Here is a 104,237-nt window from a genome sequence, read left to right on the forward strand (position 1 = left end):
GACGTTCGAGGTGACCTCCCTTCTTCCGGCATTGTCGAGAAAGAGGGACCTTTTCGGCAAAGTGCGCCCAGGGACGGGACCCGACGACGTCGCGCGATAGCGCGACTGAGGGGGAGCACGGTGCCGGGAGGAGAGACGGCACCTCGGGCGACGCGAACCACCAACCCCTCTTAAGTCTTAGCTTCCGCGAGTGACTGGCATCTCCACATCAGCGGGCTTCGCCGCATACCGGGCGAGCTCGAGCTTAGCGATGGCGTTCCGGTGAACCTCATCCGGCCCATCGGCCAGACGCAGCGTGCGCTGACCCGCCCACAGTTTCGCCAGCGGGAAGTCGCCGCAAACGCCACCGGCGCCGTGCGCCTGAATCGCCCAATCCAGCACCTGCAAAGTCATATTCGGAACGACCACCTTGATCAAGGCGATCTCCTGCTTCGCGACCTTGTTGCCCACCGTATCCATCATATAGGCCGCTCGTAGCACCAGCAGGCGGGCCTGATCGATCATGCAGCGGGCGTCGGCGATGCGCTCGTGCCACACCGACTGAGTCGACACTGGCTTGCCGAACGCCACTCGCGAGCTCAACCGCTTGCACATCAGCTCCAGCGCGCGCTCCGCGACGCCGATGGATCGCATGCAGTGATGGATACGGCCGGGCCCGAGACGACCTTGAGCGATTTCGAACCCACGCCCTTCGCCGAGCAGAATGTTCGAAGCGGGCACTCGCACATTCACGAGATCGACTTCCGCATGGCCGTGAGGCGCGTCGTCGTAGCCGAACACGGACAGATAACGCATCACCGTCACGCCCTTGCTCTCCGCCGGCACCAGGATCATCGACTGTTGCTGATGCTTGGCCGCCTCCGGATTGGTCTTGCCCATGACGATGAACAGTTTGCAGCGTGGATCGTTGGCGCCGCTGGACCACCACTTGCGGCCGTTAATGGCGTACTCATCGCCTTCACGCCGGATGCTGCATTCGATGTTGGTCGCGTCCGACGAAGCCACCGCCGGCTCGGTCATCAAAAACGCCGACCGGATCTCCCCTCGTAGCAAAGGCTCCAGCCAGCGTTTCTTGTGCTCCTCCGTCCCGTAGCGCTCGATAGTTTCCATGTTGCCCGTGTCCGGCGCGGAACAGTTGAACACCTCCGGCGCCCAGGGCACTCGCCCCATGATCTCGCACAGCGGCGCGTATTCGAGATTGGACAATCCTTCCGGCACTCGCGGCGAATGCGGCAGGAACAGATTCCACAGCCCCGCGGCCCGCGCCTTGACCTTCAGGTCCTCGATCACCTTGGTAGGCACGAAGGCATCGCCATTGCGACGGTTCCCGGCAACCTCCGCCTCATAGGCCTTCTCGTTGGGATAAATGTGCTCGTCGAAGAACTTCAGCAGGCGCGCCTGCAACTCGCGCACGCGTGGGCTGTATTCGAAATCCATGCTTGTGTCCCTCGAAGAGTGGTCGGTACCCTATCGCTAACTTGCCGTCTGCGCCGGGCGCACGCCAATGCATTGTGTGAATCCGGCCGGATCGGCGACATGCATAGTCGGCCGCCATCCGGGACAATAACGCTTCGGACCGTAGGCGCGGGAGGGCTTCCCATGCAGCTATCCAGGATCGATCTCAACCTGTTCACCGTCTTCGACGCGATTTATCGCGAAGGCGGCATCACGCCCGCCAGCCGCCGCCTGCACCTGTCGCAGCCTGCGGTGAGCCACGCCTTGGGCCGCTTGCGGGAGTTGCTCAACGATCCGCTGTTCGAGCGCCGGGGCCATGAAATGATCCCGACGCCACTCGCCCGCTCCCTCGCCGACAGCATCGCCGGATCGCTCGGCACGCTCGAACAGATGCTCCAGCGCGTCGGCCACTTCGAGCCCGGCACGGCGCAGCGCAGTTTCACCATCGCGGCCCGCGAATCGCACGAGCTCACATTCCTGCCCGCGCTGATGAGCCGCATTGGGAACGAGGCCGCGCACATCCACGTCGCCTCGGTGCGCATCGATCGTCGCGATCTGGAGGAAGATCTGCAGAGTGGAGAGGTCGACCTGGCGCTCGACGTCGCTTTGCCTTTATCGAACGAAGTGCGTCGTGAGCGGATCGGCGCCGAACCGCTGGTAGTGCTGGCGCGCGCCGATCATCCAGTCGTGCAAGGCAAGCTGGACATCGAGACCTATACGGCCCAGTCGCACATTCTGGTGACCGGGCGGCGTCGCGGCGGAGGTTATGAAGATGCGGCGCTGGCCCGCCTGGGCCTGTCACGCCACATCAAAATGCGATGTCAGCAGCACGCGGCCGCAAGCCAGGTGGTGAGCCGGTCCGACCTGCTGGCCACGATGACCCGTGGACAGGCGTCCCTGGTGAATCGACAAACAAACAATCAGCTGCTGCCCTTTCCCATCGAGGTGTCGCCGTTGGAGTCGTTCTTGTACTGGCACTCCAACGTCGACGAAGACCCGGCCTCGCAATGGTTCCGGGCGCAGGTGCGAGCGTGCCTCGCCGAGCGCGCGGGTTAGATCTCTTTATACGACTCGACCACGCGCGACACGATGCCGTAATCGATGGCTTCGTTGGGGCTCAGCCAGAAGTCGCGTTCCATGTCCACGACCACCTTCTCGTAGGGCCGGCCGGTCTGCTTGGAGATGGTGCGCGCGATGCGTTCACGCGTGCGGAGGATTTCCTTGGCCTGAATCGCGATGTCCGACGCCGGGCCGCCCGCGCCGCCGCCGGGCTGGTGAATCATGAAGCGCGTGTTCGGCAGACAGACGCGATTCTGCTTCTGGGCCGCCAGGAAAATGTGCGTGCCGGCGCTGGCCACCCAACCCGTGCCGATGGTGGTCACCGGCGCGTTGATGAAACGAATCATGTCGTGAATGGCGTCGCCGGATTCGACGTGGCCGCCGGGCGAAGAGATCAGCATGCGGATCGGTGCATCCGATTGCTGCGACAACGCGATCAACCTTTCACACACGCTACGCGCCACGTTGTGATTGATCTCGCCGAACACCAGCACGAAACGCGACTTGAACGCCAGTTGCTCCGCCAGGGTCTCGGGGCGTTCGAGCTTTTCGGGCTGCTTGTCTTCGCGATCGGCGTTAAAGATGGAGGCGGACATGAAAACTCCTTGGCTCAACACTTGTCTGGCGGGCACGACAGTCGTAAGGCGGCGGATTCTACCACTCGCCGCTGTTGGCCATGGATTTCCACGGCTCGCGCGGCTCCTGCGAGCCGCCCCGCTGCAGCAACTCCACCGAAATATTGTCCGGTGAGCGCACGAAGGCCATGCGGCCGTCGCGCGGCGGGCGGTTGATGGTGACGCCGTGATCGATCAGCCGCTGGCAGGCCGCGTAGATGTCGTCGACTTCGTAGGCCAAATGGCCGAAGGCGCGCCCGATCCCGTACTTTTCCGGGTCCCAGTTGTAGGTGAGCTCGACCTGAGCGTCCTCGTCGCCCGGCGCCGCCAGGAACACCAGGGTGAAACGCCCCTTCTCGTTCTCGATGCGGCGGACCTCGCGCAATCCCAGGGCCTCGCAATAAAAACGCAGCGAAGCGCTCAGATCCGTGACGCGCACCATAGTGTGCAGATACCTCATCGGCAGTACCCTCGACAACAGAACAGCGACAACGACGGCCGCAAGAACCCCCATGATAAACGGAGCAGCGGTGCGGAAAGGAACTCCGGCGTAGCGATTGCGTTGATTTCAGCGAGGCTACCGGCAAAAACAGGACATATGCGTGCGGACGCGGGCATCGTCAGAGCGGTTTCACAGCGACGCGCGGCGGGACTTACCGGCACGGCGCTCGCCCTGATCTGCGTCCTGGCGTGGGCGTTCACAACCAGCCCGGCCGCGCTGGCGCAGACGCCCGAACCCCCAGCCGAGCCGCCGCAGGATGAACCGGTTCAGCCCGTGCCGCCCGAGCCGGAGCAGCCCGGCGACAAGCCCGAAACCATCGATCCGGACGACGTGAACGAAGGCCCGCTGCGCGACCCGGTTCTACGGCAGGACGAAAGCGATCCGCGCACGCTGGAGCGCGAGCCCGAGGTAGATCCTTTAGCTGACGGCCCGCCGCCAGAGAAAGAGGACGTGGGCCCGATGGAGATCTGCGCTCAGCCCGCGGAAGACAACCTCAGCGTCCTACAGCGCGTACGTCGCAGCCTCACGGTGACTGCCTGTGCCTCGTCGGCCTGGCTCGACGGCTTGTTCGGCGATCAGATTCATTACGACGACTATCACGCCACTTACGGCACGTTGACGGTCGGCGGACTGTGGAGCGATTACGACGGCTTCGATCCGCGGCTGCGATTCCGTGCACGCCTGCAACTGCCGCAATGGGACGAACGCATTTCCGCATTCGCCGGCCGCGTCGGCGAAGACGATTACATCAGCGATACCGAGGGCGATTTCGACGCATTGCCGACGCGTCAGTTCGGCACGCTCGAAGACGAAAGCGTGCTGCTGGGTCTCGGCTATTCCAGCCCCGAGCGCACCGGCAACGATTTCGATGTGGGGGTGGGCGTGCGCGTCGATCTACCGCTCGATCCTTATGCACGCGCACGTTACGAAGTGGTGCGATCGTTCGCCGAACGATATGTTTTCAGCGCTCGAGAAACCGTGTTCTGGCAAAACACCGAAGGCTTCGGCACCACCACCCGCATCAATCTGGATCGGGTGATTTCCGATCGTTTCCTGCTGCGTTGGAGCAACCTCGGCAAGTACACCGAAGAAACCCTCGGTGTGGAGTGGTACACGCAGCTCACTCTGTTTCAGAGCGTCGGTCAGCGCACGGGGCTCGCGTGGCAAGCGCAGGTGGAAGGCGCCACCGACAACGAAGTGCAGCTCACGCGTCACGCGCTGCGCTTGATCATGCGTCGCCAGCTCACGCCGGAGTGGCTGATCCTCGAGCTGCGTGGCGGCGTCGGCTGGCCCCGGCGCAAGCTCCACGAGGAACGTGAAGCCACTCCCGAAATCGGCGTCGCGATCGAAATGCAGTTCGGCCAGCGCCGCGATCGCCTGCGTCCCCGCTGAGGCAGTTCCCTACGCGATCTCCGAGGCCGGATCCTCTGCAGGATCCCTGCTGACAGGGGACCCGCTCAACGCCGCTAAGGCGCTCACTGATTCTGTCCCTTCTGCATTCAGCCGCTGCACGCGCGCGCCGATGCGAGCACTCGTATCGGCACGTTGTCGTGCTTCCGCATGTTGCAGGAGATGAAGATGAGTCTGTCCAACCTCAGCGTCAAAGCCCGTCTGGCCTGGACGCTGAGCCTATTGGCGTTGGCGATGCTGTGCGTGGGCCTGCTGGGGTTGAACGCCTTGAAGCAGTCCAACGGCCGCATGAACGAGATGTATAGCAATCAATTTCAGTCCGCCGCCCTGGTCAGCAAGATCGCGGCCCTGCGCCGTGACAACATTCGTGCCCTCGATCTCGCGTTGATGACGGGCGATCCGGAGCTGCTCGCGAATTATCGCAGCGTCCAGGTGCGGAATACCAAAATCATCGATGAGTCCTGGCTCCGCTACAGCGCCCTGCCGGCTGACAAGGAAGAACTGGAGCTCGCGCGGGAATTCGAAGCACGTGGCGATGAATATCGCGCGGTCCGGGATCGTGTCGTGGCCAAGCTCGAAGCCGGTGGGCTCGAGGAGGCTCGCCGGATGCGAGTACAGGAAATGCGCCCTGCCATCATGGCTTTGATCTCGAGCGCGGACCAGCTCACCGAGATTCAGGATCGGATCGCGGAACGAGGCAATCGGGCAAACCAAACGGCCTACAGCCGCGCCAGTCTGTTTTCGTGGCTTTCGATGCTGATCGCCGGCGCCGTCGCCGCCGTGCTCGGCACGATGCTGATCCGCTCGATGATGAAGTCGCTGAACACCGCGGTCGGCGCTGCCGAGCGCATTGCCAGCGGCAAACTCGGCCATCGGATCGAGATCGACACGCGGGACGAGTTCGGTCGCTTGTTGCGCGCCATGCAAGACATGGACAACAAGTTGAGCGACATCGTGGGCTCGGTGCGGCTTGGCGCCGACTCGGTGGGCTCGGCGGCGCGTCAGATCTCCAGCGGCAACGACGACCTGAGCCAGCGTACGCAGGAACAGGCCTCCGCGCTCGAAGAGACGGCGTCTTCCATGGAAGAGATGACGGCGACTGTGAAGCAGAACGCCGATAACGCCCGTCAGGCAAGTCAGCTCGCCGTCGGCGCACGCGAACAAGCCGATCGCGGCGGCGCCGTAGTGAGCCGCGCGGTCAGCGCCATGAGCGCGATCAGCGAGTCGAGCAAGCGCATCGCCGACATCATCGACGTGATCGACGAGATCGCATTCCAAACGAACCTGCTCGCCTTGAACGCCGCCGTCGAAGCGGCGCGCGCTGGCGAACAGGGCCGCGGCTTCGCCGTGGTCGCCACCGAAGTGCGCGCACTCGCGCAGCGGAGCGCGACCGCCGCGAAGGAGATCAAAGATCTGATCAACGACTCGGTGGGCAAGGTCAAGGCCGGCACCGAACTGGTGGACGAGTCGGGCAAGTCGCTCAACGAAATCGTCGCCAGCGTGAAGCGCGTGGCCGATATCGTGGCCGAGATTTCGGCGGCGAGCGAGGAGCAGGCGAGCGGCATCGATCAGGTGAACACCGCGGTCACGCAGATGGACACGACGACGCAACAGAACGCGGCGTTGGTGGAGGAAGCGGCGGCGGCGAGCAAGGCGATGGAGCAGCAGGCGGATGTGCTGGTCGAGAAGGTCTCGTTCTTCTCAGTCGCTGGCGGCAACTATCAAGCTGCTGCGCCGGCCACGTTCGCTGCGAATGTTTCCTCCGCTCCGCGCGCCACCGTGCGCCCGATGCCTGCGCGCAAGCCAGCGTATAAGGCGATCAAGCCGAGCCCGGCTCCGATGGCCAAAGCGAGCGGCGACGATTCGAGCTGGCAGGAATTTTGACGAAATCGGAAACGGACGCCGCGGATTGAAAGCTCACCGTCACGAGCTTTGAAGTCCGCGGCGCGCCGACACCCAGCAGATCCGTTGCCGGCGGTGTTCTCCTCAGGCAGCCGTACCCTCGCGCATCGGCGGGCGATATTCAACAGATATCACCCGCCGTATTTTTTTCACTGACTGGGAAGCAACTCGCCGGCAAGAAAACTTGGTTATACGCTATAGGAACGCGAAGTCGTGGCTCCGCCGTGTCCGGTCCAGTCCGTATGGAAGAACTGTCCGCGCGGCTGATCGACGCGCTCGTAGGTATGAGCGCCGAAGAAATCGCGCTGGGCCTGCAACAGATTCGCCGGCAGCCGCTCGGCTCGATAACCATCGAAGTATGACAATGCGGCGCTCATGCAAGGCATGGGAATGCCGCTCTGGATCGCCGCCACGATGGCGCGACGCCAGCCGGCCTGGCGAGTCGATACCGCATCCCGGAAGAACGGATCGAGCAGCAGATTGACCAGCAGCGGATCGCGGTCGAACGCCTTCTTGATGTCGCCGAGAAATGCCGAGCGGATGATGCAGCCGCCGCGCCAGACCAGCGCGATGCCGCCGTAATTCAAGCTCCACTGATACTGCTTGGCCGCCGAGCGCAACAGCTGATACCCCTGCGCGTAGCTGATGATCTTCGAGGCGTACAACGCCTGGCGCAGATCTTCAATGAGCTGCTTGCGGTCGCCCTTGAACTCACTCACCACCGGTGCGAGTTGCTTGGAGGCGCGCACGCGCTCTTCCTTCGCTGCAGACAATGCACGAGCAAACACAGCCTCACCGATCAACGTGAGCGGAATGCCGTGGTCGAGCGCCTCGATCACGGTCCATTTACCGGTGCCCTTCTGGCCCGCGGCGTCGAGGATCTTGTCGATGGTCGCTTCGCCGTTCTTGTCGACGAAGCCGAGGATGTCGCGCGTGATCTCGATCAGATAGCTATCGAGCTCGGCGCGGTTCCATTCGGCGAACACTTCGTGCATCTCTGCGTTGCTCATGCCGAGCACGCGTTTCATCACATCGTACGTCTCGCCGATGAGCTGCATGTCGCCGTATTCGATGCCGTTGTGAATCATCTTCACGAAGTGTCCGGCGCCATTCTCGCCCATCCAGTCGCAGCACGGCTCGCCCTCGGGCGTGCGCGCGCAGATAGCCTGAAAAATCGGTTTGATGTGCGGCCATGCGGCCGGGCTGCCGCCGGGCATCAGCGAAGGACCGTGCAACGCGCCGTCTTCGCCGCCGGACACGCCGGAGCCGACGAACAGCATGCCGCTTTCTTCCACCCGTTTGGTACGCCGAATCGTATCCGTGAACAGGCTGTTGCCGCCGTCGATGAGAATGTCACCTTGGTCGAGCAGGGGCAGTAACTGATCGATCAGCTGATCCACGGCCGCGCCTGCTTTCACCAACATCACGATCTTGCGCGGTCGCTGCAACGATGCGACGAATTCCTTCAAGTCATGCGCGCCGATGAAGCGTTTGCCCTTCGCTCGACCCTGAATGAACTCGTCCACCCGCGTGGTGGTCCGGTTATACACGGCGACGCGGAAGCCGCGGCTCTCCATGTTCAGCGCCAGGTTCTCGCCCATCACGGCCAGGCCGATCAGACCGACATCCGCAAGTTCAGTGCTCATACTCAGCCTCGATGCGATTGGGGACCGGCCGCGCGGCCAGCCGGCTTTTTATACGAGTCTTTTTATACGAGTGGGCGGCGCAAAGCCAGGAACGAACGTGCGCACCTGAGTTCATCAATGGCTTTCATCAATGCGTCAGACGGATCACTTGAGTGCTGAGTCGCAGTGGGCGCAGCGGCAGATCGCGGGTGTTGCCGCTCGCTCGCCAATCGCTGAACGGCGCGCCGCGCTCGTCCGCTTCGCTGCCCGGGTCCACCACGTCCATTAGACCCACAAGATCGTATCCAAACGGCGGGGCTTCGCTGACTTGATAGCTCACCTGCTGGTTCCAACGCGCGCCGGTCCGGCGCTCCACGCTTTCGCCCGCGACAGTGCCTTTGCCGAAGCGAGGGTGCGACACGATCTGGGTGTACTCGAATGCAGTTCCGGGCGCAGTGGCATCGACTACGACTCGCCACAATCCCGCGCGCGGATTCGTCACCACCAGCGCCTTGGAGACTGGTCGCGTGAAAACATCGCTGCCCCACAACTTGCACCAGCCCGTGGCGCAGTCATACAGATAAAGACCCACCCGCGTGCGCCCATCCGGCGGTGAAACGGCAACTCGCAGCGAGCTGCTGTCGGGTTGCACTTCGACGTTATAGGCGCGCATTCCGCTCGGACCGCCCACATCCTTCAACACGCGGCGCGCGCCGATTTCCGTGATGATGTCGCTGCGTTTGAGCGGCGCGTAGATGTTGTTCATCCATAGCGTCGTCGCATTATGGGTCGGCGGCTTCTCGTCCAACTGCGAATCGACGTAGTGGGTCGAGGCCGCGATCCGCAAATCCCTGGCTGGCGTATCGGTTGGCAACACCGTCAGCTCGTAGACACCGGGCGGCGGATAGGCCACGAGCAGCACGCCTGGCTGCCCGGCTGCGATCACCTTCGACAGCGGCAAATCGAGCGCCCCGCCGATCAGCGCGAACTGCGCTCGGCCCGCGCCGACCGCGGCGTCGATCCGCAACGAAGAAATGTTCGGCGGAACGTCCAGGAAATATCTCTTCGGCTGAGCGCCCGCTTGCATCTGCTCGCGATGCTCGATGCGGTAGCCATTCGCCGCGGTGAACGGCTCCGCCGCCACGATAGTGGTCATGAAAGCGTGCACGGGCAGTTCCGTGGCCTTGTCGATCAGGTACAGGTGAGCGCTGTGAATGCCAACCTGCTCCGGGAGGATTTCCAACTGAAGCTGGACGGGCTCGTTGAGCGGCAACGTCACTTCGGTCTGAGCTGACTTGAATGTTCCATTGTTGCCGCGCCATTGCAGCGAATAAGACAGCGGCGTCGCCGCGCCGCTTTGCCGTAGCAGCGTGACGGTTCGCGTATCTTTCTGGCGTATCAGCCAGCCCTCGCGCTCGTACAAGCCCTGCCCTACGCCGGGCTCGGGAAGAAATCGCGAGACGTAGGTTTTGACGGGGGCGCGTGTCTGGATGTCTGGCAGATCGAGCTTGCGAGCCTGCAGCTCTTTGAGCAACTCCTTGGCGCGCGCCGTGTCGAGGACGCCGAAGCCCTGCTCGTGCGATTGATAGTTGTCGAGACGCCGCGCGCCCATGCGCAGCGCCCAAGTGATATGGCGTGCGTCGGCAGGCAAATTCTCGGCGCGCGCCGCAGCCATTAAAGACTCCGTCGCACTCGCTGCACCTTCAAAGCCGCCTGGCGCAAGCACATCCGGTTTCGAGGCTCCATCCGAAGCGGGTCCGACACTGGCCGTCGAAGGCATCGCGCTATCGCCAACGGCGATCACGCGACGCCCGCTCGACGCGCCGGTTACACCCTCGACGCTGCGGAATGCGCCGGCGGCAAACAGCATCGGTTTGCCGTGAACCTCGACGGCCCTATTCACCATGAGCGCGAACAAATCGGAGCCCCCGCCAGGAAATCTGCCCCCGTCTGCATCGCGCGCGAGCACGTTCGTTTCTTTGCTGGCGGCGGCTCGCAGCAACGCCTCGATTTCGGCAGACAGCGTCGTGGCCGCCGAATCGACTTCAGCGCCGAGCAGAGTATCGGTCGTAAACGAATTGGATTGAGCCGGAGCCGCGGTCTGCGAAGGGGCCGGTGGCATGGAGGAATACCGCACGATATCGCGATCGTTCGCGTACAATCCGTGCGCGCCGCCGCCATCGAGATGCGCCATCAAAACATCAGGCAGCGAGCCGACGTCGGAGAAGCGATCCAGCGCCAGGCGCACCCGCAGATAACCAACATCATCGAAGCGGGCTTGAATATCGCCGCCGAGCGCGGCAATCGCCTCAGCCACCGCGGGCGTCTTGCCCACTTCCGTGGCAACGAGAACCATCGCCTCCGTGTCGCCCTTGGCGAGCGCATTCGCGAGCAGCAGGCGATCGTGCAGATCGGGCGTCGCCGACTTCCAGGCAGAGAGCGACAGCCCTTGCTTGCTGAGCGGCGGCGGCGCGGGCGGAGGTTCGGGCTCGGGTTTACTGCAGCCTGACAGCGTGGCGACGCCAAACATCGCCACGAGCCAGGCACAACGGGTCCTCACGAGCAGTGGGTCCTCACCAGATTTTGACCCGCTGCTCCGGCGGCAGATACAGCTTGTCGCCCGGCTTCACGTCGAAGGCTCGATACCATTCGTCCATGTTACGCACGGCGCCGTTGACCCGGAAATACGGCGGAGCATGCGGATCCGACAGCACCTGCGCGCGCAGCGCTTCGTCGCGAATCTTGGTCCGCCACACCTGCGCCCAGGACAGGAAGAAACGCTGATCGCCAGTCAGACCGTCGATGACCGGCGCAGGCTGACCGTTCAGCGAGTTGTGATACGCCTCGTAAGCCATGTTCAGGCCGCCGAGATCGCCGATGTTCTCGCCCAGCGAAGTCGCGCCGTTGACCTTCAGGCCCGGCAGCGCGTCGAACGACGAGTACTGCTCCACCAGCACCTTGGTCTTGCCGCCAAACGCGTCGGCGTCGGCCTTGGTCCACCAGTCTCGCAGGCTGCCGTCGGGCGCGAACTTGCGGCCTTGATCGTCGAAGCCGTGGCCGATTTCATGACCGATGACTGCACCGATGCCGCCGTAATTCACGGCGTCGTCAGCGGCAGGATCGAAGAACGGCGGCTGCAGGATCGCGGCCGGGAACACGATCTCGTTGTTGAGCGGGTTGTAGTACGCGTTGATCTCATGCACGTTCATGAACCATTCGTCGCGGTCCACGGGCTGATCGAGGCGCGCCACCTGGCGATTCCAATCCCAGACCGACGCGCGGCGCACGTTGCCGATGACATCGTCACGGCGCACTTCCAGCGCCGAATAGTCCTTCCACTTGTCCGGATAGCCGATCTTCGCCACGAAGGTGCCGAGCTTTTCTTCGGCGCGCTTGCGGGTGTCTTCGCTCATCCAGCTCAGCGTCGCGAGCCGCTCCTTCAAGGCCGCGCGCAGGTTGGCCACCAGCACTTCCATCTTGGCCTTGGACTCGGGCGGGAAATATTCCTTGACGTAGACCTGACCGACCAGCTCGCCCAGCGCATCGCCGGTGATCGCCACCCCGCGCTTCCAACGCTCGCGCTGCTGGGGCTGACCGCGCAGCTGTTTACCGTAGAAAGCGAAGTTCGCTTCGTCGAAGCGTTTCGGCAGGAACGACGCATTGGAACGCAACAGATGGAACGTGAGGTAGTCCTTCAACGTATCCACTGACGTCTTGTCGAAGACCTTGGCGCTGTCACGAATCGCCGTGATGGGGCCGATGACAAAATTCTCACGCGAGCCCAGATCCGACGCGGTAAAGAACGCCTGCCAGTCGAAGCCCGGTGCGTAGGCGAGCAACTGCTCCTTGGTGCGCGGATTGTAATTGGCCTCGGCGTCACGACGCTTCTCGAGCGGCCACTGCGCTTTGGCCAGTGCAGTTTCGAACTTCATGATGTCGCGCGCTTTGTCTGCCGCATTCGGCACGCCACCCAACGACAGCATCTGCTCGATGTATGCAACGTACTTCTCGCGATGCTCCTTGAGCTTGGGATCGTCCTTCAGATAGTAGTCGCGATCCGGCAAGCCCAGGCCGGCCTGGCCGATCTCGATGGAATAACGGCTGGGATTCTTCATGTCCGGCGAAATGCCCACGCCGAACGTGGACATGATGCCGGGCAGGCCGAACAGGGTCGCGATGTCCGTTTTGGTCTTCGCGGCGTGGATGCGCGCGAGATCTTCTTTGAGCGGATCGAGGCCCTTGGCCTCGATGTCCGCCTCGTCCATGAAGCTCGCAAAGTAATCGCCGATCTTTTGTTCCGGCGTGCCGGCCGTGGGCTTGGTGCCAGCGGCGGTCTCGATCAGCTTTTTGACCCGCTCCTCGGACAGATCGTTGAGCTTGTTGAAGGGACCGTACGAGGCGCGGTCCGGCGGAATCTCGAAGGTGTCGTACCACTTGCCGCTGGCGTACGCGAAGAAGTCGTCGCCGGGCTTTACGTCGGGGTTGCGGGCCGTGAGATCCAGGCCGAAGTCTCCCAGCTCAGCCTTGGGCACGGGCAGGTCGGCCTTGGTGTCGGCGGCCGGCGCCGGTTCGTTCCTGGTACATCCGGAATGCAGCGCGAGCGCCGCGATCAGCAGCAATGATTTTTTCATGCCCAATGAGATACCCAGTGAGAGTCCCGTGCAAGTGTCGGTAACTGTTATCCATCACGCGTTGACCACCGCGGGCTGCGCCTGCTCGTCCTGCCTGGCCAGGCGTCGCTCCCGCAAGTATTCATGGACATCGCCCAAAATGGAAAGTGCGGTCGGCCAGCGGCCGGCGCCCTTACCTGCCAGACGCACTCTCTGTCCGTTGCCTGCCAGGATTTCCACGCGGTTTTCTTCGGCCCTGGCTCCCGCCAGAAAGTCGTTCGACGGCAGTTCCTGCAGTTTCACGACGCCGGCGATATGGCCTCCACTTCGCTCGCAAGCCCCCACCAGCTTCAGGCTCAGGCCCTCCTCGCGGACCAGCGCGGCCTGGCTGGCCGTCACGCCGACGATCCCGCGCACATTCAGCTCGAAGTGCGAGCTTTCGCCGAACGCCGCTCGGGCGATCAGCTCCAGCTTGCGGGCCGCGTCCAAGCCCACTAGGTCGTCATGCGGATCGGCCTCGGCATAGCCATTCGCTTGGGCCTGCGCGAGCGCCGTATCGAAGTCTATGCGTTGCTCCAGGAGGTCGAGGATGAAATTGCACGTACCGTTGAGAATGGCGCGCACCTGCACGACAGTGGAGTGACGAGCCAGCGCGGCGATCGTCTCCAGCACGGGCACGGCGCCTCCCACGGCCGCACTGAACTTCAAGCTCGGTTGTTCGCCGGCGGCGAAGCGCGCCAGCTTCTCCCACCATCTCGAAGCGATGAGCGCCTTGTTGGCCGTCACGACCGCCCGTCCGCGCGACAACGCGGCGTGCACCACTTCGCCCGCCGGATCCAGGCCACCCAATGTTTCGATGACCAGGTCGGCCGGCTGGGCGATCGCATCCCAAACATCCGTGGACAGGAGCGACTTCGGCACCTCGAGATCGGCCTCTTCGATCCGCCGGGGCTTGTCCAGATCTCTCACCACGATGCGTACGACTTCAAACAGGTCCGGCCGTCGTATCAGATGCGCATACACCCCGAGCCCGACCGTGCCCAGGCCGAGCAGCACGACACGCACCCGCCCGATGTTTTCATGAGGAACGGCGGCGATTTCATCCGGCCCCGCGTCGACCAGAGTGGAAAGATTCGAGTCCACGCACGCGACTTCGAACGATTGCCCGTGCGACTGCGCGAACTGTAGCGCGCGCGGTTGAATGATTTTTCCGCCGATGCTGAGCGCGGTGCGCCAGCTCAATCGATTGAAGCGCTGCGCGTGATTCTCGACGACGGCCGGATCGCTTTCGTACACACCGTCCACGTCCTTGAGCAGGCGACAGCGCGCATCGAGATTCTTTGCCAAGAACAACGCCGTGAGATCCGAGCCGCCGCGACCGAGCAATACCGTGCGACCTTGAATGTCTTGCGCGATGAAGCCAGGCACCACCAGCACGGCGTGCTCTTGGAAACATTCGTGCAAGTAGCTGGCGTTTAACGAGACCGGCGTGGACTCGTGCGGATCGCCGTGAGCGCGCAATCCGGCCGCGCGGGCATCGACATACCGAGCCGATACTCCGTTAGCCACCAATGCCGCGGCGAGTTTAGTGCCGGACTCTTCCTCGCCGCCCGCCACCCAGGCAGCTTGCTCATGCAAATCGGCGGTCACGGCGCGCGTTTCGGCGAAGCGCTTATCGGTAACGCCGGCGAACGCGGAGACGACGGCGATGACGCGCCGGCCGGCCCGCCACTCGCGGTAGATCTCGTCGATCGCCTGCGGCAGATCCGCTTCGGTCTGGAGCACCGAGCTGCCGAATTTGAGCACGACTATGGAAGGATGCACGCCACTCTCCCGACTGCAGAATCCGTTGGTTCACGGCGTCGAAACGAGGGCTGGCGGGGAAGGCGGCCGACTGGCAAGCGGGCATAAAAAAACCCGCTCGCCAAAGCTCAAGCAGGGTTTGCTTCGCTTTAGCCGTATTTCTTACGCGCCCGCAAGCTGAACTCAAATCGGCGCAGGGCGAACGCTAAAGGTTTCGGGTCCGGGCTGTCAAGAAAGCCCCGGCATGACGGGGCCGGATTGTGAACCGCAGCGGCGCGTGATGGCTGGCCCGCTTTGCACCAATATGCCAGTCTGGCCACGGAGGGATCCCATGCTCACTACCCTGGCCATCGCCAACTACCGTTCGCTGCGCTCGGTCATCGTGCCGCTGAGCGAGCTCAACATCGTCAGCGGCGAGAACGGCACGGGGAAGTCCAATCTCTATCGCACGCTGCGGCTGCTCTCCGATACCGCCCAAGGCAGTGTCATTGCGTCGCTGGCGCGCGAAGGCGGTTTGTCATCGACGTTGTGGGCGGGGCCGGAAACTATTTCCGCGGCGATGAAACGTGGCGAGCACCCGGTACAAGGCGGGCCACGCCGGGCGCCGGTGAGCTTGCGGTTGGGATTTGCGTCCAGCGAGTTCAGTTATTCCATCGACCTCGGGTTGCCGACACCCAGCACCTCCGAATTCGCGTTCGATCCGGAAATCAAACGTGAATGTATTTGGTCGGGCCCGCGCTTCCGCCCCTCCGCGCTGCTCATCGATCGGCGCGGCCCTGTGGTCCGAACTCGCGAAGCTGGCGGCGAGTGGCGCATCGTCGCCTCGCATCTCGCGACGTTCGACAGCATGCTCACTCAGGTTGCCGACGCCCAAAGAGCGCCGGAGATCTTCACCATTCGCGAGCAGATTCGCTCGTGGCGTTTTTACGATCACTTACGTACCGACGCCGACTCGCCGATCCGTCAACCGCAACTTGGCACACGCACACCAGTGCTGAGTCACGACGGCCACGACCTCGCCGCTGCATTACAAACAATCCGCGAGATCGGCGATGTGGCTCAATTGAATCAAGCCGTCAGCGACGCATTTCCAGGCGCGTCGATCGCCATCGGCCGCGTCGGCAACGCTTTCACCATCGAATTTCATCAGCAGGGCCTGCTTCGCCCGCTGAGCGCGGCCGAGCTCTCCGACGGCACGCTCCGATATTTGCTATGGATCGCCGCGCTCCTCACGCCGCGTCCGCCACAACTCATGGTGCTCAACGAACCCGAGACGAGCCTGCATCCCGACCTGCTCCCCGCGCTCGCGCGGCTGATTTCAGCCGCGAGCCGCTCCACGCAGCTCTGGGTCGTTTCCCATTCGTCGCGGCTGCTCTCCGCGCTTCAACAAGACGACCGTTGCAACGCCATCCAGCTCGCCAAGGATTTCGGCCAGACCTTGGTCCAGGAACAAGGCTTGCTCGACCGCCCGACCTGGCACTGGCCGGAGCGCTGACACGCCGAGCGCGTCATCGAAAATCCCACACTTGACTCAAGTGAACTTTGCGAGAGCGCGAGTCGTTATTACGGCGCGCGGCGCGTGCCAGCGCCGTGTAAGAAGTTGATACCGGAGACTCGCATGAACAGAGACATTGCAAGCGGTAATTTCAAGCAGCTGAAAGGCAAGATCAAGGAGCAGTGGGGCAAGCTCACCGACGACGAGATCGACGAGATGGAAGGCCACGCTGAAATTCTCGCCGGCAAGCTGCAGGAGCGGTATGGCTTGGCGCGCGACGACGCGGAACGACAAGCGCGCGAGTTCCAGACTCGCAACAACTGGCAGTAAGCTGGATCACTGCACGGACGTCGTCGCCTCGAGCATGGATCGAGGCGCGTCGTCCGTTACTCACCCGTTATTCGATCATCGAATCCGGCATGTGACGCGGATTCTCGTAGAGATCCTGCGCCTTTGCCCAGAAGCGTTTCGCTTCTTGCTCCCGGCCCCGCCGCATCAAATACACATAGCCGGCGCGCCCGGCTTCATCCGTCAGTTCCAGGTCCTGCTCCACCGCGAGCAGCAAATGTTTCAAGCCGCGATCGTCGTTGCGATCGAGCAGCATCCGTCCCATGAGCAAATGCGCCTTGGCATGTTCGCCATTGCGTGACAGCAACTCCTCCAACACCGCCATCGCGTCCGCTTCGCGATCGATCTCCAGCAGCAACAGCGCCTTTTCCCAGATTTCCTGATCGTTGAGCGCCGCGGTCTGCGCATCTTCCATCAACGACAGCTTGGCTTTGGCCTCCATGATCTCCGTATGACGCTTGCGCCACTTCGGCGCGGTGTCCTGCTGCCACTCCTGGTCGAAGAATTTCACCAGCGACGGCGTCGCCGGATGAAACAAGGACAGCGCGGAGCGGTCGGGATCGTGCACCGGCGTGGCAGGTTCGATATCGAGCGCAGCCAGCCGCTCCGCGAGGCTGGGATGGGTATCGTCATCGGCCGCGTAGCGCTTCAAGCTCTGCTGTAGCCAATCGGGCCGCGCCCACTGACGTTCCGCCGCCTTGAATGCGCGTGGCATCACGGCGTGAGGCATGTACGGCGGATCGGGTTGTTTCTCGACCTGATCGTACAGACGTTTCCAAAACACTTCGGACAGGAACCTGCCTGCCAGATCCAGCTTTGTCAGCGCCGCGCCGATCGCCGCCGCGCTCGTCACATTCGCGGCAGCACGATCCGCGACGTATTCGTGATTGCGTGCGAGCACGAAGCTGTACGCGTAAAAATACGGCGCGTACCAGCCGTAGAACGCACCGAGAATCTGATCGAAGATGCCGACGGGATTGTTGAACTTGGACTCGAGCGCGTGCCACGTGACCCGCTGACGATAGATCCAGGCGCCGAACTTACCGTGCGCCTGAGACAGATGGCCCATCTCATGCGCGATCACGGCTTTCAGCTCATCGATGGTGAGCACCATCGCGAGCGGCAGGCCGATTTCCAGGTGATTGCGATAATTACCGAAGATGCCCCAGCGCGGCGTCTGCACGATGCAGGCATTGAAATCCGAGCTGACCGATACGGAGTCCACTTGCACGCCGCCCATTTTCGCAGCGACTTCGTCGATCGCGGCGAAGAGCTGCGGCGTTTCTTCGCGAGTCACGCGCAAGCCCGAGGGCTCGGCGATGTGCACCCACAACGCGCGAACCATTCCGACCAGGGTCACCAGTCCGACCGCGCAGGCGACGACCAACGGTGCGCGAAAGCGATCGCCAGACAATAGCGGACTGAACGTGTACCAGCACGTGACCAGGATGACGACGGCCAGAAGAAAGATCGACGCGTAACCCAACGCGGCGAGCGCGCCGACTTTCAAAGCATAGAATTGTGGATTGTCGTCGGCCTGACGTTCCAGGCGCCCGATCAGGGCCGAGAACTCGTGTCTTTCCATAATCTCTCGCCGCGACGTTGAACCGTGACGAGACTACGGAATTCGGTCACGTTCCGCGTGTGACCAACATCTCATTATTGGCGGGAAACAAGACGTCCGCTTCTAGTACCACCCCGGGTACATGGATGTACCCCGCCGCCGCAGGTGGCGGGCGAGCGGCAAAAGTCACGCCTTTTGCCGCCTCGCCACGAGGGTCGTGGCAGGGACTGCCCGATCCCGAGTCCGATAATCAGTAGAAGAGGCCGTTGACCACGCTCACCACTACACCGCTGGCGATGGCCGCGAGCACCACGTCGTTGTTGACGCGCACCCAGTGGTGACCATGCGGCGGGGCGTGCAGGTGGTACCGGTGATAGTCGTGCACGATGTACCGGCTCTCACAGTACGAGCGCGGCAGGTGATCGCCGTGTCGCCAACTGCGGACATAGTAGCCGCGCGGAGCGATGTACCGGCCGCGGTCGTAGCGCCGCTGATCGACGCGACCCTGCCAGTAACCATCCCGATACGCATCGCGACGATCGTACCGGTCGTAGTCGCGATGGTGGCGATCCCAGTCCCTGTGGTCCCGGTCCTTGCGGTCCCAGTCTTTACGGTCCCAATCTTTGCGATCCTTGCGGTCATAGCCGCGATAATCGCGACGGTCCTTACCGTGATCGTCGTGACGACGCTCGTAGTGACGATCGCGATCGTTGTCCGCGTACGCCGTCGCCGCCGTGCCCGTCAGCAACGACACCGCCACGGCAGCTGCAAACAGGGTCTTCATCGCCATCTCCTCGTTACACCGGCAAGGCCGGGATGGGAGACAATATTGACCAGCCCATCTGATCGGAAGCTGAACGGCGTTGGTCAGGTGGCGTTCAGCTGGTAACCTTCGAAAACCCCGCTACGAACGCTGATCCAACACGGGAACCTCATGATTCGACGTCGCGATTTTCTTCAATCCGCAGTTTTGTTATCGACGCTTTCCGCTCCCGGTCTGGCTTCCGCCGCTTCCGCCCCAACGCGCGGCCCGGCGCGAGCCTTCGACTACGCCACCTTGAAAGGACAAGCACGCGCACTGGCGAGCAAACCCTTCGTGCCGCCCAGTCGGCTCGCGCCAAAACAGCTGATCGAGATGGGCTACGACGAATATCAGTCCATCCGCTTCAACCGTGACGAAGCCATCTGGTCCGACATCGAGGGCGGCAACTTCCGTTTGGAATTTTTTCACATGGGCCGCGGCTTCAAGGAGCCGGTGCACATGTATGAAGTCGCCGGCGGCCAGGCGCGCGAGATTCTGTATCGCCCCGACCTGTTCGATCTGAGCCACAGCGGCGTCAACGCCCGTTCGCTGCCCAAGGATCTGTCGTTCGCGGGCTTCCGCATTCATACCATCACCAATTGGGAAGCGGACTTGGCCTCGTTTCTCGGCGCCAGTTACTTCCGCTGCGTCGGCAGCGACACGCGACAGTTCGGCTTGTCGGCGCGCGGCCTCGCCATCGACACCGCACTGGATCCCGAAGAGTTTCCGCGCTTCACGGAATATTACTTCGAACGTCCCGTAGCGGATGCACGCACGCTCGTCGTGTATGGATTGATGGATTCGCCAAGCGTCGCGGGCGCGTATCGATTCGCGCTGACGCCGGGCGCTCCGCACATCGTCGAAGTCGATGCAGCGGTGTACCCACGCAAGGCGATTCGTCGACTCGGCATCGCGCCGCTGACCAGCATGTATCAGGTCGGCGAGAACGATAAACGCATGGGCTACGACTGGCGCCCGGAGATTCACGATTCCGACGGCCTGTCGTTGTACACGGGCCGTGGCGAATGGTTGTGGCGCCCCCTGAATAATCCGCCGATGCTGCGATTCAATTCGTACTTCGACGAGAATCCGCGCGGCTTCGGACTGATGCAGCGGGATCGCGACTTCAACAACTATCAGGACGACGGCGTGTTCTACGAGCGCCGGCCGAGCCTGTGGATCGAGCCGAAGTCGCCGTGGGGCAAGGGCTCCGTCCAGCTCACGGAAATTCCGACGGCGGATGAAACGTTCGACAACATCGTCGCGTTCTGGAATCCGGAAACGCCGCCCAAGCCAGGCGAGGAACTGCTGTACAGCTACAACATGTACTGGGGCACGCAGATGCCAGTCGAGCCGACGCTCGCGAAAGCAGTGGCGACGCGCACTGGACTGGGTGGCGTCGTCGGACAGCGGCGCAAATATTTCTCGTGGCGCTTCGCGATCGATTTCAAGGGTGGCGACCTGGCCACGTTGCCGCCGCGCTCTCCGGTGGAACCGGTCATCCACGTGTCGCGTGGCGAGGTGGAAATCACTTCGGCGCGGCCGCTCCAGCACAATGGCGGCTATCGCGCGATGTTCGATGTGAAACTCCCGGACGACAGCATGGATCCGGTGGACATCCGCCTGTTCCTGCGCATCGGCCATCTGCCGCTCAGCGAGACCTGGACGTATCAGTGGTCTCCGCCGACGCCGCAGGAACGGCAGCTGTATCTGCGGAACGCCGGCCACTAGAAACGATCGGGGGGCTTCCTTGGAAGCCCCCCCTTTGTTTTAGAACGTGTACCGGAAGCCCGTCTTGTAGGTCCACGAATACTCTTCGTACTGAAGCAAGCGTTTGCGACCGCCCACGTTCTGATACGCGACGTACGGCTCGTCACCCAGATTCACGAACTCGGCGAACAGCTGGAACTGCGGCGACAGACGATACCGTGCGCTCAAGTCGTACTGGATGTGATCTTCGACGAAGCGATCTTCCTCACGGGTCTCGCCCAGTTCGTCGAGATACTTGTCGCGGTAAGCCGCCGTCACGCGCAAGCTGAGCGGCCCTTTCTCGTAGCCTAGCGATGCGTTGAAGGTGTTCTCAGCCGATGCCTGCAAGGCCACCGTCTCACCGTCGATCTCGCCTTCCGCATCCGTGTAGGTGTAGTTGAGCCCAACCAACAGACCGTCCAGCGGCGCGGGCAGGAAGCTCAGCGACTGCTGATAGTTGAGCTCGACGCCCTTCACTTTCGCTTCGTCGCCGTTCTGCGGGATCACGACCTCGTCCAACGTAATGCCGAGGAACTCCAGGTCCTCATAGCGCACATCGACGATGAAGTCCTCGATGCGCTTGAAGAACACGCCCGCCTGCAGCACGCCGTTATTGCTCAAGTACCATTCGGCGGACACGTCCAGGTTCCACGCGTCATAGGGTTTCAGCTCGGGATTCCCGAACTCGGCTTCGTCATCCTCCACAACGAAGCGCGGCGCGATGTCGCCGATGTTCGGACGCACCAGGCTGCGATACAGGCCGCCACGCAACAGAAGCTCGTCCGCGGCCTGGTATCGAACATTCACGCTCGGCAACACGTCCGTATAGTCGCGATCGAAGCTCGTGGCCGTGACAGCAACGTCATCGTCGGCTCGGGCGACGATGTTCGCACCCACGTCATTGCGCGTTTGCTCGACGCGCACGCCGCCGATCAGGCGCAGCGGCCCCTGCTCCAGACGGCCGAGCACATAACCGGCGTAGATATCCTCATCGACGCTGTAGTCGGCGATGTTCGACTCGAACGCCGTGTCGGCCGCGTTCAGTTCGAAGCTACCGATGTTCGCGTTGATGAAATTCCGCACGGCCGGGCCGCTCGGCACGGCCCAGAGCGTCGCCAGCCCGTAGCTGGGCGAGCCCTGCACGTCGGCGAGCGTGAAGTCACCGTCGAAACCGTCGAACACATCGACCTGCTTGTCGTAGGTCTTCTCGCGCATGCGAGCCTTGGCGCCGAACTGCACGGTGAATTGGCCGCTGCTCAGTGCGAAGTCGCGCGAGATATCGAAACGCGCCGCCAGCTCCTCGTCTTCGGACAAGCTCAGCGAAGTGCGCTCGATCTGATCGAATTCGAATTCGGCCGGATCGCGGTACGCCCTGAAATTGCCACCGCCGAGCGTAAAGCGCGGCAGCCTCCAGTTGCTGTAATCGAAGCTCACATCCAGCTCGTCTTCGCCCTCGAACTCCCGCTGGAATTCCACGGGATCGAGCGAGCCGGCCTCGCGCTCCTTCGCCGTGGACCACGAACCGTTGTACTTGAAGGTCCAGGCGTCCGCGAACGTCTCGCCGCCGACGTTGAGGGACGAAATAGTCTGCTTCTCGAAGCGATCCTTGATGTCGCGAACCAACTGGATCTCGCCGTCCGCATCGGAGAAGTTGGCGGTGTCGCCGTCACCGCTATTCGGCGCCTCCTCCATCTCGAAGATCAGCCGGCCGCGATATTCCTGATCTTCGAACTCGCTGCGCAGGAAGCGCGCATACAAAGTGGTCGCATCGCTCAGACGAAAGTCCAGAGACAGGGAGCCGCCAAGGCGCTCGCGCTCAACGTCGTAGTCGCGATATTCCACCGTGTCCGCGTAGGCGACACCGTCGTCGCTCACGTCCCAGCCATCCATCTCGACGTTGTCGGTGGAGAACTCGCGCTTGTAATAAGACAGGCCGCCGGCGATGCCGAAGCGGTCGCCGAGCGTGGTGGAAAAATCCAGGCTGCCTTTGGGCGTCCACTCGGCTCGCAGGTCGTTGTACGAACCTTCGCCGGAGAACGACAGGAACGGCTCGCTGCGATCGAACGCGCTTGTGGTGTTGATTTCGATGGACGCACCGATGGTGTCGGCGTCCATGTCGGGCGTCAGCGACTTCTTGATCTCGATGGATTCGATCAGCTCGGCCGGAATCACGTCCAGCGCGACCGAGCGAACATCCGCTTCCGGAGCAGGCACTCGCGCGCCGTTGATGGAGGCGGCGTTCAAATCCGGCGACAGGCCGCGCACGGCGACGAAGCGCCCTTCGCCCTGGTCGTTGAGCACGTTGACGCCCGCGACGCGGCGCATCGATTCGGCGGCATTCTGATCGGGAAATTGTCCGATGCCGTCGCGGCTGAGCACGCTCTCCACGCCGTCGGCGGAGCGCTGACGAGATAGCGCGCTGGCGAGACTGGCGCGTTGTCCCACGACCAATACGTTATCGATGTAACCGGCATCGCCGCCGCTTCCGCCGAGCAGAATGTCTTCACTGCGGGTGTCGCCTGTGACATTCACTTTTGTCATCACCGAAGGCGCGCCCACATATTGCGTGCGCAATGTGTAAGTACCGTCGGGTACGTCGCCAAAACGAAACATGCCATCGCTGCCGGTTTCCGCGCGACGTTTCAACTCGACGATCTCGACTTCGGCGCTCTGCAGCGACTTGACACCGGACGCGTCGCTGACCCGGCCCGACAACGATCCGGCCAGCGCCGCGGAGGTGACGCACGAGCCCGCCACTACCAGTGCTGGCAAGCGCACGGCTGTGGACCAAATACCACGCCGTTCGCTGCGCCAATTCACGCCTTTGACAATTTTCACGACATTGCTCCCCGATTTCTTGGTGGTTAACCGGCCGAGGTTATGCAGGGGCGTCGTGACAGTTCCGTTGCGATTCAGTGACGAACGCGAGAAGGACCCTGGAGCCGCGAGAAATGTCACTTCGGAAAGCAGCACTGCTCCGGGCCGCTGTCATGCAACTATCATCTGCCCCGCATCGCGCGGCGAGCACGGCATAACGAGCGCAGCCCCGGGATCCCATGAGCAACTCTGCACATATCGTCCAGTTCTTCAGCAGTGACGAGGAGTACGTCCGTGCTGCGGGTCGCTTCCTGCACGAAGGCCTGGCCGCGGGCGACACGTGCATCGCCGTCGCGACCGCCGAACATCACCGCCAGCTGGATGCCTATTTGTTCGATATCGGCTTGAATACGGCCGCGCTATCGGCGGAGTACCGCTACATCCCGCTGCAGGCCGAGCACACGCTGCAAACGTTCTTCGACGTACGCACCGGCGTGGATCGCGAGCGGTTTCATCGTCAGTTCAATCAGTTGATGAGCCAGGCCGCGGCGCGCGGCCAGCCGGTGCGACTTTTCGGCGAAATGGTATCGTTACTGGTGGAGCAAGGCCGGCCGTCGTCGGCCATCCAGCTCGAGGAGCTCTGGAACGAGTTGAGCCGCCATCACAATTTTTCGATGTACTGCTCTTACAAGGTGTCTCCGTTCACGGAGAACCCTCGTTATCGCAAGCTCCTGCACAGCATTCACACTCACGTGATCTGCGAAGGTGCCTGAAGCAGCGGCTCGATCAGATCCATCACTCGGTTCAGCGCGCCCCGATTCTCGGCCACGATCGCACTCGCCTTGGCTCCCATTTCGGCACGCGTGGATGGATTTGTATACAACTCCAGAATGACTGCCGCGAGCTGCTCGGCTGAAGTCACTTGCCGCGCGGCGCCTCTGTCCAACATCAGCTGTGCGATATCGGGAGCGTTGAAGTTGTGAGGCCCCACGAGAACGGGTCGCTCCAGCACCGCGGGTTCCAACAGGTTGTGTCCGCCGACGGTGGCAATGAGACTGCCGCCGACGAACGCGATATCCGCCGCGGCGTAGAACGTCATCAACTCGCCGAGCGTATCCACCAGCAGTACGGATGTTTCCACCGTCACTGAGTCGTTGCGACTTCGAGCGGCGAAATTGATTTGTTCGGCCTTCAACCACGAGCGCACGGCGTCGAAGCGATTCGGGTGACGCGGAACGAGCACGAGCAACGCATCGGGCCGTTGCGCCATCACCAGGCGATGCGCCGCTAGGACTTGCTGCTCTTCGCCATCGTGCGTGCTGCCGGCAACCCACACAGGACGATTCGCCAGCTGCGTGAGTCGCAATTGCTCTCCAGCTTCGCGCGCTGCCAGCGGCGTTTCGATGTCGAATTTCACATTGCCCGTGACCAGCGCGTGTCGCGCGCCGATCGCTCGATATCGATCTGCGTCATGCGCGGTCTGTGCCGCAACGATGACGTTGCCCGACAGCGCCTCGCTGAACAATGCCGCGAAGTTTCGATGTCGAGCCGCCGAACGCTCCGAGATTCTCGCGCTGGCAAGCAGGAGCGGGATCCGGCGGTGCTTGCACTCACCGAACAGGTTCGGCCAGATCTCGCGCTCCATCACGATGGCCAGCGAGGGCCGCACGCGATTCAGAAAGCGGCGCACCGCCCCCGGCAGGTCGTAAGGCAAATAAGCATGGGCCGCCACGGAGTCGCCGAACAGAGCGCGCACGCGCTGTGCGCCAGTCGGCGTCGCCGTCGTCACCAGGAATGAGTGCTGCGGATACTTTTTCAGCAGCGCACGCACCAGCGGGGCCGCGGCCTGAACCTCGCCGACGGACACGGCATGGATCCAGATGCGCCGCTGCGCACTCGCGGGCGCGACCGCATTGGTGAACCCAAGTCTTTCCGACAGCCGATCCCGATAGGCGGGATCGCGCAGCCCCCGCAGGGCGGTCCCTGCCAGGGCCATGGGCGCAAACACATACAAGAGGGCGGTATATAGGGAACGCAGCATGTCGTGGTGTTCTTCTATAAGATGGTACCCGCAACTGCTGCCCTCTATGAAGTGATGACGACATCACCGCCGGCTTCTTCAAACAACCGCGTGCCGCTGTATCGCTTTGTCGGACCCAGGTTCTGGGCCATCTGGCTCGGGCTGGGACTGGTTCGCGCCCTGAACGTTTTGCCACTGCCCATGCAGCTGGCAGTGGGGCGCGCGCTCGGCCGCCTGGCGTATCTGTTCGCGCGCCGCGACCGCCGCATCGCCTCGATCAATATCCGCATGTGCCTGCCCGGCTTGTCGGAAGCGGAGCGCGACGACCTGGTGCGCGAGCACTTCGAATCGCTGGGCTGCACGTTGCTGGAAACCGGCCTGGTGTGGTGGGCCAGTGATGCGCGACTGCGCAAGCTGATTCGGTTCGAAGGCGAGGAACATTTGCGGGCCGCGCTGGCCAAGGGCCGTGGCGCGCTGATGTTGAGCGCGCACTTCACCACCTTGGAAATGGGCGCCCGCGCGCTGACGCTGCTCGGGCCGACCAGCGTCATGTATCTGACGCCGAGCAATCCGCTGATCGCCGAACTGTCCCGGCGTAACCGCGAGAAACACACCGTTCAAGCGGTCACCAGCGAGCAGATCCGCGAGCTGCTGCAGAACCTGAAGAACAATCTGCCGGTCTGGTATGCGCCTGATCAGCGCTACACGGGCAAGAACAGCGAGCTCGTGCCGTTTTTCGGCGTGCCCGCCGCGTCCAATGTGGCCACCTCGCGGCTGGCAAAAATCTCCGGCGCGCCGGTGCTGCCGTACTTTCCCGAGCGCCGCGCGGACAATCGCGGCTACGTGGTCATCATCCATCCGCCGCTGCAGAATTTCCCTTCCGGGGACGCGGTGGCCGACACTGCCCGCTTTCACGATCTGATCGAAGATCACGCGCGCCGCAATCCGGCGCAGTACCTGTGGAGTTATAAGCGCTTCAAGCGCCCCGACGACGATCCGTATCGACGCTGATGAAGACTCTGTTGCCTTTACTCCGGCCGCACTACTGGCCCACCTGGCTGGCCATCGGCACGCTGCGCGCGCTACAGCCGCTGCCGTATGCCGTGCTGGCCGGGCTCGGCCGCGGTCTGGGCAGCCTGATCGTGCGCCTGCCCCTGCCCTTCGTGCGCATCGCGCGAACCAACATCGGGATCTGCCTGCCCGAGCTGTCGGACGCACAGCGGGAAGGATTGGTGAAGGAACATTTCAAGAGTCTGGGCCTGGGTATTTTCGAGACGGCGATTGCATGGTGGGGCTCCAAAGCGCGTATCGAAAAGTTGTGTCAACTGGAAGGCGTCGAGCACTTCGAGGCGGCCAAGGCGCGCGGTCGCGGGGTCATTCTGCTCAGCGCGCACTTCACCACGCTGGAGATCGGCGGCCGCGTGTTGTGCGATCAGCTGCCGGGGAACATCAACATCATGTATCGCCCGACCGGCAACGCGGTGCTGGAGCGGTTCCTGATGCGCAATCGCAGTCATCGCGCCAAACGGGCGATTCCGCGAGATGACATTCGCACCTTGATCACTTCGCTCAAATCCAATGAGCCGGTGTGGTATGCGCCCGATCAGGCGTATCGCAAAAAAGGCGCGGAGATGGTGCCATTCTTCGGCATTCCCGCGGCAACGAACACCGCCACTTCCCGCCTCGCACGCATGACCGGCGCGGCGGTGGTGCCGTATTTCCAGGAACGCCTGCCGAGCGGACGGTATCGCATGGTGATCCATCCCATGCTCGAAAATTTCCCCAGCGACGACCCGGTGACGGACGCCCGCCGCTTCAACGAATTGATCGAAGCCCAGGTGCGCCGCGTGCCCGAACAGTACCTATGGATCCACCGGCGCTTCAAAGGCCTCACCGCCGACTACCCGGACTACTACAAGCGCAAGCGCCCGAGCTGAGACCGTTTCCGCTCGGAAAAGAGAAATTTTTAAAAGGGATTATCTCTCCAGCGGGAGGGGGCCATTCGCGGGGTCGTTTCCGCTCGGAAAGAAAAATCATTTTTTAAAAAAATTGATTCCCCCTCTCCCAACGGGAGAGGGGGCCAGGGGGTGAGGGTCTTCTTCAGCTCGCCAAGCCCACCTGCAGCCAATTCCACTCGCGCTCGCCAAATCTCACATCCGCCCGCTGCCCCTTGATTTTTTCCAGCGAGCGCCGCAGGCGCGCAATCACGACCTGTTCCCACGCGCCACGAGCCTCGATGCGGCCCCGATCGAAATCGAGCAAATAAACATCCGCCCCGTTCGCACCGAGCAGAATATTGTTCGCGTTGAGATCCGCGTGATGCACGCCTTCGCGATGAAACGCCGCGATGGTCCGACCGACCGCACTCCACCCCGCCTCCGGCAAATCACGCCCGGTGATGAGATCCGCCAGCGTCCGCGCCCCCGGCAGCAGCTCAGTGATCAAATCCGCTCGATAAGTCAGCAGACCACGAACGTAATGAGCCGCAATCGGCGCAGGCACAGGCAACCCGCGCCGCCGCAGTTCCGCCAGCAACCGCCATTCGGCGAACGATCGGGTGCGACCAGCCCCAGTCCAAAGGTAGCTGTCTTGCGACAGCTTGGCGACGAAGCCGCCACGGCGATAATGCCGCAGTACCCAGCGGGCCCCCTCGACGCCGGGGCTGGACGAAGAACCATCTTGCAGCCCCGGCCACACGGCCACGTTCAGCAAGGCGATGGAGCTGCGGCCGCCGGCGATTTCTTCGAGCGCGCCGCGCGCGGCCCATTGGGATCGCGAGAACAATTCTGCGCCTGGCTTACTTAGTCGCGATGCGTCGTATAGGATGCCGCCGCCGGCGGTGGCGATGAATTGCTCGTCGGTCATTCGGACAGCAATGTATAACGTCAATCATCCCCCTGCCAGCGTCTGCCTCCTGCGGCTTTCGGCGATCGGCGATACCTGCCACGTCCTGCCGGTGATCCGCACTCTGCAACGGGCCTGGCCCAAGACGCGCTTCACCTGGGTCATCGGCCGCCTCGAAGCCAAGCTGTTCGGGCACCTGCCCGATATCGAATTCATCGTCGTCGACAAGCGCATGAGCACCTGGCAGGCGCGCAGCAAGCTGAAAGAGACGCTGCGCGGTCGCACCTTCGACGTGCTCATGCACATGCAGCTCTCGCTGCGCGCGAGCATCCTGTCCACGGCGATTCAGGCAAAGGTCCGGCTCGGTTTCGATCGCAGCAGAGCGCGCGAGCTGCAATGGTTGTTCACCAACATGCACGTCGCGCCCGCCTCCCGCCAGCATGTGATGGACGGCCTGTTCGGCTTCGCCGAGAAGTTCGACGTGTATGAACGGCTGCTGCGCTGGGATATTCCGCTGACTCAGGATGCCGTGAGCTACGCGCAGAAGCTCATCCCCGAGCCGGGCAACACGCTGATCATCAGCCCCTGCTCCAGCCATCGTCTGCGCAACTGGCGCTCGGAATACTATGCGGAGGTCGCGGACTACGCGGTCTCATCGCTCGGCATGCGAGTGCTCCTGTGCGGCGGCCCGAGCGACATCGAGCGCCGTACCGGGGAAGAAATCGTCAGCCGCATGAAGCAGAAGTGCGAGAACACCATCGGTAAGGACACGCTCCTGCAGTTCTTCGCGACGTTGGAGCGCGCTACGCTGCTCATCACTCCCGACTCCGGCCCCGCGCACATGGGAACCGCGGCCGGGATTCCGGTCATCGGCTTGTATGCCGCTACCAATCCGGCGCGCAGCGGGCCCTATCTGAGCCGGCAATGGTGCGTGGATAAGTACGACGTGGCCGCGCGCCGGCTGATGGGGCGACCCGCCGCCGAGATCCCTTGGACCACCAAGATCGAACGGCCGGGCGTGATGGACCTCATCACGCCGGACGACGTCATCAAGAAACTGCACGCGCTGCTGCTGAGCCTGGCGCGCCATAAAAAGTGAGCCCGCCATGAGGAGACGTGGACCCGCCCATTGCCGGGTCTCACGCTCGCTGCGAAACTGCCCGTATGGTTCCCGAACCCAGTCAGCTCCCGAAGCTGCCCATCACGCTCTTGATCATCGCGCGCAACGAGGCGTCCGCGATCGGCCGCTGCCTGGACAGCGTGCCGTTCGCCGCTGAAAAGCTGGTGATCGACTCGGGCAGCACCGACGGTACCCAGGAGGTGTGCCAGCGGCACGGCGCGCGCGTGGTTCATCAGGACTGGCTCGGCTTCGGCCCGCAACGTAATTTCGCCAGCACGCAGGCCCAACACGACTGGATTCTGGCGCTGGACGCCGACGAAGCCCTGTCGCCCGAGCTCGCTGCCGAGCTGCAGCGACGCTTGCCGCAACTCATGCAATCTTCGGATGCCGGCGCGATCCTGCGACGGCAGACGTGGTACATGGGCGCGCCGATGCGCTGGTATCGCCCAATGGTTGGCGAGCGCATGGGGCGCATCTATCATCGCGCCCGTGCGCGCTGGACCGACGTGCGCGTGCACGAATCGCTGCGCTTCGACGGACCGACGCCGACGCTCGAGCATCCGTTCATTCATTTGAACAACCCGACGCTGGTTCACAAACAGCTGAAGACGCTGCGCTACGCCGAGCTCAAAGCGCGCGATTGGCTGGACCGCGGCAAGCCCGTGCAGATGTGGCTGACGCCGTTCGTCTATCTCGCCGCCTTCATCAAGGATTATTTCCTGCGGCTGGCGTTTCTCGATGGCTGGCGCGGTTACGTCGTTTCGCAAACCGCCGCCGCGTACGCCGTGTACAAACGCATGCGTTACTACGAGATGCGGCGCAATCCGGAGTCGCGCGACCTGGCTGCCGAGCTGCTGCACGGCTATGGACTGGATCCGTAAATCTTAGCGATGACCAAACATTATCTTCTCTACGGTTCGGAGCGTTACGCGCTCGCCATCCTGCGCCCATTGCAGGAGGCGATTCGCGCGCGTGGCCACGAGGCGGCGTGGTTCTTCGATGGCCCGGGCGGCGAAGAGCTGCGGCCGGATGAAACATTCCTTCGCACCACCCGCGAAGTTCGCGAATTCAAGCCCATGGCCGTGCTCACATCGAGCAACGCCGTGCCCCATTTCTTTCCCGGCGTGAAAGTCGAAGTGTTTCACGGCTTCGATGCCGGCAAGCCGCGCCATATTTATATTCGCGGCTTCTTCGATCTGTACTGCACGACCGGCTCGCGCGACACACAGGCGTTCACCGATAAAGCGCGCGAGCTCGGGCATTTCGCCGTGAAGGAAACTGGCTGGCCAAAACTCGATCCGTTCATGCGCGTGCACGGCGCGCCGGAACCGCCGCCGGTGCGTGAACAGCCGGTGATTTTGTATCACTCGACGTTCTCGCCGTCCTGGAGCGCGGCGCCCATTCTCTACGACAACATTCGTGAGATGTCTCGCAGCGGACGTTGGCGCTGGATCGTGACATTGCATCCCAAGACCGCGCCCGAGACGGTTGCGAAGTACAAGGCGCTCGAAGGCGACTACCTGCGCTTCGCTACCGAGGACAACATCCTCGACCTGTTCCCGCAGGTCGACATGATGATCTCCGACACCTCGTCGGCACTCAACGAATTCCTGCTGACGTACAAGCCGGTGGTGACATTCAAAAACCGCCGGCCGGGGCCGCAGCTGATCGATATCGATTCGCCGGATCAATTGCTGCCCTCGATTGAGAAGGCGCTGGCGCGGCCGCCCGAGCTGATGCGCGCCATCCGCGAATACGCCGATTCCATTCATCCTTACCGCGACGGCCACTCCAGCGAGCGCGTGCTCGACGCCGTCGACGACTTCATCGCCGCCGGCGCCCGCAATCCCAAGCCGAAGCCGGGCAACTGGTGGCGTAAACTGAAAATCCGCAAACGCCTCGGTTACTGGGGCCGCGCCTGATACTGCGAGCTAATTCATGAGCACCGAAATCAAAGTTCCCATTTCTCCGGGCGAGCTGATCGACAAGATCACCATCCTGGAAATCAAAGCCGCCAACATCAGCGACCCGACCAAGCTCGCCAACGTGAAAGTCGAGCTGCAGTTGCTGCAGGAGACGTGGAACGCGTCAGCCCACGCCGAGACCGACATCGACGCGGAGTGGAAACAGCTGCGCGACGTGAACAAGAAGCTGTGGGACATCGAAGACGACATCCGCGACAAGGAGCGCCAGCGCAAATTCGATCAGGAGTTCATCGAGCTGGCGCGCGCCGTGTACATCAACAACGACGAACGCGCCGCGGTGAAGAAACAAATCAACACCAAGCTCGGCTCGAAGATCGTCGAAGAGAAGAGTTACGCGAAGTATTGAAAACGTCCGCTGGCGCGGCCACGCGTCCCGGAAGTTTTGCAAGGAATGAAGATGCTCGGCGCTGCGAATTAGCACCGACGCTTCGGCGTCGTCGGGAGTGACCTACCTCCTCCCGGCATTGTCGAGAAAGAGGGACCTTTTCGACAAAGTGCGCCCAGGGACGGGACCCGACGACGTCGCGCGATAGCGCGACTGAGGGGGAGCACGGTGCCGGGAGGAGGTAGGTCGCTGCCGGCGACGCAGGCCACTGAGGCCGACTCAGGCGACGTGAGCCAGTCCGTTACTCGACCGGAAACACCACCATGCCCAGGACGGCCAGAGTCGCGCCGATGATGGCGCCAGCGGCCACATCGGTCGGGTAGTGCAGGCCGAGCACTACGCGTGACGCCGCCACCAACGTGGCGAACGGCACCAACACCCAAGCCAGTTCAGGAAAGCTCGATGTAGCGAGCACGGTGAAGCTCACCGCGTGCAGCGTGTGGCCTGAAGGAAAGCTATAGCGATCCAACGCCGGCGTCCCCGGCACGATGCCGGCGAGGGATATATACGGACGCTCACGCACCAGCCGTGACTTCAGGTACTTATAGAGCAGCACGCCGACGATGCCGACCGCGGCCATCCGCACCGAAGGCATCGCGGCCGACGAGCCGTACACGGCGGGCAACAGGAAGATCAATGCGTACCAGAACACGCCGTCGCCGAGCTTGCTAACGGCAGCGAACACGTCGCGCACCAGGCGCCGCTGCTGGCATTTCCGGTTCAGGCGCAGGCACCACGCGTATTCAAACGCATCGACCCGGCGGAATATCCCGTCCACTCGAACATCTACAGGTGCGGTCGCCATGATGCTTCCTCCTATCGAAGCGACCGAAGCCCCTTCCGATGGCGCCTCGCCTAGCTTCGCGAAGCATCACTGTGCTCGTCGGATACTGCGACAGCTTGACGGCGGCGTGACATTTGTGTGATGGCGCCGCCGAAAAACGTCGTATCCATCGCATTTTTTAGGTATTTGCCGGCACCGGGTCGCGCTCACGTACAATGTGACGCCTATATTTCAGCGTTTCCGCTCCTATCCGGCCCCATATTTCCGCCCATGCGCCTGCTGCTCATCGAAGACCACCGTGACATCGCCGCCAACATCGCCGAGTTCTTCGAGGCGACCGGCGACTCCGTCGAGCACGTGCTGGATGGCGAGCGTGGCCTGCAGCTCGCCCTCGCCCAGCCCTACGACGCCATCGTGCTGGACCTGATGCTGCCCGGTCTGGACGGCCTGTCCCTGTGCCGCCAGCTGCGCCAGGCCGGCCACACGCGCGTGCCCGTGTTGATGCTCACCGCGAAAGATCTGCTGGCGGACAAAATCGAAGGCTTCGAGGCCGGCGCGGACGACTATCTGGTCAAACCGTTCTCGCTCGCCGAGCTGGACGTGCGCTTGAAAGCGCTCATCCGTCGCGCCAACGTTCCTCCAGCGCAGCGACTGCTGACCGTCGGCGATCTCACGTTCGATCTGGACACCCTGGAAGCCGAACGCGGCGGCGAGCGCATCAAGCTCAATCCAACCACGCGACGGCTGCTGATCGTGCTGCTACAAAACTCACATCGCGTGGTCACTCGCCAGGAGCTGGAGCGCGAGCTGTGGGGCGACCAGCCGCCGCAAGGGGATTTCCTGCGCGCCCACATGCATGCGCTGCGCACGGCGATCGACAAAAACTTTGCCACCAAGTTGCTACATACCGTCCATGGCACTGGCTATCGACTTTCGGCGGACCCGCCTCGTCCGTAGGGCGAGCGAGTGGTACGCGCAGCTGAGCCTGCGCGCGCGCATCGCCGGCACCATGATTGCGCTGCTGGCGATGGCGGGTTTGATTTTGAGCGCGTGGGCGTATCTCGCCGACGAGCGGCTCAAGCGCAATATCACACTGGATCTGCTTTCCGAAGAGCTCACGCACTTCGAGCAACGCCTGCATGCGGATCGCGGCGCCGAGCCGCTGCGCTCGGCGCGCCTGAGTATTTATCGATCCAGCGACCTCGCCGAGCTGCCGCGACACATCGCGATGCTCAAGCCGGGCGAGATGCATCGAGTGCGTTCAGGCAAACGCCTGCTCGACGTGCTGGTGCGCGACGGTAACTTCGGCCGGCTGTATATCACTTACGACGTCACCACCTACGCCACGCAAGAAAAGATCGCGTTGCTGGTACTCGGCCTCGGCGTGGTGGGTGTGGTCATCATCGCCGGCCTTGCCGCCACCGCGATTTCTCGTCGGCTGGTCGAGCCAATCACTGCACTCGCGGACCAGCTGACACGCATCGACCCACAACAGCGTCACGTGCGCATCGGTGCTCAGTTCGCGGGCAACGAGCTGGAGCCCATCGCGCGCTCCATCGATACTTTCATGGAACGGCTCGACGGTTTCGTCGAACGCGAGCAGTCGTTCACCGCCACCGCCAGCCACGAACTACGCACCCCGCTCGCGGTCATGCGCGGCGCTGTCGAGTTGCTGGAAACGCAAACCGCGGGACGGCCTGGTGCGACGAAGGCGATCGCGCGCATTCAACGCGCCGTGCGCGAGATGACTGAATTCACCGACGCGTTGCTGGCCTTGTCGCGCGAGCCGCAGCGGGCGGTTCCGGCCGAAACCACATGCGATGTGTACGCCGTACTCGCCCGTGTAGTGGAGGACCAGCGCAGTGTTGCACCAGAAAAGAACATCGTGATGGACCTTCAAGGCGGCCCGTTGCGGGTAGCGGCCCCGGAGAGCATGGTCGCCATGACCCTCGGCAACCTGGTGCGCAACGCCGTCCAGCACGGTAGCGGCGCCGATGTCCTGTGCCGTTCTCAGGGCCGCGAGCTGGTGGTCAGCAACGCGGGCGCGTTGCCGGCCGGGCAGCTTGAAAACATCCCACCGCGCTTCACCTCGCACCCTGGCGGCCACGGCATGGGCCTGTACCTGGTGCGCCGGATCTGCGAGCGCTACGGCTGGGCCATCCGCCTGGAAAACGCCGGCGGCGGCGTCACCGCCACCGTGAATTTCTGAGCGTCAGCTGACGCCCACGTCAGCCAGCGGCCGACCCGGTTGTGATAGCATGCCGGCCCCCAAAATACCGGCTCAAAGCTCCACTTACGAACCAGCTCCACGGAGTTCGTCGATGTCGACCGCAGTAAAACTGAACGTGCCCCCGCAGGGGCAGAAAATCACCATCCAGAACGGCAAGCTCAACGTTCCCGACCAGCCGATCATTCCCTTCATCGAAGGCGACGGCACCGGTCCGGATATCTGGCGCGCCTCGGTGCGCGTCATGGACGCAGCCGTGCAAAAGGCTTATGGCGGCAAGAAGAAGATCCACTGGATGGAGGTGTACGCCGGCCAGAAGTCCAACGATCTGTTCAACACCTGGCTGCCGGACGAAACCGTGCAGGCCTGCCGCGATTATCTGGTGTCCATCAAGGGCCCGCTGACCACGCCGATCGGCGGCGGCATTCGTTCGTTGAACGTCGCGCTCCGTCAGATGCTGGATCTGTACGTGTGCTTGCGCCCGGTGCGCTGGTTCAAGGGCGTGCCTTCGCCCGTGCGCACTCCGGACAAGGTCGACATGACGATCTTCCGTGAAAACACCGAAGACATTTACGCGGGCATCGAGTTCGAAGCCGGCTCGGCCGACAACAAGAAGTTCCTGGAAGCCTTCAAGGCCGCGTTCCCCAAGCAGTTCGCGAAGATCCGCTTCCCCGAGACTTCGGGCATCGGCATCAAGCCGGTGTCGCAGGAAGGCACCGAGCGTCTGTTCCGTTCGGCCATCGAGTACGCCATCGTCAACAAGCGCAAGAGCGTGACGATCGTGCACAAGGGCAACATCATGAAGTTCACGGAAGGCGCGTTCCGTAACTGGGCGTATGCGCTGGCGGAGAAAGAATTCGGCGCGCAGACCTACACCTGGGATCAGTGGGAGCGCACCAAGGCCGCCAAGGGCGAGAAGGCCGCGAACGAAGAGCAGGATGCGGCCAAGAAGGCCGGCAAGATCATCATCAAGGACGCGATCGCCGACATCACTCTGCAGCAGGTGCTGACGCGCCCCGAAGAGTTCGACGTGATCGCCACCATGAACTTGAACGGCGACTATCTGTCGGACGCCCTCGCGGCACAGGTCGGCGGCATCGGCATCGCGCCGGGCGGCAACATCAACTATGTGACCGGCCACGCGGTGTTCGAAGCGACTCACGGCACGGCGCCGAAGTACGCCAACCTGGACAAGGTGAATCCGGGCTCGGTGATTCTCTCGGGCGAAATGATGCTGCGTTACATGGGCTGGACCGAAGCGGCCGACGCGATTATTAGCGCCATGGATAAGACTATCGGTCAGAAGACGGTGACTTACGACTTTGCGCGTCTGATGGAAGGCGCCAAGGAAGTGAAGTGCTCCGAATTCGGCGATGCCTTGATCCGGAATCTGTAATTTGTGAAGGCTTTCCTCGCGGGGAAAGCCTCATTTCCTGCTTGAGGGACGCCCTCTCCTCCGGGAGAGGGCGGGCCCCGCCTGACTTCCCTCCGTCCCGTCTTCGCGCCTGCATAGCAGCGCGGTAATATCTCAGACATCTTCCCGGGGCCTCCCTCCTGATCCCGCGGCTACGGAACCAAAGTGAATATGTCAGCATCAGCAGCCACCGTTCTTTCTCGCGACGCGCTGGTCGATACTTGCGCGGGCGCGCTCGTCCAGTCGTTCGCCGATTACAACGCGGAATTCCGTTCCATCACCCGGCGCGCGCCTCAGAAGTTCGAGGCTCGCGACTGGCACGGCAGTCTGCGCGACGCGGTCGAGCGTATCGAGCTCTACGACAAGTGCGTCGATCGCGCCGTCGGCCAGATGAAGACGCGCCTCGGCGAAGATGTGACCGAACGCGCTTTATGGAGCAGCATCAAACGCCGCTTCACCGAGCTGATCGACGCGCTGCCCGACCTCGAGTTCGACAAGACGTTCTTCAACTCCGTCACCCGCCGCACGTTCGGCACCATCGGCGTCGACCCCGCGGTGGAGTTCGTCGCGCTGGATCTGGATCCCATCGCGTCGGTGAACTCGCCGATCGAAACAAACGTTTATGTGAACCGCGGCTCGCTCGAGTTGCTGTTCGAAGAAGTGCTCGCGGACTTCCGCTTCCGCACCCCGTATGTGGACTTCGATCGCAGCGTCCGCACGATCAGCAACGAAGTCCGCGCTCAATGCGAGATGGACGCCGACGCGTCCAAGCCGCCGCTGCAGGTCGAGCAGATCGAAATCATCCGCACCGTGTTCTATCAAATGACGCGCGCGTATCTGGTCGGTCGCATCTCCGGCCCGGGCTGGCGTCTGCCGTTCGTGCTGGCCCTGCAAAACACCGAAAGCGGCGTGCGTATCGACGCCGTGATGATGGACGAGAGCACCGTCAGCATTCTGTTCAGCTTCACGCGCTCGTATTTCCACGCCGATCTGGCGCACGTCGGCCAGGCCATCGTGTTCCTGAAGAGCATCCTGCCGCGTAAGCCGGTGAGCGAGCTGTACACTGTCCTCGGCCGCGCCAAGCAAGGCAAGACCGAACGCTATCGCGAGCTCTTCAAACATTTGCAGAAGAGCGAAGATCAGTTCGTGCACGCGCCGGGCGACAAGGGCCTGGTGATGATCTGTTTCACCCTGCCCTCGTTCGACGTGGTGTTCAAGATCATTCGCGACCGCTTCGCGTATCCGAAAAACATCCTGCGCGAGGAAGTGCAGAAGAAATACGAGATGGTCTTCAAGCACGACCGCGCCGGCCGCCTGGTGGATGCGCAGGAATTCAAACGCCTGAAATTTCCCGCGGCGCGGTTCTCCAAGGAGCTGGTGGCCGAGCTGCAGGACGAAGCCGCCAACACTGTGCACTTCGAGGACGGCTACGTGATCATGGATCACGTGTACATCGAGCGCCGCATGACGCCGCTCAATCTGTACATCCGCAACGCCTCTCGCGAAGACGCCATGAAGGCCGTGCTCGACTACGGCCAATGCATCCGCGACCTCGCGGTCACCAACATCTTTGCCGGCGACCTGTTGCTGAAGAACTTCGGCGTGACGCGCCACGCACGCGTTATTTTCTATGACTACGACGAGCTCTGCGCTGTCACCGACTGCCGCTTCCGCGACGTGCCGCAATCGAAGTTCGAAGAAGACGACATGCGCGCCGAAGCGTGGTTCCACGTCAACGACAACGACGTGTTCCCCGAGACCTTCATGCAATTCCTCGGCTTCGATGCGGAGCTCAAGGACGTCTTCATGAAAGTGCACGGCGAAATCATGACCGCCGAATGGTGGCGCGGCATCCAGCAGCGCCTGCAGGAAGGCGAAGTGCTCGAGGTGCTACCTTATCACCGCCATCGCGTGCGGGTGTTCAGCAGCCTCTGATCTCGCTGTCGGTTCGGATGCGCCGCCCGGCGACAACGGCCGGGCGGCGCGACTCGGTCAGAACATATATCTGAAGATCAGCCGCGTCTGCGTGCCGTTACTCTCCTGCTCGGTCTCGACCGTCGAGGCTGAGAAGTCGCCGATACTGGCGGTCGATTCCCCTTCCAGTTTGAGGAACGTGTAGCTGGCTTCGCCGCCCACCGAAAAGTGGCCGCCGAAAATGTACTCGAAGCCGAGCGTCGGGCCGATGCGATAGCCATCCTGCGTGCTTTCGCTGCGAATGACTTCGCCGAACGAAGTCGGCTGTGTCACCGTGCTCTCGGTGTCCACATAGGCGAGACGGCCGCCGTAGTAGATATGCGCCGCCTCGGTGACCTGCTTCACCCCGAACACGCCTACGCCAATCTCAAAGGTCTCGCTGTCCTGGCCGTCGACCTCGCCGTCCTGCGTATACGACAGTTCGGTCGTTCCATAGCGGAAGCTGGGCTCGATCCGGAACGTTTTGGAAACATCGATCGGCACGTACAGAAAGCCATCGTCCGAGCGCGCCGAGACGCCGACACCGAAATCGGCCGCCAGCGCGTTGGCCGAGCACAGCGCCAGGCCTGCCGCCACATACAAACTCCGCATCGAAACTCCTTGAAGTTTTCCAGTTGTATCCGCCGCCAGGCAACGCAACGGCGGCCCGCGGCAGGCCGCACAGTGGCGCTAACGCCAGTCCGCCGGCTGTGCATACGTCACAATTCGCCGAGATTCGCCCGTTCCGTGCATGACATATGCAAGCTGGCGACCGACGCCGTGCCGGACTGGATGGCCACGCGACGGTTGCCTAAGATCGGCCGTTTCGCGCCCAACCTATAGGAACAGAACAAATGCAGCGATCGCTCCTGTCCCGTTCGTCTCTGGTCATGACCGGCGTCCTCGCCTTGTTGAGCTCCGTGGCCAGCACCGCGCAGGCGCCGGCTCCGACGCTTAGCAAGGTCGTCTACATCCACGCCGGCACGCTGCTCGATCGTCCCGACGCCGCGCCGCGAGGCGCATCGACGCTGATCGTGCGCGATGGAAAGATCGAGGCGATTCGCGATGGTTTCGTGGCTCCGGAAGGCGGCGCCAGGCTGGTCGATTTGAGCAAGCAGTTCGTGCTGCCGGGCCTGATCGACATGCACGTTCACATCTTCAACGACGACAACAAAATGCGCTCGCGCATGGAACAGAACAATCGCGATGTCGAAGACAACTTCGTGATCGGCATCGACAACGCACGCCGCACGCTCGAAGCGGGCTTCACCACGCTGCGCGATCTCGGCTCCGACGTCCACAGCGTCACGGCGCTGCGCGACGGTATCAACAACGGCGTGCTCGTCGGCCCGACGCTGTACGTCGCCGGACGCAGCATTTCGATTTCCGGCGGACACGGCGACAGCTCCAACAACACCAATCGTGACATCACCGAAATGGTGCACGAGCATGCGCTGAATACTTGCAACGGCGCGGACGACTGCCGCCGCGCAGTTCGTCAGCAAATTTCACAAGGCGCGGACGTCATCAAGTTCGCGGCCACGGGCGGCGTGAACAGCAACATCGCTGGCGGCCTCAATCAGCAAATGTTCGCCGACGAAATGAAGGCCATCGTCGACACCGCGCACATGTTCGGCCGCAAGGTCGCCGCACACGCGCACGGCAAGAACGGCATCAAGGCGGCGCTCGAAGCTGGCGTGGACTCCATCGAGCATGGCACCTACACCGACTCCGAAACGAACGCGCTGTTCAAGAAGCGTGGCGCGTGGTTCGTGCCGACGATGGTCGCGCCGCTCGCCGCCCTCGCTCAGGCGCAAGCCGGCGCCCGCTCAAAAGCTACGCTGGAGAAAGCTCAGGAAGCCGTGGCGAGCCACGGGAAGAACACCGCGGGCGCGATCAAGGACGGTGTGAAGATTGCATTCGGCACCGACTCCGGCGTCGGCGACCACGCCGCCAATGCCAAAGAGTTCGCGCTTCTGGTGCAGGCCGGAATGACGCCGGCCGCGGCCATTCGTTCTGCGACTCTCGATGCCGCGACGCTGCTGGGGCAGGCCGAGCGTATCGGCTCGCTCGCGCCGGGCAAGGACGCGGACATCATCGCAATCAACGGCAGCCCGCTCGAAGATGTGACTCGGCTCGAGCGCGTCGACTTCGTCATGCGCCGGGGCGTCGTTCACAAAGTCGATGGCAAGCGCCAGCCGTTCCCGGAGCAGCTCTCCAGCCGCTGACCTGAAACGCCTCGGCACGCTGACCGGCGTGCCGAGGCTCAGCGCCGGCGAGAGTAACGTCCGGATCGGGCGGCAGCATAAGATTCATAGAACGCCGCATGATTCGACGAGCCGCCTTTGGGTTCCGTGAGACTGCCGATGAAAGCGCAGATCTGCAGGAAGAAAGTCAGGATCGGCGCTCCCCAGATATCGAACAAGCTGTTGCGATACGCCCGCGATGGATTGCGCGGGTCGTAGGCGACCTGCACCAATTGATTGCGATGATGTCGCGCGTTGGAAAGCGGCTGGTTATGGCCGCGTTCCGATCCTGCGGACACGCGCAGCCAATACATCCTCTCACCGATACGGTACTTCAGCTTCGCCTTGTATCTGGTGCAGTTGTAACGCCCCTTGGCGCCGCAGCGACCGTTCGAGGCCGTCACGCTCTCCACCGAGCTCATGACGGTTCGCGAAGTCCAGACGAAATGAGCTCGATCGATGAGAAAGTAGACGAGTGGCAGCGTCGCCAGCACGCCCAACCAGAAAAAGACCGGTTGCTTGACCCTCATGACGCAGCCTCTCCCGACTTGCGCAGCAGCGCGGCGCCGAGATTGACCAGGGTCGATAGCAGCGACACATAAAACAAAGCGTGAAACAACAGCAGCCCGCCACCGGCTTCCAACGCCGCCACGAAGCCAGTCGGCGTCAAACTGCGCACCAGACTCGCGACGCTCTCGGCGAGCGAGCTCCATTCGATCATGGCCTTGCCGAACAAATGAAAGCCCGACAAGGCGAACACATAACCCGACAGCAGCACGAGCAGCAGCGCCACCAGGATCGCCCGCGTGCCGGCGTCCTCACGCAACAGCGAGCCGCAGAGCACGTCACTGACGGAAACGATGCGCAGGACGCGCAGGATGCGGAAGATACGCGCGACCAGCGCGAACTCACCGATCGCCGGCATCAGTGACAGCGCCACGACGACGAAGTCGAACCGATTCCAGGAATCCTTGAAAAACTCCCCGCGGGGCGTGGTCACCCAGCGCGCGGCGATCTCGGCCACGAAAATGACCTGAGAGACCAGGAACAACCAGGACAAAGGCGTGGCGTAGATCTCGGCCGCCGGAGGCGTCGCCTCCAGCCCCATCGCAAACGCGTTGAGGGCGATGAGGAACAGAATCGTGCTGCGAAATCCATCGCTGGCGACCAGCGCGCGTAACCCGTGCCCCTGAAATCCCTGATTCATATTGTTGTCACGGTATCGTACCGGTGGCCCCTCCCGCCGGGATCCAAGCCACACAAATCGGCAACGGCGGCCCCGGGACGAGCGTTCACAACCTCGCCGGCTATGCTAATTTCGTCGCGTGTTCCGATCGGCCAGGAGTCTCGCTGTGTCGGCCCGTATCAGCCCCCTGCCGCGCCCGATGGCGTGGCCGGTTTCGAGTGACATCAAGACCTCGCTGCTCTGCTGGGGCGGATTCATGGTCCTGCTGTCGTGTTATTGCGCGTTGTTTCAGATCGTCGTCGAGCGCACGCCGGCGGATCTGGGCGGCTCGTTCAGCCACGTGTTCAAGAACTGGGGCGTCTGGCTGTTGACCACGCCGGTGCTGTTCGCGGCCCTCCGGAAATATTCCACCAAGTGGCACGACCGGGCCGTCGAGTTCGTCGCCTTCGTGGCCATCGTCGTGTTCCTTTCGACCGCGGTGCCGGTGGCCGTCGATTTGCTGACAAACGCGCGTGACGCGGCGAGCAGCCTGATGATCTTCCTGCCCCGCTACGTGGCCGCGGTGGGCATCGTGTATCTGGTCTGGCACGCCTTCCTGCGCGATCGCCGGTCGAGCATCGAAACGGTCGAGACCCCGCCACCGCCGATGATCGAGGCGACCCCGGATGAGCCGGTCGTGCATGAGGCCGTCGCACCGGAGCCGCCGGCCACTCTGCTGGTCAGCAAGGGAGCGCATCAATGCCTGATCCAGATCAGTCGCATTGAGTGCGTGAGCGCCGCCGGTAACTATGTCGAAATCATCGAACGCGGCCAGCGCTACCTGATGCGCGCCACGCTCAAGCAACTCGAGGACGAGTTGCCCGCCGGCGAATTCATCCGCATTCATCGTTCGCATCTGGTGCGTCGGGACGAGATCGATCTCATCAAGAGCCAGCCCTCCGGCAACGGCACGGTGCAGCTGCGTGGCGGGCACGTGCTGCCCATGAGCAAAAAGCACAAGCAGGCATTGCAACGGTTCCGGCACGCCGACTGACGTTCGGACGTTCGTCCCGCCGCCCGCCCAATCGTCACATTTCGCTCGTCGGCCGCGCGACGGCTCGCTTCAATGGGCTCCTGATCCAAAGAAGAGAGCCCATCCCCCATGCGCCCGCAGGCCATCGTGCGTCCCTTAGACCGTCGCGCCTTTCTCAAGGTGTCCGTATCGGCCGCCGGCGCGCTGCTGGTCACGATCCCTCTGCCTCCCCGCTCGCTGTCAGCTGCGACACGAGCGGCGGAGGTTGCCTCTTCCTGGTGCGTGTATCTGACCTTGCATCCCGACAACACGGCCGTGCTGATGTCGCCGGTGATGGAGATGGGACAGTTCATGCGCACCACCGGCCCCATGATCCTGGCCGACGAAATGGACCTGGACTGGTCGCTGGTGACCGTCACCAGGGACGAGCCCGTCCGGATGATCCGAAACGCCAAGGGCGAGGTGGACTATCAATTTGGCCAGGCCAGCGCGGGCGGCAGTCAGACGGTCCGCAACAACTGGGATTACATGCGCCAGGCCGGCGCGACCGTCCGCCGCATGCTGATCGAAGAAGCAGCGGCTCGCTGGGAGGTCGCGGCCGATACGTTGATCGCCCGAGACAGCTTCGTCATCGACCCGGCGGGCGACCGGCGCATCAGCTATGGCGAACTTGCCGGCAAAGCCGCCCGGCGACAGGTGCGGCCTGAACAGATAAAACTCAAGCAACGCGCCGACTATCGAATCATGGGCAAGGATGCCGGCGTCGCGGACATTCGGGACATCGTGATGGGAAAGCCGCTGTTCGGCATCGACGAGGACTATCCCAACGCGCTGCAAGCAGTGATCGAGCGCGCTCCGGCGCTACATGCCGAGATCGCAAGTTACAACAAGGATGCCGCGCTAGCTGTCCATGGTGTACGTCAGATCATCGAATTGCCGCGCAAGGTGGAAGATCATTGGCCCGGTGGCGATGCGCAGGTCCTCGCGGCCGGAATTGCTGTTCTCGCGGACAGCTTGTGGGCGGCGATGCAAGGTCGCAAGGCGCTGCAAGCTCAATGGAAGAATGCGGCGACGGACGATTCGACGCTGCAGATCCAGGAGTTCCATCGTCAGGTCGCGGGCAACGGCGAAACCAAGAAGCTGGTCAATGAGGGCGACGTCGACGCCGCGTTCGCCACTGCCGATCTCGTGCTCGATCACTCGTACGAGAAACCGCTGTTCGCGCATGCGTGCATGGAGCCGTTCAACTGCATCGCCGACATTCGCGGCGATGGCGCAACGATCATTACCGGCCATCAAGTACCCCATTGGGTCGCGCGCGAGGTCGAGCTCATCTCCGGGATCGATGCGTTGAAGGTCAAGGTCATCTGCAAGCGCATGGGCGGCGGCTTCGGTCGCCGCGGCGAGCTCGATTACGTGCGGGAAGCCGTGACGTTGAGCCATCGGACCAAACGTCCCGTTAAAGTGACCTGGACGCGTGAAGATGAGATTCAGCGCGACTTCTTCGATGCCGCAGCCGTCATGCGCGTGCGCGCGGCGCTGAAAGACAAGCGCATCATCGCTTGGCATCATCGTCAGGCGCAGACACGCGGCCAACCGGAAGCCAGCAGTTATTTCCCGGCGAAGGTCGTGTCGAACTATCGCGTCGATCAGTTTGCTTCTACTTCGAACATTCCTTGTGGCCCGTGGCGCGCGCCGACGATGTTGCAATGGGCGTTCGCGACCGAATCCATGCTCGATGAGCTGGCGCACGCGGCTGGCGAGGATCCGCTCGACTTTCGGTTGCAATGGTTGCTGCCGTACAAGGAATATCCCATCGAGAATTGGGCGACCAAGAGCATTCATTCCGGTCGCATGGCAGCTTGTTACGAAGCCGCTGCGCGGCTCGCTGACTGGCGGCGGCCGCGCACCAAAGGCACGGGACTGGGGATCGCAGGCCACTTTACCTTCGGCACTTATGCGGCTTGCGTACTCGAAGTCAGCGTCAGCGACGACAATGAACTGAAGTTACTGCGCGCTTGGGGCGCCATCGACTGCGGCTTCGCCATCAATCCCAACCACATCCGGTCGCAAATGGAAGGTGGCTTCGTGGACGGCCTGAATGCCGCGCTGTTCAACGATGTCCGCGTCAGCGAAGGCCGCGTCGTCAACGATAACTTCAGCTCGTTGCGCTGGATCCGCCTGCGCGAGGCGCCCCTCTCCATCGAGGTGGCCATTCTCGACTCCGGCTACCCGCCCACGGGTGTGGGTGAGCCGCCACTCGCTCCAGCGGGCGCAGCCCTTGCGAATGCAATCTTCGCAGCCTGCGGCAAGCGTGTACGACGGATGCCCATCGCGGACAGCTTCAAGATCTGAGCGCTCCCATGCCCATCGAATTCACATTGAATCGCCAGCCTGTCACTGCGGCGGACGACAAGGCCGACATGCCTTTGCTCTGGTTCGTTCGCGAGGACCTGCGGCTGAAAGGCACCAAGTTCGGCTGTGGCATCGGACAGTGCGGCGCCTGCACGGTGCTCGCGAATGGCAACGCCGTTCGTTCTTGCGTGATGCGCCTCGCCGACGCGAAAGGTATGTCCATCACCACCATCGAAGGCCTGGCCAGCGACGAACGTCGTCTCCATCCCGTTCAAGAAGCGTGGATCGAAATCGACGTGCCTCAATGCGGTTACTGCCAGAGCGGCCAGATCCTCTCGGCCGTCGCCCTCCTCGCCCGCACTCCCAATCCCACCGACGCCGACATCGACGCCGCCATGACCAACATCTGCCGCTGCGGCACCTACCTGCGCATCAGAAAGGCGGTGAAAGCGGCGGCCTTATTGAATCGGACCAGCAAACTCTAGCGTCATCACCTTCAGATCTTGATCCTGCCGAGCCAGATGTCGCGGTACATCGCCCAGTCGCCGCGGAAGCTGTAGAGCGGCCGGCGGAAGCTCGCGGGTTTGTTCTTCTCGAACACGAAGTGGCCGATCCAGGCGAAGCCGTAGCCGCACACCAGGCCGACCGCGAGCCAGTAGAGCTTGCCGGTGGCGATGAGCAGGCCGAGGCACGCCAGCGCCAGCGTCGAGCCAATGAAATGAAAACGCCGGCAGGTGCGGTTGCTGTGCTCGGCGAGATAGAAAGGATAAAATTCGGCGAAGGTTTCGAACGACTTCGGGTCGACGGCCGCGGGCAGCTTGGTGTCCATGCTGGCTTCCCCTTTTGATAGAGCCTGGTGTTACCTTGCGCCACGCGGCGGCAAACAGCAACGGGCTGGCCTGTACGATGAGCAACCACGACGACATTCCCGACGTCCGCGACGGCCTGACACGCAAGGAACGCATCGTCCTGTACGTCCTCCATCAAACGCAAAAGGAACGCGGCGATCACAACGTGCCCACGCCGATGCTGTGGGGTCGCGTCTGCGAATATTTCTACATCAGTCCCGAAGAGCTCTCGAAGATGCTCGCTCGCCTCGGCGCGATGAAGTACTGAAAGTGCCCGAGCTGCACGCGTTCGCGTGCTAGCTCATTTTCCGCATCCGTATAGATCGTTTACGCGGGGAAATCCCCACATATTGGCTCAATGCGCGCTCAAATCGCGCCTTAGGCTGCTGTTCGCCCGCCAATACCGTACGAACGCTCGGCAGGGTCGTGAACAGGAGTTTACAAAGTGTAGCCTATGGTTTACTATGGACCCACGCTTCAAAGTTTTCCGTTCCGGGGCGTTTGACCGCTGGCTGCGGGATTTGCGGGACAGGCATGCACGCCTCAGGGTGCATACCCGGATCGATAGGCTCGCGGGCGGAAATCCGGGCGATGCACATTCCGTGGGCGACGGCGTGAGTGAGCTGCGGATCGACTGCGGGCCGGGCTATCGCGTGTATTTCATGCGGCGCGGCGTCGATGCTGTAGTGCTGCTTTGTGGCGGAGACAAGAGCACGCAGTCGCGCGATATCGAGCGGGCGATGGCTATTGCTGAAGATTGGCGAGGTTGATCATGGCCACCAAGAAACGCGTCAAAGAAACCTTTGCACCCTACGACACAGCCGACTATCTAAAGACCGACGAAGACATGGTCGGCTATCTCGAAGCCTGCATGGAAGAAGCTGGCGATGATCCTGCCTTCATCGCCGATGCGCTCGGCACGATCGCTCGAGCGCGAGGTATGACACAGCTCGCCGTGGAAACCGGCCTGACGCGCGAAGGCTTGTACAAGGCGCTGAACAAGGACGCAAATCCCAGCTTCGGCACCATCCTCAAAGTGATGCGCGCCTTGGGTTTGAAATTCGTGCCTCAGCGCCTCTGAGTTTCAGCCTGCGTTGACCTCAGCCGCAATCTGATACGACCGCAGCCGCGCGCCGTGATCGTAGATCATGGACGCGACGATGATTTCGTCCGCGCCGGTGCGCGCGGCGAAGTCTTTCAGTTCGCGACGCACGGTGTCGGGCGAACCGATGGCCGAGCACGCCAGCACATCATCCAGAATGGAACGATCGTGCGGATGCAGATTCTCGTAATAACCGGGCACGGGCGGCTGCAATTTCTTCGGCGTGCCGGAGCGCAGAGCCACGAATGACTGCTGCATCGAAGTCACAAGCAGCTTCGCCTCTTCATCGGTATCCGCGGCGAACACGTTGAATCCCGCCATCGCATAAGGTTTGTCGAGATACTGCGAAGGCTTGAACCGCGCCCGATAGATCTCGAAAGCGTGCATCAACTGGGCCGGCGCGAAATGCGAGGCAAACGCGAACGGCAGTCCCAACGCCGCGGCGACCTGCGCGCCGAACAAGCTGGAGCCGAGAATCCAGATAGGAACATTCAGCCCCTGCCCCGGCACCGCCTGCACACGCTGGCCTTCCTGCACCGGCCCGAAATACGCGAGCAGTTCCAGCACGTCCTGTGGAAACGCATCGGGATCGGAATTGAGCGTACGCCGAAGCGCCCGCGCAGTCGCCTGATCCGATCCTGGCGCGCGCCCGAGCCCCAAGTCGATGCGACCAGGAAACAAAGACTCCAACGTACCGAATTGCTCAGCGACAGTCAGCGGCGAATGATTGGGCAACATGATGCCGCCGGCCCCGACGCGGATAGTCGATGTTCCCGCCGCGACGTGCCCAATGACCACCGAAGTGGCGGCGCTCGCAATGCCCGGCATGCTGTGATGCTCGGCGAGCCAGAACCTGCGATAACCCCACCGCTCCGCGTGCTGCGCGAGATCGAGCGAGTTGCGCAAAGATTGGGCAGCTTCGCTGCCCACCGGAATGGGTGACAAGTCGAGAACGGATAGGATGGCCATGGCGCCAGAATACTGGAGTCCGCGCGCCAGGATTCAAGCCATTCAGGCACGACACATGTTCATCGAGCGCCCGTTCCCGCGGACAAAGCGCCTACGGACACAGCCGACCAGCAGGACCGCCGGCTTACGCAAGGAGGCGGCGATGGTGCCACGAGTGTGGTCACGTTTTCGCCGCATCCTTGGCTGGGCCATCAATCGCGAGTCACTTCGTCGTGCTTGGCTTTGTAGATGTCGCGGCTCGCCTGATTCTGTTCGCGATGCAAGTCCACACGCTCGGCGCGAGTCAGCTGACCATCGGACTTGTAAGCACGTTCCAGCTGACGGATGTCACGTTGCTCGCGAGCCAGAGAGCCCACTTCATGACGGGTCAGCTCGCCGGAGCGAACCCCCTGTCGCACCCGTTGGTGTTGATTCTGCTGGCGGGCGTTGACGCGGGGATCGCGGTCGCCCGCTTCCGCCTGGCTCAAGCCAGCAACTCCCATGACGCCGACCATCACCAGCACCAGGCTGATGCGGCTCTTGGTAACGTTTTTGTTACAGATCTTCATCGAACGGCTCCTCGTGTTGTCCAGATCAAGCGACCTGAGACATAGAACGCGGAGCTCGCCCGGCGGTTGACGGGGCTCTTACTGTTAAATAGCCGCCAACGCCTGGTGCAGATCGGCGACAAGATCCTCGGCATCTTCGATGCCGATCGACAAGCGCATCGTACGCTCCGTGACTGCCGCCCATTGCTGCTCGCTGTCGTTGAGGTCGCGCGGCTTCATCAGTTGGCCAGGTTGAACCAGCGACTCGGTCGAACCGACGCTGGCAGAAATCGCAAACAGCTTCAGGGCATTTGCAAAGCTCGCCGGCGCCACGCCCGGTTCTTTCAGCTCGACGGACACGATGGTTCCCGCATCCAGCATCTGACGCTGCGCGAGCTGATACTGCGGATGTGAGCTCAACCCGGGGTAAGTGACGCTGGCCACCTGCGGATGACCCTCCAGAAAACGGGCGACATGCAGTGCATTCGCGCACTGGCGCTCGTAACGAAGTGCATATGTTTTCAAACCACGCTGGATCAAAAACGCCGTATGCGGATCGAGCGTCGCACCGATGACGATGAAATCCTGTCGCATCTTGTCGATGAGCTCGCTGCGTGCGATCACCGCGCCGCCCATGACGTCTCCATGTCCCGATGCGTATTTGGTCAGGCTGTGGACGAACACGTCGATGTCGAACTGGCCATGGTTATGAAAGCCCGCGAAGGTATTGTCTAGCACGGTCAGTGCGCCATGCCGTCGCGCGGCGGCAGTGATCGCCTCGATATCAGCAATCTTGAGCACGGGGTTGCTCGGTGACTCGAATATCACCAACCGTGTTGGCTTGGCCGCCAATGCTTGCTCGATGCCCACCGTGTCCTCGATGGACAGCATCGTATGAGTCACCCCATAACGCGCCAGCAGCCGACGAATCATGTAACGCGTCGGCTGATACATCTCGGCGAACAGCATCACGTGATCGCCTTGCTTGCACAGCGCCAGCAACGCGAGATTGACTGCCGCCACGCCCGACGACGTGAGCAGACAGCCATCGCGCCCTTGCAACTGCGCCAACGTAAGACTCAGCTGCTGCAGCGTCGGATTGGACACGCGAGAGTATTGGAAACCTTCCCGCTGCCCGCGCGACTGACGTTCCGTCTCGGCGACGTCGTCGAAGGTGAACTTTACCGATTGATAGATGGGCGCGACCAGCGGCCGGTTGTCGGCCGGCACCGCGACGCTCGGCGGATGATTGACGCGAGTGGAAATCTTCATGGTGACTACTCGACCAATTGAAACTCGTCGGCGTCCAGGTGCGCCGGGAACTTGTCACGGAAGCCGTCGAGCGCAGCCTTGTCCAGCTGCACCGTCGTAACGAATTCCTGCTCCGAAGGCGGCGTCATCGGCTGCCCGAGATAATCGACGACAGCACTGTCGCCGCTATAGTTGATGCCGTTGATGTCCTTGCCGACGCGATTGACGGCAATGCAGTAGCTCAGATTCTCGATCGCCCGCGCCTTGATCAAGGTCTGCCATGCGTAGCGTCGCCGCTCGGGCCAGTTGGCAACATACAGCAGCATGTCGTAGGCGCCGTCGGTGCCGATCCGGTTACGGCTCCACACGGGAAAGCGCAGGTCGTAACACACCAGCGGCAGAATCTTCCAACCTTTCAGTTCGACGACCAGTCGTCGAGCGCCCGCCGAGTAATGATCCTGCTCGTGCGCCATCCGGAACAGATGGCGTTTGTCGTAGGTGGAATGCGCGCCGTCCGGCCGCATCCAGATCAGACGGTTGTAGTAACGGTCGCCTTCCCTGGTGGCGATGCTGCCCGTGATCACGGCGTCGACCTTCGCAGCCTGCTCGCGCATCCACGACAGCGATGGCCCATCCGCGATCTCGGCGACCGACGTGGCTTCCATGGTAAAGCCGGTGGTGAACATTTCCGGCAGCACGATCAGATCGGTCTGCCCAGCCAGCGCGGCAATGCGCTCCTGCAAGCGCCTACGGTTGGCCTCGGGGTCGTGCCAGACCAGATCGGTCTGGATCAATGTGACATTCAGCGTGCTCATGACTGCGAAGATACGGCGCAAATCCCGTCATCGCCAGCATTCATACAAAAATCGTTGACACGCGCGCCGCGGCGAGTAGGATGCGCGCCCCGAGTTCACAACGGCCTCAAGGAGCCGGAAATGTACGCACCGCCCACTCTCAACCTCGATATTAACAACCACGAGCGTTAGTTTCGCGAGATGACTTGCGGAGCGCGCCCGCTCCCCAAGTCAGGTGCGTAGCCTTTGGCTCCGTCAAAACCCCTGGCTGGGAAACCTGCCAGGGGTTTTGTTTTTCTGGCCTTTGCTGGATTCGTAACGATTTTATGAACATTCACAAGTTGAATCCCGAGCGGGGCGGCGCCGAGAACCCGCTGGCGGTCGGTCTGAGCTTTCAACATCAGATTCACGGTTTCGCCGACACCATTCTCAAGGCGCGGACCATCCGTGCGCTGGACAACATCGCCGCGAGATATCCGGTGTACCGCCATCTGCGTTGTGCCTCGCGACGCAAGCTGGAAGAGCTGTTCGACGACATCGCATTGAACTCCGGCCTGAGCGCGTGCCGCCTGTCCATCGGCTCGGTGCTGCTGGAAGGCCCGGGCATCTTCATCAATGGCGGCGGCTGGCGAACGGCCGCGTTCTCGTCGTGCGGTTTCGGCATCTGGGCCGACAGCATCGCGCGCGCCCAGGAGCACAGCGACAAGCTGCTTCGCGTCATCGGCGAGGCATACGATCGCAAGTGCATGTTCACGCTCGACTGGCACTTCATGGACGGCCGTTCGGGCTTGAACAGCACATCTTTCAACGAACTGGTCGTCGACGAGATTTACGACGAAGCGTATCCGGCGCTCGGCTGCCCGGTGTCCGATTTCATCCAAAGCTACTTGGATTCGGACGAGACCGTGCTGTTATTGCTAGGCACGCCAGGAAGCGGCAAGACAAGGCTGGTCTGCGCTATTCTGGGCGCGATGTCGGAGCGCAAGGAAGACAGTGCGGAGGTGCTGTACACCTGCGACAAGAAGGCGCTGGAGAACGACGAGATCTTCGTCAACTTCATCACCGGCGAGCACGATGCATTCGTCATTGAGGACGCGGATCATCTGTTGCTGGCGCGAAGCAACGGCAATCACGATCTGCATCGTTTCCTGGCGATCGCGGACGGCGTGGCGCGCGCGCAGGGTCGTAAGATCATCTTCACGACCAACCTGCCGAACATCAACGACGTCGACGAGGCGTTGTTACGTCCGGGGCGTTGCTATGCCAGCGTGGCGACTCGCCTGCTGAATCGCGACGAGGCCGCGGCGCTGATGCGCCGACTCGTCGAGGATCACGCTCGAGTCGACGCCCTGGTAACCGGTTTGTTTGCAACCGGCGTGCGGGGCGTGTCGGTGGCGGACGTGTATCGGGCTTCTGGGAAGACCGGCCGGCGTCGGGCGAGCTAAAGCTTGCAGAGCCGCTCGGCCGCCTCTTCCAAAGTCGAATCGTTCTTGGCGAAGCAGAAGCGCAGTACGTTCAGCTTCGGTGGCGAAACGTAGAACGGCGACACGGGGATCGAAGCCACGCCGGCCTGGCGCAGCACCTTGTCGGCGAACTCGACGTCGGTCTCTTTGGAAATGGCGCTGAAATCCAGCAGCTGGAAATAACTTCCAGCCGCTGGTGTCCAGCTGAAACTGGAGTTACGCAACAGCTCCAGGAACCGATCGCGCTTGGCCTGATAGAACGCGCTCAAACCGGCGTTGTGCTGCGGAGATTGTTTCAGGAAGTCCGCGATTGCCAGCTGCAAAGGATGCGCGATGCTGAAGGTGTTGAACTGATGCACCCTGCGAATCTCGCGCGTGATGTCGGGCGGCGCCACGGCATAGCCCACGCGCCAGCCCGTCGCATGCATCGTCTTACCGAAAGAGAATACAGCCACGCCGCGCTCATATAACTCCGGATGCTCGACGATGCTCGCGTGTCGCGCGCCGTCGTAAATCATGTGCTCGTACACTTCGTCCGAGATCACCAGCGCATCGGTCGGCCGCAAAATGTCCGCGAGGATGTTCAACTCGCTCGCAGGGATCACGGTGGTCACCGGGTTATGCGGCGTATTGATCATCACCAGCCGAGTACGCGGAGTAACAGCGGCGCGCACCCGATCCCAATCGATTTGAAACTTCGGCGGATCCAGCGGGATATGGATGGGCCGGCCACCCGCTGAAATCACCGCGGGCGCATAAGAGTCATAGGAAGGATCGAACAGGATCGCTTCCTCGCCCGGATGCACCAGCGCGACGACCGCCGAAAAGATCGCTTCGGTCGCGCCCAATGTCACCGTGATTTCGTTCTCGCTGTCAGGAAAGCGACCGTAACTCGCACCGAGCTTCAGGGCGATCTGCTGGCGCAACTCCGCCACGCCGATCATGGGCGCGTATTGGTTGTGACCGGCGGCGACGTGATAAGCCAGCAAGTCTTTCAACTTCGCCGGCGCGTCGTAGTCCGGAAAGCCCTGCGCCAGATTGATCGCGCCCAGCTCGCGGGCGCGATTGGTCATCACGGTGAAAATGGTGGTGCCGATGTGCGGCAACTTCGATCGGATTTTCATCCCGCCCCCAAGCTCGATATGGGTCGACACTCCCGCTGCCGCGAGAGCGCGTGGGTCATTTAGCAGCCGCGGCCATCTGCATGTCGCGCTGCCGGCGTTTTTCCTGTCGCGCCATGAAGATGCCGGCCGTGACCACCCCGATGGTCACGAGCAACACGATAATGGACGCGAGCGCATTGATGTCCGGGCTGACACCCATGCGCACCTTGGAAAAGATCACCATGGGCAGAGTACTGGACCCCGGACCGGAGACGAAACTGGTGATCACCAGGTCGTCCAGCGAAATGGTGAACGAGAGCAACCACCCGGACAACAAGGCCGGCGCGATGATGGGCAGGGTGATCACGAAAAAAATCTTCGCCGGGCGCGCGCCAAGGTCCATCGCCGCCTCTTCGAGCGAGTCGTCGAGCGACGACAGCCGCGATTGCACGACCACGGTGACGTAAGCAAGCGTGAACGTCATGTGTGCGATCGTGATGGTGGTGATGCCGCGACCGGCGGGCCAGCCGAACAGACCTTCCATCACCACGAATAGCATCAGCAGCGACAGGCCCGTGATCACCTCGGGCATCACCAACGGCGCGGTCGTCATACCCGACAACAGCGTGCGGCCACGAAACTTTCCGAACCGCGCCAGAGCCAGACCAGCGAGTGTGCCGAGGATCACCGCGCCCGTGGCGTTGACGGCCGCGATCTTCAGCGACAACCACGCCGCGTCGAGGATCTGTCGGTTCTCGAGCAACCGGCCGTACCACTGGGTCGAGAAGCCGCCCCACACCGTGACCAGCCGAGATTTGTTGAAGGAATAAGCGATGAGCGACAGGATGGGGACGTACAGGAACGCGAACCCGAACGCGAGCACCGTCAGGCGAAACGTCGAGGACTGTTTCATCGATGCGCTCCGCGCGCCTCGGCGGCTTGCGCCCGCTGCAGCAACACGATCGGGATCACCAGCAGCAACAGCAACGCGATCGCGACGGCGCACGCCGCCGGCCAGTCGCGCTTGGTGAAGAACACCTGCCACAGCACCTTGCCGATCATCAGCGAATCCGACGGCCCGAGCAGCTCCGGAATCACGAACTCGCCCACCGCCGGAATGAACACCAGCATGGACCCCGCGACGATGCCCGGCATCGACAACGGCAAGGTGATCGTAAGGAACGTCTTGAACGGCTTCGCGCCCAGATCGGCGGCGGCCTCGAGCAAGGTCAGATCCATCTTTTCCAGGTTCGAGTACAGCGGCAGGATCATGAACGGCAGGTACGAGTACACGATGCCGACATAGATGGCGAAATCCGTCTGAATCATCACGATGGGCTGGTCGATGAGACCGGTCCACATCAGAAAATTATTGATGAGGCCGTTGTTCTTCAGAATGCCGATCCACGCGTACACGCGCAGCAGGAACGACGTCCAGAACGGCAGGATCACCATCATCAACAGGATGTGCCGCCACGTCGATTGCGCACGCGCGATGGCGTACGCCATGGGATAACCGATGAGCAGGCACAGCACCGTCGAGATGGCCGCGACCTTGATCGAATTCAGATACGCCTTCCAGTACAGGCTGTCCTCGACCATGTTCTGGAACGTCGCGAAGTTGAGCTGGATCTGCGCCAGGCTGCCATCCACCCAGCTCAGCAGCGGCGAATACGGCGGGATGCCGATGCGCGCTTCGGCGAACGCAATTTTCAAAACGATGATGAACGGGACGAGGAAGAACAGCAGCAGCCAGAAGTACGGCACCGCCGTCACCAGCGTGCGACCGGTGAGCCCCCATCGCACCAGGCGCGCCTGCGTCCAGCGATACGGCGGCAGCCCCTGCAGGAAATCCAGAATGAGCTGAACTCCCGCGCTATGGCGATGGCGACGGGGCGCTTCCGCGCGCGCGCTCATTCGCTAAGCACCACGGGACTGGAGGCATGCCAGCTCAAGTACACGGTTTGATCCCAGGTGATGGAATCTTCGGCATGCCGATAAGTGTTGGGCTGGGTGACTCGCACGACTTTGCCGGAGGCGAGCTGCACCAGGTACACGGACATGTCACCCATGTACGCGATCTCTTTGACGATGCCCTGCGCGACGTTATCTGCCTGCGCCGGGCGATCCACAGAGATAATGATCTTCTCCGGACGGATGGCCGCCGACACAACCGCATCCGGCGCCGAGCTCACGCCGTGATCGACGTAAATCGTGCCACCCAACTCCGGCGAGTCGATGCGCACGTGATCCGGCTCGTCCTCGATCAAGCGGCCGTCGAACATGTTCACGTTGCCGATGAACTCGGCGACGAACTTGCTGTTCGGATATTCGTAGATGTCCTTGGGCGTGCCGACCTGGATGATTTCACCGGCGTTCATCACGCCGATGCGCGTCGACAGCGTCATCGCTTCTTCCTGGTCGTGCGTCACGACCACGAAAGTCACGCCGAGCTGCTCCTGAAGATTCACCAGCTCGAACTGAGTGTGCTCGCGCAGCTTTTTATCCAGCGCGCCGAGCGGCTCGTCGAGCAGCAACAACTTCGGACGTTTTACCAGCGAGCGCGCCAGCGCCACGCGCTGACGCTGACCACCCGACAACTGATGCGGTTTGCGCTTGGCGAACTGCGACAGCCGCACGAGTTTGAGCATGTCGTCGACGCGCGTGCGGATCTCGTCCTTGGCCACGCCGTCTTGTTTCAGGCCGAACGCCACGTTCTGCTCCACCGTCATGTGCGGAAACAGCGCATACGACTGGAACATCATGTTCACGGGTCGCTCGTACGGCGGGATGTTGGTCATGTCCACGCCGTCGATGAAGATCTTGCCGCTGGTGGGCTCCTCGAAGCCCGCCAGCATGCGTAGCAGCGTCGTCTTGCCGCAGCCCGAGCCGCCGAGCAGACAGAACAGCTCCTTCTTATAGATCTTCAGCGAAACGTTATTGACCGCGACGAAGTCGCCAAACTTCTTGGTGACGCGGTCGATGTGAACATAAGGAACAGCTTGCGGATCGTTCCAGACCGCAAGCTGTTGCTGGGGCCGCGGGTTCGTGGCCATGCAGAAGTGTCAGTGAGTAACTGTTATTGACCAGTCGTGAACTTCTGCCACAGGCGCGCCATGGTGGCGGTGGCCTGCTCGTTGTAGGCCAGCGACGGGAACAGCTTGGCCTTCACTTCCGGCGTGGGATACACGCCTGGATCGGTCTTCACCTCGTCGCTCACCAGCGAGAACGACGCGGCATTGGCGTTGGCGTAGTTCACGAAGTTGGTGTTGTTGGCGGCGACCTGCGGATCCATCAGGTAGTTGATGAACGCATGCGCGTTCTTCGGGTGCTTGGCGTCGGCCGGGATGGCCAGCATGTCGAACCACACGATGGTGCCTTCCTTCGGAATCGAATAGGCCACCTTCACGCCCTGGCCGGCCTCTTCGGCGCGGTCGCGGGCCTGCAGAATGTCGCCGCTCCAGCCGATCGACACACACAGCTCGCCGTTGGCGAGGTCGTCGATGTACTGCGAGGAGTGGATCTTACGGATGTACGGACGGATCAGCTGCAGCTTCTCGGCCGCGGCGGTCAGATCCTCGTCCTTCTGGCTGTTCGGATCGCGGCCCATCCACTGCAGCACCACTTTTAGGATTTCATCCGGCGCGTCCAGCACGGAGACGCCGCAGTCCTTGAATTTGGCGATTTCCTTGGGATCGAAAATCTGGTTCCAGGAATCCAGCGGTTTGTCGCCGAGGATTTTTTTGACTTTATCGACGTTGTAGCCGATGCCCGTGGTGCCCCACAGATAGGTCACCGCGTGGTCGTTGTTGGGATCGTGCAGGGCGACGCGCTGCTGAATGTCCGGATCCATGTTCGAGAGGTTGGGGATCTGGCTCTTGTCCAGCTTCTGGAACACGCCGGCTTTGATCTGCCGTTCCAGGAACGAGGCCGAAGGCACGACCACGTCGAAGCCGGAGTTGCCGGCCAGCAGGCGCGTCTCGAGCATGTCGTTGGAGTCGAAGACGTCGTAGGTGACCTTGATGCCGGTCTTGTCTTCGAAGTTCTTGATGGTGTCTTCGGCGATGTAGTCCGACCAGTTGTAAACGTGGAGGACCTTCTCTTCGGCGGCGGCAGCGCCAGGCGCTTGCGTCTGCTGTGCTTCTTCTTTCTTGCCGCACGCGGCCACGGCGAGCGCAATCGAGACGACGGCAAGCCCTGCGCGCACGGAACTGTTCAACGCCCTACTCATCCGGATTTCTCCCCGCAAAGTGGAAAGAAAGAGCGTAACGCAGAAGCGGGGGTACCGGCTATAACCTACCCTGCCGCCGTAATTCCTCGAAGGTCTGGTCCAGCGCGAGGCGGGCTTTTTCCACCAGCTCGTCGATTTGCGCGTGCGTGATGACCAAAGGCGGTGCAATGATCATGGTGTCACGCACCGCTCTCATCACCAGACCGTTGGCGATGCACAGGTCCCGGCACATCAGCCCCACTTCGCCGGGATCCGGAAAGGTCTGGCGCTTGCCTTTGTCCTTCACCAGTTCGAGCGCGCCGATCAAGCCGACGATCCGCGCCTCACCCACCAACGGATGGGAGGCCAGCTCCTGCCAGCGTCGTTGCAGATACGGACCCACATCGTCACGGACGCGCTCGACAATGCGCTCTTCACGCAGGATGTTGATGGCGGCGCAGGCAACCGCGCAGGCCACAGGGTGCCCTGAATAAGTGAAGCCGTGATGAAACTCGCCCGCCTTGTCGGTCATGACGTCTGCGACCCGGTCGCCGACCATCACGCCACCGATGGGCAGATAGCCCGAGGACAGTCCCTTGGCGATGGGCATCAGATCGGGGCGAATGCCGAAGTACTCCGAGCCGAACCAGCGGCCGGTGCGACCGAAGCCGCAGATGACCTCGTCGGCCACCAGCAGGATGCCGTATTTGTCGACGATACGCTGAATCTCGGGCCAGTAAGTCGACGGCGGGATGATCACGCCGCCCGCTCCCTGAATGGGCTCGCCGATGAACGCGGCAACCTTCTCCGGCCCGATCTGCAGGATCTTCTCTTCCAGCGCGCGCGCCGCGACCAGGCCGAACTCTTCGGGCGACAGCTCGCCGCCTTCACCGAACCAGTACGGCTGCCGGATGTGCACGATGCCAGGAATAGGCAAGCCGCCCTGCTCATGCATGGGCTTCATGCCGCCGAGGCTCGCGCCCGCCATGGTGCTGCCGTGATAAGCGTTGTGCCGGCTGATGATGACCGTACGTTGCGGCTGACCGAGCACGTTCCAGTAGTGACGAACCGTGCGCACCACCGTGTCGTTCGCTTCCGAACCTGAACCGGTGAAGAACACGTGCTTGAACTGCGGCGGCGTCACTTCGGACAACAGCCGCGCGAGCTCGATTGCCGGTGGATGAGCCACCTGGAAGAAGCTGTTGTAGTACGGCAGCTCCTGCATCTGCTTGTAAGCAGCGTCGGCCAACTCGCGACGGCCGTAGCCCAGGTTCACGCACCACAGCCCGGACATGCCGTCGAGAATGCGACGGCCGCCGGACTCATATAAGTACACGCCTTCAGCGCGGGTAATGACTCGCGTGCCCTTCTTACTCAGCGACGCATGGTCCGTGAAAGGATGGATGTAATGAGCCGCATCGAGCGCCTGCCATTCAGCGGTGCTGCGCTCCGGGATAGACGACGCCATGATGTTGGGCTGCGCTGGTTATCTAAAACGACGGAAATAAGTCATGACTGTATCGAGCGCTTACGCGCTCGCCCTCCGGCGTCGAGCCGTTCGTGCTCGACGCAATGTCAAACGTTGAGTAGCAGGTGCTCGCGTTCCCACGAGCTGATGACCTGCAAAAAGGTTTCGTATTCGTTTTCTTTCACCGCCGCGTACGCGATGACGAAACGCTCGCCGAGGATCTCGATCAACGGGCGGCACTCCCGCAGCAGCCGCAGCGAATCCTCGATATTGCGGGGGAGAGAAAACGGCAAATCGTAGGCGCTGCCGGTGATGGGCTCGCTCGGCTTCAGGCCTTCGACCATGCCGAGATAGCCGCACGCCAGCGACGCGGCGATCGCCAGATACGGATTGGCGTCGGCGCCGGCGATCCGGTTCTCGACGCGACGGTTCTTCGGATTGGACACCGGCACGCGCAGACCGGCGGTGCGGTTGTCATAACCCCACTGTGTATTGATGGGTGCGGAATAGTGCCGCGTGATGCGCCGATAGGAATTCACGTTCGGCGCGAACAGCGACATGGCGGCCGGCAGGTATTTCTGCAGACCGGCGATGTGCGAGAAAAACAGCGGCGACGGACGGCCCTCGGCATCGCTGAACACGTTGTCACCGGTACGGCGGTCGACAATGCTCTGATGGATGTGCATGGCGCTGCCCGGCTCGCGAGCCATCGGCTTGGCCATGAACGTCGCGTACATCTTGTGGCGTAGCGCCGCCTCGCGACAGGTGCGCTTGAACAGGAATACTTGATCGGCGAGCGACAGCGCGTTTCCATGCAGCAGATTTATCTCCATCTGCGCTGCGCCGTCTTCGTGGATCAGCGTGTCGATCTCGATGTCCTGCGCTTCGCAGAACGCGTACATGTCGTCGAACAGCGGGTCGAACTCGTTCACCGCTGCGATCGAATACGACTGACGCCCGATCTCGGGACGACCGGAACGGCCGATGGGCGGCTTCAACGGATAGTCCGAATCGGTGTTCGGCTCGATGAGATAAAACTCCAGCTCGGGCGCGACCACCGGATCCCATCCGTGCTGCGCGTACAGTTCCAGCACGTGCTCCAATACATAGCGGGGCGCCATCGTCACGGGACGTCCGTCTGAATAGAAACTGTCGTGAATCACCTGTGCGGTGGGCTCGGCCGCCCACGGCACCACACGAATGGTCTTGGGGTCGGCCTTCATCACCACGTCAATTTCCGACGGGCTGATGGCGCGATCGTCATCGGGATATTCGCCCGTGACTGTCTGCAAGAAGATGCTCTCGGGCAGGCGCATGCCCTCTTCCTCGGCGAACTTCGCCGCCGGCATCACCTTCCCGCGCGGCACACCGGCCATGTCGGGAATGATGGCCTCGCACTCCGAGATGCCATGTTCTTTGAAGAATTGTTGGATGGTACTCATGGGAATCACCTGACCTTGGCCCGTTGTTGGGCACGCTCGCGCGCGGCTTCACCAAAAGCGGCGAACAACCTGCGCGAAAAAGGGTTGTCCTTGAACTTCCACTCGGGATGCCACTGCAACCCGAGCGCGAATGACGGCGCGTCCGCCACCCGAAATGCTTCGATCACTCCGTCCGGAGCGCGCGCCTCGACCACGAGGCCGGCGCCCAGGGTCTGCACTCCTTGGGAGTGCAGCGAATTCACTTTCGAACGCTGCTCGCCCGACAGGCGAGCCAGCAGGCCGCCCGGCGTCAGCTCGATGTCGTGCGCCGGTCCGTATTGCTCGTCGAGCGGCGCTTCGAGATTCTCGCGATGGTTCTGGTAGCCCTGCACTTCATGCAGCTTCTGCCAGAGCGTGCCGCCGAACGCGACGTTCATTTCCTGGAAGCCCCGACAGATGGCCAGCAGCGGCAAGCCCGCCTCGATCACTCGCGGGATCATCGGCAGCGTGGTCGCGTCCCGCCACGAGTCGTGCAAGGTGCCCGGATCGCTGGCCGGACCGTTGTACCGATGCGGCTCGACGTTCGACGGACTGCCCGTCAACAGGATGCCGTCGAAGTCGGCGAGCAGCTCACGCGCTTCCAGACCCTCGCCCAGCGATGGAATCAAGACAGGCACCGCCTGAGCGCCTTCCGCCACGGCCGCGATGTATTTCTCGCCGACGCAATGGAAGTAATGGTGGCCCAACAGACGCCTGTCCGCCGGAATACCGATGAGTGGCCTGCGCGTTGACACGTTTAAGATCTTTAACAACCGGCGAGAGCACCGGTCTGTTCACGAGCCGCCATTTAACCACATCCGGGGTCCAGCCGCCCGTCCGGGAATGGATGATGGGGACGAATTTCCGTGGTTTCAATGGCTTATGAGCGCCGCACTGCACGCCGCCCCCTTGCCGCGGCTCGTCGTCAGTGGCTATCCTCGCTGCGCGGCCGGCGCGTCGGTAAGTCGCCGAGCGCACCCAAATCTTAAACAGGTAATCCCTTATGGCGGTCACTGACCCCTCCGTGCAGCTGACTGCCTTCCGTCAGCAATATCCCCAAACGCGCTTTGTCGACGTACTGCTCGCGGATTTGTGTGGGATCCCTCGTGGCAAGCGCGTGACCATCGAGGAGTTGCCGAACATGTACCGGGGGAGCTTCCTGCTGCCGGGCTCCATGTTCGCGCTCGATGTGCTGGGTGGGACCATTCAGGAGACGGGCCTCGGCTTCGACGAGGGGGATGCGGATCGGCGCTGCTTCCCGATCGATGGAACGCTGGTGCCGGTGCCCTGGCGCGAGGGCGAAGGCATCGCGCAGGTTCAGGTATCGATGGTGGACCATGATGGCTCGCCGTTTTATGGCGACCCGCGGCATGTGTTGGCTGGCGTGTTGAGGAGATTTACCGCGCTCGGTCTTACGCCCGTCGTCGCGATCGAGCTGGAGTTCTATCTGCTCGACCCGGAGCGAACCGTCGACGGTCGCGCCCAACCGCCTCGCCTGCCGCAGACCGGTCGCCGCGAGTATCAGACGCAGATCAACTCAATGGTGGATCTGAATGAGTACTCCGCGGTGCTCGCCGAGATCTCCACCGCTTGCGAGGCACAGCAGATTCCGTCCGGCACGGCTCTGGCGGAATACGGACCGGGTCAGTTCGAAGTGAATCTGCACCACACATCCGACGCCTTGCTCGCCTGCGATCAAGCGATCCGCTTCAAGCGCCTGGTGCGCGGAGTCGCGGCACGCCACGGCATGGAGGCGACCTTCATGCCCAAGCCCTACATGGATATGGCGGGCAGCGGCGCTCACATTCACGTGAGCATGCTCGATCGGCAAGGACGGAATATCTTTGCGGCGGACGATGCGACCGGCAGCGAACAGCTGAAGCACGCCATCGGCGGGCTGGCGGCGACCATGGCTGACGCGATGCTCATCTTCGCGCCCACCGCGAATTCATATCGCCGCTATCGATCGGAGTCGTACGTGCCGCTCAATGCAAACTGGGCAGTCAACAACCGCGGCGTCGCGCTACGCATTCCCGCAAGCACTCCCGAGAATCGTCGGATCGAACACCGCGTCGCCGGCGCGGACGCCAATCCTTACTTGCTCACGGCCGCCGTGCTTGCCGGCATCCATCACGGCCTGGAACATCGCCTCAACCCCGGCGCCCCGGTCACCGGCAATCCTTATCGAAACGCCGTCACCACACTACCTATCACCTGGCCCGAAGCTGCCTCGAAGCTCGAAGCCAGCAGCGTGATGCGCGATTATCTCGGCGAGAGATTCCACAAGCTGTTCGTGACAACCCGCCGCGGCGAACTACAAGCCTTCGAGTCGCACATCAGCCCGCTCGAGTATGCGTGGTACGCGCGTACCTGCTGATCTCTTCGGGCTCAATCGTGATATGACGTCGGCGGCGCATCACTCCAGAACCATTGCGCTTCCAAAGGCTTTTGTCGCGGCCACAGTTCGTCGAGGGTGTTCGCGTCGTATAGCCGTCCGTTTTTCATTACGAAGCTCAAAGAGTTCGTGTGGGTGATATTGGCAAGCGGATCGCGGTCAAGGATCAGCAGGTCGGCATATTTGCCCGCTTCGATGCTCCCCAACTCAGCCGCCCGCCCGATGACCTCACTCGAACCAATCGTCGCCGCGCGCAGGACTTCGTGAGGTGTCGCGCCACCGGCGGCATAGGCTTCGAGCTCCCAGTGATAACCGATGCCCTGCATCTCTCCGTGACTGCCCATACCAACCAACCCGCCGGCGCGCTGAATGGCGATTGCATCGGAAGCGAACGACGAATAGGTTTGATCCTGAGGGCGAGACCATTTGACAGTGCGAGTCTTCACATCGAGCACGCCGCCCGGCATGAACCGCTGCACCTTCGCATCTTCCTGCGGCAGGTGACGAATGGTCATGTCATAAAGCGCCGGCTTCCCTCCATACAACACACTGATGGTCGGCGTGTAAGCGATGCGGCTCTTGGCGAACAACTCGACCACATCCTTGCGCAGCGGAGAAACAGGCATCGCATGTTCGTTGCCGGCGAAGCCGTCGAGCGCATGAGTGAGATTCAGGTGCAGATCCGACGCGCCTTCGGTCGTCGGCATCATGCCCAGCGCGCTCGCACCTTGAATCATGAACTGCCGTTCCTTGCGCCCGCCCACCATGTACGACTTGATGTTCCGCGTCCGGTAGTAATCTCGATAGCGAGTGAGCACATTGCGCGCGTCCGCTTCAGAATTGATATCGCTGTTGACGAACACACCCGGCCCGGTGGAATACGCGCGAGGGCCGAGCATCATGCCGGCGTCGATCATGTCCTGATAACCGAAGACGTCGACAGTGAACGGTTGCACATCGAGCCCGGACGTTACGCCGTAGGCAAGGTTCGCCAGGAACGGCCACTGGTTCGGCTCCAATATATCTCGCCGAATCTCCGCCCAATGCGCGTGCGTGTCGACAAACCCGGGCACGATGAACTTGCCAGAAACGTCACGCACGACGGCGCCAGCCGGCGCCTCGACACTGCCTTGCGCCCCCACACCGACGATCTTGTTGTTCACGACCACGACATCGGCGCCCGACAAAACTTCATCGCCACGCATCGTGATCACAGTCGCGCCTCGCAACACGACGGCGCCTTCGGGAACGTCGCGCTTGACCTCAACCGCAGCGTCGAAACGCTCCGCAGACTTTTCAGCATCGGCGACCGTATTCAACGGAATGCGGCGGAACGACGCACCGACGGACCATGTGATGGTCCGCCCACCATCGGCCCAGGCAAAGTAGTCGGCCCCGATGGCGGTAAGTTTCACCACCTTGGTGTTCGGCGCTCTCAGATTCACGACCGGAGGATCGCTGGCAATCGTTGGCGGCACGGCCACGAGATACAACTGCGACGCCAACTTCGCCAACGCCCACCGACCGTCAGGACTCAACCGCACCTCATCCACCGGCCGGGGCGCTTCGACATATTGAGACGCGTGCCGGGATTCGACCACCACGACGCGACGAGGATCCGCCGAGGGCTCGTCGAGCCGAAGCGTCTTGATACCCTCGGGCGAATAGAAACGAATCAGGTTGGGCTCGCTGCCGAAGTCGAGCAACCGTGCACCATGAGCATGCGCAACGAGCTGCGCTTCTCCGCCGCCCGCCGGCAAACGAATAATGTCGGTCGCGCGGCTTGGATCGATCTCCGAACGCGCACGCAACCGATCGTAGTGACTGGCTCGCAGCGCCAACACACTCTTGCCATCGGGTGTGAACAGAGGCTCCGTGTAATACGCCGCCTCCTTCGTCAATTGTTTGGGCGTGCTCCGACCGCGAGCGGCCATGCTCCAGACCTGCCCGCCTTCGCGCGCATTCCAAGTGACGAACGCGATCGTGCGACCATCGGCCGACCACGACGGTTGATAGCCCGCGCCTAGCGCGCGCGGCTTCGCGCCAGGCGCCAGATCGAGCAAGTACAACTGCCCTAATGCCGAGAACACGACGGAGCGTCCATCAGGCGATTGTCTCGGGCGCTGAATCACACGCACACGGACCGGCCCAGTTTCCTCGCGCTGTTCGACCCGAGTTTGCGGCCCGATGTCCAACGCCACTTGCGCCGTGAATGGAATCTGCGTCAGCGAGCGATCCGCCAGCGACAAGCGCTGCAGCTTGCCGCCCGAGCTGAGGATGAGCGCGCGATCGTCCGAGGTGAAGGTGTAACGAGGCAGCAGATTGGCGTAGTACCCACCGTCATGCCCGTCGTGATCGATGGGATACAACAGCCACCGATCGTCGCCCGAATTCAAATCACGGATGCGCAGGCCCGTATCGTTCTTGTACCGGCTTGCATACACGAGCCGCCGCCCATCGTGCGACAACGCCGGCTGCATGGCCTCGCCGAGCGACTCGACGATCTCTTCGTCCTTGCCGTTACGCAGATCGCGGCGGCTGATCGACCACAGCGGCGGCTCCTTGTCCGACCAGGTCGTGCCGATCTTCGACGCGAAATAAAGATAGCGGCCATCGGGCGATACCACGGCGCCGAGCACGTTGCGGCGATTGTCGAAGTCCTCCGAGCCCGACGGCCGCGCCTTGGTGACCTGGGTGGCGCTGCCGCCGTTCTTGTTGAACATGAACACTTCGAACGCCAGCGTCGAGTACACCATGCGCGACGCATAGACATACTCGCCATCCGGCGACCAGCTCGGCGAAGTCCACAGGAGCGCGCCATTGTCCTGCGAGAGCTGGCGCGGATTGCTGCCGTCGACATTTGCGATCCACAGGTTGTTGGCGCCCGAGCGATCGCTGATGAAGGCGAACTGCTTGCCGTCGGGAGAGAACACCGGATTGGCGTCGAACGCCGCGCCCGTCATGAGCGGCCGGGCCCGACCGCCAGCGGCATCCAGCGCATAAATGTCGCCCAGCAGGTCGAACAGGATGGTCTTGCCGTCCGGCGCGATATCCGGAGCCATCCACGTGCCCTCATCGGTCTCGAAGGCGATGTGGCGCGGAGTCGTCAGCGGCAACGTGCTGGCGGACGCCGAGCCCAACGACACCAATGCGGCGATAAGAGCCCTTTTGATCATGCATTCGATCCTTTTTGACAGTCAGGCCGAGTCTGGAACAGGCGGGCCATTGTTAGGAAAGACGCAGAGTTGCGCAAAACCGTAAGCCGTCCTAGCTTCTCGGGTCGAAATTGGCACTGGAGCCTGATTTGACGACGGATCCCAACCAGGCGGTCTCGTATTACGCAGCCTCGGCCAACCCCGCGCCTGAGCATGCACCCTTGCGCGGCGACGAAACTGCCGACGTTTGCGTCATCGGCGGCGGCATCGCCGGCTGCTCGACTGCGTTGGAGCTCGCCGAGCGCGGCTACAAGGTAGTGCTGCTCGAAGGCCAGCGGATCGGCTGGGGCGCCTCTGGGCGCAGCGGGGGCCAGGCGATCACCGGCTTCGCGAGCGGACAGAGCAAGCTCGTGCAACAGGTCGGCGCACAGAACGCCCGGCGCATGTGGGACATCTCGCTGGAAGGCTTGCAGCTGATTCGCGACCGGGTCGCCAAACACAACATCGATTGCGATCTGCACTGGGGCCAGATGCACGTCGCCATCAAACCGCGTCAGCGCGACATGCTGCTCCATGAAAAGCGCGAGGCCGAGGAAACATATGGCTATCGGCATCTCGAATTCATGGAGCGCGAGCAGGTCGAATCGCTACTCGAAACGAAGCGTTATTGCGCCGGCCTCTACGACAGCGGCAGCGGACATCTTCACCCGCTGAACTACACGCTCGGTCTGGCCGCAGCCGCCAGCGCAGCGGGAGTGACGATTCACGAACGATCGCTGGTGACGAACATCAGCTATGACCAACCAGCGGTGGTCACCACGGCAGGCGGCAGAGTGCGCGCGAAGTTCGTCGTGCTGTGTTGTAACGCTTATCTGAATACGCTGGTCCCGTCACTGCGTTCACGCATCATGCCGGTCGGTACATATATCGTCGCCACGGAACCCCTCGGCGAGACACGCATGCATCGCCTCATGCGCAAGAACGTCGCCGTCACCGACACCAATTTCGTACTCGATTACTTCCGGCGTTCGGCGGACCATCGCCTGCTGTTCGGCGGCCGGGTGAGCTATTCCGGCCTGGACCCGTTCAACACCTCCAATGCGACTCGCAAGCGCATGCTGAACGTGTTCCCGCAGTTGTCCGACGTGCGAATCGAGTATGCGTGGGGAGGTTATGTTGACATCACGATGAACCGCGCTCCGGACTTCGGCCGTGTAGCCCCTCATATTTATTATCTGCAGGGGTTCTCCGGGCACGGGATTGCCTTGACGGGCGTCGCCGGCCGACTGGCGGCCGAGGCGATCGCCGGTCAGGCCGAACGTTTCGATCTGTTCACCCGGCTCACCCATAGGAATTTTCCGGGGGGACAGTTACTGAGAACGCCCGCGCTGGTGCTGGCGATGCTCTGGTATCGGGCCAGAGATCTTCTGTAAGTTTTTCCGGCCTGCTGCTGGAACTTCCGCGTTTTACACGCATTCTCGATTAGCGCTCGGCAGGTCTGGCAGGCCGAGACCTTCCTAACGCTCAATAACATTTTGGCGGTCGCAGGCGACCGCCGGTGGGTTCAAGTGCGTCAATGAAACAGGCGACCGACACGCCTTCCGCAGGGACCTCGACGGCCGGCGTCGAGCCTGCTGCGCAGGCCGAACCCGCCAAACCACGAGTCAGTATTCTGCTCGTCGACGACAAACCGGCGCGGTTGCTCACGTACGAAGCGGTTCTCGCCGGCCTGGACGTCGACTGCGTGCGGGCGCTGTCGGGTAGGGACGCGCTCAAGCAATTGCTGGTCAGGGAATTCGCCCTGATCCTGCTCGACGTGAACATGCCCGAGATGGATGGGTTTGAAACGGCGCGCATGATTCGCGAGCACCCGCGCTGGGAGCGGACGCCCATCATTTTCGTGACCGGCGTCAATCTTTCCAACCTCGATCAGCTCAAGGGATACGAGGTCGGCGCCATCGACTACATTTCCGTACCCGTGGTGCCTGAGATCCTGCGCACCAAAGTCACGGTGCTGGTGGAGTTACATCAGCGACGCCGACACCTCGAAGCGCTGAATACATCGCTGACACGAGCCCGCACCGAGCTGGAAACGCGTTACGCGAGCGCGCTTGCCGAACGCGACGAGCAACTGCACGCCATCTTCGAGCATCCCACCGAGCTGTTCACGGTGCTGCAGGCCGTTCGCGATGCGAGCGGCGCCATCACGGACTGGAGCTTCCGCGACGCCAACACGAACACGCTTCAGCTGTTGGGCCGCACTCGTGAGGAATTGCTTGGCCGCTGCGTTTCGCAACTGTTCGACTCGGAAGAAGTCGCGCGCATGAACACCCAGTGCTCACAAGCACTGGAATCGCGAAACCTCGTTCGTTACGAAACGCGCTACGGCGACCAGGACTTCTTTGTCACATTGTTCGCCATGGGCAACGAGTGCGTCGTCAGCTCGGGCAGCAATATCACTGAGCAGCGCAGGGCCGAACGTCTGCTACGGGAAAGCGAGGCGCGCTTCCGCGAAGCCAGCGAGCGCAAGGACGAATTTCTTGCCATGTTGAGTCACGAACTGCGCAATCCCGCCGCGGCGATTGGCAACGCCGCCCAGGCTTTGTCGCGCCTAGTGCGTCAGGACAAAGAGCAGGCGTTGGTCGGCATCGTGGATCGGCAGATTCGCCACCTCGGCCATTTGCTGGACGATCTGCTGGACGTCTCCCGCATCACGCGCGGCCGCATCGAAATCAATCGTGAGCGGCTGACGCTGCAATCGTGCATCGATCTGGCGCTCGAAACGACGCAGCCGCTCATTCAAGAGAAACAACATCGGCTCGCGCTCGATCTATTGCCCGAGCCGCTCTGGGTGGACGCGGACAAGGTGCGGCTCGCCCAATGTATCGCCAACTTGCTGACCAACGCGGCTAAATATACCGAGCCCGGCGGCGAGATCCGCCTGCGCGCGTTCGCTGAAGCCGGCGCGGCTGTGGTTGAGATCATCGACACGGGCATCGGCATGCCGGAGGAACTCATCCCACGCGTCTTCGAGCTTTTCGTGCAAGGGGAACGTTCGCTGGATCGCTCGCTCGGCGGCTTGGGCATCGGCCTGGCCGTCTGCCGCATGCTCATCGAGATGCAGGGCGGTAGCGTGAATGGCAGCAGCCCCGGCGTGGGGCGAGGCTCGACGTTTGCAATCCGCATTCCGTTGGCCGTGGCCACGGCCGACGCCACGCCGCCCGTTTCGAATGACAACGGAAATGCCGCGCGTGTGATGATCGTGGATGACAACCGCGACGCGGCCGACTCGCTCGCCCTGTTGTTACAGCTCGAGGAGCACGCGACGCTCACCGCCTATTCCAGTGCCGATGCGCTGAGGCAGGCCGGGACGTTCGATCCGCATTTCGTTCTGCTGGATATCGGCCTGCCCGAGATGGACGGCTATGAAGTGGCGCGCCGACTGAAAACCATCATCCCGCGCGCCCGCCTGATCGCCATCACCGGCTACGGATTGGCCAACGACAAACAACGATCGGCGAGCTCAGGCTTCGAAGCCCACCTGGTCAAGCCGGTCAGTCTGACCGACATTCAAACGACGTTTGCGTCACTAATTCAGCACTGAATGTTCCGGCGCTGCTGAAGCAAGCCCCATTCTTGTTCCGGAAAAAAATAGAATTTTAAAGATACAAGTTCCCCCTCCCGTGCACGGGAGGGGGTCAGGGGGTGGGTCTTCCGGTGGGAAATCACTCGCCCCGATACTCGCACCCACTGGTGCAAGTCTCGTGAATCACGACCTTATCGAGCAACGGCAGCACCGCCTTGGCCTGCTGCCACACCCAGCGCGCCAGGTTTTCGCTGGTCGGATTCTCCAGCCCCGGAATCTCGTTCAAGTAATGATGATCGAGCCGATCGTAGATGGGTTGGAACGCGACCTTCACGTCGGCGAAGTCCATCACCCAGCCCGTGGTCGCATCCACGTCGCCGCGCAGATGCAGCTCGATGCGAAACGAATGGCCATGCAGACGCGCGCACTTGTGGCCCGGCGGAACGTTGGGCAGGCGGTGTGCAGCCTCGATGGTGAAGACGCGGAAAATGTTCATATGTGAAAAAGGCGCCGTGAGCGGCGCCTTTTATAACTGATTGTCCGATCAGCCGCGAAGACGCAGCTAGTACGAGGCTGTCTGTAGTCAGGCGGCCTTGCGACGACGCGAGCTGGAAACGCAGCTGCAGGTGCCACAGGTGCAACGGATGCCGCTGCAATCGCTGCACACGCCGAAATCCACCGAGCCGAAGTGACGACGGCACTGTTCGCAGTACGGCTTGCGGCGGCCGGTGCGCGCGGCACGATAGGTGTCGACAGCGCCAGAGCTCTCGCTGGCTGCGTCACCGGTGCAAGCGCTCAGGTCCTTGCTGACGATGCCGCGCATGAAGGTGCTGGAAGTCATCGAGCCGACCTTGAACAGGCGCATCTGCTCGCGAGCCAAACCCATCTGCGCGACGGGGTCGTAGATCACCACGCCCAGCTTGGGATGAAAATGAACCTGGAACGGATCGCCGCTCATAACAATCACTTCAGAATCGACGGATTTTTGGGGGAGGCGCGCCTGTAACGCGGGCGCAATTGTGCTGCAACGGCCCCGTCATAGCAATGCGCTGGCACCCCTATTTCACGGTTTTTTGCGCGGAAAAACACATACTTCACCGTTTTGGAGCAGCATTTGACCTCAACCGACACGCACCGGTGGATGAATGGCCCACCGGAAGTGAGCGTCTTTCGTTCAGCGCAGTTGCACTGGACCAGCAGAATTTTCAGTAACTCCTGCAATCGCGTCGGCGGAGGCTCGCGGCCTCAAGACATAACAAGCATGGATGCGCGGATTGCGCTCGAAGTCTCGTGGCAGCGTGCGTCGCCCGATGTCCTCGACATCGAATGCTGCAAGTCCGTCCCGATCGAGCCGAAAACGCGTGTAATTGTTTGAGAACACAATGGCGCCGCCGGGCGCCAGCAGTTGCGCAGCAAGCGTCAGCAACTGCACGTGATCCCGCTGCACGTCGAAATCCTGCTCCATGCGCTTGGAGCGCGAATGCGTCGGCGGATCGATGAACATCAGATCCCACCGGCGCGACTTGTCACGCTGCTCTTTCAACCACGCCAGACAGTCAGACTGCACGAAGCCGTGCTCCGGCCCCGCGAGGTTGTTCAAGGCCAGGTTGCGCTTGGCCCAATCCAGATAGGTCCGCGACATATCGACGGTGGTCGACGAGCTCGCGCCGCCGCCGGCTGCGTATACCGTCGCAGTCCCTGTATAAGCAAACAGATTCAGGAACCGTTTGCCCTTCGCCATTTCGCCAACCAGCCTTCGCGTCAGGCGATGGTCGAGAAACAAGCCCGTGTCCAGATAGTCGGTGAAATTCACCGCGAACCGATAAGGATTCTCCCGAACGACCTGATACTCGCGCTCGTTATCCAGCTTCTCGTACTGCGTCCCTTCTTTCTGCTGGCGACGCTCACGAATGAACAAGCGATCCGGCTCGATCGCCAGCTCGTGCGGAATCACCGCCAGCGCTTCGTTGCGTCGTTGACGCGCAGCCTTCGGTTCGATGGTCTTGGGCGCCGCATATTCCTGCACCACCACCCAGCGCTCGCCCTCGCCATTGCCGTACTGATCGATGGCGAACGCATACTCCGGCATGTCCGCGTCGTAGATACGAAAACAATCGACGTTCTCGCGGCGCGCCCAGTCCTGCATCGACTTGATATTTTTGCGCAACCGATTAGCGAACATCTGCGCGCCAGGCCGCTCGCGCAGCTCGGCCGCATCCGGCGGCGGCTTGCGCTCGCCGATGTAGTCGCCCGGCGTCACATCGAAGCGCAGCAGCCGACATTCGATACGACCGTTGAACAGCGTGTGCGTTCGACGTGCATTGATGCCGACGGCTTTGGCTAACGGCGGATTACCGGTGAGCACGGCGGCCTTCCAGCCTTCGAACTGCTCTCGCAGCTTCGCACCCAATGTTTGATACAAAGCCTGCAATCGTTCCTGCTCGCCGATCCGCTCTCCGTACGGCGGATTGGTAACGACCAATCCCGTCGGCGCATCGCTCTGGCGCGTGAGCTGTTCCAGATCGCGCCGTTCGATGTGAACGACGCCGCGCAGCTTTGCCCGCTCGACATTTTCAATCGCGGCACGAACGGCAAGTGCATCAGTATCGTAGCCACGCAACGTAACTCGCTTGGACGCGGCTGCTTCGCGACGAGCGCGAGCCTCCTCGATCAAACGGCCCCACAACGCGCGATCATGACCGCGCCAGCCGACGAATCCGAAGTAGCTCCGGAGCAATCCGGGCGCGACATCGAGCGCCATCAATGCCGCTTCGATGGGCAACGTGCCCGAGCCGCACATGGGATCGACGAGATCGCCACCCTCTTCTGCAATCGCAGGCCAGCCACAGCGCAGCAGCACCGTGGCCGCGAGATTCTCTTTCAATGGCGCAGCGACGCCGCGCGCGCGGTATGCGCGTCGATGCAAGCTGTCACCCGAGAAATCGAGACTGACCGTAGCGCGATCACGGTCGAGCCGCACATCGATGCGAACGTCCGGCTGCTCCAACTGCACCGAGGGCCGCTCACCCGTGCGCTCGCGAAACTGATCGACGATGGCGTCCTTGGTTTTGAGCGCACCGAAATGCGTGTGCGTGATGCCACTGGACGAGCCGCCGAAGTCGATCGCGATCGTGCCTTTCGGATTGACGTGCTGCTGCCAGTCGATGCTCGCAACGCCTTCGTACAACTGATCCTGTGTCGCCGCCGGAAATGTGCCCAGCGGCAACAGCACGCGACTCGCCGTACGCGACCACAGGCAGGCGCGATACGCGACTTCCAGCGAGCCTTCGGCCTGCACGCCAAGCTTGAACTCGCGCGTCTGGGTCGCGCCGCAATTGCGCAGCTCCGCAGCCGTCAGATCCGCAACGCCTGGCGGACACGAAACGAAAATTTGCATGAAATAGCTCTATCGCGCGCGCTGCTGCCCGTCGAGCGTCAGGATGGGCCCGTACAGCTCCGGCCGACGGTCGCGGAACACGCCCCAAGCATTGCGATAGTTGCGGATCCAATCCAGGTCGAACGTCGCGGTGAGAATTGCTTCACCTTCACGCGGCGCTTGCTTGACGAGCGCGCCGGTATGGTCGGCGATGAACGACGAACCGTAATAAGTCACTTTCCAGTGCTCACCCTGCTCGGTGCCGACGCGATTGGAAGCCACCAGCGGCATGATGTTGGAGGCGGCGTGGCCTTGCATCGCGCGTTGCCAGTGATCGCGCGAATCGATACTCAGATCCTGCGGCTCCGAACCGATGGCCGTCGGATAAAACAGAATCTCCGCGCCCTGAACTGCCATGGCGCGCGCGGACTCGGGGAACCACTGATCCCAGCAGATCGCGACGCCGATCGTGCCAAAGCGCGTCGGCCACACCTTGAAGCCGGTGTCGCCCGGCGAAAAATAAAACTTCTCGTGGTAGCCCGGGCTTTCGGGAATATGCGCCTTGCGATACGTGCCGAGCAGCGAGCCATCGGCATCGATGATCGCGACGCTGTTATAGAACGCGTTGCCGGCGCGCTCGTACACGCTGCACGGAAGGACGACGTTCAACTCGCGAGCGAGATCCTGGAAACGACGGACGGCCGGGTTCTCCGCGATGGGCATTGCCACGGCGAAGCACTTCGGGTTGTGCTCCTTGCAGAAGTACGGCGTCTCGAACAGCTCCTGGATCAGGATGATGTTTGCGCCCTGCTTCGCGGACTCGCGCACCAACCGCTCGGCGGTGGCGAGATTGGCGACGCGGTCGGGCGTGCTGGCGAATTGAGTGGCGGCAACAGTGGTCTTCATGACGTCTTACAAAGGCGCTCGCAAATAAGGATCAGAAGGTCGGCGGCGTGCTGGCGCTGACGATTTCGCAGGGCTCGTCGCCGACGTTGCGGAACCGGTGCGGGACCGCGCTGGCGAAATAGTACGCGTCTCCGGGCCCGAGCACTCTGCTTTGACCACCTACGGTCAATTCCATATGGCCCGCCAGGACGATGCCGCCCTCCTCGCCCTTGTGGCTCAGCATGTCCGAACCGGTGTCGGCCTTCGGCCGATAGCGTTCGTACATGATGGTCATGGCGCGGTTCGGGCGCTTCGCCGCCACCAGCCGCAGCGACACGTCGCGATCGCCGATGTCGGTGAGCTCGTCGCGGGCGTAGAACACTTGGGGAGTTTCCTGTAAATCCAAGGTGAAAAAGTCCGCCAGCGACATGGGCACGCCATCCAGTACTTTTTTCAGCGAGCTCACCGACGGGCTGACCCGGTTCTGCTCGATCAGCGAAATGGTGCCGTTGGTCACACCGGCGCGCTTGGCCAGCTCGCGCTGGGATAGGCCGTACATCATGCGGACCGCTTTCAAATGTCCGCCCACGTCGATACTCATGCGAATGCCCCACCCCGAGAACCTGTTTAGAATAATAGACAGGCGTCCCAGGCATCCAGCCTTTTTTCGCTTCTTGTCGCGGGCACGTTTGTGGCCTGTGTTGATTTTTCTTATCATCCGGTCGCTCCCATTCCACCAGCGACTCAGGCGGCGTCCATGACTCTCACGCGCGATGCTCTCGAAGCTTTCTGGATGCCCTTCACCGCCAACCGGCAATTCAAGGACCAGCCGCGCCTGCTGGCTCGCGCCGAGGGCATGCACTACTGGACGCCCGACGGACGCAAAGTACTGGATGGCTGCGCCGGCCTGTGGTGCGTAAATGCGGGCCATGGTCGTAAAGAGATCGTCGCGGCCGTCGCCGAACAAATGGCGACCCTGGACTATGCGCCTACGTTCCAGATGGGCCATCCGATGGGCTTCGAGCTCGCCAACCGACTGGTGCAGCTGACGCCGGGCGATCTGGATCACGTGTTCTTCACCAACTCCGGCTCGGAGTCCGTGGACACCGCGTTGAAGATCGCGATTGCCTATCACCGCGTGAAAGGCGAAGGGGCCCGGCAGCGACTGATCGGCCGCGAGAAGGGTTATCACGGCGTCGGCTTCGGCGGCATTTCGGTCGGCGGCCTGTCGAACAATCGCAAGTACTTCGGCTCGATGCTCCCCGGCGTCGATCACCTGCGTCACACGCTGGACCTCGAACACAATGCGTTCACTCGTGGCGTGCCCGAGTGGGGCGCGCACCTGGCCGATGATCTGGACCGACTGGTTGGCTTGCATGATGGATCGACCGTCGCCGCGGTGATCGTCGAGCCCATGGCCGGCTCGGCCGGCGTCATCCTGCCGCCCAAGGGCTATTTACAGAGGCTGCGCGAGATCTGCGACAAGCACGGCATTCTGTTGATCTTCGACGAGGTGATCACCGGCTTCGGCCGACTGGGCACTCCCTTCGGCGCGCAATACTTCGACGTGATGCCCGACATCGTCACGACCGCCAAAGGGCTCACCAACGGCGCGATTCCGATGGGCGCGGTATTCGTACGCAAGCACATTTACGATGCGTTCATGAAAGGGCCGGACGGCATCGAGTTCTTCCACGGCTATACCTACTCCGCCCATCCAGCCGCATGCGCCGCCGGTCTCGCGACTCAGGAAATCTATGAACGCGAAGGCCTGCTGACGCGCGGCGCCGAGCTCGCCAAGACATGGGAGGACGCGGTTCACTCGCTGCGTTCAGTCCCCAACGTGATCGATATTCGCAATCTCGGCCTCGTTGCCGGCATCGAGTTGCAGCCTCGCGCAGGCGCGCCCGGCGCGAGGGCCTATGAAGCGCTGGTGAAGTGCTTCGAAAAAGGCGTGTTGATTCGCATCACGGGCGACACCATCGCACTGTCGCCGCCGCTGATCATTTCGCCGGCGCAGATCGATGAGTTGGTGACGCGCACAGGGGAAGTGCTCAAGACCATAGCTTAGGTCGCAACCTACGCTCGCGCTCAGGGATGGGATGCATCCCCTCAAATTGGAACATGCCTCATAGACCATTGGGGCAGCGCTGCGCAGACTAGCGCTCCGCTAACGGAATCAGCGCTGCCTCCAGACTAATTGTGGGTCATTCACGCCCCATCGACGCCTTGCGCCAGTGGCTCACCGCTGTGCGGGCGAGACTTCCCACCCTGAGCTCACCCGCGGGCGCTCGTTCAGGATTGCTCTCGCGCGTTCTAGCGCCTTGGAGCATTTCCACGCGGCTGACGGTCGCATTCGTGAGCGTCGCGGCTCTGGCGGCCGCGGCGAACTTCATCGTCGAACGCGGTGTGTCCTTCGTCGCGGACATCACGATGGTGACGCCGCCGGCGTCCTTGCCCGCCGTCGATAAAGCCACTCCGCTTACGGGCACTCCGGCCACAACCGCCCCGCCCGCGAAAACCTTGTCGGCCGACGAGCTGACTCGCGCCCTCGAACGCTTCGACGAAGCTGTTTACTCCGCCCTGCAATCCGACTCGATCGAAGTGCAGGCGCGCTACCGGCAATCGATCATCGAATTGGACCGCGCGGCCGAGAGCTTCATGATCCAGACCGAAGCGTTCGGCCAGCACACTTATATGTCCGTGCCCGCGGCGCTTCGGCAACACAAGGGCGATGCTGCTCGGTGGATCGATCTCTCGCAGGATCGCCGCCGGCTATTGCGTGAATATTCGGAAACGCTGGAGCACATGGATGGCCGCGTGAACGCGTCGCTCGACGGCGCGTTCAAGATTTGGGGTCGCGTAGTGGCCCGCCAATCGTTGGTTCAGCTGAACACCAGCCTCAGCGGTCTGCGCGACAGTTTCGCGGGCGCCGTGCGCACCTGGAGCACCAAGCCAGAAATATTCCAATCGTTGACCACGGCCGAAGCGGCGTTCGCAAAATCGCTGCTCGACAATGCACGAAGCCTGCGGCGCGCCGAAAGCGACGAATGGTTCTCGGCCATGGAGCGGGATTTCGCCAGGCTGGTCGAGGTCCGCACCGCCCTGGTGGAAACTCACCAGCAGCTGACGAGCATCGGCAACGGCTTCGTTACACAGACCATCAGGCTTCTGGCACGAATGCCGAAGAGCGTCGCGCCGGCCGAGCCAGCAACGGGCGTTACAAATGAACCGCATGAGGCGCGACCCCAGCAGGCTGACGGCGGCGCGCCGCCCATCGGCGAACACTCGCTCGTTACGAAGCCTTTAGCTTCGCCATCGCTGAGTGAAACAAACGCGGCCGCCGAGCCCGCCGAACCGACGTCTTCGAATCGCACACTGGTCGCCTGGATCAGCGTCATCGTGCTCGCCGTGCTGCTCTGGATCTCGATCGCGACCGTTCGCAGCGTCGTTATTCCGGTCCGTCGGCTCATCGCGGCATCCGAAAAAATCGCGGCCGGCGAACCCGATACCCGCGTCGCTCGCGGCGGCATCAAGGAACTGGACTCGCTCGCCGTCGCCTTCAACAACATGGCCGAGCGCCTGAGCAGAGCCCAGGCAGTCGCGCTCGACGCACATCATCACCTCGAAGAGAAGGTCGCCGAGCGAACACGGCAACTGCAAGAGCTGGCAGAAGTGGATCCGCTGACGGGCCTGCCGAATCGCCGCCATCTGTTCACTCTGTTGAATGCGAGCATCGATCGGGCCTCACGTGACGGCCGACGGGTGGGCGTCTTGTTCCTGGACGTCGATAACTTCAAGAACATCAACGACAGCATCGGCCACTCCTTCGGCGATCGCGTTCTTCGAGCCATCGCGCAGCGACTGCAAGCAGCAGCGCAGCCGGCAGGCTTTGCCGCGCGTCTTGGCGGAGACGAGTTCACGATCATCTATGAAGGCATCGGCGGGCCAGACGACGTCCACGCCGCCGGCGAACAAATCATTCGCGCTTTTCAGTCGCCGCTCGACATCGACGGTCGCGACCTGATCGTCGGCGTGAGCGTCGGCGCCAGCATCTATCCCGAGCACGAGCAGAATGCCGAAGCCTTGCTGATCGCCGCCGACACGGCGCTGTTTCATACCAAGTCGCTGGGCCGCGGCCGCGTGAGCGTGTTCACGCCCGATCTGCTGAAAGGCGCCTCCAACCAATTCCGCATCGAGCAGGACCTGCGTCGCGCCATCGAGCGCGATGAATTCGAGCTGTTCTTCCAACCCGAAGTCGGCATCGACGATCTGCAGACGCAACTGGTCGAGGCCCTGCTCCGCTGGCGTACTCCCGACGGCCGTTACGTGCCGCCAGGCGAGTTCCTGAGCGTGGCCGAACAGTCCGGGCTCATCATCGAAATCAGCGATTGGGTTTTGCGTACGGCAGTTCGTGCAGCTTCGCAGTGGCATCACGGCTCGTGGCCGCAAGCTCGTGTCGCGGTCAACGTCTCGCCGCGACAGTTACTCGACTATCGTTTCGTCGACCGCGTGCGAGAACTGCTCGCCGAGTACGATCTGCCGGCCCGCTGCATTGAGATCGAATTGACGGAGTCGGTGCTGCAGACCGGCCCGGCCACCATCGAGCAACTGCATCGCTTACGCGCGCTCGGCCTGGCCATTGCGCTGGACGACTTCGGCACCGGCTACTCCTCGCTATCGTCGCTCGAACGTTTGCCGCTGACCCGCGTCAAACTCGACCGCAGCCTGATCGAGAGCATCGACACCAACACGCGCTCCCGCTCCATCGTCCGCGCCATCGTTGAGATGTGCAACGGCCTCGGCCTGCAAGTGACGGCCGAAGGGTTGGAGCGCGCCGAGCAGTTCGAACGTTTGCTCGGCTGCAAGCATCTTTCGTTGCAAGGCTATTTGCTGGCGCGCCCGGCGCCGATGGAACAGGTGTTCACCGCGATGGCCAGCGCCGCGCAGCGCGCGCAAGAGCTGGTGCTGCTGTCCAAAACGAACGCCGTCGCGAGCGTGATCAAACAATTGCCCGTCGCGGCCGGGCGCGCGTCGGCGAACAAATAAAAAAAACCTCGCATCTTTCGATGCGAGGCTTTCGATGCTCGATCCGTCGGCGTCAGCCGTCGATCAATCGTTGCTCCACGGGAAGGTGGTAGCGAATGTGAAGATCACGCGCGACTCGGAACTGAAGACGTCATCCGGCGTGCCATCGGCGGCTTCGAGATCGCTGCCATCCACCCACTTCAGCGCCAGGTTGAACTGGTTCAACGTGTAGCCGACACCAACCGAGTAGTCGTAGTACTCGCTGTCCGCATCCTCCCAGTAATCGCCGAAGCTATAGCCGACGTGAGCCAGGATGGAAAAGTTTTGTGGCAGCGGGAACGTGCCGTTGGCTTCGGCATAAAACCCTGGCGTGTCGCCGTCGGTGGTGTCGCCGCCGAAATCGTTGGAGTACCACAGCTTGCCCTTGAACCAGTCCTTGCTGATGCTGCCGTACGCTTCGATGTAGTCGAAATCGTTGTCGTCGGGGTACGCGTAGTACACCACGCCCACGTCGTAACCGAGCCCACCTTCGCTCTGCCCGGAGAAACCGGTGTACACGTCCACTTCCAGATCGACGTCGGCGTCGCCGAAATCCACGTTGCTGCCCCAGGCGCCGATGTACCAGCCGCTCTCGGCGGAGAAGTCGATGCTGCCTTGGATGGCGGGATCCTGGGCCGTTTGCGTGATGCCGCGGAAGTCGTAGTCGCTCGCCAGCGTCCAGGTCGAACTGACACCGGCGTTCGCTGCCGCCGCTGTGCCCATCAATCCAACCGCAGCCAGAATCCTCAGTTGACGCATAGATCTCCCCTTTGTGGTGAGAAAGACACATGCCAAGCGCGGCATGTGGTTGAAGTTTACTTTAATTGGCCAGAATTACGCGGATCTGCGGCAAAAAAGCGACAGGCGCGCCCGTAAGTCATAATGCAGCAAGCATGCCAAGCCATTCAGGCTCGCTCGGGGCAGCAGCGGCAGGACCGAACCTTCAGCAACGGCGCGGCGTCTTGCATACAAAGTACTCCTTGCCCCGTGATCTTCGCTTTGCTCGCATATGGCGCGGGCGCCCCAATCTAGGGCACAGAATGGGTCTACTGCACTATGCCGGCTCGTAAATCACATACAGCTTGGCGGTGGGCTCCAACACCTCCCACACCCCGCTGAAGCCGGCCGGAATCACAAAAGAAGCGCCGGCCGAAAAGGTCCAGCCGCGACCGGATTCGTGCTCGATGCGCACACGGCCCCGAGTGATGTAACAAAACTCGTTTTCCGAATATTTCACGCGCCACTTCCCTGGGGTGCTCTCCCAGACACCGGCGAAGAAACGGCCGGTCTTATCGCTGAAATAATTGCGCGCCACCTGCTCGGGATTGCCCGCGAGCAAACGCTCCGGGGGCGGCTTGGAATGCGTGGTCTCGGGCGCGGTCGCTCCGAAGTCCACGATCAAGGCACTGGTGATTTCAGACATCACGATGCTCGCTAGGCACATTCAAGGAACTCGACTGTAGAAGGTGAGCGGCGCGCTGGCTAGGTCAAAAGCGGTGAAGAAAAAGCGGCCGGCGGAGGACACACCGGCCGCTGCGCGTCATGACTTACGCGACTTGCTCGCAGGCTCACTCGTTACGGGCCACCGCGGAGGTGGCAGTGGGGCGGATCGACAGACTCACCCGACGCTCCCACGCGTAAGCCTCCAGGTCTCCTTTGGGCGCCGTGGTCAGATCCGAGCCGTGCGCTGACAACTGAATCTGCTCCGGCGCGGCGCCACCACGAATCAGCGCCTCACGCACCGCGTTCGCACGTTCCAGCGAAAGCTCGAGATTCTTCTCGGACGAGCCGCGCGGATCGGCGAAGCCATGCAACTGCACTTCGAGCTCACCATGCAGCGCCAGCAACTTGCCGAGATCCTCGAGCTTGCCGACCACCTCGGTTTCCATGGTCGCGTCGTTGGTACGGAACATCACATCCGCATGCAGACGCTGAGCCAGTGCGTCGAGCATTTCATCGCCACCCGTACGCTCACTGGCCTTGGCCAGCGCGATGCGCGTGTCGATCAGCTCCTGCTCGAGCTTCTTGGACTGCTCTTCCACCTGCTTGGCATGCAGCTGCGCCCGCGACGCCGTGCCGACGCTGTCACCGAGAATGCCGCCGAACATGAAGCCCACCGCCGCGCCGACCGGGCCACCCACGATGGCGCCCGCCGCCGCGCCGCTGAACATGCCGACGCCCTCTTCTTTCGTGAACTTGTTCTTTTCGCCTGCGTGAGCCACGCCGCCACTCACCGCCAGGGCCACCGCCGTAATCAAAGCTTTCTTGAACATAGTCGCGCTCCTCCATCGAACCGGCCGTCGTTGCTCCCCTTGCGGGAGGCGGGTGACGTTTGCCCGTGGGAGCTATTCAAGACCTGGATGCGGACGCAATCCGATGCGCGCTGTGGCGAGGTGCGGAAACAATGTGGCGAATTGTGATGGCGACTCGGTTTCTGCGTTCCGGAGGAAAAATTTTTTGAATTTAGTTCCCCCTCCCGTGCACGGGAGGGGGCCAGGGGGTAGGTCTTCCGGCTGGACTGCTAGAGAGCGCTGCTGAGATGCCCACCGTCGACGACGATGGTCGCACCGCTCATGTAGCTCGACGCATCCGAAGCCAGCAGTAGCAGCGGCCCTTCCAATTCGTGCAGTTCTCCGAGCCGACGCGACGGCATGCGCTTGATCATCTGCGCGCCACCTTCGCTGTCGAAGAAATCTCTGTTGATGTCCGTCGCGAAATAACCCGGCGCGATGCCGTTCACTCGAATCTTGTAACGCGCCAACTCGAGCGCCATCGACCTCGTCAGCTGCGTGAGCCCTGCCTTGGATGCTGCGTACGGCGCGATCTGCCCCGCCTGCCGGAAGCTCAAGATCGATTCGATGTTGACGATGCTGCCGCCCTTGCCGTCCATTTTCATGCGACGTGCGACCTCGGTGGCGACGAGAAAGGCTCCTCTCAGATTCACATCGATGACCGCATCGAAATCTTCGGCGGTTTGCTCCAGCAGCGGCTTGCCGATCGACACGCCGGAGTTGTTGACCAGCACGTCGATGCGTCCGAATTCTTGCGCGACTGCTTGCACGGCCTGCCGCACCGACGCAGCTTCCGTCACATCGAGCTTCACCGTCGCGGCTCTACCGCCAGCCTCGCGGATGTCCTTGGCAATCGACTCCAGCGCCTCCACCCGTCGCGCCGCCAACCCTACTTTCGCCCCCTCGGCCGCCAGCACACGCGCGAAGTGCGCGCCGAAGCCGCTGGAAGCACCGGTGATCAAGACGACTTTGCCCTGAACGGAGAATCGCTGGCTGCTGGTCATGACTCCACCCCTGTATACCGGGCGGGACTCTACCAAACCGAACTTGCGGAAAAGCCGTCGGAACGGCGTAGTTCTACGCGCCTGCGTCGGCGCTCATCCGGCCGGTTCCCAGCCACTTATCCGGCAAACCCGGCATTTTCGGATCTCGAACCCGGATCCCGCCGCTCCGACCTTGACACCCCGGACGGCCGCCAGGAGAATCGCCGCCCCCGCCTTCCCCGGGCCCGCCTTTCTCGCGGCCCCGACTGTTGGCAAACGGCTTGGAAAGGTAGCTCAGCCGGTTAGAGCACGGCACTCATAATGCCGGGGTCGAGGGTTCGAGTCCCTCCCTTTCCACCACTCGTGCATCCGACGACATCCGCCACCGTCGCAGAACGCGTCAGAAATCGCTAAAAAACCCGAAAAAGTCAGGCCGAACTCAGCCGCTGACATCCGTGGACAGCTTACCATGGTTAGGGATAACTTCATGGGGTAACTCGATCTCCCATCGAGAGTGTGCGGGAGTTACCCCATGCCCAGGCTTACGGACATAAAGATCCGCAGCAGCAAGCCGCGAGCGAAGCCGTTCAAGCTCTACGACACGGACGGCCTGTTCCTCATCGTGAATCCCAACGGCTCGAAGTGGTGGCGGCAACGTTATCGCTTCGCCGGGCGCGAGCAACTGCTGAGCCTCGGAGTCTACGACGCCATCACGCTGGCAGAGGCCCGCGACAGAAGCGCGGAGGTTCGCAAGCTCGTCGCAAAGGGTGTGGACCCGTCAGCGCATCGCAAGGCGAAGACAGCTGCTCTCATCGATGCCAAGGCGAACACTCTGAAAACCGTCACCATCGCTTGGCACGAGAAGTTCAAACCACAGTGGAGCGCCCACCATGCACACCGCGTCCTGCAGCGGCTTGAGGACAACGTTTTTCCATGGCTCGGCGCCAAAGCTCTACGCGACGTGACATCCGCCGACATCCTGGCTTGCGTTGATCGGATGGCGAAGCGCGGGGCCTACGATACGGCACGCCGCGTGCTGCAGATTCTGAAAAAGGTCTTCAAGTGGGCGATAGGTCGCGGCCTCATCGCGGCCAGCCCGGCAGCGCACATCGAGCCGCGAGAGCAGTTGCCATCCATTGATATCCGCCACCGCGCGGCAATCACCGATCCGACACAGCTCGGCGCCCTAATGCGTGCGATCGATAGTTACCAGGGCGGCCTCGTCGTGAAGTGCGCGCTCCAGCTGATCGCGCTTACATTCGTGCGACCTGGTGAGTTGCGGCGTGCCGAGTGGCCAGAATTTCAGCTCGACGGCAAAGAACCAATGTGGCGCATACCAGCCGCGAGGATGAAGATGGGCGGCGAGGATCACATCGTCCCGCTGTCATCGCAGGCGATCGCTGTGCTCCGAGAGATCCAGCCGCTCACTGGTGCAGATGGCCGAGGCTACGTGTTCCCAGGCACCCGCAACGCTGCCCGCCCGCTCAGTGAAAACACGTTAAACGTGGCTCTGCGCGCGATGGGCTTCACCCAGCAGCAGCATTGCTCGCATGGTTTTCGAGGTACAGCCAGTACCCTCCTCAACGAGCAGCAATGGAACAAAGATGCGATCGAACTGCAGCTTGCACACATGCCACGGGACAAAGTGCGCGCCTCGTACAATGGCGCTGCGCACCTGCCTTTGCGTCGCGAGATGATGCAGGCGTGGGCCGACTATCTCGATGCGCTGAAGGCTGGTGTTTCGACCGTCCCGCCGACCAAGCGCCCGAAACCATGACCGACCCTGTGGGGCGTTAGACACGCGATCCCTTCGATTCAGCCCTCCCGACAACAGGGCGTGACTCGACCCACTGCCTGATTTCATCCTCGCGCCATGCACTCGCGCGCGCACTGATACGTCGCTGACGCGGGAAGCTGCCGTCGCGAATGTAACGATAGATAGTGTCCCGCCCCAATCCGGTGATCTCGATGACTTGCGGCAAGCGCAGCAGGCGGGGCGTCGCCAGCTCAGATACTGCAGCCTGACCACGAGGCATCCTCGCCGGCGGCGCAGATGAAGGATCGATAGTCGAAGACGTAGACATAGTGAGCCCTGGTGATGGCATTGAGAGGAATGGTTGCTGGCCGCGGCTGATGGCGGGTCACTCCGCAAGCGAATTGGGGAGCGCTGACGTACGAATCGTCGATAGGCTCTGGGAGCCAAGGGCTACAGCGACCGCTGGGAGGGCTCACTTCCAGCTTCAGCTTCTCATTGGATTAGTGCGTCGAAGGTTCGCACGAATTCAGGGCGGGGGCGCCGAGAACCAGGAGTTCGCTCGGCGACTGACTCGGACGCGCGAGACTGATCGCGCGCTGACAAAACTTAGGCCGACGGTGGTACGTGGTCAAGTCTCGGGCTCAATAATGAGATAAACGAAAAAGTTGGTGTACACCGCTGACGGAGTCGTGAGTGACAAGTTGCTGCTGGAGTCGCGCGCCTAGCCGGTGCAGTCTCCGCTTCCCCCACCCGCCGCTTCACTAGGACATCGATTCAGCGTCCTTGACGATCACCCACATTTGGGTCTCAAGCCCGGCGCACACTCGCTCGAATGTTGAGAGCTGGAAATCTTTCGTACCACGTTCGATTTCCCCGTAGTACGCGCGATGCATCTCTATGTGGTCAGCAAAGCCTTCCTGCGTGAACTGCTTGGCTTTGCGATGCTCTCGGATTGCTTCCCCGATGCGCTCTTTGAGCGGCCTGCTCGCTTCCTCTGTTTTGGGCCGGCGTGTCATAGGCCGGCAACTTAAAGCTAGGCTACTTGTAACACTACCATCCTAAAGATAGACTAGTTTAAGCTAGACATCAGACCCTCTCTGGCGGCATTCGGACGGGTGTTGAAAACACCGGCCGGATGCCTGACCAAAGCCCAACCGCGTGAGGTTGAGACATGGCCACCTGCAATGTAACCGGGGGCTTCCGTCGGGGCGCCCGCGCCGCAATCCACCTTCACACTTACCTATGGCAGGGCTGCACGACACCCTCAGCACCGTGCAGTGGCTCTACCCACCACTTCAGTGAAGGATCGAGGTGATGGGCCATGGGAAGCGAGAAACAATCCTGCAGAGACGGCCGAGGCCGCACATTCGAGCCGCTGCGGGTGTCGGTACACATCGAGAGCTGCAGAGCGCGCACAGCAAGGCTCAGCAACCTCGCTCACGCTGCATCGCAAGCATTGCATGTTTGCAAACAGTACGAGCACGACGAACCTCATCTCGGCACTTGCGTGGATGTGGCCCAGCATCTGCTGGACGACGTCGTGCGACAACTGCTGGACCAAGTACATACCGCATTGTCTCCACTCGGTATTGTTTCACACGACATCGATCCACAGACCCGCGCCATGGAGATTGCAGTTGGCTGTGAAGCGCAACGACTGGTGCTCGATCGCGCTCGAAACCTCGCGCTCGCGACGATCTACGTACTCAAGAGTAGTGGCATCGAGCCAGCGGACGACACTAACGAAGTTGTCAAATCGTTGCGTGACTTGGAAGAGGGAATTCGAACCGTCCTCGATGGCCTTCATCCAGCGACCATGTCGTTGCCCACGCCGACAATACATTGAGGTGCAAGCATGTCATCGCAAAAGTCGATCGCGAACAATCAATGTGGATTATCGCGCCAACCGCACGCCCCGAGCCACAAACGAACAAGCAAGGTTCGATGATGACTGAGCCGCCGCCCCCTGATCGGCCTGCCGATGCCCCTGACCCACCGGGCATCGAAGTTAATGACGCCTTCTTCCTTGCGCTCAGAAAAATAGCCAAGGAACTGGAGCACGCCAGAACAGAGCTAATGCAAGTCCATGGGATGCTCCGCTGCCTCGCAGACGTACTCAAGTACGCGGATGACGATGATTCCGTGATGCATTCCGATGTAGCTATTGTCGCTGCACGGTTGCTAAACGATGTTGTCACCAATTTGGAGCTGACGAAGAGTCAAATACCAACGAACAAAGAAATGGCCCGCTCTGTCATGGGCGAATCCGACAAGTACGTAGAAGTATGAGCACCGACACGCCCCCTTCATTGGCTTCACAAACCGTGCTGACTCTCAAGGCCCGCAAGATTCTGGATGAGCAACTACAAAATATCTTCGCGGTCTATGGCCTGTTGATCACGCTGGAAAAGGCGATCAGTCACCAGCCATACGGTGATAACGAGCTTCTCGCTTTCGCTGATTTCGCGAGAGCAGGAAAGATCATCCTAGATGACGTCACCGTTGCACTAGACAACCTGAAGGTGCAATTCGCCGAGGAAGAAGGAACTGACCACGACCATCTAAGCCCATCTAAGCCAGCACTGGCGATCCTGCTCCTTTAACCTAACCCGAGACCAGAGCATCAGCAGGTTTTTACCTTCGAGTACTCGAGGAAGGCAGCTTGATCGCGTTGCTGAGGGTCCACCTGGGGATCACGCAAGGTCGTACTGCTGCACACCAGGAAACGCATGGTGTCGTCGGCTACCGCCCGAGGGTACCGCCGAGTGAGGCAAAGATTGACTGCAAGACGTGAGAGGAGACCGAAGTTGACTGTGCGAGCAACAGCAATGGCCTTCGTGGCCGCGACTTTCGGCCCGACATCAGCGCACGCCGCGGCACCTCTGGTGAAGACCCAGGCACCGGGCTTCTATCGGATGATGTTCGGCGATTTCGAAGTCACAGCATTGAACGACGGAGTCGTGGCCTACCCGACAGCGCAGGTGTTGCCCAGCGCGACACCGGAGGTGATCCAAGCAACCCTTTCCGCCACAGGGCTCAAGGATCCCGTTGGCATGTCCTATAACGCGTTTCTGATCAATACCGGTAGCAAGTTGGTTTTGATCGATACCGGCACGGGCGGCAAATTGGACGACTCGCCGTTATTTCACGGGGCAGGTCGTTTAGTCGCAAATCTGCGCGCTGCAGGTTATCAACCCGAACAAATCGACGAAGTCTATATCACGCATGTAGGTCCCGATCACATTGGGGGCCTGACGCTTGGGAACCAGCGTGCATTTCCAAACGCCGTCCTCCGCACATCAAAGGCTGAAATGGATGCCTATCTCAACTCGGATAAGGCACGCGAAGACAAGTTCTGGCATCCATTTCGAAGCAACTTGTTCGAGCCTTACATTGTCGCCGGTAGGTTCAGGAGCTTCGACCAGGATATGGCGCTCGTGCCGGGCATCCGTGCGCTCGCTACGCCTGGACATACCCCTGGCCATACTTCCTTTGTGATCGAAAGCAAAGGACAGACGCTTATTGTGCTGGGCGATCTCGTGCTCATGGGCGCGATGCAGTTTTCAGATCCCACGCTTTCAAGTCCCTTTGATGCTGACCCGAATGCGGCTACCGCTCAGCGCAAGCGGATGTTGCACCTAGCGGCGGACCACGACCATTGGGTAGCTGGGGCGCATCTCTCGTTTCCCGGCATCGGTCACGTCCGATTCAAACACGGACAGTATTCGTGGAAACCGGTGAACTACACGATTCCACAGCAGTAGCCTCTCGATTGTTTTGGAGATAATTACATTGGTCGTGTCGACGACCGGCCAGAACGCTACTAGGCACTGGATTTACTCTACCGGTGAAAATGGCGTGGGAACGTCCCACCGTACGATCACGGCTTCCTGGCCGGATCGGCACGTCTCTCATTATTCCATCCCATGTAAACGGCATCGCCGATGCTTCGCATCGCTCAAAATGGCGTCATATGCCTTAGTAGCACCGTTGATGCGCTCCTGCAGGAGAGCCCTTTGGCTGGTCCAGTACTTCTTTCGCGGCTCTCGCGTGTCCCACGGCTCCAATTCAAAACCATTGACGACGTCCGCTTCGACTATTGCTCTAAGTTGTTGCTTCATATCTGCAACGATTTCGGGGACCGCCGCCAACTTGCAAAAGCTCCCTCCACTGGCCACAGAAATGTAAATAGGAGCGCTCACAGCCGAGACGTCCGCGCCACCAAACGCATCCCCCTTCAATTGAGACCGCCCTCTGCCCCCCGCCGCCTTCAGCACAAACCAAGTTCCTTGCACCGCTTTCATGTCATGGCTCAGTTGGAGCCTCTCAGCGCCCTCCTCGGAAACGGTCTGCTCCACTACACGACCCTGCTCGATTAGCTCCAGCTTGTGGATCCGATCAACATCAGGATTTATCGTTGCCACTGCGTCAATTGATAACACGTCTCCAGCATTGACCTTCACCTCGGCTCCCATGGGTTTGCCGTTCACCGTGAATTGCAACATCGGGCCGTTTGTCACAAAAGTCCGACCGGCCTTCAAACCTTCAAACCACCTATGCACGGAACTATTGCCGCCAACATACACGTAGTTGCGCACTGATCCAGGATAATGGTCAAAGTAGGGAGCATCAGAACCCGCCGATGGCGTCAGTTTGTATCCGAGATTTAGGAAGTCGAACCATCGTTCGGTGCCGAGGGTCCCTGCCTGCAACACTTCTACCAGATCAACGAGACCGTAAGGGACATCCAGCGACAGTCCCTTCGGCGCGTGCATTCGTGAGCCGGCGGCGTGAGCGTACCCGATGACCCCTCCCTGGCGACGAACATTCTCGAACGTCCGGTCGTATAGATAGTAATGCTCTGGGTCACTGTGCACCGGCTCTTTGAGATCAAGCCCGACTGTGTGGCCTAGATGCAAAGTACGTGGATCCTCTTGACCCGACACTAGCGTATAAGGCCAGTCCCCATATCGCCGCTGCTCACCCCATCGATCTTGCTTGCCGTAAACGGCGCCACTGCTCCCGGCTTGCAAAAGATTCGCCACGTGCAGATCTTCGCCCTGCATCAGCAATCTGACATTTACGTCGTCCCGCGTATCGTTGCGCGGATAGTGCATATGGGTATCACCCGAGTACCATCCTTTCGCCGTCATGTTCGCCCAACGCTGCAGATTCATGGCGACCGTCGTATCCTTGTTGGCCTCGATTACAATCGAGCGACTTGAGATTCGATACTCTAATCCGCGAGCCGCGATAATGTTATAGACACCTATCGGCAGCTTCGCACGATAGCTTCCGTCAATATAGAAAACCTGAAGATTCTTCGCTGGCCAAGAAACACTGCCTTGTCGAAGAGCGATGGTACGCGAAAGTTTAGAGCCAAACTTGAGCGTTACGGCCTGCTCCGTCGGGAGAGGCATGCGTCCAGTGGCATCGTAGATACCTACTCGCGCTGGCGTGGGCCTATTATCTTCATCCAAAACTCTCAGCAACAACGAGCCATAGGCTTGCGGCTGGATAGTTTCGTAACTGCGTTTCAACTCAATGCTACAGACCGTCACCTTCGACACGCCATCACGTCCACGTGGAATCGCTCCGATGGAAAAATCGGTGTAATGCAAGGCCACAGTGCCCATAGGACCGCCTGCAAACCGCGCCCGGTCTAAGGTGAATGTTTTCCGGTACCAACGCTCATCGCCTACAGGGAGCTCTATTCTCTGCATCCCCGGACTATCCACGCTCCTGTCGTACAGAACTTCCACGCCCGTACTACTTCTTTCTAGATCAAACTCCACCTCCACTAGCACCGACTCGTCGATGTCGTAGGCGTAGTCATCTAGCACGTCAATGTTGAGCATCGAACCAGACATGCAGTGCTTACCTTCAATCTCCTCCGTCATTCCTTGTGGGTATCCAATCGAGACGACACGATCTATTTGCGGACTGTGCCAATCAAGCGGTTGGGTAGTGTCTGCATTCACCACATGAGCATTAACAGGCACATTGATCAGAATCCCGCACCAAACCAGAAGAACAAGCAGCCGCATGACGCTAACCCTCGCTGGGGAATTCGATGAGAATCGCGCCCTATTTTCGTAGTGATTTGGCGCGTCCTGTAAGGTCCGGATAGTCAATCTTCCTGCTGCAAATCATTGGCAACTCGGGCGCTCCACGATCCAAGCAGGACTTTGTAAGCGGAAGATGGCTTGGGAACGGATCTTTAACCGCCTGCTCATCACCGTGCAGCTTGTCACAGTACGCGACCATTCGCTCGAGAATTGCGCCGCTGCAGACGAACAAACGATAGAGTCATCTGATGGCATCGATCAACGCTCGATAGGGCCCGACTCGGTGATGTTTATAGCGGTACGAGCCAGCTGCAGCATGCTGAACTCAACGGGGGCGGTACCGATGTTGATTGGTCCGGTCACATCACCACCACTTGCCGTGAACGCAGGTGCCTGCGTGGTCCATAAACTGTCGAAGATGCGCATCGCCTTGGTGCGCGGCTCCTGCTGGCAAGCTTGAGCCACCGGGGAAACACGCGCGAGGCAGCGCCTGCTGAATTCCGACGCGCGAATTCGAGCACAGATCTAGAGCTCTTCAAGCGCGGAACTCTATGGAAAATCTCCTTATTCGAATCCTGGTTTAAGCGTCGCGAGGGGTCAGGGCGTTTGGTAGCACGGTCTGCTCTCCTAGAGTAATCAAGCACTGCCATTCTCAACACACAGGAATGGCAGCTGCGGAGCTCCTGAGCAGCAATCTTGTCGTTTGCCCTCACGAGCGCGACGTTCAGTGCTTCTTGGCGCCAACGTCGCAGAGTACATCCGAGTTGATGGATGCCTTGTCAACAAGAAAACACTGCGTTGCGGCAACACTTCCGTACGCGCCGACGCCTAGCCGCACTGACTGTAGTTCTCGGGCTGCTATTGCTAGGTAAAGGTGCGGCCGACACGCCCGCTTCCGCTGAGGTTGAACTCTGGAGACTAGACTGTGGCGAGTTCGTAGACTTTCCCCTCAACGTTGCGTCCGACTCGTTCGCCTATCCAGGCCAGACAAAGACGCTCACCGATAGCTGCTATCTAATCCGGCATAACGCCGAGTACATGTTGTGGGATACGGGTTTTCGACCCTCTGAGTTAAAGGCGAAGGCCGACGGCGCCCGGGTCGAGACGCTCGTGCAGCAACTCGCTCGCATCGCGGTCGCCCCCGAGAGTGTCACGTTCGTCGGCATTAGCCACTTCCACTGGGATCACACTGGTCAAGCCTCCCTCTTCCCGGGAGCACGCCTGCTCATCGGCGAGCCGGATTTCGAACTTCTGGTCCGTGGCGCGCAATATGGCCAGCGCGACGATATCGGGCCCTGGCTGACGAACACCGCGAAGGTTGACCGAGTAGTCGCAGACAAGGACGTATTTGGCGATGGTACGGTAGTGATGCTGGCCACGCCCGGACACACACCCGGTCATCACTCCCTGCTGATCCGTCTGAAGGAGTTCGGCACGGTCATTCTCTCGGGGGATCTGTGGCACTTCACCGAACAGGTCAGTCACAATGGAATCCCGCCCTACAACGCAGACCGCGCTGCCACACTTGCATCAATGGATCGGATTCTAAAGGCGGCTGCGAATCTCAAAGCGAAGATCATCATTCAGCACGAACCCGCCGACATAGACAAGCTGCCAAGCTTTCCTTCATCGGTGAAGTGAAACGGGCTGGCACATGACGACTCACGAACTACCGTGGCGCTCGTCCAAGCATTGTCTCAGCGAGCAATCAGAGCGTGTTCGAGAACAACTCCGTAGCCTTGCCCCCTCAACCCCTAGCACGATACAGGCGGACCAGGGCGTACACACGAACCCTATCCATCGCCTTCAACTGAGCGCTCGCACAGGCGTCCAACTCAAGACCACAGCCTCCGGGCACTTTGTCGAAGGACTCGCTGGAATAGATCAATACAGGAGATCCGGGTCGCAACACTCTGGCAACCTCTCTGCACAGAAATTCGCGACTCCGCCGATTCAAGTAATCAATAATGTTCGACAGGTACACACCGTGACAGGACTGGTCACCGAATAAGCTCGGCACCTGATTTGGCGCTGACGGCACTACCTTGATTCGATCACCTATGTTCTTGAACCCGGAGTATCCGATTCTTCGCATGTGAGGAGGGATCATCTCTTCAGGAATAGCCGCGTCACCCTGGAAGTAGTGAGCGAACAGCGGGTTCTTTGTTATCCCTGCGGTGACCAGATGTTCAAAATATGGAAACGGATTTCGATTGTGTATCCTCGGGTACTCTGAATTCCTCCACTCAGCTTCCGGGTAGAACAGGTTCACGCGCGAGCCCACCAGATCGAAGAGCCAGACAAGCCAGGGCCTTGCAACGTAGCGTCGAAAGAGTTTGGACCGCTCGCCAGGATCAGAACTACGAATGATCTTGGTGCGCGTATTCGCTGAAGTTAGTAAAAGTACAACTCCCCACAACAGCTGAAGAAAGAAAGTCTGCCTGTTTGCGAAGAAGAGTCCCTTCTTCGCCCAGTGCCGGCGATTGCTCCACACCTTCCAATCTTCCGATGCGAGGCACTCCAACGCTTGATCAAAGAGATTGACTCTTTCCCTCGTCCCTACTGACCTGAGGCCCATCAGGGCCAAATAATCGTCGCTCCCAAGCCTGCTTGCCGCAGCCAGCTTGAAGGAGATCAATTGATAGAGTGTTCTTGCATCCTCGATGTCATATGCAAGGACCTCGCCTGCACCATGAGCCGCCAAGGAGATTGCAGCCTCTCCGGCACCATACGACGATATTGTTATAAGACGCTTGTCATGGGTCGGCTGCAACGCAGTCAATAACAGATCAAGATCATCGGATATACCGGTATGTTCCGGCATTAGCCATCCAGCAAAGGTTATCCGGAAGTCCAAACGCATTGCATAGCCCACCGAAACAATAAGTATCCTTGGCAACGTGGAGACGTACGCCGGGATGCACATTCAATGGCCGCATAACCACCAATCCGGGGATCCAGACGACCGGGGCAATGCGATTCCACGCTCACACGCTATCTTTCGGCGTATCAAACACCACGAACATCGTCTTGCTCTCAGCGCGCACCAGTATGGAAGCGGCTCATCTCCATAGAGGTCCGATAGGATCTGTTTGACACCATCTCAGCTCGCCAGAGTTCAACCAGCTGAAGTCATAGTCAACTCTCCCAAAAGCGTCAATCCTTTGGAACACGCGATTTCATGCCCGTCGCTCATGGCCAACGGATTGGGAGACAGATCCTTACCGACTTAGTGATGCACGATCCGGACATTACAGATACAAGGAACCAATACACTTTACCTTCCTGCTAAGGTATTTGAGATTCGCCTCTAGAGGATTAGCGGATCTCGGACCCCTTTATACCCTCGCCTATATATGCAGACATTTGCGTGCATGCGTTGCAATCACCACGCGCAATTGCCAGGAGGAGATTTCGTTTCCCTTGCAGGATAGACTATCGGCCTCAGGATGAAGATTGGTCTTCCCGAGACAACGCTCGCCCGCTGAGCCGCCATCGCTCGGATATCAACGCCCACCACGCCCCCGCATCCTTCGCTCAAGTTGACGCTTCGATTGTCTCATGGAGAAGCACACGTGCCAGGCCACACAATCTCCCACGAAACCAAAGCGGACGCGACGCGCAGTATCGCGGCACGCCGCTGGCCGTCGTTTGTCGAGATGGACGACGAAACACTGCAACGGTTAGCGCAGGATGTTCCGGGGGGAACTGATAACATAGAAGATGTTCATCCGCTCACTCCTCTACAAGACGGGATCCTATTTCAGTATCATCTGAGTAAGCAGGGCGATGCCTACGTCGTTTCCACCTTACTCGAGCTTTCATCCCACGAGAGTTTGAATGCGCTGATTCGAGCCCTGCAGAGCGTGGTCGAGCGTCACGCCATACTGAGAAGCGCGATTCTCTCAGATGGCCTAAAATCTCCCATCCAGGTCGTGTGCCGGCGTGTCGACCTGCCGATCGAACAACTGTCGCTCGAGCCAGGCGGTCTTGAGACCCAAATGCGTGCACGGATGACACGACGGCTTCGGAAATGGAACCTGTGTGAGCCCCCGCTGATGCGCCTGCAATTTGCACACGCATCTACAGAACGTTGCTACGTTCTACTTCAGCTTCACCACGTCATCTGCGACCACATCTCGATGAAAATAGTGGTGCATGAGGCAATGACTGAGCTTAACGGCGGCGCCCCATTGCCTCCCAATGCGGTAGCCTACCGAGCGCGTGTCACGCAGGCGGTCGCGGAGGCAAATAGGCGCAACGCCGAACGATTCTTTTGCAGCAAGTTGCACGCGGTCGATGAGCCGACCGCACCGTTTGGGTTGTTGGATGCCCGTGCATACGGCGGTGAAATCAAAGAGGCCAAGATTGCAGTTGAGCCAGCCCTCGCAAAGCGGATACGTACTCAAGCGAGCCGACTTAAAGTTACTTTGGCACAGCTATTCCATGCTGGCTGGGGACTCGTGGTCGCACACACGAGTGGCAAGGACGAAGTAGTATTTGGCTCGGTCTTTCTGTTGGACCGAGAAAGGAAGGACAACACGGCACCCATAGTCGACATGTTCGTCAACACCCTGCCCTTGCGACTGCAGCTCCGCGGCGTTACAGCAGCCGGACTCATCGAGCAGACACAGCGAGAGTTGACGGAGCTATTGGAATACATAGGGACTTCGCTGGTTGTGGCGCAAAGCTGTAGCGGAATCATCGGCTCCGCGCCTCTATTTGAGTCGGTATTCGTCTACGAATCCAGTGTTCCAGTCTGCGAGCCCGAGCCGTCACAGACGCGCGACATTCGTGTTCTGTCTGCCAGTCGATACAGAACGAACTACCCTATAACTTGCACGGTAGAGGATCTTGGGGAAGAGTTCGATCTTACGGTACAAACCGACCTGCGTATCGACCCAGATCGCGTCCTGCGTCATTTCAACACTGCGCTGGAATCATTAATCGGTACTTTGGAATACGCACCAGAGATGCCGGCCCTGCATCTACCAATCATCCCACCAAGCGAGCGTTTCCAAATCGAGACTTTCAACGCCACGGCAGCCGAGTATCCGCGGGACAAGCGCATGCAGGACCTATTCAGCGAGAATGCGCAACGAACACCTGATGCGGTAGCGGTTGTATATGGCGATCAGAGTCTTACCTATCGGGAGATTGATGAAAGGTCCAATCAGCTCGGACATCACCTGGAGGGGCTTGGGGTCGGTGCGGAAACAGTAGTGGGCCTGTACATGGATCGGGGCCCTGAGATGGTCGTGGGGGTGCTCGGGATACTAAAGGCTGGAGGAGCGTATTTACCGCTGGATCCCTCGTATCCATCGGAACGTCTCCAATTCATGTTGCGGGACTCGCAGGCTTGGGGAGTGGTGTCTCATTCAAGAGTCTCGCTTCCGGAGTCTCTGGCGCGTCGCGTGGTGCAATTGGATCTACACCAGTCACAGATCGAGAGTGCGCCGCGCACTGCTCCGTCGAACGCCGCTCGTGCCGCGAATCTGGCGTACGTCATGTACACCTCTGGTTCGACCGGGCTGCCGAAGGCCGTGGCGATGCCTCACGGGCCGCTGATCTCCATGCTGGGCTGGCAGCAGCAAGTCATGCCGGTTGGACCATCGGACATGGTGGCCCAGTTCGCCTCATTCAGCTTTGACGTTTCCGCGCAGGAGATGTTCGCATGTTGGCAGGGAGGCGGGACGCTGCTGATCCTGCCAGACGATGTACGTCACGACCCGAAGGCGCTCGCTGATCTGTTGTGCGAGAAGCCGGTGCGCCAGGTGTATCTAACGCAGACAGTGATGCGCGAAGTGTGGGCGGCACTGCTCGAGCGTCCCGTTGAGCGGGGCCCCTTGCAGATCGTCAGTGCCGGTGAAATTATCGAGATCACTTCCGAAAGTGTCGCGGCAGCTACAAAAATCCATGCGTCTCTTTGGAACCACTACGGTTCAACAGAGATTCAGGTGGCGACAGCTTTCTTGCTCGATGGGAAACCGGAGGAGTGGCCCACGAGACCTCCGATCGGGCAGCCGATCTGGAACACCCAGGTACATATACTGGATAGGCATCTGCGGCTCGTTCCCATCGGAGTGACCGGAGAGATCTACGTTGCCGGTGCGGGTCTTGCGCGCGGGTATCTGTACCGGGAAGATCTGACGGTAGAGCGATTCATTGCGGATCCGTACGGCAAGCCTGGCGAACGGATGTACCGCACGGGAGATCTGGGTCGTTATCGGCCGGACGGAACGATTGAGTGTCTCGGCCGGATCGACCGCCAAATCAAATTGCGGGGATTCCGAGTCGAACTCGGAGAGATCGAAGCGGTGTTGCAGATCTACCCGAAGGTGAAACAAGCGGTGGTGGTGCCGCATGAGGACAATCCGGGTGAGAAGCGGCTTATAGGATACGTGGTGCCGGTCGGTGAGCATATAGAAGTAGTGGAGCTGCGCACGCATCTGAAGCGCACGTTGCCCGAGCATATGGTGCCAGGACAGTGGATGTTCCTCGATCAGCTTCCGCGCACCTCGACCGGCAAGGTGGACCGGCGCAACTTACCGTCGCCTTCCCACGGCTCGCTCACTAGCGGTCAGGGCGAACCCGCTCACGGCGAGATCGAGGAAACACTCGCGCAAATTTGGAAAGAACTTCTACACGTCGAGCAAGTCGCTCCGCAAGACGATTTCTTCGAGCTCGGCGGACATTCGATGAGCGCATTAAAGATGGTCGCACACGTGTGCAACCGATTTGAGATCCCATTGCAAGTTCAAGGAGTGCTACGCAACCCGACCTTACGGCAATTCTCGCAACTCGTCGAAAAGCTGATACAGCCCAAAGGAGCCGGACTGGAAACAGAAACAGGCGTCATCTAGCGGCACACGCCACTTCAGCGCTTTGGAACCGAAGATTCTGAATCGGACACTCGGGATCGGCGACGATCCCATCCAGGAGCACTCGCCAGTTCTCCGATATACGCTGGATCGTTCCTGGATCGAACAAGTCCGTCGCGTACTCGAACGTACCTAAGTAGCCGTCGGCATGCCCATATAGATAGAGCGTCAAATCAAAGTGTGTCGTTACACATGTTAGATCATCCCAACGCCCGGTGAGTCCTGCCATTCGCAGTTCCTCTTCTGGATAGTTCTGTAGCGCCAACATCACCTGGAATATTGGTGCCTGTGAAACGGCTAGCGTGGGCTTGAGTTCTCTTACGATAATCTCGAACGGAATGTCTTGATGCTCGTATGCGCCTAAAGTCACTTCCCTCACACGCGCGAGCAACTCCCGGAATGTCAGTTCCTCAGTCACCTCTACTCGCAATATCAGTGTGTTGATAAATAGACCGATCAATCCTTCTATGTCCCGACTGCGGCGTCCGGCGATAGGAGATCCGACAACCACGTCCCTTTGGCCGCTCCACCGGAACAAAAGCAGCTGATACGCCGCCAACATGACCATAAACAAGGTAGCTCCTTCACCTCGCCCGATCTCCTCCAATGCCCGCACCAGCCCCATCGGCAAGTGGAACCTGAAAGCACTTCCCTTGAAACTTGCCGCCGGAGGACGTGGTCGGTCGGTAGGCAACTCCAGCAGAGCAGGAGCTCCGGCAAGCCGCTCTCTCCAGTAGCTTAGCTGGCCCCGCAACACCTCTTCGTCCAGGTATCTCCGCTGCCAAATCGAATAGTCTGCATACTGCACTGGAAGTTCCGGCAAGGGCGAGGGTCGCTTCTCAACGTACGCAGAATAGATCACGCCAAGTTCCCGGATGAGAACGCCAATAGACCACCCGTCCGACACTATGTGATGCAACGTGATCAGCAACGCGTGCTCGCGGCTTCCGAGTTTCACTAGCACGATGCGCATCAGTGGGCCGATGGTCAGGTTGAAGCGACGCAGTCGCTCACGAAGCATCCGCTCTCGCAGCTCCTGCTCAAGAACAATAGGATCCACAATGTGGCTCAGGTCCACTCTGTGCAGCGGAATGCCGTCCGGCGAATCGATCAGTTGGTGCGGCGCCCCGTCATGTGCCGCAAATCGTGTTCGCAGACTTTCATGCCTGCGAACCAGCTCTGTGAAGCTGCGCCCCAAAGCCCCCTCATCCAGATCTCCCGATAGTCGGATGGCTAGCGTGGCGTTATAGGCCGGACCGGCCAGGCCGACTTGATCCAGAAACCACAGCCCCTCCTGGGCGTACGACAGTGGCGCAGAGCCAGATCGATCGACAGGTTCGATCCTCGGACCCGAGTGTGAAGCAGTTTCCAACCGCTTTGCGATACCTTCTACAGTCGGTGCTTCAATGAAGTCCAGCAATGACAGCTCAAGCCCGAGAACCTCTTCCACCCTCACGATGACTTGTACAGCTAACAGCGAGTTTCCGCCCAGGTCGCAAAAACCTGTGCGGACGTCCACATCGCTTAGCCCGATCACCTCTGCGAATATTGCTGCGAGCGTAGCCTCCGTTGCCGTCCTCCCAGTCGTGACTCTACTTGTACCCTGCGCTCCTACCGACCCCGGCATGAACTCTCGGAGAAGTTGCGACACCTGGCTGAGCCGATACGCGTTGTCGTGCCACTCGGAATTCGCAAGCAATGGTGGCCCCGGCTCAACCTTTGGACTAGGCGCATCCTGCGCCTCGACGCCCTCAGTGCTCCGTCGCTGCAAACTCTTCGCATACTCTGTTGGCACACGGAACACCATCTCCGTCTGCGATTCGCATTCGGCCACGACTGACTCTCGAAATTGGCCAACAGTAGTTTGTAGGAAGTCCCAAGCCGGTCTATTGCGCTCCGTCCGACGATATCTCAACGCTATAGCTACGCGATTCTCTCGAGCCGCGATACCGCCGATCTCTGAAAGCACCCTCTCCTCCACGCCGCGCCCCAACACTCGACAGCTCAATAAGAATGTATCGACATCAATAAGCAGAGGTGGCCGACGAATTAGCACAACGCCTACTAACCCATAGTCGCCGAACCGATCTCGCACGTGCACCACTAAGCACTCAAGTCCACCCTCGGCGCAGAGTGCATCGATCTCCGTTGATCGGCGTCTAACTGTCGTTAGATTGAACTGGTTAGTTCTCTGAACCAACTCTGCCACCCGCGTCAAGTGTTCATCCCTCATCTTGGATACTTCCACGCACAGCTCCAGTGACGCGAGAAATCTGTCTAGGTCGAGTGCCATCTCCATCGCTAATCTTCGTGTAATGTTCTCTCTGTATTTCTGAGTCCGCGCCTTTGCATCCTCACTGACCTCGATGCAGTCAAAAGCCCATACATGCTCCACGAAATGCAGTATTCCCTCCTGATCCACCGGAATGTTCAGGGTTAATACGGACGGGATGCTTGAGCGCACCTGCTCGCACTCCAGCGCATCATCGTCAACGAATATGAAGCTGTTCAGAGATAGATTGAGCTCTCTCGCTAGAGCGACCAGATTCTCTGACTTTGGTTTCCAGTTCACACGCGAGGCCACGATGTGTTCGCTTCGCAACGGCATGTCGGTGCGGTGTTGAAAAACCTCCTCGACGTCGCTGGCATTGTTCTTACTGCACAAACATAACAACACTCCGTGCTCGCATTGTTTCACTAACTTCTGTTGAAACCGCACATGAGCTTGCGTAACCACAACCCCAGTCGATCCATCTTCTCCACACGTTCCCTGCCATAGGGTATTGTCGCAATCCACCGCGATAACTTTGTACGGCGGCTTCACGTTCGCTGCGATTCGGCGCGCAAGGAATGTCGCTATCGCAATGAAATACTCGTCCGTATAGGGAATGTGCGCCAGCTGGTCTGCGCGCACGTCATGGCACGGCCCCACCGGATACAACTGAATCAGCTCTGCATGCGTCACGCAGTCTACATTTCGCAGACCCGCTACCTTCTTTCTTATAGATCGCTCAATGACTTCTAACGCCTCTCTATAGGCTGGCGGAAGCACTGACGCGGATGCGCATAAAAGCATGAGTATCGAGCTGCTGGTTTTCTCAACAAACCCTCCTACGTGGTCAACAAACTCGTCAGCCGACCTTTGCAGATGATCCAAGGTCTTTTCCCAATCCTCAGCTCTGCTTCTGTCCCGAATCCAATCGTTCGCTCGGAGCAGCAGTACATTGATCCCGCCTCCGTTCCGGCAAAACTCGCTTTGCGGATTCAAGAGCTCCTGGGCCACTTGCGCATAGGGCGCCATGACGATTTCGGCGCCAATATCAAGACGCTCCATCCAAAGTCGGAGTGGGCGTACTACAGGCTCCGCCGTGAAGCTTGAGCTGATGACAACTCGTAGACTGCGCTTCATCGCATTTCTCCAGATCATCGGAGCGCTATTGTCCGCTGATACCCTCGTCCTCTCACTCAGTTCTTGCAGAGGATTGGTTAGCCTCAGTGTACGATCCTCTCACTGTCGCAGCTCGTCGCGAGATAATTTGAGCAGCCGCCGCGCGCTCACAGCACAGATTCTTTGATTTTGGTCACCGGCAGTGCGAGAGGGACCACGGTCAGTAATCGTCAGAGGCGAACGACGTCATCGCACTACATGCCAATATCGCATGACTGACGCGCGCCCGCCCGTCCAAGCAAGAAGAGGCAGATCGAGACACAAGGAAATCTACGTAGACGTCAGTCTGGAGACCACTGCCATGAGCACGTTGCATACTTCTGCGTTCTGATCAAGCCGCTCCAGCCGTTCTACTCAGGACTCTGTGGTGTGATGAACTTCTGGCGCTAACCGTAGCCTCGAACGAAGGTGCTTTTCTAGCCAGCACGTACCCTCTTCGGCTTGCGCCACGACCACTCACACACTACGCTGACGCCGCTCATCATTCGCCGCCACTCGCCCGGTGTAACTTCAATGGTGATGCCCGAGACAGCAGGACGCGTTTTGTCATCACGCTACACAACAGTCTGGGACTTCGTTGGCATCGGCTTCGGACCCTCCAACCTATCAATCGCAGTCGCCGCAAGCGAGCACATACCGTGTCCGCAGGGTATTTTTTTTGAATCCAAGACTTCCTTCGCCTGGCATCCAGGAATGATGCTCGACGGCGCACGGATGCAGATCTCCTTCCTGAAGGACCTTGTGACCCTGCGAAATCCGACGAGCCCCTATTCCTTTCTGAACTATCTGCATTCGAAAGGCAGGCTAGAGCGCTTTGCCAATCTGCGCGATTTTTGTCCGAGCCGCGTTGAGTACGAGGACTACCTGGCGTGGGTGGCTCATGCCTTCCGGCAGCATGTGCATTACGGTGCCACAGTAGTGCGAGTCACGCCGGTGAGCACGGTTGGCGATCCCGAGGTTTTCGACGTCTTTCGCGTGGACGTTAAGCTTGCCGACACAGAGCTCACACACACCCATCTTGCCAAAAGCGTCATCTGTGCCCCAGGTGGTAAGCCGAACCTCCTCGACGTGCAGGACGGAGCATGCGAAGAAATCGTCCACTCCAGTCAGTTCTTAGAGCACTTTCCCGCCCGATTTCCCGACCACCATGGCGCCTACCGCTTTTCAGTCGTCGGAGATGGACAGAGCGCTGCGGAGATCGTGGACTATATTCTTCGCAACTATCCCTGCGCCACCATCCACCTCATCATCTCCCAGTACGCTCTGCGATCTTCGGATAGCACGCCTTTCGTGAACGAAGCTTTTCTTTCGGAAGAAGTCGATCATTTCTATCTCACGCCGGAGGCCGCGAGGGAAGAGATCCTAGATGAGCTACAGAACACGAACTACGGAGTGGTGGACGAGGGTTTGCTGTGCGCGCTGTACAGACTTTTGTATCTGGATGAAGTGGCCGGCGTGCACCGCCTGCGGATCATCCGGAGATCACGCGTCGCATCCGCCTGCAAGCGCAATGGCGACCTCGAGCTTGTTGTACGTGACCGGAACTCAAATGAGATCACCACGCTGCGATGTGATGCTCTCATACTGGCAACCGGCTATCGCAGATGCCTGGATGAAACGATGTTTGAAGCACTGTTACCGCATGTGGCGAGGAGCCCCTCCGGTGACATCCTGGTCGCTCGGGACTATGGCGTCTGTACGATTCCTACGATGAAATGCCGCCTGTATCTACAGGGTCAGTGTGAAAGCTCTCATGGAGTGTCAGATACGCTACTGTCCCTCCTTCCGTTTCGAGCACGGGACATACTGGATTCCATTTGTTCTCAGGCGACAGCCGCTGATACCCACACGTTAGGCGACATGGCGGAAACCCGGGATGCACTGATTTGAGCGACCAACAATATCCGCCGCAGCGACACCTGGAATGCGACCTTCAGCGGCTGTTTGGCGTCGTCGAGCGCTATCCTCTGGCCACCCTGATCTCGGCAGAAGGCGACGAGGCATTTGTGACGCACGCGCCACTCACCCTCGATCGCACGAGAGGCGCTCACGGCGTACTGTTCGGGCATATGGATAGGAGCAACCCGCACAGCAGACTTTTAAACGCACGCGCCATCCGAGCAATCTTCCACGGCGCCAACGCCTACATCTCGCCGCACGTCTACGGCACGTCGCAGCTGCCGACGTGGAACTACCTGATCGTACATGCCTCCGGCGTCGCACATCGCCTGGAGGACAATCAACGAGTCGTTCAGGGATTGCAGGGTCTTTCTGAAAAGGCAGATCGCCGAAAGACAGCTTTCAGGCTATCTGCGGAAGATCCCAGAATACCGCCCCTCATCAATCTGGTTGTCGGCTTCGAAATCACCATCTCAACAATCATCGGCCGATTCAAGCTTTCGCAGGACCGCAGTCCTGCCGATCGTCGACGCGCGATGGATGAGCTTATTCGGAACGCGAAATCGTGTGACGAATCGTTCCTGCGCAGCCTGCTGGACAGCCAGAAAGATAGCACCTGAGTCTATTCAATCTTGACTATGTCCATCAGAAGCCGGCGTGCATTTCACGGACGATAGGAAGCATAATGCCAATGGAGTCACTCGACTGCAGTTTCAAGACAGAACTCGTCTGATCTGTAAGCATTTGCGGCAATCGTCTCGTCAATACTCTGACGCCGGGAATGAACCGCGAAAGGTCCGCACACAAAACTTCTCCAGCCGCCTTCGCCATCGCATACTCGGTCATATTCGCGGGGCGCATATCGACGTAGTTGCTGGACGGATAAAAGACTCTCAGGCCCTTCGGATTCAATCGACCACAAGCCTGCACGACTTCCACGAACGCTGCCAGATAGAAGTGAGTTAGCTCAGAGAACCGCTCTTGATCGAGCAGTCCGGATTTTCGACGAACAATCATCGGTGTCGCGAAGTAGTAGAGGTGTGTTGGCACCATTCCTAGCTCCACTACTTGCTCCTCCGCTGGACAATGCACATCATAGAACCTTGCTTCACAAGACAACCCTGCGTTCTTTAGTTCCGCGACAACCGCGTCAGCGTCATTTTTTCCAGCAGCGTAGGTGATCGCCACGTGGCCGCCCCCAGCCGCAATCAGCTTCGCGGTGAGTTCACCAAGACCGCGAGATCCTCCGATAATCAACGCAGTAGAATTGCGAAACTCCTCACTGGAGATGAGCGCGGTGATGCGCTCAATCTTTGGCTGCTCTACCGGCTGCTCGCGATAGATGGCCTCTAAAGACCCGCGAAATCCAGCCCCGCAAATTCCGATGCGTACACTGCGAAACTGCCTCGCCACCGAGAGCACCGCGAACTGCATCCGGTTGTGAACATCACGATCACCGGCATCTAGCGAAAGACGGAGTCCTGAGAATATGGAGTACAACCCAGGCACCACCATTCCCACCACGCATGATGAACACACCAACGCTGCAATCTTCCTTCGGCCAAACACCTTGCTCGCGTACGGCGCCAAGCTGTCGACTTGAGAAGTGATCGTTTCAAGAGAGAGCGAGCCCCGAACCCCTTCCACCTGCGCCAGTGTTAATGCTTGAGGCGCTTCGGGCGTCAGTATCGGGGGACCTGCGACTATTCCTCTCGGAGCCGCATCGATCTGTTCTCGAAATCCGATCGATGCCATCATGACCTTCTCGCCCCCCACATCCAAATGCGCGCGAACGACGCTTGGCGTCGCCTCGGTGATCTTTAAAGTAAGCGGGTGACCTGGGCCGCATTGACGCGCGCGGACAACACGGCACAGAACAAAATTGCTATCGCCGTTGATGCCTAGACGGTCATCTCGTTAATGACGCGATTTTCCACGACAGCTTGCACAACGGCGGCGTCCAGCC

At 61.0% G+C, this 104,237-nt stretch carries 85 protein-coding genes and 1 tRNA gene; 41 read left to right on the forward strand and 45 right to left on the reverse strand.

Translation table 11 applies throughout. The features are described 5' to 3' along the window. Window positions 1-177: 177 nt before the first annotated feature. Window positions 178-1,437 carry an acyl-CoA dehydrogenase family protein gene (locus tag VGD45_RS11285; protein WP_331155400.1) on the reverse strand — a complete coding sequence of 420 codons (1,260 nt, stop codon included), beginning with the start codon at window positions 1,435-1,437 and terminating at the stop codon, window positions 178-180. A gap of 162 nt (window positions 1,438-1,599) precedes the next feature. On the opposite strand from VGD45_RS11285, the gene VGD45_RS11290 reads away from it, so the two are divergent. Further along, window positions 1,600-2,511 carry a LysR family transcriptional regulator gene (locus VGD45_RS11290; protein WP_331155401.1) on the forward strand — a complete coding sequence of 304 codons (912 nt, stop codon included), beginning with the start codon at window positions 1,600-1,602 and terminating at the stop codon, window positions 2,509-2,511. On the opposite strand, the gene VGD45_RS11295 is transcribed toward VGD45_RS11290, so the two are convergent. Beyond that, the gene (locus VGD45_RS11295) at window positions 2,508-3,110 is read right to left on the reverse strand and encodes an ATP-dependent Clp protease proteolytic subunit (protein ID WP_331155402.1); all 603 of its coding nucleotides are present in this window, start codon (window positions 3,108-3,110) and stop codon (window positions 2,508-2,510) included. The two genes, VGD45_RS11290 and VGD45_RS11295, sit on opposite strands and share 4 nt — an antisense overlap. 58 nt (window positions 3,111-3,168) lie before the next feature. Then, on the reverse strand, window positions 3,169-3,588 hold the full coding sequence (locus VGD45_RS11300; protein ID WP_349263255.1) for a VOC family protein: 420 nt from the start codon (window positions 3,586-3,588) through the stop codon (window positions 3,169-3,171). 138 nt (window positions 3,589-3,726) lie between these two features. Here VGD45_RS11300 and VGD45_RS11305 point away from each other — a divergent pair, with 138 nt between their 5' ends. Both VGD45_RS11305 and VGD45_RS11310 read left to right on the forward strand, forming a co-directional pair. Further along, window positions 3,727-5,022, forward strand: coding sequence for a hypothetical protein (locus VGD45_RS11305; RefSeq protein WP_331155404.1), 1,296 nt, complete (start codon window positions 3,727-3,729; stop codon window positions 5,020-5,022). A gap of 186 nt (window positions 5,023-5,208) precedes the next feature. After that, on the forward strand, window positions 5,209-6,924 hold the full coding sequence (locus VGD45_RS11310) for a methyl-accepting chemotaxis protein (RefSeq protein ID WP_331155405.1): 1,716 nt from the start codon (window positions 5,209-5,211) through the stop codon (window positions 6,922-6,924). 206 nt (window positions 6,925-7,130) lie between these two features. Here VGD45_RS11310 and gnd read toward each other — a convergent pair whose 3' ends face one another. The 4 genes from gnd to VGD45_RS11330 all read right to left on the reverse strand — a co-directional run bounded on the left by gnd (window position 7,131) and on the right by VGD45_RS11330 (window position 15,001). Beyond that, window positions 7,131-8,588, reverse strand: a complete 1,458-nt coding sequence (gnd, locus tag VGD45_RS11315; RefSeq protein WP_331155406.1) for a decarboxylating NADP(+)-dependent phosphogluconate dehydrogenase — start codon at window positions 8,586-8,588, stop codon at window positions 7,131-7,133. A gap of 127 nt (window positions 8,589-8,715) precedes the next feature. Then, complete coding sequence (locus VGD45_RS11320) at window positions 8,716-11,127, reverse strand: hypothetical protein (protein WP_331155407.1); 2,412 nt, start codon at window positions 11,125-11,127, stop codon at window positions 8,716-8,718. A gap of 13 nt (window positions 11,128-11,140) precedes the next feature. Beyond that, window positions 11,141-13,198 carry a M13 family metallopeptidase gene (locus VGD45_RS11325; RefSeq protein WP_331155408.1) on the reverse strand — a complete coding sequence of 686 codons (2,058 nt, stop codon included), beginning with the start codon at window positions 13,196-13,198 and terminating at the stop codon, window positions 11,141-11,143. 54 nt (window positions 13,199-13,252) lie between these two features. Next, window positions 13,253-15,001 carry a homoserine dehydrogenase gene (locus VGD45_RS11330; RefSeq protein WP_331155409.1) on the reverse strand — a complete coding sequence of 583 codons (1,749 nt, stop codon included), beginning with the start codon at window positions 14,999-15,001 and terminating at the stop codon, window positions 13,253-13,255. A 310-nt stretch (window positions 15,002-15,311) separates the two neighbouring features. Between VGD45_RS11330 and VGD45_RS11335 the strand changes: the two genes are divergently transcribed. Further along, on the forward strand, window positions 15,312-16,475 hold the full coding sequence (locus VGD45_RS11335; RefSeq protein ID WP_331155410.1) for an AAA family ATPase: 1,164 nt from the start codon (window positions 15,312-15,314) through the stop codon (window positions 16,473-16,475). A gap of 123 nt (window positions 16,476-16,598) precedes the next feature. After that, complete coding sequence (locus VGD45_RS11340) at window positions 16,599-16,805, forward strand: CsbD family protein (RefSeq protein ID WP_331155411.1); 207 nt, start codon at window positions 16,599-16,601, stop codon at window positions 16,803-16,805. Between the two features lie 67 nt (window positions 16,806-16,872). Here the strand turns inward: VGD45_RS11340 and VGD45_RS11345 are convergent, their stop codons facing one another. Continuing rightward, window positions 16,873-18,408 (reverse strand): M48 family metallopeptidase, encoded by a 1,536-nt coding sequence (locus tag VGD45_RS11345; RefSeq protein WP_331155412.1) that lies wholly within the window; start codon window positions 18,406-18,408, stop codon window positions 16,873-16,875. A 229-nt stretch (window positions 18,409-18,637) separates the two neighbouring features. After that, on the reverse strand, window positions 18,638-19,171 hold the full coding sequence (locus tag VGD45_RS11350) for an RcnB family protein (protein ID WP_331155413.1): 534 nt from the start codon (window positions 19,169-19,171) through the stop codon (window positions 18,638-18,640). A 153-nt stretch (window positions 19,172-19,324) separates the two neighbouring features. Here VGD45_RS11350 and VGD45_RS11355 point away from each other — a divergent pair, with 153 nt between their 5' ends. Beyond that, window positions 19,325-20,920: a glucan biosynthesis protein D gene (locus VGD45_RS11355; RefSeq protein ID WP_349263257.1), complete on the forward strand. Its 1,596-nt coding sequence runs from the start codon at window positions 19,325-19,327 to the stop codon at window positions 20,918-20,920. 39 nt (window positions 20,921-20,959) lie between these two features. On the opposite strand, the gene VGD45_RS11360 is transcribed toward VGD45_RS11355, so the two are convergent. Continuing rightward, window positions 20,960-23,776 (reverse strand): TonB-dependent receptor, encoded by a 2,817-nt coding sequence (locus VGD45_RS11360; protein ID WP_331155415.1) that lies wholly within the window; start codon window positions 23,774-23,776, stop codon window positions 20,960-20,962. Window positions 23,777-23,994: 218 nt separating this feature from the next. Between VGD45_RS11360 and VGD45_RS11365 the strand changes: the two genes are divergently transcribed. Beyond that, window positions 23,995-24,528, forward strand: a complete 534-nt coding sequence (locus VGD45_RS11365) for an MEDS domain-containing protein (protein ID WP_331155416.1) — start codon at window positions 23,995-23,997, stop codon at window positions 24,526-24,528. Here VGD45_RS11365 and waaA read toward each other — a convergent pair. Then, on the reverse strand, window positions 24,504-25,796 hold the full coding sequence (gene waaA / locus VGD45_RS11370; RefSeq protein ID WP_331155417.1) for a lipid IV(A) 3-deoxy-D-manno-octulosonic acid transferase: 1,293 nt from the start codon (window positions 25,794-25,796) through the stop codon (window positions 24,504-24,506). The genes VGD45_RS11365 and waaA overlap by 25 nt on opposite strands. 54 nt (window positions 25,797-25,850) lie before the next feature. Here waaA and VGD45_RS11375 point away from each other — a divergent pair, with 54 nt between their 5' ends. Both VGD45_RS11375 and lpxL read left to right on the forward strand, forming a co-directional pair. Then, entirely contained in the window at window positions 25,851-26,786 is a 936-nt protein-coding gene (locus VGD45_RS11375) for a hypothetical protein (protein ID WP_331155418.1), read from the forward strand. Continuing rightward, window positions 26,786-27,712 carry an LpxL/LpxP family Kdo(2)-lipid IV(A) lauroyl/palmitoleoyl acyltransferase gene (gene lpxL / locus VGD45_RS11380; RefSeq protein WP_331155419.1) on the forward strand — a complete coding sequence of 309 codons (927 nt, stop codon included), beginning with the start codon at window positions 26,786-26,788 and terminating at the stop codon, window positions 27,710-27,712. The genes VGD45_RS11375 and lpxL overlap by 1 nt, the downstream gene beginning before the upstream one ends. A 163-nt stretch (window positions 27,713-27,875) precedes the next feature. Here the strand turns inward: lpxL and VGD45_RS11385 are convergent, their stop codons facing one another. Further along, a complete protein-coding gene (locus VGD45_RS11385) occupies window positions 27,876-28,640 on the reverse strand; it encodes a 3-deoxy-D-manno-octulosonic acid kinase (protein WP_331155420.1) in 765 nt (254 codons plus the stop codon). Between the two features lie 10 nt (window positions 28,641-28,650). On the opposite strand from VGD45_RS11385, the gene VGD45_RS11390 reads away from it, so the two are divergent. The 4 genes from VGD45_RS11390 (at window position 28,651) to VGD45_RS11405 (ending at window position 32,070) form a co-directional block, all read left to right on the forward strand. Beyond that, window positions 28,651-29,718: a glycosyltransferase family 9 protein gene (locus tag VGD45_RS11390; protein WP_331155421.1), complete on the forward strand. Its 1,068-nt coding sequence runs from the start codon at window positions 28,651-28,653 to the stop codon at window positions 29,716-29,718. A gap of 65 nt (window positions 29,719-29,783) precedes the next feature. Next, a complete protein-coding gene (locus tag VGD45_RS11395; protein ID WP_331155422.1) occupies window positions 29,784-30,620 on the forward strand; it encodes a glycosyltransferase family 2 protein in 837 nt (278 codons plus the stop codon). A 9-nt stretch (window positions 30,621-30,629) separates the two neighbouring features. After that, window positions 30,630-31,661 (forward strand): CDP-glycerol glycerophosphotransferase family protein, encoded by a 1,032-nt coding sequence (locus VGD45_RS11400; protein ID WP_331155423.1) that lies wholly within the window; start codon window positions 30,630-30,632, stop codon window positions 31,659-31,661. Between the two features lie 16 nt (window positions 31,662-31,677). Further along, the gene (locus VGD45_RS11405) at window positions 31,678-32,070 is read left to right on the forward strand and encodes a DUF6165 family protein (RefSeq protein WP_331155424.1); all 393 of its coding nucleotides are present in this window, start codon (window positions 31,678-31,680) and stop codon (window positions 32,068-32,070) included. A 280-nt stretch (window positions 32,071-32,350) separates the two neighbouring features. Here VGD45_RS11405 and VGD45_RS11410 read toward each other — a convergent pair whose 3' ends face one another. Continuing rightward, window positions 32,351-32,914, reverse strand: coding sequence for a phosphatase PAP2 family protein (locus VGD45_RS11410; RefSeq protein ID WP_331155425.1), 564 nt, complete (start codon window positions 32,912-32,914; stop codon window positions 32,351-32,353). Window positions 32,915-33,163: 249 nt separating this feature from the next. Here VGD45_RS11410 and VGD45_RS11415 point away from each other — a divergent pair, with 249 nt between their 5' ends. The 4 genes from VGD45_RS11415 to aceK all read left to right on the forward strand — a co-directional run bounded on the left by VGD45_RS11415 (window position 33,164) and on the right by aceK (window position 38,469). Further along, a complete protein-coding gene (locus VGD45_RS11415; RefSeq protein WP_331155426.1) occupies window positions 33,164-33,850 on the forward strand; it encodes a response regulator transcription factor in 687 nt (228 codons plus the stop codon). Further along, window positions 33,807-35,102: a HAMP domain-containing sensor histidine kinase gene (locus tag VGD45_RS11420; protein WP_331155427.1), complete on the forward strand. Its 1,296-nt coding sequence runs from the start codon at window positions 33,807-33,809 to the stop codon at window positions 35,100-35,102. Before VGD45_RS11415 ends, VGD45_RS11420 begins: the two co-directional genes overlap by 44 nt. Window positions 35,103-35,214: 112 nt before the next feature. Further along, on the forward strand, window positions 35,215-36,516 hold the full coding sequence (gene icd / locus VGD45_RS11425; RefSeq protein WP_331155428.1) for an NADP-dependent isocitrate dehydrogenase: 1,302 nt from the start codon (window positions 35,215-35,217) through the stop codon (window positions 36,514-36,516). A gap of 189 nt (window positions 36,517-36,705) precedes the next feature. Then, entirely contained in the window at window positions 36,706-38,469 is a 1,764-nt protein-coding gene (gene aceK, locus VGD45_RS11430) for a bifunctional isocitrate dehydrogenase kinase/phosphatase (RefSeq protein WP_331155429.1), read from the forward strand. A gap of 57 nt (window positions 38,470-38,526) precedes the next feature. Here the strand turns inward: aceK and VGD45_RS11435 are convergent, their stop codons facing one another. Next, window positions 38,527-39,099 carry a hypothetical protein gene (locus VGD45_RS11435; protein ID WP_331155430.1) on the reverse strand — a complete coding sequence of 191 codons (573 nt, stop codon included), beginning with the start codon at window positions 39,097-39,099 and terminating at the stop codon, window positions 38,527-38,529. A gap of 242 nt (window positions 39,100-39,341) precedes the next feature. On the opposite strand from VGD45_RS11435, the gene VGD45_RS11440 reads away from it, so the two are divergent. Further along, on the forward strand, window positions 39,342-40,715 hold the full coding sequence (locus VGD45_RS11440; protein ID WP_331155431.1) for an amidohydrolase family protein: 1,374 nt from the start codon (window positions 39,342-39,344) through the stop codon (window positions 40,713-40,715). Between the two features lie 38 nt (window positions 40,716-40,753). On the opposite strand, the gene VGD45_RS11445 is transcribed toward VGD45_RS11440, so the two are convergent. Continuing rightward, entirely contained in the window at window positions 40,754-41,263 is a 510-nt protein-coding gene (locus VGD45_RS11445; RefSeq protein WP_331155432.1) for a hypothetical protein, read from the reverse strand. Next, entirely contained in the window at window positions 41,260-41,940 is a 681-nt protein-coding gene (locus VGD45_RS11450; RefSeq protein ID WP_331155433.1) for an ion transporter, read from the reverse strand. The genes VGD45_RS11445 and VGD45_RS11450 overlap by 4 nt, the downstream gene beginning before the upstream one ends. A gap of 145 nt (window positions 41,941-42,085) precedes the next feature. On the opposite strand from VGD45_RS11450, the gene VGD45_RS11455 reads away from it, so the two are divergent. The 3 genes from VGD45_RS11455 (at window position 42,086) to VGD45_RS11465 (ending at window position 45,771) form a co-directional block, all read left to right on the forward strand. After that, a complete protein-coding gene (locus VGD45_RS11455) occupies window positions 42,086-42,952 on the forward strand; it encodes a LytTR family DNA-binding domain-containing protein (RefSeq protein WP_331155434.1) in 867 nt (288 codons plus the stop codon). A gap of 126 nt (window positions 42,953-43,078) precedes the next feature. Next, the gene (locus VGD45_RS11460; protein WP_331155435.1) at window positions 43,079-45,286 is read left to right on the forward strand and encodes a xanthine dehydrogenase family protein molybdopterin-binding subunit; all 2,208 of its coding nucleotides are present in this window, start codon (window positions 43,079-43,081) and stop codon (window positions 45,284-45,286) included. A gap of 8 nt (window positions 45,287-45,294) precedes the next feature. Continuing rightward, entirely contained in the window at window positions 45,295-45,771 is a 477-nt protein-coding gene (locus tag VGD45_RS11465) for a (2Fe-2S)-binding protein (RefSeq protein WP_331155436.1), read from the forward strand. 11 nt (window positions 45,772-45,782) lie between these two features. Here the strand turns inward: VGD45_RS11465 and VGD45_RS11470 are convergent, their stop codons facing one another. Continuing rightward, window positions 45,783-46,115: an Mpo1-like protein gene (locus tag VGD45_RS11470; protein ID WP_331155437.1), complete on the reverse strand. Its 333-nt coding sequence runs from the start codon at window positions 46,113-46,115 to the stop codon at window positions 45,783-45,785. Window positions 46,116-46,192: 77 nt separating this feature from the next. On the opposite strand from VGD45_RS11470, the gene VGD45_RS11475 reads away from it, so the two are divergent. The 3 genes from VGD45_RS11475 (at window position 46,193) to VGD45_RS11485 (ending at window position 47,215) form a co-directional block, all read left to right on the forward strand. Then, complete coding sequence (locus VGD45_RS11475) at window positions 46,193-46,402, forward strand: hypothetical protein (protein ID WP_331155438.1); 210 nt, start codon at window positions 46,193-46,195, stop codon at window positions 46,400-46,402. Window positions 46,403-46,598: 196 nt separating this feature from the next. Continuing rightward, on the forward strand, window positions 46,599-46,904 hold the full coding sequence (locus VGD45_RS11480) for a type II toxin-antitoxin system RelE/ParE family toxin (RefSeq protein WP_331155439.1): 306 nt from the start codon (window positions 46,599-46,601) through the stop codon (window positions 46,902-46,904). Window positions 46,905-46,906: 2 nt separating this feature from the next. Beyond that, window positions 46,907-47,215: an addiction module antidote protein gene (locus VGD45_RS11485; RefSeq protein WP_331155440.1), complete on the forward strand. Its 309-nt coding sequence runs from the start codon at window positions 46,907-46,909 to the stop codon at window positions 47,213-47,215. A 3-nt stretch (window positions 47,216-47,218) separates the two neighbouring features. On the opposite strand, the gene VGD45_RS11490 is transcribed toward VGD45_RS11485, so the two are convergent. The 4 genes from VGD45_RS11490 to VGD45_RS11505 all read right to left on the reverse strand — a co-directional run bounded on the left by VGD45_RS11490 (window position 47,219) and on the right by VGD45_RS11505 (window position 50,798). Beyond that, window positions 47,219-48,205 carry an LLM class flavin-dependent oxidoreductase gene (locus tag VGD45_RS11490; RefSeq protein WP_331155441.1) on the reverse strand — a complete coding sequence of 329 codons (987 nt, stop codon included), beginning with the start codon at window positions 48,203-48,205 and terminating at the stop codon, window positions 47,219-47,221. A gap of 191 nt (window positions 48,206-48,396) precedes the next feature. Next, window positions 48,397-48,753 carry a hypothetical protein gene (locus VGD45_RS11495; protein WP_331155442.1) on the reverse strand — a complete coding sequence of 119 codons (357 nt, stop codon included), beginning with the start codon at window positions 48,751-48,753 and terminating at the stop codon, window positions 48,397-48,399. A gap of 84 nt (window positions 48,754-48,837) precedes the next feature. After that, window positions 48,838-50,004, reverse strand: coding sequence for an aminotransferase class I/II-fold pyridoxal phosphate-dependent enzyme (locus VGD45_RS11500; RefSeq protein ID WP_331155443.1), 1,167 nt, complete (start codon window positions 50,002-50,004; stop codon window positions 48,838-48,840). Between the two features lie 5 nt (window positions 50,005-50,009). Next, on the reverse strand, window positions 50,010-50,798 hold the full coding sequence (locus VGD45_RS11505) for an amidohydrolase (protein WP_331155444.1): 789 nt from the start codon (window positions 50,796-50,798) through the stop codon (window positions 50,010-50,012). Between the two features lie 305 nt (window positions 50,799-51,103). Between VGD45_RS11505 and VGD45_RS11510 the strand changes: the two genes are divergently transcribed. Then, window positions 51,104-52,222, forward strand: a complete 1,119-nt coding sequence (locus tag VGD45_RS11510) for an AAA family ATPase (RefSeq protein ID WP_331155445.1) — start codon at window positions 51,104-51,106, stop codon at window positions 52,220-52,222. Here the strand turns inward: VGD45_RS11510 and VGD45_RS11515 are convergent. The 8 genes from VGD45_RS11515 to VGD45_RS11550 form a co-directional block, all read right to left on the reverse strand. After that, complete coding sequence (locus VGD45_RS11515) at window positions 52,219-53,364, reverse strand: methionine aminotransferase (protein ID WP_331155446.1); 1,146 nt, start codon at window positions 53,362-53,364, stop codon at window positions 52,219-52,221. The genes VGD45_RS11510 and VGD45_RS11515 overlap by 4 nt on opposite strands. Window positions 53,365-53,419: 55 nt before the next feature. Next, on the reverse strand, window positions 53,420-54,256 hold the full coding sequence (locus VGD45_RS11520; protein WP_331155447.1) for an ABC transporter permease subunit: 837 nt from the start codon (window positions 54,254-54,256) through the stop codon (window positions 53,420-53,422). Further along, window positions 54,253-55,260 carry an ABC transporter permease subunit gene (locus tag VGD45_RS11525; RefSeq protein WP_331155448.1) on the reverse strand — a complete coding sequence of 336 codons (1,008 nt, stop codon included), beginning with the start codon at window positions 55,258-55,260 and terminating at the stop codon, window positions 54,253-54,255. Before VGD45_RS11525 ends, VGD45_RS11520 begins: the two co-directional genes overlap by 4 nt. Beyond that, the gene (locus VGD45_RS11530) at window positions 55,257-56,399 is read right to left on the reverse strand and encodes an ABC transporter ATP-binding protein (RefSeq protein ID WP_331155449.1); all 1,143 of its coding nucleotides are present in this window, start codon (window positions 56,397-56,399) and stop codon (window positions 55,257-55,259) included. The genes VGD45_RS11525 and VGD45_RS11530 overlap by 4 nt, the downstream gene beginning before the upstream one ends. Window positions 56,400-56,422: 23 nt before the next feature. Continuing rightward, window positions 56,423-57,574, reverse strand: coding sequence for a polyamine ABC transporter substrate-binding protein (locus VGD45_RS11535; protein ID WP_331155450.1), 1,152 nt, complete (start codon window positions 57,572-57,574; stop codon window positions 56,423-56,425). Window positions 57,575-57,632: 58 nt separating this feature from the next. Continuing rightward, the gene (locus VGD45_RS11540; protein WP_331155451.1) at window positions 57,633-59,021 is read right to left on the reverse strand and encodes an aspartate aminotransferase family protein; all 1,389 of its coding nucleotides are present in this window, start codon (window positions 59,019-59,021) and stop codon (window positions 57,633-57,635) included. A 107-nt stretch (window positions 59,022-59,128) separates the two neighbouring features. Next, a complete protein-coding gene (locus VGD45_RS11545) occupies window positions 59,129-60,463 on the reverse strand; it encodes a glutamine synthetase family protein (protein ID WP_331155452.1) in 1,335 nt (444 codons plus the stop codon). 5 nt (window positions 60,464-60,468) lie between these two features. Then, window positions 60,469-61,236: a gamma-glutamyl-gamma-aminobutyrate hydrolase family protein gene (locus VGD45_RS11550; RefSeq protein WP_331155453.1), complete on the reverse strand. Its 768-nt coding sequence runs from the start codon at window positions 61,234-61,236 to the stop codon at window positions 60,469-60,471. A gap of 248 nt (window positions 61,237-61,484) precedes the next feature. Between VGD45_RS11550 and VGD45_RS11555 the strand changes: the two genes are divergently transcribed. Continuing rightward, a complete protein-coding gene (locus VGD45_RS11555) occupies window positions 61,485-62,858 on the forward strand; it encodes a glutamine synthetase family protein (RefSeq protein WP_331155454.1) in 1,374 nt (457 codons plus the stop codon). 11 nt (window positions 62,859-62,869) lie between these two features. On the opposite strand, the gene VGD45_RS11560 is transcribed toward VGD45_RS11555, so the two are convergent. After that, entirely contained in the window at window positions 62,870-66,052 is a 3,183-nt protein-coding gene (locus tag VGD45_RS11560) for an amidohydrolase family protein (protein ID WP_331155455.1), read from the reverse strand. Between the two features lie 128 nt (window positions 66,053-66,180). Between VGD45_RS11560 and VGD45_RS11565 the strand changes: the two genes are divergently transcribed. Together VGD45_RS11565 and VGD45_RS11570 are read left to right on the forward strand one after the other, a co-directional pair. Further along, window positions 66,181-67,464: an FAD-binding oxidoreductase gene (locus tag VGD45_RS11565; RefSeq protein WP_331155456.1), complete on the forward strand. Its 1,284-nt coding sequence runs from the start codon at window positions 66,181-66,183 to the stop codon at window positions 67,462-67,464. 143 nt (window positions 67,465-67,607) lie between these two features. Next, window positions 67,608-69,635, forward strand: a complete 2,028-nt coding sequence (locus VGD45_RS11570; protein WP_331155457.1) for a response regulator — start codon at window positions 67,608-67,610, stop codon at window positions 69,633-69,635. A gap of 121 nt (window positions 69,636-69,756) precedes the next feature. Here VGD45_RS11570 and queD read toward each other — a convergent pair whose 3' ends face one another. The 5 genes from queD to VGD45_RS11595 all read right to left on the reverse strand — a co-directional run bounded on the left by queD (window position 69,757) and on the right by VGD45_RS11595 (window position 74,479). Next, on the reverse strand, window positions 69,757-70,113 hold the full coding sequence (queD, locus tag VGD45_RS11575) for a 6-carboxytetrahydropterin synthase QueD (RefSeq protein WP_331155458.1): 357 nt from the start codon (window positions 70,111-70,113) through the stop codon (window positions 69,757-69,759). Between the two features lie 87 nt (window positions 70,114-70,200). Next, on the reverse strand, window positions 70,201-70,575 hold the full coding sequence (locus VGD45_RS11580; protein ID WP_331155459.1) for a hypothetical protein: 375 nt from the start codon (window positions 70,573-70,575) through the stop codon (window positions 70,201-70,203). A gap of 216 nt (window positions 70,576-70,791) precedes the next feature. Then, complete coding sequence (rlmKL, locus tag VGD45_RS11585) at window positions 70,792-73,014, reverse strand: bifunctional 23S rRNA (guanine(2069)-N(7))-methyltransferase RlmK/23S rRNA (guanine(2445)-N(2))-methyltransferase RlmL (protein WP_331155460.1); 2,223 nt, start codon at window positions 73,012-73,014, stop codon at window positions 70,792-70,794. 9 nt (window positions 73,015-73,023) lie between these two features. Then, window positions 73,024-73,899: an N-carbamoylputrescine amidase gene (gene aguB / locus VGD45_RS11590; protein WP_331155461.1), complete on the reverse strand. Its 876-nt coding sequence runs from the start codon at window positions 73,897-73,899 to the stop codon at window positions 73,024-73,026. A 31-nt stretch (window positions 73,900-73,930) separates the two neighbouring features. After that, the gene (locus tag VGD45_RS11595; protein ID WP_349263256.1) at window positions 73,931-74,479 is read right to left on the reverse strand and encodes a cupin domain-containing protein; all 549 of its coding nucleotides are present in this window, start codon (window positions 74,477-74,479) and stop codon (window positions 73,931-73,933) included. Window positions 74,480-74,635: 156 nt separating this feature from the next. On the opposite strand from VGD45_RS11595, the gene VGD45_RS11600 reads away from it, so the two are divergent. Continuing rightward, window positions 74,636-75,949, forward strand: a complete 1,314-nt coding sequence (locus VGD45_RS11600) for an aspartate aminotransferase family protein (protein WP_331155462.1) — start codon at window positions 74,636-74,638, stop codon at window positions 75,947-75,949. Between the two features lie 287 nt (window positions 75,950-76,236). Then, on the forward strand, window positions 76,237-78,927 hold the full coding sequence (locus tag VGD45_RS11605; protein WP_331155463.1) for a putative bifunctional diguanylate cyclase/phosphodiesterase: 2,691 nt from the start codon (window positions 76,237-76,239) through the stop codon (window positions 78,925-78,927). A 63-nt stretch (window positions 78,928-78,990) separates the two neighbouring features. Here the strand turns inward: VGD45_RS11605 and VGD45_RS11610 are convergent, their stop codons facing one another. The 4 genes from VGD45_RS11610 to VGD45_RS11625 form a co-directional block, all read right to left on the reverse strand. Next, window positions 78,991-79,704, reverse strand: a complete 714-nt coding sequence (locus tag VGD45_RS11610) for a TorF family putative porin (protein ID WP_331155464.1) — start codon at window positions 79,702-79,704, stop codon at window positions 78,991-78,993. A 295-nt stretch (window positions 79,705-79,999) separates the two neighbouring features. Then, window positions 80,000-80,368, reverse strand: coding sequence for a cupin domain-containing protein (locus tag VGD45_RS11615; RefSeq protein WP_331155465.1), 369 nt, complete (start codon window positions 80,366-80,368; stop codon window positions 80,000-80,002). A gap of 145 nt (window positions 80,369-80,513) precedes the next feature. Beyond that, the gene (locus tag VGD45_RS11620; RefSeq protein ID WP_331155466.1) at window positions 80,514-81,218 is read right to left on the reverse strand and encodes an OmpA family protein; all 705 of its coding nucleotides are present in this window, start codon (window positions 81,216-81,218) and stop codon (window positions 80,514-80,516) included. A gap of 248 nt (window positions 81,219-81,466) precedes the next feature. Then, window positions 81,467-82,240, reverse strand: a complete 774-nt coding sequence (locus tag VGD45_RS11625) for a glucose 1-dehydrogenase (RefSeq protein WP_331155467.1) — start codon at window positions 82,238-82,240, stop codon at window positions 81,467-81,469. Window positions 82,241-82,502: 262 nt separating this feature from the next. Between VGD45_RS11625 and VGD45_RS11630 the strand changes: the two genes are divergently transcribed. Both VGD45_RS11630 and VGD45_RS11635 read left to right on the forward strand, forming a co-directional pair. Next, window positions 82,503-82,579, forward strand: a tRNA-Met gene (locus VGD45_RS11630). 172 nt (window positions 82,580-82,751) lie between these two features. Continuing rightward, window positions 82,752-83,996 carry a tyrosine-type recombinase/integrase gene (locus tag VGD45_RS11635; RefSeq protein WP_331155468.1) on the forward strand — a complete coding sequence of 415 codons (1,245 nt, stop codon included), beginning with the start codon at window positions 82,752-82,754 and terminating at the stop codon, window positions 83,994-83,996. A gap of 16 nt (window positions 83,997-84,012) precedes the next feature. On the opposite strand, the gene VGD45_RS11640 is transcribed toward VGD45_RS11635, so the two are convergent. Continuing rightward, window positions 84,013-84,324, reverse strand: coding sequence for an AlpA family transcriptional regulator (locus VGD45_RS11640; RefSeq protein WP_331155469.1), 312 nt, complete (start codon window positions 84,322-84,324; stop codon window positions 84,013-84,015). 412 nt (window positions 84,325-84,736) lie between these two features. Further along, complete coding sequence (locus VGD45_RS11645; protein ID WP_331155470.1) at window positions 84,737-84,991, reverse strand: helix-turn-helix transcriptional regulator; 255 nt, start codon at window positions 84,989-84,991, stop codon at window positions 84,737-84,739. Between the two features lie 305 nt (window positions 84,992-85,296). Between VGD45_RS11645 and VGD45_RS11650 the strand changes: the two genes are divergently transcribed. From VGD45_RS11650 to VGD45_RS11665, 4 genes are all read left to right on the forward strand, one after another. Next, a complete protein-coding gene (locus VGD45_RS11650) occupies window positions 85,297-85,821 on the forward strand; it encodes a hypothetical protein (RefSeq protein WP_331155471.1) in 525 nt (174 codons plus the stop codon). 41 nt (window positions 85,822-85,862) lie between these two features. Next, the gene (locus VGD45_RS11655) at window positions 85,863-86,264 is read left to right on the forward strand and encodes a hypothetical protein (protein WP_331155472.1); all 402 of its coding nucleotides are present in this window, start codon (window positions 85,863-85,865) and stop codon (window positions 86,262-86,264) included. Then, complete coding sequence (locus VGD45_RS11660) at window positions 86,261-86,578, forward strand: hypothetical protein (RefSeq protein WP_331155473.1); 318 nt, start codon at window positions 86,261-86,263, stop codon at window positions 86,576-86,578. The genes VGD45_RS11655 and VGD45_RS11660 overlap by 4 nt, the downstream gene beginning before the upstream one ends. Before the next feature lie 225 nt (window positions 86,579-86,803). Next, window positions 86,804-87,739, forward strand: coding sequence for an MBL fold metallo-hydrolase (locus VGD45_RS11665; protein ID WP_331155474.1), 936 nt, complete (start codon window positions 86,804-86,806; stop codon window positions 87,737-87,739). A gap of 150 nt (window positions 87,740-87,889) precedes the next feature. On the opposite strand, the gene VGD45_RS11670 is transcribed toward VGD45_RS11665, so the two are convergent. Next, entirely contained in the window at window positions 87,890-90,022 is a 2,133-nt protein-coding gene (locus VGD45_RS11670; RefSeq protein WP_331155475.1) for a CehA/McbA family metallohydrolase, read from the reverse strand. Window positions 90,023-90,176: 154 nt separating this feature from the next. Between VGD45_RS11670 and VGD45_RS11675 the strand changes: the two genes are divergently transcribed. Beyond that, the gene (locus tag VGD45_RS11675; RefSeq protein ID WP_331155476.1) at window positions 90,177-90,503 is read left to right on the forward strand and encodes a hypothetical protein; all 327 of its coding nucleotides are present in this window, start codon (window positions 90,177-90,179) and stop codon (window positions 90,501-90,503) included. A gap of 311 nt (window positions 90,504-90,814) precedes the next feature. Continuing rightward, window positions 90,815-91,684: an N-acyl homoserine lactonase family protein gene (locus VGD45_RS11680; RefSeq protein ID WP_331155477.1), complete on the forward strand. Its 870-nt coding sequence runs from the start codon at window positions 90,815-90,817 to the stop codon at window positions 91,682-91,684. Between the two features lie 106 nt (window positions 91,685-91,790). On the opposite strand, the gene VGD45_RS11685 is transcribed toward VGD45_RS11680, so the two are convergent. Continuing rightward, on the reverse strand, window positions 91,791-92,867 hold the full coding sequence (locus VGD45_RS11685) for a DUF3419 family protein (RefSeq protein ID WP_331155478.1): 1,077 nt from the start codon (window positions 92,865-92,867) through the stop codon (window positions 91,791-91,793). Window positions 92,868-93,618: 751 nt separating this feature from the next. On the opposite strand from VGD45_RS11685, the gene VGD45_RS11690 reads away from it, so the two are divergent. Beyond that, window positions 93,619-96,906, forward strand: a complete 3,288-nt coding sequence (locus VGD45_RS11690) for an amino acid adenylation domain-containing protein (RefSeq protein WP_331155479.1) — start codon at window positions 93,619-93,621, stop codon at window positions 96,904-96,906. Here the strand turns inward: VGD45_RS11690 and VGD45_RS11695 are convergent. Further along, window positions 96,899-100,333: an HAD-IIIC family phosphatase gene (locus VGD45_RS11695; RefSeq protein WP_331155480.1), complete on the reverse strand. Its 3,435-nt coding sequence runs from the start codon at window positions 100,331-100,333 to the stop codon at window positions 96,899-96,901. The genes VGD45_RS11690 and VGD45_RS11695 overlap by 8 nt on opposite strands. A 552-nt stretch (window positions 100,334-100,885) precedes the next feature. Between VGD45_RS11695 and VGD45_RS11700 the strand changes: the two genes are divergently transcribed. Beyond that, a complete protein-coding gene (locus VGD45_RS11700) occupies window positions 100,886-102,262 on the forward strand; it encodes a lysine N(6)-hydroxylase/L-ornithine N(5)-oxygenase family protein (protein WP_331155481.1) in 1,377 nt (458 codons plus the stop codon). After that, the gene (locus VGD45_RS11705; protein ID WP_331155482.1) at window positions 102,259-102,891 is read left to right on the forward strand and encodes an FMN-binding negative transcriptional regulator; all 633 of its coding nucleotides are present in this window, start codon (window positions 102,259-102,261) and stop codon (window positions 102,889-102,891) included. Before VGD45_RS11700 ends, VGD45_RS11705 begins: the two co-directional genes overlap by 4 nt. Window positions 102,892-102,916: 25 nt before the next feature. On the opposite strand, the gene VGD45_RS11710 is transcribed toward VGD45_RS11705, so the two are convergent. Continuing rightward, window positions 102,917-104,029 carry an SDR family NAD(P)-dependent oxidoreductase gene (locus VGD45_RS11710; RefSeq protein ID WP_331155483.1) on the reverse strand — a complete coding sequence of 371 codons (1,113 nt, stop codon included), beginning with the start codon at window positions 104,027-104,029 and terminating at the stop codon, window positions 102,917-102,919. Between the last annotated feature and the right edge of the window lie 208 nt (window positions 104,030-104,237).

It is taken from the genome of Steroidobacter sp., assembly GCF_036402275.1.
Taxonomy (GTDB): domain Bacteria; phylum Pseudomonadota; class Gammaproteobacteria; order Steroidobacterales; family Steroidobacteraceae; genus Steroidobacter.

Excerpts from the sequence above, each read along its gene's own strand:
- VGD45_RS11285 (WP_331155400.1), bottom strand. The coding sequence starts at position 1,437 with ATGGATTTCGAATACAGCCCACGCGTGCGCGAGTTGCAGGCGCGCCTG.
- VGD45_RS11290 (WP_331155401.1), top strand. The coding sequence starts at position 1,600 with ATGCAGCTATCCAGGATCGATCTCAACCTGTTCACCGTCTTCGACGCG.
- VGD45_RS11295 (WP_331155402.1), bottom strand. The coding sequence starts at position 3,110 with ATGTCCGCCTCCATCTTTAACGCCGATCGCGAAGACAAGCAGCCCGAA.
- VGD45_RS11300 (WP_349263255.1), bottom strand. The coding sequence starts at position 3,588 with ATGAGGTATCTGCACACTATGGTGCGCGTCACGGATCTGAGCGCTTCG.
- VGD45_RS11305 (WP_331155404.1), top strand. The coding sequence starts at position 3,727 with ATGCGTGCGGACGCGGGCATCGTCAGAGCGGTTTCACAGCGACGCGCG.
- VGD45_RS11310 (WP_331155405.1), top strand. The coding sequence starts at position 5,209 with ATGAGTCTGTCCAACCTCAGCGTCAAAGCCCGTCTGGCCTGGACGCTG.
- gnd (WP_331155406.1), bottom strand. The coding sequence starts at position 8,588 with ATGAGCACTGAACTTGCGGATGTCGGTCTGATCGGCCTGGCCGTGATG.
- VGD45_RS11325 (WP_331155408.1), bottom strand. The coding sequence starts at position 13,198 with ATGAAAAAATCATTGCTGCTGATCGCGGCGCTCGCGCTGCATTCCGGA.
- VGD45_RS11335 (WP_331155410.1), top strand. The coding sequence starts at position 15,312 with ATGCTCACTACCCTGGCCATCGCCAACTACCGTTCGCTGCGCTCGGTC.
- VGD45_RS11340 (WP_331155411.1), top strand. The coding sequence starts at position 16,599 with ATGAACAGAGACATTGCAAGCGGTAATTTCAAGCAGCTGAAAGGCAAG.
- VGD45_RS11345 (WP_331155412.1), bottom strand. The coding sequence starts at position 18,408 with ATGGAAAGACACGAGTTCTCGGCCCTGATCGGGCGCCTGGAACGTCAG.
- VGD45_RS11350 (WP_331155413.1), bottom strand. The coding sequence starts at position 19,171 with ATGAAGACCCTGTTTGCAGCTGCCGTGGCGGTGTCGTTGCTGACGGGC.
- VGD45_RS11365 (WP_331155416.1), top strand. The coding sequence starts at position 23,995 with ATGAGCAACTCTGCACATATCGTCCAGTTCTTCAGCAGTGACGAGGAG.
- waaA (WP_331155417.1), bottom strand. The coding sequence starts at position 25,796 with ATGCTGCGTTCCCTATATACCGCCCTCTTGTATGTGTTTGCGCCCATG.
- VGD45_RS11375 (WP_331155418.1), top strand. The coding sequence starts at position 25,851 with ATGACGACATCACCGCCGGCTTCTTCAAACAACCGCGTGCCGCTGTAT.
- lpxL (WP_331155419.1), top strand. The coding sequence starts at position 26,786 with ATGAAGACTCTGTTGCCTTTACTCCGGCCGCACTACTGGCCCACCTGG.
- VGD45_RS11385 (WP_331155420.1), bottom strand. The coding sequence starts at position 28,640 with ATGACCGACGAGCAATTCATCGCCACCGCCGGCGGCGGCATCCTATAC.
- VGD45_RS11390 (WP_331155421.1), top strand. The coding sequence starts at position 28,651 with ATGTATAACGTCAATCATCCCCCTGCCAGCGTCTGCCTCCTGCGGCTT.
- VGD45_RS11395 (WP_331155422.1), top strand. The coding sequence starts at position 29,784 with ATGGTTCCCGAACCCAGTCAGCTCCCGAAGCTGCCCATCACGCTCTTG.
- VGD45_RS11400 (WP_331155423.1), top strand. The coding sequence starts at position 30,630 with ATGACCAAACATTATCTTCTCTACGGTTCGGAGCGTTACGCGCTCGCC.
- VGD45_RS11405 (WP_331155424.1), top strand. The coding sequence starts at position 31,678 with ATGAGCACCGAAATCAAAGTTCCCATTTCTCCGGGCGAGCTGATCGAC.
- VGD45_RS11410 (WP_331155425.1), bottom strand. The coding sequence starts at position 32,914 with ATGGCGACCGCACCTGTAGATGTTCGAGTGGACGGGATATTCCGCCGG.
- VGD45_RS11415 (WP_331155426.1), top strand. The coding sequence starts at position 33,164 with ATGCGCCTGCTGCTCATCGAAGACCACCGTGACATCGCCGCCAACATC.
- VGD45_RS11420 (WP_331155427.1), top strand. The coding sequence starts at position 33,807 with ATGGCACTGGCTATCGACTTTCGGCGGACCCGCCTCGTCCGTAGGGCG.
- icd (WP_331155428.1), top strand. The coding sequence starts at position 35,215 with ATGTCGACCGCAGTAAAACTGAACGTGCCCCCGCAGGGGCAGAAAATC.
- aceK (WP_331155429.1), top strand. The coding sequence starts at position 36,706 with ATGTCAGCATCAGCAGCCACCGTTCTTTCTCGCGACGCGCTGGTCGAT.
- VGD45_RS11435 (WP_331155430.1), bottom strand. The coding sequence starts at position 39,099 with ATGCGGAGTTTGTATGTGGCGGCAGGCCTGGCGCTGTGCTCGGCCAAC.
- VGD45_RS11440 (WP_331155431.1), top strand. The coding sequence starts at position 39,342 with ATGCAGCGATCGCTCCTGTCCCGTTCGTCTCTGGTCATGACCGGCGTC.
- VGD45_RS11445 (WP_331155432.1), bottom strand. The coding sequence starts at position 41,263 with ATGAGGGTCAAGCAACCGGTCTTTTTCTGGTTGGGCGTGCTGGCGACG.
- VGD45_RS11450 (WP_331155433.1), bottom strand. The coding sequence starts at position 41,940 with ATGAATCAGGGATTTCAGGGGCACGGGTTACGCGCGCTGGTCGCCAGC.
- VGD45_RS11465 (WP_331155436.1), top strand. The coding sequence starts at position 45,295 with ATGCCCATCGAATTCACATTGAATCGCCAGCCTGTCACTGCGGCGGAC.
- VGD45_RS11470 (WP_331155437.1), bottom strand. The coding sequence starts at position 46,115 with ATGGACACCAAGCTGCCCGCGGCCGTCGACCCGAAGTCGTTCGAAACC.
- VGD45_RS11475 (WP_331155438.1), top strand. The coding sequence starts at position 46,193 with ATGAGCAACCACGACGACATTCCCGACGTCCGCGACGGCCTGACACGC.
- VGD45_RS11480 (WP_331155439.1), top strand. The coding sequence starts at position 46,599 with ATGGACCCACGCTTCAAAGTTTTCCGTTCCGGGGCGTTTGACCGCTGG.
- VGD45_RS11485 (WP_331155440.1), top strand. The coding sequence starts at position 46,907 with ATGGCCACCAAGAAACGCGTCAAAGAAACCTTTGCACCCTACGACACA.
- VGD45_RS11490 (WP_331155441.1), bottom strand. The coding sequence starts at position 48,205 with ATGGCCATCCTATCCGTTCTCGACTTGTCACCCATTCCGGTGGGCAGC.
- VGD45_RS11495 (WP_331155442.1), bottom strand. The coding sequence starts at position 48,753 with ATGAAGATCTGTAACAAAAACGTTACCAAGAGCCGCATCAGCCTGGTG.
- VGD45_RS11500 (WP_331155443.1), bottom strand. The coding sequence starts at position 50,004 with ATGAAGATTTCCACTCGCGTCAATCATCCGCCGAGCGTCGCGGTGCCG.
- VGD45_RS11505 (WP_331155444.1), bottom strand. The coding sequence starts at position 50,798 with ATGAGCACGCTGAATGTCACATTGATCCAGACCGATCTGGTCTGGCAC.
- VGD45_RS11510 (WP_331155445.1), top strand. The coding sequence starts at position 51,104 with ATGAACATTCACAAGTTGAATCCCGAGCGGGGCGGCGCCGAGAACCCG.
- VGD45_RS11515 (WP_331155446.1), bottom strand. The coding sequence starts at position 53,364 with ATGAAAATCCGATCGAAGTTGCCGCACATCGGCACCACCATTTTCACC.
- VGD45_RS11520 (WP_331155447.1), bottom strand. The coding sequence starts at position 54,256 with ATGAAACAGTCCTCGACGTTTCGCCTGACGGTGCTCGCGTTCGGGTTC.
- VGD45_RS11525 (WP_331155448.1), bottom strand. The coding sequence starts at position 55,260 with ATGAGCGCGCGCGCGGAAGCGCCCCGTCGCCATCGCCATAGCGCGGGA.
- VGD45_RS11530 (WP_331155449.1), bottom strand. The coding sequence starts at position 56,399 with ATGGCCACGAACCCGCGGCCCCAGCAACAGCTTGCGGTCTGGAACGAT.
- VGD45_RS11535 (WP_331155450.1), bottom strand. The coding sequence starts at position 57,574 with ATGAGTAGGGCGTTGAACAGTTCCGTGCGCGCAGGGCTTGCCGTCGTC.
- VGD45_RS11540 (WP_331155451.1), bottom strand. The coding sequence starts at position 59,021 with ATGGCGTCGTCTATCCCGGAGCGCAGCACCGCTGAATGGCAGGCGCTC.
- VGD45_RS11545 (WP_331155452.1), bottom strand. The coding sequence starts at position 60,463 with ATGAGTACCATCCAACAATTCTTCAAAGAACATGGCATCTCGGAGTGC.
- VGD45_RS11555 (WP_331155454.1), top strand. The coding sequence starts at position 61,485 with ATGGCGGTCACTGACCCCTCCGTGCAGCTGACTGCCTTCCGTCAGCAA.
- VGD45_RS11560 (WP_331155455.1), bottom strand. The coding sequence starts at position 66,052 with ATGATCAAAAGGGCTCTTATCGCCGCATTGGTGTCGTTGGGCTCGGCG.
- VGD45_RS11570 (WP_331155457.1), top strand. The coding sequence starts at position 67,608 with ATGAAACAGGCGACCGACACGCCTTCCGCAGGGACCTCGACGGCCGGC.
- queD (WP_331155458.1), bottom strand. The coding sequence starts at position 70,113 with ATGAACATTTTCCGCGTCTTCACCATCGAGGCTGCACACCGCCTGCCC.
- VGD45_RS11580 (WP_331155459.1), bottom strand. The coding sequence starts at position 70,575 with ATGAGCGGCGATCCGTTCCAGGTTCATTTTCATCCCAAGCTGGGCGTG.
- rlmKL (WP_331155460.1), bottom strand. The coding sequence starts at position 73,014 with ATGCAAATTTTCGTTTCGTGTCCGCCAGGCGTTGCGGATCTGACGGCT.
- aguB (WP_331155461.1), bottom strand. The coding sequence starts at position 73,899 with ATGAAGACCACTGTTGCCGCCACTCAATTCGCCAGCACGCCCGACCGC.
- VGD45_RS11595 (WP_349263256.1), bottom strand. The coding sequence starts at position 74,479 with ATGAGTATCGACGTGGGCGGACATTTGAAAGCGGTCCGCATGATGTAC.
- VGD45_RS11600 (WP_331155462.1), top strand. The coding sequence starts at position 74,636 with ATGACTCTCACGCGCGATGCTCTCGAAGCTTTCTGGATGCCCTTCACC.
- VGD45_RS11610 (WP_331155464.1), bottom strand. The coding sequence starts at position 79,704 with ATGCGTCAACTGAGGATTCTGGCTGCGGTTGGATTGATGGGCACAGCG.
- VGD45_RS11615 (WP_331155465.1), bottom strand. The coding sequence starts at position 80,368 with ATGTCTGAAATCACCAGTGCCTTGATCGTGGACTTCGGAGCGACCGCG.
- VGD45_RS11620 (WP_331155466.1), bottom strand. The coding sequence starts at position 81,218 with ATGTTCAAGAAAGCTTTGATTACGGCGGTGGCCCTGGCGGTGAGTGGC.
- VGD45_RS11625 (WP_331155467.1), bottom strand. The coding sequence starts at position 82,240 with ATGACCAGCAGCCAGCGATTCTCCGTTCAGGGCAAAGTCGTCTTGATC.
- VGD45_RS11635 (WP_331155468.1), top strand. The coding sequence starts at position 82,752 with ATGCCCAGGCTTACGGACATAAAGATCCGCAGCAGCAAGCCGCGAGCG.
- VGD45_RS11640 (WP_331155469.1), bottom strand. The coding sequence starts at position 84,324 with ATGCCATCACCAGGGCTCACTATGTCTACGTCTTCGACTATCGATCCT.
- VGD45_RS11645 (WP_331155470.1), bottom strand. The coding sequence starts at position 84,991 with ATGACACGCCGGCCCAAAACAGAGGAAGCGAGCAGGCCGCTCAAAGAG.
- VGD45_RS11650 (WP_331155471.1), top strand. The coding sequence starts at position 85,297 with ATGGGAAGCGAGAAACAATCCTGCAGAGACGGCCGAGGCCGCACATTC.
- VGD45_RS11655 (WP_331155472.1), top strand. The coding sequence starts at position 85,863 with ATGTGGATTATCGCGCCAACCGCACGCCCCGAGCCACAAACGAACAAG.
- VGD45_RS11660 (WP_331155473.1), top strand. The coding sequence starts at position 86,261 with ATGAGCACCGACACGCCCCCTTCATTGGCTTCACAAACCGTGCTGACT.
- VGD45_RS11665 (WP_331155474.1), top strand. The coding sequence starts at position 86,804 with ATGGCCTTCGTGGCCGCGACTTTCGGCCCGACATCAGCGCACGCCGCG.
- VGD45_RS11670 (WP_331155475.1), bottom strand. The coding sequence starts at position 90,022 with ATGCGGCTGCTTGTTCTTCTGGTTTGGTGCGGGATTCTGATCAATGTG.
- VGD45_RS11675 (WP_331155476.1), top strand. The coding sequence starts at position 90,177 with ATGGCTTGGGAACGGATCTTTAACCGCCTGCTCATCACCGTGCAGCTT.
- VGD45_RS11680 (WP_331155477.1), top strand. The coding sequence starts at position 90,815 with ATGCCTTGTCAACAAGAAAACACTGCGTTGCGGCAACACTTCCGTACG.
- VGD45_RS11685 (WP_331155478.1), bottom strand. The coding sequence starts at position 92,867 with ATGCCGGAACATACCGGTATATCCGATGATCTTGATCTGTTATTGACT.
- VGD45_RS11695 (WP_331155480.1), bottom strand. The coding sequence starts at position 100,333 with ATGAAGCGCAGTCTACGAGTTGTCATCAGCTCAAGCTTCACGGCGGAG.
- VGD45_RS11700 (WP_331155481.1), top strand. The coding sequence starts at position 100,886 with ATGGTGATGCCCGAGACAGCAGGACGCGTTTTGTCATCACGCTACACA.
- VGD45_RS11710 (WP_331155483.1), bottom strand. The coding sequence starts at position 104,029 with ATGATGGCATCGATCGGATTTCGAGAACAGATCGATGCGGCTCCGAGA.